Origin of the sequence: Paenibacillus sp. 453mf (assembly GCF_900116105.1) — a bacterium.
GTDB lineage: Bacteria > Bacillota > Bacilli > Paenibacillales > Paenibacillaceae > Paenibacillus > Paenibacillus provencensis.
This window is the reverse complement of record NZ_FPAC01000002.1, coordinates 173015-288357: the sequence shown is the minus strand read 5'-3', so window position 1 is coordinate 288357 and position 115343 is coordinate 173015. Positions and strand designations below refer to the sequence as shown.

Annotated in this window: 104 protein-coding genes, 3 pseudogenes and 1 riboswitch (2 of these 108 running past the window's edge); of the genes and pseudogenes, 28 read left to right on the top strand and 79 right to left on the bottom strand. The window is 46.0% G+C overall.

The genetic code is table 11. The features are described from left to right. Nucleotides 1-321, top strand: the 3' portion of a protein-coding gene (locus tag BM415_RS15555) for a YitT family protein (protein WP_091159630.1). Its footprint begins 540 nt before the window's first position; only the last 321 of its 861 coding nucleotides appear in the window; its start codon lies off the left edge, out of view; the stop codon is at nucleotides 319-321. A gap of 96 nt (nucleotides 322-417) precedes the next feature. On the opposite strand, the gene BM415_RS15550 is transcribed toward BM415_RS15555, so the two are convergent. The 3 genes from BM415_RS15550 to BM415_RS15540 form a co-directional block, all read right to left on the bottom strand. Beyond that, on the bottom strand, nucleotides 418-1764 hold the full coding sequence (locus BM415_RS15550) for an amino acid permease (protein ID WP_091159629.1): 1347 nt from the start codon (nucleotides 1762-1764) through the stop codon (nucleotides 418-420). A gap of 225 nt (nucleotides 1765-1989) precedes the next feature. Beyond that, complete coding sequence (locus tag BM415_RS15545; protein WP_091159628.1) at nucleotides 1990-2472, bottom strand: DUF456 domain-containing protein; 483 nt, start codon at nucleotides 2470-2472, stop codon at nucleotides 1990-1992. Between the two features lie 127 nt (nucleotides 2473-2599). Continuing rightward, on the bottom strand, nucleotides 2600-3067 hold the full coding sequence (locus BM415_RS15540) for a macro domain-containing protein (RefSeq protein ID WP_091159626.1): 468 nt from the start codon (nucleotides 3065-3067) through the stop codon (nucleotides 2600-2602). A gap of 239 nt (nucleotides 3068-3306) precedes the next feature. On the opposite strand from BM415_RS15540, the gene BM415_RS15535 reads away from it, so the two are divergent. Further along, a complete protein-coding gene (locus tag BM415_RS15535) occupies nucleotides 3307-4071 on the top strand; it encodes an ABC transporter ATP-binding protein (protein WP_091159625.1) in 765 nt (254 codons plus the stop codon). Beyond that, complete coding sequence (gene fetB / locus BM415_RS15530; RefSeq protein WP_091159623.1) at nucleotides 4053-4814, top strand: ABC transporter permease; 762 nt, start codon at nucleotides 4053-4055, stop codon at nucleotides 4812-4814. The genes BM415_RS15535 and fetB overlap by 19 nt, the downstream gene beginning before the upstream one ends. 46 nt (nucleotides 4815-4860) lie before the next feature. On the opposite strand, the gene BM415_RS15525 is transcribed toward fetB, so the two are convergent. From BM415_RS15525 to BM415_RS15510, 4 genes are all read right to left on the bottom strand, one after another. Continuing rightward, nucleotides 4861-8067, bottom strand: coding sequence for an Ig-like domain-containing protein (locus BM415_RS15525; protein ID WP_091159622.1), 3207 nt, complete (start codon nucleotides 8065-8067; stop codon nucleotides 4861-4863). A 545-nt stretch (nucleotides 8068-8612) separates the two neighbouring features. Next, on the bottom strand, nucleotides 8613-10967 hold the full coding sequence (locus BM415_RS15520) for a carbohydrate-binding domain-containing protein (RefSeq protein ID WP_091159620.1): 2355 nt from the start codon (nucleotides 10965-10967) through the stop codon (nucleotides 8613-8615). 253 nt (nucleotides 10968-11220) lie between these two features. After that, a complete protein-coding gene (locus BM415_RS15515; RefSeq protein ID WP_091159618.1) occupies nucleotides 11221-11907 on the bottom strand; it encodes a DUF4956 domain-containing protein in 687 nt (228 codons plus the stop codon). Further along, nucleotides 11900-12643: a polyphosphate polymerase domain-containing protein gene (locus tag BM415_RS15510; RefSeq protein ID WP_091159616.1), complete on the bottom strand. Its 744-nt coding sequence runs from the start codon at nucleotides 12641-12643 to the stop codon at nucleotides 11900-11902. Before BM415_RS15510 ends, BM415_RS15515 begins: the two co-directional genes overlap by 8 nt. A gap of 299 nt (nucleotides 12644-12942) precedes the next feature. Here BM415_RS15510 and BM415_RS15505 point away from each other — a divergent pair, with 299 nt between their 5' ends. Both BM415_RS15505 and BM415_RS15500 read left to right on the top strand, forming a co-directional pair. Then, nucleotides 12943-13620: a response regulator transcription factor gene (locus tag BM415_RS15505; protein WP_091159615.1), complete on the top strand. Its 678-nt coding sequence runs from the start codon at nucleotides 12943-12945 to the stop codon at nucleotides 13618-13620. Next, nucleotides 13620-14891, top strand: coding sequence for a sensor histidine kinase (locus BM415_RS15500; RefSeq protein WP_091159613.1), 1272 nt, complete (start codon nucleotides 13620-13622; stop codon nucleotides 14889-14891). The genes BM415_RS15505 and BM415_RS15500 overlap by 1 nt, the downstream gene beginning before the upstream one ends. 522 nt (nucleotides 14892-15413) lie before the next feature. Here the strand turns inward: BM415_RS15500 and BM415_RS15495 are convergent. The 4 genes from BM415_RS15495 to BM415_RS25815 form a co-directional block, all read right to left on the bottom strand. Further along, complete coding sequence (locus BM415_RS15495) at nucleotides 15414-15956, bottom strand: NADPH-dependent FMN reductase (protein ID WP_244533425.1); 543 nt, start codon at nucleotides 15954-15956, stop codon at nucleotides 15414-15416. A 398-nt stretch (nucleotides 15957-16354) separates the two neighbouring features. Further along, entirely contained in the window at nucleotides 16355-16615 is a 261-nt protein-coding gene (locus BM415_RS15490) for a hypothetical protein (protein ID WP_091159610.1), read from the bottom strand. Nucleotides 16616-16767: 152 nt separating this feature from the next. Further along, complete coding sequence (locus tag BM415_RS15485) at nucleotides 16768-18111, bottom strand: jacalin-like lectin (RefSeq protein ID WP_091159609.1); 1344 nt, start codon at nucleotides 18109-18111, stop codon at nucleotides 16768-16770. A gap of 39 nt (nucleotides 18112-18150) precedes the next feature. Then, the gene (locus BM415_RS25815) at nucleotides 18151-18276 is read right to left on the bottom strand and encodes a hypothetical protein (RefSeq protein ID WP_280142871.1); all 126 of its coding nucleotides are present in this window, start codon (nucleotides 18274-18276) and stop codon (nucleotides 18151-18153) included. 228 nt (nucleotides 18277-18504) lie between these two features. On the opposite strand from BM415_RS25815, the gene BM415_RS15480 reads away from it, so the two are divergent. The 3 genes from BM415_RS15480 (at nucleotide 18505) to BM415_RS15470 (ending at nucleotide 23197) form a co-directional block, all read left to right on the top strand. After that, on the top strand, nucleotides 18505-20823 hold the full coding sequence (locus BM415_RS15480) for an AraC family transcriptional regulator (RefSeq protein WP_244533424.1): 2319 nt from the start codon (nucleotides 18505-18507) through the stop codon (nucleotides 20821-20823). Nucleotides 20824-20875: 52 nt separating this feature from the next. After that, a complete protein-coding gene (locus BM415_RS15475) occupies nucleotides 20876-22501 on the top strand; it encodes an extracellular solute-binding protein (RefSeq protein ID WP_091159607.1) in 1626 nt (541 codons plus the stop codon). A 186-nt stretch (nucleotides 22502-22687) separates the two neighbouring features. Further along, nucleotides 22688-23197 carry a DUF421 domain-containing protein gene (locus BM415_RS15470; protein ID WP_091159606.1) on the top strand — a complete coding sequence of 170 codons (510 nt, stop codon included), beginning with the start codon at nucleotides 22688-22690 and terminating at the stop codon, nucleotides 23195-23197. Nucleotides 23198-23318: 121 nt separating this feature from the next. Here BM415_RS15470 and BM415_RS15465 read toward each other — a convergent pair whose 3' ends face one another. The 4 genes and pseudogenes from BM415_RS15465 to BM415_RS15450 all read right to left on the bottom strand — a co-directional run. Continuing rightward, nucleotides 23319-24734, bottom strand: a complete 1416-nt coding sequence (locus tag BM415_RS15465; RefSeq protein WP_170862510.1) for a sucrose-specific PTS transporter subunit IIBC — start codon at nucleotides 24732-24734, stop codon at nucleotides 23319-23321. A gap of 2 nt (nucleotides 24735-24736) precedes the next feature. Further along, a complete protein-coding gene (locus tag BM415_RS15460) occupies nucleotides 24737-26233 on the bottom strand; it encodes a sucrose-6-phosphate hydrolase (protein WP_091159603.1) in 1497 nt (498 codons plus the stop codon). Nucleotides 26234-26403: 170 nt separating this feature from the next. Then, complete coding sequence (locus BM415_RS15455) at nucleotides 26404-27393, bottom strand: LacI family DNA-binding transcriptional regulator (protein ID WP_091159601.1); 990 nt, start codon at nucleotides 27391-27393, stop codon at nucleotides 26404-26406. Nucleotides 27394-27488: 95 nt separating this feature from the next. Beyond that, nucleotides 27489-27815 (bottom strand): annotated as a pseudogene (locus tag BM415_RS15450) (LysR substrate-binding domain-containing protein); the annotation flags it as partial. 175 nt (nucleotides 27816-27990) lie between these two features. Between BM415_RS15450 and BM415_RS15445 the strand changes: the two are divergent. Continuing rightward, the gene (locus BM415_RS15445) at nucleotides 27991-29079 is read left to right on the top strand and encodes an NAD(P)-dependent alcohol dehydrogenase (protein WP_091159600.1); all 1089 of its coding nucleotides are present in this window, start codon (nucleotides 27991-27993) and stop codon (nucleotides 29077-29079) included. A gap of 189 nt (nucleotides 29080-29268) precedes the next feature. Here the strand turns inward: BM415_RS15445 and BM415_RS15440 are convergent, their stop codons facing one another. From BM415_RS15440 to BM415_RS15375, 13 genes and pseudogenes are all read right to left on the bottom strand, one after another. Next, on the bottom strand, nucleotides 29269-29652 hold the full coding sequence (locus BM415_RS15440) for an MFS transporter (protein ID WP_091159598.1): 384 nt from the start codon (nucleotides 29650-29652) through the stop codon (nucleotides 29269-29271). A gap of 16 nt (nucleotides 29653-29668) precedes the next feature. Beyond that, nucleotides 29669-30315: pseudogene (locus BM415_RS15435) on the bottom strand (transposase); the annotation flags it as partial. Between the two features lie 507 nt (nucleotides 30316-30822). Then, on the bottom strand, nucleotides 30823-31977 hold the full coding sequence (locus tag BM415_RS15425) for a hypothetical protein (RefSeq protein ID WP_091159594.1): 1155 nt from the start codon (nucleotides 31975-31977) through the stop codon (nucleotides 30823-30825). A gap of 992 nt (nucleotides 31978-32969) precedes the next feature. After that, nucleotides 32970-33170 (bottom strand): hypothetical protein, encoded by a 201-nt coding sequence (locus BM415_RS25140; RefSeq protein ID WP_170862508.1) that lies wholly within the window; start codon nucleotides 33168-33170, stop codon nucleotides 32970-32972. 420 nt (nucleotides 33171-33590) lie between these two features. Continuing rightward, a complete protein-coding gene (locus BM415_RS15415; protein WP_091159591.1) occupies nucleotides 33591-35261 on the bottom strand; it encodes an ATP-binding protein in 1671 nt (556 codons plus the stop codon). A gap of 92 nt (nucleotides 35262-35353) precedes the next feature. Further along, complete coding sequence (locus BM415_RS15410; protein ID WP_091159590.1) at nucleotides 35354-36346, bottom strand: PHP domain-containing protein; 993 nt, start codon at nucleotides 36344-36346, stop codon at nucleotides 35354-35356. Between the two features lie 599 nt (nucleotides 36347-36945). Then, nucleotides 36946-37428, bottom strand: a complete 483-nt coding sequence (locus BM415_RS15405) for a small multi-drug export protein (protein ID WP_091159589.1) — start codon at nucleotides 37426-37428, stop codon at nucleotides 36946-36948. A 377-nt stretch (nucleotides 37429-37805) separates the two neighbouring features. Then, entirely contained in the window at nucleotides 37806-39122 is a 1317-nt protein-coding gene (locus BM415_RS15400) for an ABC transporter permease (RefSeq protein WP_091159588.1), read from the bottom strand. Next, nucleotides 39115-40017 (bottom strand): ABC transporter ATP-binding protein, encoded by a 903-nt coding sequence (locus tag BM415_RS15395; protein WP_091159587.1) that lies wholly within the window; start codon nucleotides 40015-40017, stop codon nucleotides 39115-39117. The genes BM415_RS15400 and BM415_RS15395 overlap by 8 nt, the downstream gene beginning before the upstream one ends. After that, nucleotides 40017-40937 (bottom strand): ATP-binding cassette domain-containing protein, encoded by a 921-nt coding sequence (locus tag BM415_RS15390; RefSeq protein WP_091159585.1) that lies wholly within the window; start codon nucleotides 40935-40937, stop codon nucleotides 40017-40019. The genes BM415_RS15395 and BM415_RS15390 overlap by 1 nt, the downstream gene beginning before the upstream one ends. Next, nucleotides 40934-41341: a GntR family transcriptional regulator gene (locus BM415_RS15385; protein ID WP_091159584.1), complete on the bottom strand. Its 408-nt coding sequence runs from the start codon at nucleotides 41339-41341 to the stop codon at nucleotides 40934-40936. Before BM415_RS15385 ends, BM415_RS15390 begins: the two co-directional genes overlap by 4 nt. A gap of 73 nt (nucleotides 41342-41414) precedes the next feature. Further along, complete coding sequence (locus tag BM415_RS15380; RefSeq protein ID WP_091159583.1) at nucleotides 41415-42134, bottom strand: hypothetical protein; 720 nt, start codon at nucleotides 42132-42134, stop codon at nucleotides 41415-41417. A gap of 161 nt (nucleotides 42135-42295) precedes the next feature. Further along, nucleotides 42296-43183, bottom strand: coding sequence for a LysR family transcriptional regulator (locus BM415_RS15375; protein ID WP_091159581.1), 888 nt, complete (start codon nucleotides 43181-43183; stop codon nucleotides 42296-42298). A 138-nt stretch (nucleotides 43184-43321) separates the two neighbouring features. Between BM415_RS15375 and BM415_RS15370 the strand changes: the two genes are divergently transcribed. Beyond that, on the top strand, nucleotides 43322-44365 hold the full coding sequence (locus BM415_RS15370) for an aspartate-semialdehyde dehydrogenase (protein WP_091159580.1): 1044 nt from the start codon (nucleotides 43322-43324) through the stop codon (nucleotides 44363-44365). Nucleotides 44366-44589: 224 nt separating this feature from the next. On the opposite strand, the gene BM415_RS15365 is transcribed toward BM415_RS15370, so the two are convergent. The 8 genes from BM415_RS15365 to BM415_RS15330 all read right to left on the bottom strand — a co-directional run bounded on the left by BM415_RS15365 (nucleotide 44590) and on the right by BM415_RS15330 (nucleotide 51685). Beyond that, a complete protein-coding gene (locus BM415_RS15365; RefSeq protein WP_091159577.1) occupies nucleotides 44590-45054 on the bottom strand; it encodes a DUF420 domain-containing protein in 465 nt (154 codons plus the stop codon). Nucleotides 45055-45130: 76 nt separating this feature from the next. Next, a complete protein-coding gene (gene ctaG, locus BM415_RS15360; RefSeq protein WP_091159575.1) occupies nucleotides 45131-46039 on the bottom strand; it encodes a cytochrome c oxidase assembly factor CtaG in 909 nt (302 codons plus the stop codon). Between the two features lie 101 nt (nucleotides 46040-46140). Beyond that, entirely contained in the window at nucleotides 46141-46467 is a 327-nt protein-coding gene (locus BM415_RS15355; RefSeq protein ID WP_091159574.1) for a cytochrome C oxidase subunit IV family protein, read from the bottom strand. Nucleotides 46468-46470: 3 nt separating this feature from the next. Continuing rightward, nucleotides 46471-47097 carry a cytochrome (ubi)quinol oxidase subunit III gene (locus tag BM415_RS15350; RefSeq protein WP_091159572.1) on the bottom strand — a complete coding sequence of 209 codons (627 nt, stop codon included), beginning with the start codon at nucleotides 47095-47097 and terminating at the stop codon, nucleotides 46471-46473. Beyond that, nucleotides 47094-48983: a cytochrome c oxidase subunit I gene (gene ctaD, locus BM415_RS15345; protein ID WP_091159571.1), complete on the bottom strand. Its 1890-nt coding sequence runs from the start codon at nucleotides 48981-48983 to the stop codon at nucleotides 47094-47096. Before ctaD ends, BM415_RS15350 begins: the two co-directional genes overlap by 4 nt. Nucleotides 48984-49000: 17 nt before the next feature. Further along, nucleotides 49001-50065 (bottom strand): cytochrome c oxidase subunit II, encoded by a 1065-nt coding sequence (coxB, locus tag BM415_RS15340; RefSeq protein WP_091159570.1) that lies wholly within the window; start codon nucleotides 50063-50065, stop codon nucleotides 49001-49003. Nucleotides 50066-50581: 516 nt separating this feature from the next. Next, nucleotides 50582-51331, bottom strand: coding sequence for a type I methionyl aminopeptidase (map, locus tag BM415_RS15335; RefSeq protein ID WP_091159569.1), 750 nt, complete (start codon nucleotides 51329-51331; stop codon nucleotides 50582-50584). 165 nt (nucleotides 51332-51496) lie between these two features. Then, nucleotides 51497-51685 carry a hypothetical protein gene (locus BM415_RS15330; RefSeq protein ID WP_091159567.1) on the bottom strand — a complete coding sequence of 63 codons (189 nt, stop codon included), beginning with the start codon at nucleotides 51683-51685 and terminating at the stop codon, nucleotides 51497-51499. Between the two features lie 506 nt (nucleotides 51686-52191). Here BM415_RS15330 and BM415_RS15325 point away from each other — a divergent pair. Beyond that, nucleotides 52192-52470 (top strand): transposase, encoded by a 279-nt coding sequence (locus tag BM415_RS15325; RefSeq protein WP_091159562.1) that lies wholly within the window; start codon nucleotides 52192-52194, stop codon nucleotides 52468-52470. Between the two features lie 226 nt (nucleotides 52471-52696). Next, the gene (locus tag BM415_RS15320) at nucleotides 52697-53035 is read left to right on the top strand and encodes a DUF4870 domain-containing protein (protein ID WP_091159560.1); all 339 of its coding nucleotides are present in this window, start codon (nucleotides 52697-52699) and stop codon (nucleotides 53033-53035) included. A 181-nt stretch (nucleotides 53036-53216) separates the two neighbouring features. On the opposite strand, the gene BM415_RS15315 is transcribed toward BM415_RS15320, so the two are convergent. Continuing rightward, nucleotides 53217-54563, bottom strand: coding sequence for a nucleobase:cation symporter-2 family protein (locus tag BM415_RS15315; protein WP_091159558.1), 1347 nt, complete (start codon nucleotides 54561-54563; stop codon nucleotides 53217-53219). Beyond that, a complete protein-coding gene (locus tag BM415_RS15310; protein WP_091159556.1) occupies nucleotides 54563-55150 on the bottom strand; it encodes a xanthine phosphoribosyltransferase in 588 nt (195 codons plus the stop codon). Before BM415_RS15310 ends, BM415_RS15315 begins: the two co-directional genes overlap by 1 nt. A 189-nt stretch (nucleotides 55151-55339) precedes the next feature. After that, a riboswitch (purine riboswitch) is annotated at nucleotides 55340-55440 on the bottom strand. 209 nt (nucleotides 55441-55649) lie between these two features. Between BM415_RS15310 and mscL the strand changes: the two genes are divergently transcribed. Then, nucleotides 55650-56135: a large conductance mechanosensitive channel protein MscL gene (gene mscL / locus BM415_RS15305; RefSeq protein ID WP_091159554.1), complete on the top strand. Its 486-nt coding sequence runs from the start codon at nucleotides 55650-55652 to the stop codon at nucleotides 56133-56135. Here the strand turns inward: mscL and BM415_RS15300 are convergent. Continuing rightward, on the bottom strand, nucleotides 56132-56419 hold the full coding sequence (locus tag BM415_RS15300) for a hypothetical protein (protein ID WP_091159552.1): 288 nt from the start codon (nucleotides 56417-56419) through the stop codon (nucleotides 56132-56134). The two genes, mscL and BM415_RS15300, sit on opposite strands and share 4 nt — an antisense overlap. Before the next feature lie 186 nt (nucleotides 56420-56605). Between BM415_RS15300 and BM415_RS15295 the strand changes: the two genes are divergently transcribed. Next, complete coding sequence (locus BM415_RS15295; RefSeq protein WP_091159550.1) at nucleotides 56606-57238, top strand: NUDIX hydrolase; 633 nt, start codon at nucleotides 56606-56608, stop codon at nucleotides 57236-57238. A gap of 92 nt (nucleotides 57239-57330) precedes the next feature. On the opposite strand, the gene BM415_RS15290 is transcribed toward BM415_RS15295, so the two are convergent. Beyond that, the gene (locus tag BM415_RS15290) at nucleotides 57331-58116 is read right to left on the bottom strand and encodes a TrmB family transcriptional regulator (RefSeq protein ID WP_091159549.1); all 786 of its coding nucleotides are present in this window, start codon (nucleotides 58114-58116) and stop codon (nucleotides 57331-57333) included. A 52-nt stretch (nucleotides 58117-58168) separates the two neighbouring features. Next, the gene (locus tag BM415_RS15285; protein WP_091159547.1) at nucleotides 58169-58921 is read right to left on the bottom strand and encodes a zinc ribbon domain-containing protein; all 753 of its coding nucleotides are present in this window, start codon (nucleotides 58919-58921) and stop codon (nucleotides 58169-58171) included. A gap of 386 nt (nucleotides 58922-59307) precedes the next feature. Here BM415_RS15285 and BM415_RS15280 point away from each other — a divergent pair, with 386 nt between their 5' ends. The 3 genes from BM415_RS15280 to BM415_RS15270 all read left to right on the top strand — a co-directional run bounded on the left by BM415_RS15280 (nucleotide 59308) and on the right by BM415_RS15270 (nucleotide 64859). Continuing rightward, on the top strand, nucleotides 59308-61671 hold the full coding sequence (locus BM415_RS15280; RefSeq protein ID WP_091159546.1) for a UvrD-helicase domain-containing protein: 2364 nt from the start codon (nucleotides 59308-59310) through the stop codon (nucleotides 61669-61671). Between the two features lie 113 nt (nucleotides 61672-61784). Further along, a complete protein-coding gene (locus BM415_RS15275) occupies nucleotides 61785-62147 on the top strand; it encodes a hypothetical protein (protein ID WP_091159544.1) in 363 nt (120 codons plus the stop codon). A gap of 261 nt (nucleotides 62148-62408) precedes the next feature. After that, complete coding sequence (locus BM415_RS15270) at nucleotides 62409-64859, top strand: Ig-like domain-containing protein (protein WP_244533417.1); 2451 nt, start codon at nucleotides 62409-62411, stop codon at nucleotides 64857-64859. A gap of 31 nt (nucleotides 64860-64890) precedes the next feature. Here BM415_RS15270 and BM415_RS15265 read toward each other — a convergent pair. Further along, nucleotides 64891-65529 (bottom strand): annotated as a pseudogene (locus tag BM415_RS15265) (alpha/beta hydrolase-fold protein); the annotation flags it as partial. 46 nt (nucleotides 65530-65575) lie between these two features. On the opposite strand from BM415_RS15265, the gene BM415_RS25135 reads away from it, so the two are divergent. The 4 genes from BM415_RS25135 (at nucleotide 65576) to BM415_RS15250 (ending at nucleotide 68718) form a co-directional block, all read left to right on the top strand. Beyond that, nucleotides 65576-65728: a hypothetical protein gene (locus BM415_RS25135; protein ID WP_170862507.1), complete on the top strand. Its 153-nt coding sequence runs from the start codon at nucleotides 65576-65578 to the stop codon at nucleotides 65726-65728. A gap of 447 nt (nucleotides 65729-66175) precedes the next feature. Next, nucleotides 66176-67144: an HNH endonuclease family protein gene (locus BM415_RS15260; protein ID WP_091159541.1), complete on the top strand. Its 969-nt coding sequence runs from the start codon at nucleotides 66176-66178 to the stop codon at nucleotides 67142-67144. A 31-nt stretch (nucleotides 67145-67175) separates the two neighbouring features. Further along, nucleotides 67176-67706, top strand: a complete 531-nt coding sequence (locus tag BM415_RS15255) for an SMI1/KNR4 family protein (protein WP_091159540.1) — start codon at nucleotides 67176-67178, stop codon at nucleotides 67704-67706. Between the two features lie 805 nt (nucleotides 67707-68511). Further along, nucleotides 68512-68718, top strand: coding sequence for a hypothetical protein (locus BM415_RS15250; protein WP_091159538.1), 207 nt, complete (start codon nucleotides 68512-68514; stop codon nucleotides 68716-68718). A gap of 284 nt (nucleotides 68719-69002) precedes the next feature. On the opposite strand, the gene BM415_RS15245 is transcribed toward BM415_RS15250, so the two are convergent. Continuing rightward, entirely contained in the window at nucleotides 69003-69524 is a 522-nt protein-coding gene (locus tag BM415_RS15245; RefSeq protein ID WP_091159536.1) for a hypothetical protein, read from the bottom strand. A gap of 660 nt (nucleotides 69525-70184) precedes the next feature. Here BM415_RS15245 and BM415_RS15240 point away from each other — a divergent pair. Then, on the top strand, nucleotides 70185-70367 hold the full coding sequence (locus BM415_RS15240; RefSeq protein ID WP_091159535.1) for a hypothetical protein: 183 nt from the start codon (nucleotides 70185-70187) through the stop codon (nucleotides 70365-70367). A 551-nt stretch (nucleotides 70368-70918) separates the two neighbouring features. On the opposite strand, the gene BM415_RS24745 is transcribed toward BM415_RS15240, so the two are convergent. Next, entirely contained in the window at nucleotides 70919-71140 is a 222-nt protein-coding gene (locus BM415_RS24745) for a hypothetical protein (protein ID WP_139236999.1), read from the bottom strand. 45 nt (nucleotides 71141-71185) lie between these two features. Between BM415_RS24745 and BM415_RS15230 the strand changes: the two genes are divergently transcribed. Continuing rightward, on the top strand, nucleotides 71186-72277 hold the full coding sequence (locus BM415_RS15230; RefSeq protein ID WP_091159532.1) for a copper amine oxidase N-terminal domain-containing protein: 1092 nt from the start codon (nucleotides 71186-71188) through the stop codon (nucleotides 72275-72277). 64 nt (nucleotides 72278-72341) lie between these two features. Here the strand turns inward: BM415_RS15230 and BM415_RS15225 are convergent, their stop codons facing one another. The 12 genes from BM415_RS15225 to BM415_RS15175 all read right to left on the bottom strand — a co-directional run bounded on the left by BM415_RS15225 (nucleotide 72342) and on the right by BM415_RS15175 (nucleotide 85641). Continuing rightward, on the bottom strand, nucleotides 72342-73328 hold the full coding sequence (locus BM415_RS15225; protein WP_244533409.1) for a M15 family metallopeptidase: 987 nt from the start codon (nucleotides 73326-73328) through the stop codon (nucleotides 72342-72344). 106 nt (nucleotides 73329-73434) lie between these two features. Continuing rightward, on the bottom strand, nucleotides 73435-74169 hold the full coding sequence (locus tag BM415_RS15220) for a hypothetical protein (RefSeq protein WP_091159530.1): 735 nt from the start codon (nucleotides 74167-74169) through the stop codon (nucleotides 73435-73437). A gap of 30 nt (nucleotides 74170-74199) precedes the next feature. After that, nucleotides 74200-77379 (bottom strand): DEAD/DEAH box helicase, encoded by a 3180-nt coding sequence (locus tag BM415_RS15215; RefSeq protein ID WP_091159528.1) that lies wholly within the window; start codon nucleotides 77377-77379, stop codon nucleotides 74200-74202. A gap of 209 nt (nucleotides 77380-77588) precedes the next feature. Beyond that, nucleotides 77589-78854, bottom strand: a complete 1266-nt coding sequence (locus BM415_RS15210) for an ABC transporter substrate-binding protein (RefSeq protein ID WP_091159527.1) — start codon at nucleotides 78852-78854, stop codon at nucleotides 77589-77591. A gap of 51 nt (nucleotides 78855-78905) precedes the next feature. Beyond that, complete coding sequence (locus tag BM415_RS15205) at nucleotides 78906-79742, bottom strand: carbohydrate ABC transporter permease (protein ID WP_091159525.1); 837 nt, start codon at nucleotides 79740-79742, stop codon at nucleotides 78906-78908. Continuing rightward, nucleotides 79742-80623: a carbohydrate ABC transporter permease gene (locus BM415_RS15200; RefSeq protein ID WP_091159524.1), complete on the bottom strand. Its 882-nt coding sequence runs from the start codon at nucleotides 80621-80623 to the stop codon at nucleotides 79742-79744. The genes BM415_RS15205 and BM415_RS15200 overlap by 1 nt, the downstream gene beginning before the upstream one ends. 473 nt (nucleotides 80624-81096) lie before the next feature. After that, nucleotides 81097-81477: a RidA family protein gene (locus BM415_RS15195; RefSeq protein WP_091159522.1), complete on the bottom strand. Its 381-nt coding sequence runs from the start codon at nucleotides 81475-81477 to the stop codon at nucleotides 81097-81099. Between the two features lie 74 nt (nucleotides 81478-81551). Continuing rightward, nucleotides 81552-82229 (bottom strand): oxidoreductase, encoded by a 678-nt coding sequence (locus BM415_RS15190; protein ID WP_091159520.1) that lies wholly within the window; start codon nucleotides 82227-82229, stop codon nucleotides 81552-81554. A 138-nt stretch (nucleotides 82230-82367) separates the two neighbouring features. Next, entirely contained in the window at nucleotides 82368-82568 is a 201-nt protein-coding gene (locus tag BM415_RS15185) for a CsbD family protein (protein ID WP_091159519.1), read from the bottom strand. 125 nt (nucleotides 82569-82693) lie between these two features. Next, a complete protein-coding gene (locus tag BM415_RS15180) occupies nucleotides 82694-84109 on the bottom strand; it encodes an HD-GYP domain-containing protein (protein ID WP_244533408.1) in 1416 nt (471 codons plus the stop codon). A gap of 727 nt (nucleotides 84110-84836) precedes the next feature. Next, nucleotides 84837-84968 (bottom strand): YjcZ family sporulation protein, encoded by a 132-nt coding sequence (locus BM415_RS25350; protein WP_211753669.1) that lies wholly within the window; start codon nucleotides 84966-84968, stop codon nucleotides 84837-84839. A 76-nt stretch (nucleotides 84969-85044) separates the two neighbouring features. Beyond that, the gene (locus BM415_RS15175; RefSeq protein ID WP_091159517.1) at nucleotides 85045-85641 is read right to left on the bottom strand and encodes a hypothetical protein; all 597 of its coding nucleotides are present in this window, start codon (nucleotides 85639-85641) and stop codon (nucleotides 85045-85047) included. 122 nt (nucleotides 85642-85763) lie between these two features. Here BM415_RS15175 and BM415_RS15170 point away from each other — a divergent pair, with 122 nt between their 5' ends. Next, nucleotides 85764-85961, top strand: a complete 198-nt coding sequence (locus tag BM415_RS15170) for a hypothetical protein (protein WP_091159515.1) — start codon at nucleotides 85764-85766, stop codon at nucleotides 85959-85961. 309 nt (nucleotides 85962-86270) lie between these two features. Further along, on the top strand, nucleotides 86271-86468 hold the full coding sequence (locus BM415_RS15165) for a hypothetical protein (protein ID WP_091159514.1): 198 nt from the start codon (nucleotides 86271-86273) through the stop codon (nucleotides 86466-86468). A gap of 104 nt (nucleotides 86469-86572) precedes the next feature. Here the strand turns inward: BM415_RS15165 and BM415_RS15160 are convergent, their stop codons facing one another. The 3 genes from BM415_RS15160 to BM415_RS15150 all read right to left on the bottom strand — a co-directional run bounded on the left by BM415_RS15160 (nucleotide 86573) and on the right by BM415_RS15150 (nucleotide 88931). After that, the gene (locus tag BM415_RS15160) at nucleotides 86573-86782 is read right to left on the bottom strand and encodes a hypothetical protein (RefSeq protein WP_091159512.1); all 210 of its coding nucleotides are present in this window, start codon (nucleotides 86780-86782) and stop codon (nucleotides 86573-86575) included. Between the two features lie 197 nt (nucleotides 86783-86979). Next, nucleotides 86980-88494 (bottom strand): sulfatase family protein, encoded by a 1515-nt coding sequence (locus tag BM415_RS15155; RefSeq protein ID WP_091159511.1) that lies wholly within the window; start codon nucleotides 88492-88494, stop codon nucleotides 86980-86982. Between the two features lie 137 nt (nucleotides 88495-88631). Then, complete coding sequence (locus BM415_RS15150) at nucleotides 88632-88931, bottom strand: MTH1187 family thiamine-binding protein (protein ID WP_091159509.1); 300 nt, start codon at nucleotides 88929-88931, stop codon at nucleotides 88632-88634. Nucleotides 88932-89639: 708 nt separating this feature from the next. Between BM415_RS15150 and BM415_RS15145 the strand changes: the two genes are divergently transcribed. After that, complete coding sequence (locus tag BM415_RS15145; protein ID WP_091159507.1) at nucleotides 89640-91976, top strand: ribonucleoside-diphosphate reductase subunit alpha; 2337 nt, start codon at nucleotides 89640-89642, stop codon at nucleotides 91974-91976. Nucleotides 91977-91991: 15 nt separating this feature from the next. Then, complete coding sequence (locus BM415_RS15140) at nucleotides 91992-93023, top strand: ribonucleotide-diphosphate reductase subunit beta (protein ID WP_091159506.1); 1032 nt, start codon at nucleotides 91992-91994, stop codon at nucleotides 93021-93023. A gap of 111 nt (nucleotides 93024-93134) precedes the next feature. Here BM415_RS15140 and BM415_RS15135 read toward each other — a convergent pair whose 3' ends face one another. The 17 genes from BM415_RS15135 to BM415_RS15055 form a co-directional block, all read right to left on the bottom strand. Next, entirely contained in the window at nucleotides 93135-94943 is a 1809-nt protein-coding gene (locus BM415_RS15135) for a S9 family peptidase (protein ID WP_091159504.1), read from the bottom strand. Between the two features lie 91 nt (nucleotides 94944-95034). Then, nucleotides 95035-95715, bottom strand: coding sequence for a 4'-phosphopantetheinyl transferase family protein (locus BM415_RS15130; RefSeq protein ID WP_091159503.1), 681 nt, complete (start codon nucleotides 95713-95715; stop codon nucleotides 95035-95037). Nucleotides 95716-95741: 26 nt separating this feature from the next. Continuing rightward, nucleotides 95742-97007: a M16 family metallopeptidase gene (locus BM415_RS15125; RefSeq protein WP_170862506.1), complete on the bottom strand. Its 1266-nt coding sequence runs from the start codon at nucleotides 97005-97007 to the stop codon at nucleotides 95742-95744. Nucleotides 97008-97011: 4 nt separating this feature from the next. Next, nucleotides 97012-98388: an insulinase family protein gene (locus BM415_RS15120; protein WP_091159500.1), complete on the bottom strand. Its 1377-nt coding sequence runs from the start codon at nucleotides 98386-98388 to the stop codon at nucleotides 97012-97014. Between the two features lie 34 nt (nucleotides 98389-98422). Next, nucleotides 98423-99403 (bottom strand): LpxL/LpxP family acyltransferase, encoded by a 981-nt coding sequence (locus BM415_RS15115; RefSeq protein ID WP_091159498.1) that lies wholly within the window; start codon nucleotides 99401-99403, stop codon nucleotides 98423-98425. After that, nucleotides 99393-100520 (bottom strand): arginase family protein, encoded by a 1128-nt coding sequence (locus BM415_RS15110; RefSeq protein WP_091159496.1) that lies wholly within the window; start codon nucleotides 100518-100520, stop codon nucleotides 99393-99395. Before BM415_RS15110 ends, BM415_RS15115 begins: the two co-directional genes overlap by 11 nt. An 11-nt stretch (nucleotides 100521-100531) precedes the next feature. Beyond that, nucleotides 100532-101899: an MATE family efflux transporter gene (locus tag BM415_RS15105; RefSeq protein WP_091159495.1), complete on the bottom strand. Its 1368-nt coding sequence runs from the start codon at nucleotides 101897-101899 to the stop codon at nucleotides 100532-100534. Beyond that, on the bottom strand, nucleotides 101814-102833 hold the full coding sequence (locus BM415_RS15100; RefSeq protein ID WP_091159493.1) for a hypothetical protein: 1020 nt from the start codon (nucleotides 102831-102833) through the stop codon (nucleotides 101814-101816). Before BM415_RS15100 ends, BM415_RS15105 begins: the two co-directional genes overlap by 86 nt. Beyond that, entirely contained in the window at nucleotides 102826-103983 is a 1158-nt protein-coding gene (locus BM415_RS15095) for an acyl-CoA dehydrogenase family protein (protein WP_170862505.1), read from the bottom strand. The genes BM415_RS15100 and BM415_RS15095 overlap by 8 nt, the downstream gene beginning before the upstream one ends. A 16-nt stretch (nucleotides 103984-103999) precedes the next feature. Next, nucleotides 104000-104710 (bottom strand): hypothetical protein, encoded by a 711-nt coding sequence (locus BM415_RS15090; protein WP_091159490.1) that lies wholly within the window; start codon nucleotides 104708-104710, stop codon nucleotides 104000-104002. Between the two features lie 14 nt (nucleotides 104711-104724). Continuing rightward, nucleotides 104725-105663 carry a 3-oxoacyl-[acyl-carrier-protein] synthase III C-terminal domain-containing protein gene (locus tag BM415_RS15085; RefSeq protein WP_091159489.1) on the bottom strand — a complete coding sequence of 313 codons (939 nt, stop codon included), beginning with the start codon at nucleotides 105661-105663 and terminating at the stop codon, nucleotides 104725-104727. A 28-nt stretch (nucleotides 105664-105691) separates the two neighbouring features. Beyond that, complete coding sequence (locus tag BM415_RS15080; protein WP_091159487.1) at nucleotides 105692-106522, bottom strand: hypothetical protein; 831 nt, start codon at nucleotides 106520-106522, stop codon at nucleotides 105692-105694. Between the two features lie 4 nt (nucleotides 106523-106526). Continuing rightward, entirely contained in the window at nucleotides 106527-106787 is a 261-nt protein-coding gene (locus BM415_RS15075; RefSeq protein ID WP_091159485.1) for an acyl carrier protein, read from the bottom strand. A gap of 29 nt (nucleotides 106788-106816) precedes the next feature. Beyond that, the gene (gene lysA, locus BM415_RS15070; RefSeq protein ID WP_091159484.1) at nucleotides 106817-108103 is read right to left on the bottom strand and encodes a diaminopimelate decarboxylase; all 1287 of its coding nucleotides are present in this window, start codon (nucleotides 108101-108103) and stop codon (nucleotides 106817-106819) included. Continuing rightward, the gene (locus tag BM415_RS15065; RefSeq protein WP_170862504.1) at nucleotides 108100-109497 is read right to left on the bottom strand and encodes an ATP-binding protein; all 1398 of its coding nucleotides are present in this window, start codon (nucleotides 109495-109497) and stop codon (nucleotides 108100-108102) included. Before BM415_RS15065 ends, lysA begins: the two co-directional genes overlap by 4 nt. Then, a complete protein-coding gene (locus BM415_RS15060; protein ID WP_091159481.1) occupies nucleotides 109454-110449 on the bottom strand; it encodes a 3-oxoacyl-[acyl-carrier-protein] synthase III C-terminal domain-containing protein in 996 nt (331 codons plus the stop codon). Before BM415_RS15060 ends, BM415_RS15065 begins: the two co-directional genes overlap by 44 nt. A gap of 205 nt (nucleotides 110450-110654) precedes the next feature. Beyond that, nucleotides 110655-110939 (bottom strand): hypothetical protein, encoded by a 285-nt coding sequence (locus BM415_RS15055; protein WP_091159479.1) that lies wholly within the window; start codon nucleotides 110937-110939, stop codon nucleotides 110655-110657. A 141-nt stretch (nucleotides 110940-111080) separates the two neighbouring features. On the opposite strand from BM415_RS15055, the gene BM415_RS15050 reads away from it, so the two are divergent. After that, nucleotides 111081-112331, top strand: coding sequence for a helix-turn-helix domain-containing protein (locus BM415_RS15050; RefSeq protein ID WP_091159478.1), 1251 nt, complete (start codon nucleotides 111081-111083; stop codon nucleotides 112329-112331). Nucleotides 112332-112669: 338 nt separating this feature from the next. Here BM415_RS15050 and fosB read toward each other — a convergent pair whose 3' ends face one another. The 3 genes from fosB to BM415_RS15035 form a co-directional block, all read right to left on the bottom strand. After that, the gene (gene fosB, locus BM415_RS15045) at nucleotides 112670-113086 is read right to left on the bottom strand and encodes a metallothiol transferase FosB (RefSeq protein ID WP_091159476.1); all 417 of its coding nucleotides are present in this window, start codon (nucleotides 113084-113086) and stop codon (nucleotides 112670-112672) included. A 197-nt stretch (nucleotides 113087-113283) separates the two neighbouring features. Continuing rightward, nucleotides 113284-113838, bottom strand: coding sequence for an NADPH-dependent FMN reductase (gene ssuE, locus BM415_RS15040; RefSeq protein WP_091159789.1), 555 nt, complete (start codon nucleotides 113836-113838; stop codon nucleotides 113284-113286). 125 nt (nucleotides 113839-113963) lie between these two features. Next, nucleotides 113964-115343: the 3' portion of a histidine kinase gene (locus tag BM415_RS15035; RefSeq protein ID WP_091159475.1), read on the bottom strand. It continues 927 nt past the right edge of the window; the window shows 1380 of its 2307 coding nt (coding positions 928-2307); the start codon falls outside the window, past its right edge; it ends in the stop codon at nucleotides 113964-113966.

Genomic DNA, 115343 nt, shown 5'->3' with positions numbered 1-115343 from the left:
CTGACCTATTACATTGCGAAGAATGTGATCGATATCATACAGGTCGGTCTGGAAAAATCCAAATCGGTACGTATCGTCAGTCAAAAATCGGTGGAGATTGGGGATACGATTCAATCCCGTCTGGGGCGTAACGTAACCTATACACCTGGCCGGGGCGGCTTCTCCAATGAACAATCCGAGATCCTCAACTGTGTCATTAACCGAATGGAAGAGAACAAGCTGCTAACCATCGTGAAAGACATTGATGATAGTGCCTTTGTTGTCATCTCCGATGTATCAGAGGTCCGCGGCGGTAACTTCAAGAAACGAGACATTCACTAGCTCAATTTGAGCAGATGAACTACAAGCTTGCATTACAAAATAAAAAAGCCTGTCCATTCAGCCCTTCAGCTAATGGACAGGCTTTGCTTTTTGTTGTTATTTCGTGACCGGTTTACGGAACTTCACGATCGATGTGATGATAAGCACCACCAGGACAGCTAAACAGATACTGATGCTGAAGCGGTTCTGGTCATCCACGAGGAAGCCGCACGCAATCACCGACAGACAGATGATGGTGAATGTCGTAATGTAAGGATATCCCCACACTTTGAAGGACGGCTGTATAGGATACTGCTTCCGCAGCTTAAGCTGCGATGCGGCAATACAGATCCACACCAGCAGTACAGCGAAGCCTGGAACAGCCATGAGAATCCGGAACAGCTGATCCTGCGCAATCAGACCCAGCATCGAGCCCCCGATCAAAATGAAGGCACAGAGCAGCAGCGTATTATAAGGGCTGCCCTTGCGGCTTGTTTTGGTCAGCGCCTTGGGCGCTTCTCCTGCTGCTGCCATTGAATAGAGCATCCGGGATGCCCCGTATATTCCAGAATTCGCTGCAGAGAGCACCGCCGTGATCAGTACGAAGTTCATAATGTGAGCCGCACCCGTAAGTCCTGTGGAGCTAAGTACCTGTACGAAGGGACTGTTCTCCGGACCAAGTTCATTCCAAGGAATGAGGCCACAGATAATGAGAATCGGCAGTGTGAAGAACAGGATGATCCGCAAAATAAAGTTACGTACCACCTTCGGCAGAACCCGCTCTGCATTCTCTGTCTCTGTAAGCGTCAGACCGATCATTTCTGATCCTCCATAGGAGAACATCACGACGAGCAGTGCAGAGAATATAGAGGTCCAGCCGTTCGGCAAAAACCCGCCATGGTTCATGTAATTGCTAAGGAATGGGGCTTCGCCGCTAGGAATGATGCCAAAGATCAGCGACACACCAAGGACAATAAAGATGATGATCATCGTTACCTTGATCCCCGCAAACCAAAATTCAAATTCTCCAAAAGTACCGACACTTAGTAAATTAATCAATATTACGATGGCTGCGCATCCCAAGCTGAGCATCCATAGCGGCACATCCGCAAACCAATATTGTAAAAAGCTCCCTGCCGCGATAATCTCGATCACGCATACAGCCAGCCACATGAAGCAGTACATCCAGCCCATGATAAACGAGATTCGCTCACCAAAAGCTTCCCTTACAAAATCCCTCATGTTGCGATTCGGATATACTGTAGCCATTTCGGCCATGGCCGTCATCACGACGAGAAGCAGCAAGCCAGCGATGATATAGGTGAAGATTACCCCCGGTCCTGCAAGACCAATTGTTTCCGAGCTTCCTTTGAAGATGCCGGTACCAATGACACCACCCATCGCCATCAGGCTGATATGTCTAGGCTTCAACTTCTTCTGTAATGATCCTTCTGTGTTTCCCATTCGTATCCTCCCTGATGCATTCCATGCTAGTCATCTTGTTCGTTTATATCTGTCTTCTCACAAATGTATTTTTCAGTATATCCTATTCTTCAACAGGAAGCACTTAAAAATCCGCTGCTTACCATAATATACATCCAGGTGCCTAGCCGCCTGCAACCTCAAAAAAGCAAGAGACGACTTGAGCGCCCCTTGCTTGAGAGTACCAATATCATTTTGCTAATCGCCCTAAATGATGGCATCCAGAATGAACCATACAATCATCAGCAGCTGAATCAGGATTTTGGCAATGCTGCCCCCGAGGAATCCAATGATTGTCGCAAAGCCGACCTTTACCGATTTCGATGCATCCTTGTGAATGATAAACTCGGTTACCAGTACGGCAAGGAACGGCACGAGCAGAATCCCGAATGGCGGAAAGATGAACGAGCCTACAATGGTCGCAATCGCAGCTATTGTCTCTGAGGTCTTTGATCCTCCATATTTCTTAACAAAATAGCTGTTCGCTATAATATCGGCGGCAATAATAACAACCGTAAGGATCGCCATACTGATCCAGAACCACCAGGACAGCTCCTCTGAATTAATGAGGAATTGATAGATGGCGAAGCCTCCCCATATGGCAAGAACGGACGGAATGATGGGATACACAATTCCGACAAAGCTGAGCAAGAATAACACAATTATTAAGGTCCACCACAAAAAATCCATCTATGTACCTCCCTTAGAACCTATGTTCATTTTAGTTTATGCCATTTATGTCTATTTTAAAAATAGTCTTAAGACGGTTTCTCAACCTGGACCTCCGTCTAGGATGAATAATAACTTAGTTCTAAAGCTAACCCTTCTCCTCCATATCAACGATAGAGTACAAGGTGACGGGGTAGCTCACAAACACCTTCTGCAGCCTTCTGTATACCACACTCCAATCCGTCCCATTACGGTCCGCACCTATTCTGTAAGGCAATGCAATAGAGAGATCGCGGGCTTCTGCATATGTACGAAGCTCAATCAACGCCTGTTCAAGAGCCTTGATGCTTGTCAGCTGTTTTCGAAAGAAGCTCTTCTTATAATGCTTCTGTCCAAACAGGTTTGCGATATACTTATCCTTCGTCTTCACAATCTGCATCTGCCCAAGCGGAGAAATCTCACTGTTCGTCAGTGAAATATAGGCGGCGTAAGCCTCAGGGTATTCTTCTCTGATCTGTTTGGATATTCCGCTGCGCATGACCCCCATACAGTTTACCTGGTGACCAATAATGTCTTCTGCAGCCTTAAGGAGCTCGCCTTTCTCGAATGTAATCATCCTTCTACTCTCCTATTTAGAATAATAAACGTGGTTTGATTTAAATGAAACCAGGTGAATCCATTTCACAACTCATTAAAAAGGTGAATTCTAAACTATATAGTCTTGATTAAAGCAGCTAAAGTGTATTATGAAATTGATTCAAGTGCTATATATATATCGGGAAAAGCTCCCTATCATCTTAATGTATCTGCTAATATAAATTAGGAACGCGAACTACTGAAAGGAGTCTCTGGGTCATGTCTCATTTATTGAACTTACAGCGTTTGACCAAATATATCGGCACAACAACCAAAACAATGCTGTTCTCGGACGTCGAAGCACAGGCGGATCAAGGCGAACGCATCGCTGTCATCGGTGCTTCGGGACAAGGCAAGAGCACACTGCTCCGAATACTGTCTTTGCTGGATCGTCCGGATGAAGGTGAAATGGAGTGGAAGGGTGTATCGTATCGCAGATGCGATCCGCGACTGTGGAGAATGAAGATCACTTATGTCGCACAGCATCCCGTGATGCTGCCCGGCAGTGTTGAAGATAACTTGAGAATGGTCCATTCCCTTCATAAATCCCCATATGACAAAGCACTTGCACAGCGACTGCTGCAGAGCAGCGGCCTGTCTACACTGGATATACAAAAACGGGCATCTGATCTGTCAGGCGGCGAGAAACAGCGGGTCGCACTCATTCGTTCTATGATGCTGCGACCGGAAGCCTTGCTGCTCGATGAAGTCACTGCATCCTTGGATCCGACAAATGCGGGTCTTGTGGAACAGCTGCTAAGGGAATGGAATGATCAAGAAGGTACAACGCTGATCTGGGTGACACATGATTTGGAGCAAGCCCGCTCATTCAGCTCTACGACCTGGTATATGGACAGCCATACCCTGCTCGAACGCCAGCCGACCGAGCTGTTTTTCTCTCGGCCTGATACTGAAGCAGCCCGCCGTTTCATTACCAAATCTATGGATTCAGATAAGGAGAAGCCATGTCTTTCCTCGCTCTAAGCTTCACCATTATATTTGTCATGGTAACAATGCTGATCTCCGTCTGGCAAAAGCTCGATTTGGAGAAGGAAATCGCCATTGGAACCATTCGATCAGCCATACAGCTGCTTGCTGTCGGCTACATCCTGCAGTTCATCTTTCATTCCGAGCATCCTGCTCTGATTCTGCTCATCGTTACTTTTATGATCACCGTCGCTTCAATGAATGCAGGTAAGCGTGGGCAAGGCATTCGGGGTGTCCGCCGGAAGATCGCCTTGTCCATTCTGACAACGGAGCTGCTCATGATGGGACTGCTGCTCGGACTGAACATCATTGAGCCGACGCCAAGGTACATTATTCCAATCAGCGGGATGACGATTGGCAATGCCATGGTGGTATCCGGCTTGTTCCTTAACCATATGAAACGGGAAATGGAGACGTCCAAAGGCGAGATCGAAACCCTGCTTGCCCTTGGCGCTGCGCCCAAGCGAGCAATCCAGGATGCCCTTAAGCGTTCTGTTAAATCCAGCATGATTCCAACCATCGATGGTATGAAGACGGTGGGAATCGTCCAGCTCCCAGGCATGATGACAGGAATGATCATCGCGGGTGTAGATCCGATCGAGGCTGTGCGCTATCAGATTCTGATCGTGTTTGCCTTCACAAGCTCGGCGGCAATGACCAGCATCTTGCTCAGTCAGCTGACTTATCGTGAATGGTTTACGAAGGATATGCGTCTTCGTGATCTGTTCTCACAAAAATAAGGCTTTTCGCCGTTAAACCTGGCGAAAAGCCTTATTTTTTCTGGAATCAACTAACTATTACGTTGTTTTTCGGGCTAACATTGCCCGCTTTATCTTTCGCATAGACGGTCAACACATCGCCCTTTTTCGCCTTCTTGATCGATACCGAAAAATCCCCTTTTCTATCCACAGAAGCTTTGCCAAGATATATTTTGTCATTGTACACATAGACGGTAGAATCTGACTCCGCTTTTCCACTCATCATTTTTGATGTTACTCTCTTAACCTCCGGCATTTGCGGTGGTGTATTATCAGTAACCTTGGTTCTCTCAGACGAACTATGATTACCAGCTTGGTCAACTGCGTAAACGGTTAACACGGTCCCCGCCTGCTGCTTCTCGTTTAATTCCACGGAATAGCTGCCATCAGGAGCTGTGATTGCTTGACCTAATAACGTTCTACCCGCTTTTACATAAACTGTAGAGCCTGCCTCTGCTGTACCACTCACATGAGTTGAATTGTCTCCAACTGTGTTAACCCTAGGTTTCGCAGGAGGCTTTTTATCCGCTTTAACAGTGATCGTAATTGGTTGTGTATAAATGTCATATGATTTATCTGTTGATACTTGCTGTGTGTAGCGCAGCATGGCATGAACTGTTCCTTCCGCTTGGGCGGTTACAACATTTCCATTAACTTCAACTTTATCTTCTCCATCAATGAATACGATGTCAGGAGTGATATCCTTTATTTGACGATCATAGGTTTCAATCATTGCCTTGACTTCGATGCTCTCTCCTGCAGTTAGTTTATACTCGGCTTGTTCCGGCGTAACATGGGATGCCCAGTCAGAGGCCCAATGAGCATAGTCCGTTGTTAAGCCATAGATACCCAGTAGAAAATGGTCTATAAATAGAGCCTCGTCTCGATATGTCCAAGGCCATACGGTTACGCCTCGATGCTTTGCTGCTTCCAAAAAGTTAACACCTAATCCACCATAGCTTGTATTAAAGGTAGAATTCAGATTTTGTATAGTGTTTAAAGTAGAACGTAAAGATGGATACACGTCTGTTTCATTCGCAAATCCGCTCGTTAAATAGCCGATGGACATCCCCGGCATCTGCTCAGCCAGCAATTGTAATTGCGATGCATGAAATGAAATAACGGATACTTGATTCTCCACACCCATTTCTTCAATAAGGGCAATCAATTTATCGATAATTGCTGGATTACTAGTTTTGATTTCAACAATATGCTCGACATCTTTGCCTTTAAATTCTTCAAAAAATTGTCTTAGCGTTGGAATCCTTGCGTCAGGATATGCTTCCGGAAACTGATCATTCGCAAGAAATTGCTTTAATTCTGCAAGAGTATAACTTTCCACACTTCCAGTTCCATTCGTTGTCCGATCAATGGTTTCATCATGCATGATGACGATCTGACCATCCTTGGTCAGATAAATATCATTTTCAATATGATCTGCCCCTTTTTCATAAGAAAGAAGGGCACCTTCTAATGTATTTTCCGGTGCAAGTCCCGGTATTCCACGGTGTGCAAAAATATAAGGTGTACGAACAAGGGTTATATTCTCATCATAGAATGATAAAGCATCAATAGCTTCTTCATACTGATCCGTAACAATCCCGTTCGTACCCGATGTAATCATGCGATGAATATCTACATTTGTTGAACCTTTCTTACGATCTTCTTCTATCCATACAGTCATTAACTTTTTCTGTAAGTAGGAAATATTTTGGATACTTGCTGCACTTTCCGGCAATATTACAATTTTCGCCAAATGGCTGTTCGTTGTCCTGCGTATGTCCATTAATTGGTCTTCGCTGAGTTTACCCGAGACGGAATATTCAATAATACCACGAATAATAGGATACGCTTCTCTTGTCTTTTTCACCAGCTCCGGATGTTCGGAGAGTACAAAGGCATCCTCCAGGTCGATACTCCTTAGGTAAGCTGTTAGAGGAGCAATCACCGCTTCTTCTTCAATCGCGAAGGCCGGAATTACTTTCTGATCCAACGTTTCTATAACCGATTGCAGCTCATCAATTACGTTTCCTGCTTCATCCGTTACTTGCAGGCTGCTGTTGACATGGAGAATAGCTGTGGCCGGACGTGCGCCTTCCACTATAGATTGCAGGTCCTCGCTTGAGTCTACTTCTGTAACTATTGTCGGTGCAAGGGAGATGCTCGTTTCCGGTTCTTCTACATGAGTGAAGTTATCACCAGGTTTGACTACCTCTGGTAACTCCTCTGTGTGAAGCGTTACTTTGATATTATCAACCTTCGTTAAACTACCTGCAGATTGAAATCCAATTCTTCCTTCTGAATAATTGGTTGCAAGATCTGTGTCGATGAGTAAATTATCATTTATCATTTCCTGAACTCTATTACCGTGAGCAATCACTGTATAGTGGTACATTTTATCCGCACTGATTGCCTCACTGTATGAATTTTTGGCAGCTACATTCCATGCATTACCTGGTGTTCTTTCTGCGAATTCGATCCCGTTCGCTGCTGTTGCATTTTGACGGACAGCCATTTGATAGTAAGGATAGCTATTGTTCTGAACTCTGTACATAACTGAATTCCAACGGCTGCTATCATTTGCAGCTAAATGGGTAACATCTGCTTCTATTTTATAATTACCGAACAATCCCAAGTATTCCGGAAGAAGTACGCCCTTGCCACCACTATTATTACCTCTTCCATCAATCTCAAAGGCTCCGGACTTAACACCAATCTCTTCATCCGTTGTACTGCTAAGCTGTGACCAGTCTTCAGGAAGACTGCCATCTGAAAGATCATTAAAGTCCTCTTCATAGAGGACATATTCTTCCTCTTCTTCTCCTTTAACTACCAGAAGTATATTGGCAGAAGCACCATCTAATGCAGCAGTTAATGGATAAACTCCTTTTTGTTTAGCAGTAATCGTATCCTCTGTCATCTCAATTGCCTCATTATTAGAAGTCCAGGTTAGCTTATCACCTGTAATTTGCCCTTCGGTCAAGTCATTGTAGGCTGCATTCAATACAATATCGTTCAAGGAAATAGCCTCTCCGCTTGTCCCTAATACATAGCCAACTTCATGTGCTAAAGACTTTACGCCTGCTTCCCCACTTTCTTTATCCGCTTCTTCATTTTGATAAACTGCTTCATTAACCGTATCTGCACTCGCGGTAGCGTTAATGATATTATCTGAGAATAAATTAAATAATAGAAAGATACTGATGGATAAAAGAAGGTACATCCGCTTGATCATTTAAATTCTCTCCTCTAATCAGATTGTCCAAATGGTCCATTCGATTATTTGACTGCCAGTCTAGACGAAATTTCGGGTTCTCCCCCCCTTTTATATGTAACATGTAAGTATGTAACGAACTTCACTTCACAGTTATGCTATCAACCTCATGTAAATATGGATGTATAATTTTGTAAACTTTAAAAAATAGGCTGATAGTACCGTTTTAATTAACACCTTGGATATTTAGTGCTTTGGATTTATCTTTCACAATTAAAAAAATAAGCATCCAGTTTTAGTCAGCTCACTGATCGTAAATCGTTTACTTGATTCAATGGTTTTGGAGTTTGAATCCAAAAATGAAATAAGCCTGTGGGTTCTCACAGGCTGGAAACGGTCAAGGTAAGTGTTTGACCGTCTTCTTAAATATATCTAATTTAATTTATCTAATAAGTAATTCTTTCGCTCTCCATGCAGAAGCCCAGGCATCTCCATTATGTCAGGAGTTGCCTGGGCTGTTTAAACTAGCCGTATTCCTTTGGCTATCGCCCTACTTAAAGATCGTCCTACCTTCTGCCGCCACCAAAGCCGCCGTTCGTATTTCCGGTGGTTACGCCTGATTCATTCAGCCATGTTGTGGCTGTCTCGCCAAGCTCAAACGATACGACCTCGGTTCCGCCTTCGTAATTGCCTGTCTTATACCATCCGCCGGATACATCCTCACTCGAGGTGCCTCCGGAATAGAGCGTGTAGGATTTTCCTTTTGCCAGATCCGGTGAGCTAATCACAACAAATTGATAATCCTTGGATGGTTCAAAAGTAACGATCGTGTTGCCTTCACTATCTTCCAGATGAACCAAAGTTCCTGCAGCCTGTGTCTCTGGGTAGGTCATCGCGATCGAGAGCTGGCTGGAATCATCGGATAAAGCTTGTGCCATTCCTGATGTGCCGGCTCCGATCAAATAACCCCCGCTCATGTCAAATGTGCTGCCATAATCCAGTGTGCCATTTCCGCTATTCGTTGGACCATTAACGATCACCGTGCCATCCGTCATTGTAATGGAGCCATTGGCGTCAATACCGTCACCACCAGCATCGACTGTGAGAAGTCCGCCAGAGATGGTCAGCTTCGCATTCTGATTACCTTCCATTCCTCCACCGAAGCCGCCGCCGCCAAAGCCGCCTTGCGGAGGGGTACCGCTTGGCATTTCTCCATTGGCAGGAGCTGCCGGCCGTTCGCCCGCTGCGGGCGCTTCTCCACTTGCCGTACCTTGGGCTTCACCCGTTTCAGGAGCTTGTGCAGAAGATGCTTCCGGTGTTCCTGATGCCGAAGCACCCGCTTCCCTTGCTGTTGTTCCTGTCGCTTCTGGTGTTTCTGTTGTTTCCGCAGCTGTGTCTGTTGTCCCGCTCGTCGTATCCGTACCCGATGCATTCACACCGTCATCGGATGAGATGACATGCGTCTTACCGCCGGAGATCGTAATATCGGCTCCTTCGAGTCCTTCATAGCTTGCGGTAATGTCCATTGTTCCGCCAGAGATGGATAGCAGGAGATCGGCATGAACCGCATCATCACCAGAGGCAATGCCGATCTCTCCACCTGTAATCGAAATATTTTGGTTGCTGTGAACCGCATCATCGGCTGAGTCGATCGTAAACGTACCGCCAGTAATGACCATATCTCCGCCTGCTTTAATCCCTTTTGCACTCGTTGATTCATCCTCATCAGCTGCTGTGTCCTCTGCATTGTCAGCATCTGAAGTGGAAGCGGCTGTATCTGTTGTTGTACTTGCCGACGTGCTGGTTACTGCTGCTGTGACAACAGTACTGGTCATATTCGCACTTGTTGTATTCGCTGTGCCTGCTGCCTCATCGTTGCTCGCTTCATCTGATGGATTAGCTGTACCCGAAGGCGCTGTAGGTGCAGACTCTCCGTTCCACTCCCCTCGCATCATGCCGCCGTTACCATTCATTCTTCCCTGTCCCATCGGATTGTTCTCGGTCTTCACCTCAGCGTTCGCGCTGCCTCCGCCGGTTACAAGGTTATACGTACCTCCATCAATCAGCAGCGATTTCTCCGATTGAATCCCATCATTCTCGGCTTCGATGTCAAATGTACCGCCAGTAATCGCGATGATCCCTTTATCCTCATCTTCATCATTGGTCGATTTCATGCCGTCTCCACCGGCCTTGATTGTAACGGTACCGTTCTCAGCAGCCAGCCGGTCACGACCTACGATACCGTCATCTTCTGCATCGATATTGATGGTGCCTCCTACTATTTTCAAGTCGTCCTTACTCGTGATCCCATCTTTATAATTTGCTGTGATGGATAAGCTGCCTGTACCGTTAATGCTCAGATCATTTTTGGCAAATACGGCTGCACTTGGCTCATCACTTGCTTCGTCCTCATATACGTATGTTTTGCCGTCGGTCACTTTATTTTGGGTACCATCTGCCAGTGTAATGACGGTCTTCCCCGCACCTTTGCTATAAATAGCCGCACTGTCGCTGTCTGTAATATCGACACCGTTCAGAACCAGATGCACCAGCTCCTCTTCTGCGGTATCCACGAGGATTTGTCCATCGCTGAGCGTTCCGCTGAGGACATAGGTACCTGGGCTCGTAATGATCACGGATCCGTCGGCAGCTTCTGCACCCGTTCCGTTAATCTGAGCGTTTGCTCCATCCAGCTCAATCGTAACTGCGCTCTCCGCGCTCCATTCGGTGTTGCGGTCCTCCTCGTCGAATGTAATCATATCCTCCACTTTTAAGCTCGCCAGCTCGGCTGTGGCCTCATTCGCCGTGCCAGCTTCGGCTGTTCCTGTATCGTCTACGGCAGATGTATCGCTGCATGCCGTCATCAGCGCTGCACATAAGAATACGACGCTAAGTCTGTTCGCTATGCTTGTCTTTTTCATTTTTTATCATTCCTTTCAAGGCGCTCGCAATTTGCCTGTCTCTCTCCGGTTGGCTCCGCCAAAAGTCGTTCGTCGTCCAAATTCCTCGCTAAGTATGTTTGGCTCAAATTTTTCTTCGTTTAAAATTTTCGCTGAGTACATAAGATCCTTCAAAATTGAGTGAATAAGCTCTTAAACTGCGGTTCGAAAACCATAGTTCAAACGATGAAGTTCATACAATTAAGTCATATAATCAAGCTCATACAATTACGAATTAGTACTCTGCCACGCTCGGGGTCATCGTAAGCGACAGGTCCAGGTTGCCATTACGGCAACGGATTTCGTCCAGGAATTCTTTTTGATTGGTAAGCTGGTTCATCGTCACGCCGTACACGAGTTCATACAAGCTGCCCAGCTCGGTTGTTCTGATTTTTTTCAGCTCATATTGTACGTTATATTTCTTGAACACCTCGTCGAAGGCATCATCGTAGCTCAAATTCTCAGGAATGGTGATCTTCAGTGTTCTTTGCAATGTTTTTCTCGCACCGAAGTTGAACTTACTCAAGACAAACATCAGGATACATAGTATCAGGGTGAACAAAACCGCATATCCGAATGCGCCCACGCCACAGGCGAGACCTGCTGCCATCGTAAACAGGACAAATGCAATATCCTTCGGGTCACCAGGCGCACTTCGAAACCGGATGATGGAAAAAGCTCCTGCCAAGCTAAACGCTCGTGCAATGTTGCTGCCAATCAGCAGAATAATAATGGCTACAATGGCCGGCAAGATGACCATGGTCAAGGAAAAGCTCTGGGTATACCCGTTTGTGTTTGTCTTCATATAGGTAAGACTGATCATACCGCCTAACAGAATGGCGATGAGAATACTGAGCACTGTGCTCATGAATGTAAGTTCTGTAGTTGTGTCTGTGGCTGCATTTAATAGGGAATCAAGCATAAAGCATACTCTCCTGTTTCTGTTTTTCGTTTTTTATCATTTTTTTGTATTCATTGCCGTATTTGGAGAAACTCGTCCGATACAGCTGATGCTCTGAGAGCAGGACCGACAGCCACATGGGCACAGTTTTTTCGGCCTTCACTTCCATAAGCCACTGCCCTTCGTCCAGCAGCTGCTCGCCGTAATCTCCCTTTTCCAATTTCAAGTCATAACGTCTTGTGCGAATGTTGGTATCAAACGTAATTCGGAGATCCCGGCTGTCTTTGCAAAAGAGTGCTTTTCTGTCATACGACAAATACAGCTTGGGTGCCAGATCGTACATCCGCAGGAAATAGCTGATTTCGTTAACAACCTGAGCATTCATGTAATCCTTCAGCTCCGGCGCCTGTCCTGTACGGACAAATTCATAAGCCTCGTCCAGCTTCAGCGCTGTTCTCCGCTTGTTGACCAGGCCGAACACCTTCTTCTTGATCTCGAGATATACCTTCGCATCCTTGTTCGGGACGCCGTAGGCTCGGAGCCTCAGCTTTTCCTTATACTTGGGCTTCGCCAGGCTCGCTCTGATCAATGAATCATGCGCTGTGTCGAAATACAGATTGCTTATGGAATAAAATTCATGCTGCTTGTTATATTCATCGGGTTCCATATATTCCATGAGATCGAGATACAGCCTCCGGTACGAATTGCTGTCGAGCAAATATTTGCTCTCATAGCGGTTGAATACCTCTATAGCCATGTGCTTCAGATCCTTTCTGTTTGGTAGGTCTCATGTGGTGATGTATGTATCGTAAGCTCCAAACCTTTAATGAATCTTAAATGCTTTTTACATTTCGAGAATATTATTTACATTGCGTTTACAATTCTGATCTTTAATTAAGAAGCTTCCTATTAATAGGCATTAATTATTGATCTGAAAGTTATCCATTCGTATGATGGTAGAGTAAACAGCTTAAGGTTGATTAAAGGTAATCCTGCTATACTAGGCCTATTAGAATCTGCAAACCAACAGATAATCCAAACAGAGGATGAACAGCGATGAGAATATTAATTGTGGAGGATGAGCTTCATCTCGCGGAGGCCCTCTCCCAAATCTTAAAAAAACAGAACTATTCCGTAGATATGGTCCATGACGGCAGAAACGGACTTGATTATGCACTCAGCGGGATTTATGATCTGTTGCTGCTCGATATTATGATGCCGGAAATGGACGGGATAAGCGTCCTGAAAGAAATCCGCAGAGAAGGACTTTCCACCCCCGTCATCCTGCTGACGGCCAAAGGCGAAATCGACGACAAGATTACCGGGCTCGATTATGGTGCCGACGACTACGTTGCCAAGCCCTTTTCCTCCGGAGAACTGATGGCCCGAATCAGAGCCGTGCTGCGGCGAAAAAGCGAGGTCATGCCAGAGGAGGGTCTTAAATTCGGGGACATGGAGCTCAACACTTCGACTCTGAAGCTTTCCGTTAACGGGAAGGAAATGAAGCTGAATTTAAAGGAGAATGAGCTCCTCGAGCTGCTGATGGTGAGGAAGCAGTCGATTACCTCCAAGGAGCAGATTATTGAGAAGCTTTGGGGCTTTGACTCTGATGTCGAGCACAACAATGTGGAGGTTTATATCTCTTTTTTGCGTAAGAAGCTGAACTTCCTGAATTCTGCCGTCCGCATCAGCACCGTTCGAGGCGTTGGGTATGTGCTAGAGGTGAATACTTGATGTTTAAGAAGCTTAGAAACCGGTTCCTGATCTTAAACCTTGTCATCATTTCGATCATTATGCTGGTTGCCTTCACCACCATATATACGATTACTTATCGGGATGTACAGCGGAATATTCATATGGAGCTGAATAAAGTAACGGAATCCTATACCCGGGACTTCAATCTGCCGCACGGAGATCGTCCGGGTGCAGATCTGAATTTGGGAGGACCGGACGATGATGGGTTAGGATTCGAAGGAGCACCGCCCAAACGTTCGATCTCCTTCATGCTGGAGACAGATAGTAACCTTACGCTTACAGGTCGTGAGACCACGCTTGAACTGGAGGAGGAGTTCTATCCGCTTGCACTGGAGGCAGCGGTTGCTGAGAACAGCGCGACTGGACAATTTACACTGGACGGGAGTCACTGGACTTATGAGATCCTTCAGACAAGCTCGGGCTACATGCTCGTATTTCTTGACATCAGCTCACAGCAGGTCATCCTGACGAATTTGATCTATACCTTCGCGATTGTTGCGCTCGTGATGCTGATCGTGATCTTTTTTACGAGCCGTTTCTTTGCCAACCGGTCCATTACACCGATTCAGGAAGCCTTTGACAAGCAGAAGCAGTTCATCGCCGATGCCTCTCATGAATTAAAGACACCTCTGACCATTATCAATACGAATACGGATGTACTTCTGGCCAACAGTGAGGATCAGATTCGCAATCAGGAGAAGTGGCTGTATTACATCAAGTCCGAAACCGAGCGGATGACAAGACTGACCAATGATCTCCTGTACCTGACTGAAATGGATGATTCCCGTGCGAACATCCTGTATGCGAGATTTGATATGAGCGAGGCGGTCGAAAATATACTATTAACGATGGAAGCGGTCATGTTCGAGAAGCAGGTTCATCTCATCTATGAGATAGAACCCGGTCTCCAGGTGACCGGCGCGAGTGAACAGATCAAGCAAGTGGTCATGATTCTGCTCGATAATGCCATAAAATACACGAATGAAGGTGGTTCGGTTACTCTCTCTCTGAAAAAACAACAGCATGAGGTCATTTTGTCCGTCACAAATACCGGTGAAGGTATTGCTCCAGAGCATTTGTCGCGAATATTCGACCGTTTCTACCGGACGGATTCCGGGAGAGCCCGCAAGCAGGGCGGGTACGGACTAGGACTTTCTATTGCCAAGTCGATTGTGGAGCAGCATAAAGGCAAGATTTATGCCAAGAGCACCGTAGGGGAATCCACCACATTTTATGTGCATCTCTCATAGCATTACTGCTTGGCTTAGCAAATTAACATTTAACTTGCTTAACGTTTCATCACGTAAGTAACCGATATCTTTCCTTGAGAAAAAATAATCCTTATATAATGGAATGAGATTAATGTAGCGAACTTGAAATGTGGAGAATAAGGAGGCCATACCTATGGATCAGCGGATTCAGGAGAGCCTCACCTCATGGCTCTTTGACATATATAAGAATTGCCTAGGTCCCAGTGATGCGACGATACCGAACACGCCCCTGAACAGAACGTAGTTCAACACAAGCCTGCGGGGAGCTGCGACCATTGCAAGTTCTTCATAAGATCGAGCAGTACAGGTTCGAGAATAATGTTTTCCCCTCCCCTCTATGAAGGAGCAATTAAAAAAACGCAGATATCTTCTGATGCAATCCCTTAGGGAGGTTGCACATAGAAAATATCTGCGTTATTGTGATGCCGTATGATCGTCTTCTTCAATTAATTGTTTCCTAGAGAAGCTCGCCCCGTCGTAGGGCAGAACGATTGTAGCTGCTTATCTCAGAGTTTTTAGTGCTCCGCTCCAAGCCACCGTTTGGTCCAGCATGGCATTCACGTTCGCCAAATGCAGCTCTTGCGGCTTGAACACCGATCCGTTCTCGAAATCAGTGAACAGGGACAATGTTGGGTGTATGCGGACGTCTGCAATCAATAGTTCACCACAGATGCCGCGCAGATGCTCTGCTGCACGCGCTCCGCCAGTTGAACCATAACTTACAATACCAGCAGCCTTGTTATTCCACGCTTCACGCGCGGAATCAATGGCGTTCTTCAGCGCTCCAGAAAGGCCGTGATTGTACTCCTGCACGATGAACACAAACCCGTCCAGACTGTTCAGCTTATCGTTCCATGCTGCAATACCCGGCTCAGAGCCATCTGTTGTACCTATGAACGGCAGGTTATAATCTGCAATATCGACGATCTCATAGTTCGCGTCACCGCGTTTCTCTGCAATGCCTTTCACCCATTCTCCAACCTGTGGACTTACGCGGCCTTCACGTGTACTTCCCAAAATAATTCCGATGTTCAATTTTGTCATTGTCTCTTCCTCCTTGGTTTCTTCCATTTTTTTGTTAATGAACTTATCCCAAAATCCCATCTCCCACACCACCCTTCGCTTGCTATGATCTATTCTGTAGTTGTTTCGTTTGTTCTGCTGTACTAAGTAACACTAGGTTACTTTATGTAAGTTATTGTATTAATTATATTATGTATTGTCAAGTAAGAAAATAAATAAGATAAAAAGGATGTGTTCTCACACATTGTTAATGAGCAGTTTCATTAAGCATTTTGGATCTGACCATTCTATCCATTGTATGTAGTCGATGTTAGGAAACATTCCTGCTGCCCTTTTATATTGCTCAAAAAAAGCCTGAAAGATTCATTGCTGACCCTCCAGGCTGCTAACAATATTTTTTTATAAATTGTAGCTCGTGACTAGCTTCCCAATTCATGCTCATCAAGATAAGCGGAGAATTCCTTCTCCAGTCTGCTGTCTATTTTATACTTTACTGCATCCTTGGTAGAAACCATGACTACGGCAATTTCAACATAGAGCAGCTTCTCGGCTTCTTTGAGAAATTGCTGGTCCCTTAAATTGATCGTCTTTTTACCGTTCTGGATGGCAAGAAACCTTTTGGCGTGAATGACTTTCATCAGATACCGATGACAGCTACTATTTTCAAGATTTAAATTCAATATGATCAACGCTTCTATCGTGAATTAAGTTGCAATCTCTAAGTAATATTTCGGCAAAAAAAGCTCAAATAATAATACCCCTCGCCTTGAATGACGAGGGGCCTTGCTGCTGCTTATATATTTATATGCTCAGCAGATTACTAGCCTTGCCTTTATCTTGAGGACAAAGGTTTATAAATAACCCCAAGCTGATCCAGCTCATCCCCTGCTCTGCCATAGAATCCGGCAATGTACCATCCTTCTGGAGCATTTAGCACCATCTGTTCTGAGGTCGCCTGCCCACCAGATACTGTATTCCCAAGATTCGTTGTAAGCTGCACATTAAAAATTCGCTTTCCATCATTATACGTGCCTTGACCAATGACAGCCTGGGTCAAATATTCGTTCTCCGCCAGTTGGAGTGTATTCTGCGTTGCAGTTCCGCCATGAGCAAGCACGGTCCCATCCTCGTACACGGTAGATAGTCCATCCACTCTGCTGCCGCTGTCGATCGTAACAGCGCTCATTCGGGAATCCGGGATCTGATCCAGGTCATTAAATCCACTTCCTCCCGGTCCTCCAATGCTTGAGCTGATCTGCACATCTGGAAAAGTGGAATAGGCGAATTCAGCAGTAATCGGATAGTGGTCAGACAGCTGCTCTCCCGTATTCGTCAGGAAGTAACTGTCCTCGATCCGGAAGGACTCTGCATTTAATTGAAGCGCGCTGCTTCCACGGTACAATATTTTGTCCACGATCTCGAAATTAGGTCCGTTCACATCAGACTCATCCATCAATGCTTCTCCGTCTGCCGGAATCTGACCTCCCCGTACAAGATCTACCCACGGATCGTTCAACCCGTTACGCGTCATCAGCATTTCGATATTATCATCAGCACGGGTGTACCGCGTATTGGTATCACCGAAGACGATGACGGCATTGCCTTCCGAGTGCTGCTCTATGTAACTCGACAGCTGCTCTATATTACTGCGCCGTGCAGCAAGAGACTGTTCGTCCGAGCCAGCATCGGCGTGCAGATTATACACGTCAACCTTGACGCCAGGCTCAATCTCATAAGTCATGAACGTAAATCCTTTTGGCGTCAGCTCGTCACTTCCACTGTCAAACAGTCCATACCGATCATTCCAAGTGATGCGCTGCAGATCCCGATAGGGATATCTCGACAGGCTGTTAAGCCCACTTCCAAAGCCCGCAACCCCGCTGCTTGGTGTAAGGTACGGATGCGTAACCTCCGAGATCAGCTCTGCGTGATAGTTGAAATCCTCCTGAACGTTGATGATGTCATATGCATTCAGTTTCGGTGAGATCTGCACCGTATATTCCTCTGGATTGGAGCTTGAGAAGATATCGGGCAGGCCGCCTACGTTATAGCTGAGCACATCGAAGGAGCCTGTCTTGATCTGAGCCTCCGCCGCAGCAGCGGGCTGTGAAGCCAATGGAATCGAAGTGAACAATACAAGTGCCGGCAGCAGGCTGCGCAGCCATTTAGAATTCATTATTTACCCTCCTAATAGATACCTTTTTGAATTGGGGATTCAACCTTCCACAAGCTGATGGGCTAAACAAAATCCGAAAAGCGCAGCGTTTGTTTCAACATTCGTTTGGGCCGATCCTTTCTTTAATGGCAGAATCAGCAGTGTCCTGAAGTCACTTTTCCTCATCCCTCCTTCTCCTGTTCGTATATGAATCGATCTAAATCTAGCATCGGGATCTAACACGCAGCAATATGACAATTACCACCTTCTATAAAAATGGGATATTTCCAAGCGGAATTGGATACTTTTGTGTTTTTGAAGCTGTAATTTTACATTGTGTTAATAAAAATCGTGAATGATTAGGTCGAAGCCTGTCCATTGCATAGGTTATGCTCAAGAGTGGGAGGAGAGTCGATGTTGAAAAAGTGGAATTCTGTATTAGCTAACCTGGCCATTTCTCATATATCCATCGTTCTCGTCATCGTTCTGTTGCTGTGCTCTGCCTTCTATGTATTTTTCACGAACAATTACAAGGAGCAGCTTCATAACAAGAACAGGATTATGATGGAAAACACAGCCCAAACGATTGAATCTACCGTGCTTAAGAGAGTGGAACAGATCTATCTCGACATCTCTCTGGATAAGAGCGCAGATCTTCGTTTATTTGCCGATCCTTCCTACACCGGCCAGCTCAGCAAGGTCATAGACCTGCAGGAGCTGATCAAGTCCAAAGTAACGAATAATTCGGATCTTGTGCATGCGGTTCATCTCTACTATCCAGAAGAACGGATCATGCTATCTTCAAACCACGGGCTGAATTATAACGCCGATCAGGGAAGCGGCTCTGTCTATTTTGCAGACTGGATCAACGCCATGCGAGTGAGCAAGGACAGCAGCCTATGGACTACGACCCGGCTGGTCCCACAGGATATCTACTCCAGTCTGCCGGATAGCAATGCTAATGCCCTATTTACATATGTACACAGCTATCCCGTTCAGTCCTCTGGACAAGCGAGCGATCTACTGATTGCTATCGACGTCAAGGAGAGCGCCGTCAGCTCTATCATTCAGAGCATGATGCCGTCTCAGTACAAGGACACCTACACTCTGGATTCGTCCGGAATTACGGTAAGTGATACAAGCAAGGGAAGCATCGGTGTCTACCGGGATTATGATTCCGGCGTACGCAGGGCGCTCATGTCCGACGCCTCATCGGGAAGGTTTATGGAGACAATCCATCATACCGACTATGTCGTTTCTTATCATACGCTTGAGACAACCGGCTGGAAGATCTACAGCGCAGTGCCTGCCAGCACCTTTTATGAGCAGTCAGACTTTATTCAGAAGCTGATTGTCGGCATCTGCCTGTTTGCCATTCTGCTCGGCACCATTTTATCCGGCATATTGGCAATGGCCAGCTACAACCCGATCAAACGCATCGTGAACAAGATCAAGGATTCTACAGATCATGCACCTGATCAGGTTCAGAATGAATACGGGCTTATTGATACGGCTTTTAGTAAGCTGAGCAACAAGGTAAGCAGCTTGGAAGAGACGCTAATGGCAAACAGCTCCGTCATCAAGCATAATGTGGTGCTGAACATGCTTCGTAACGCATACACCCCTGATGAATTGACAGAAGAACTGTCCTTCCTCGGCATTCCACGGCCATATACGTATTACTGCTGCCTGCTCCTGAGTCTAGGGGAAGCTGACACTGAGTCTGATCAGGCCAAGGAATCGTTTGCCCGTCATATAATGAACGAGTTGAACGCCGGCTCCTTGCATGAGCATTATGTTATTGCCGAGGAGCTCCCGGACAATAAAATGGCGGTAATCGTGTGCGCTAATCAAGCGGCTGATTCCTTGCTGGAGGAAATCTCAGCTCTGCTGCTGTCTTCGGGCAGAAGTCTGTTCCATTCGAGTATTCAATTATCCTGGGGCTGCTGGGTGCAGGAGATGAAGGATATTCACCTTAGCTATAGCGAGGCAGTGACGCTGATGAAATATGGATATTTCCTGCCGGAGCGGACGATTCTGAAGGACCGTCTTATTCTCACACGTGAGCATAGTCTTGAAGAGATTCCACAGTCCATGCTGAGCAGGTTTAGAGATAAGCTGCAGACCCGGCAGTCTGAAGAAATGATCGGCGCCGTGGATACATTGATCAGAACTTTGCAGGAAGGAACATATCCTGCTCACTATTGCCATTTCATTCTGGCAAATATCGTATTTATGTACTCTGATTATCTGAAGAGCATCCGCTATAAGCCTCCTGTCGATGAGCAAGTGGATCTATATCAGCAGTACCTTCAGCTAAGCGATATTCATAAGTTTCGAGCATGGCTCACCGAGTCTATTGCCACATTTACTGCCCAGATGGAAAAAAGAAGCAGCGAAAGAGCCGTATCCAGCATTGAGCTGGCCAGGCAGTATATCGACCTTCATCTATCGGAGGATCTGTCCCTTGATGCCGTGGCGGCGAAAGTGTTTATCAGTCCTAAGTATTTGAGCAGGCTCTTTAAAGAGGAGCTCGGGGTCACATATACCGAATATGTCACCACCCAGCGTCTCGAAAAGGCGAAAGCGCTGATTGAAAGCAGCCATATGACGATCGAGCAGGTTGCAAGTACGGTCGGCTATGGAACCTCCGCCTATTTTATCAAGAAATTCAAGGAAACTTACGGCTGTACGCCGCGCAATTACATGCGCAGCATGGCGGAGCAGGCATAATGCTCTACGCAGCCAGTTCAGGATCAAACTTCGCTTAAGGTAGGTTTTTCACATGATGATGAAGACAATTCCGTCTCTTGCCCTCCTTATTGCCCTGCTTAGCATAATCAGCGGCTGTGACATCAAGCCGGATGCAGGGTCCGGCCCAGCAGATCAGCAAGCCTCCACCTCCACAAGTACACCGCGTTACCAGATTTCATGGACCATGCATCTGAATCTGCCGGTGCCGGAGGATGCCGAGATGGTTCAGCAGGTGGAGGATCGGTTCAACGTGGATTTGAACATCTGGAATATAGAGAACAACCGCTATGAAGCACTGCTCGATAAAAGGATAGCGGAAGACGAAATTCCGGATCTGTTCAGGGTTAGACAGCCGCAGGACCTGCTAAGGTATCAACAGCAAGGACTGCTCGCGGAAATTCCCGAGGAGATGCTGAATGAATATGCACCAAACATTATGAAGGCTCTCGAAGACTATGCCCCGGACTATCAGGATGATGGTATGATTGATGGCAAATATTACGGTATTCCCGGTATCAATCCCACCAATATTTATCGCATGCCTGTCGTCTACCGTCAGGACTGGCTTGACAAGCTTGGGCTGTCGGTACCGGATACGCTGGAAGAATTCGAACAGGTCATCTACGCGTTTACGAACGGAGATCCGGATGGCAATGGCCTGAAGGATACCTACGGCTTGTCCAGACAAGGAATGAATGTGGTCTTCGGTGCCTTCGGTCAGATCGTCTTCGCGGATCAACTCTACTTCGGCAAGAAGGATGGACAGCTCGTCGTCGGTGCACTGGAGCCGGAGATGAAAGAAGCGTTGCAGTATCTTCGCAAATGGTACCAGGACGGTGTCATTGATCCTGAGTTTATTACAGGTGAGAATAAAGGGGGCTATAAGCATCTCTCTCATGCCTTTATTGATGGGAGAATCGGCATGACCTCCATGGGCAATTATTATCACTGGATTCAAGACGGCGATTATATGACACTGAATGCGTATGGTGAGGAGACGCCTGTAGGGGCCGCATTTAACGCGAAGGAATTAATCGTCAAAAATCCGCAGGCTCGAATTGTCTTCGGCCGTCCCTTCAGCGGACCGGATGGGAAGCGTGGCTCCCAGGCCTACGATATGCTGATGAGCTTCACAGCTATTGGTGCAGATGCTGCAAAAGAGCCCGGCAAAATGGAGGAGATTTTGAAGATTCTGGACTACGTCAGCGCAAATCCTGATGTGGATGAGTACACTTCCATGATCCATGGTGTTCAGGGGAAGCATTGGAATTGGGCGGGAACCACACAGGAGGATGTCATTGTGCTTCCTCCTTATGACAAGATGTTCAGCTATCAAAATAGTATCGGCGCTAACATCGGAATGACCGTGCCCCTCATGCCTTCAGCACGAAGAGAGCAATGGGCCTCTACGCTGGGCTTGGATCAGGATGGCATATACAATGCATTGGAAGTTGCAACACCTTCTCTGACTGCTAAAGGACCCGATCTGATTCAATTAAAAAACAAGGCCTATATTTCAATTATTACGGGAGAGAAGCCACTCCATTACTTTGACGACTTCGTTAAAGAATTTATGGCAGCCGGCGGAACAGCGGTGATTCTGGAAGCCAATGACTGGTATTCCAAGCATGCGGTGAAGCTGGATGCAGAGAGTTGATTGATGATCGTGATCAAAATCATTGTGTGAACTGTGCATAGAAAGGGAAGCAATCCCTGCAGGAGGATTGCTTTCGGCATTATTATAGTGTATTCCTAAAACGCATTGGAATTGAAGATATTCCTGTTGATGCTGGATACGGGCAAAATACGGGTAAGGAATATTAGATTCCTAAAGGAGGCCGCTATGCTTTTTGACAACTGGTATTCCCTATTCCGTATCTTCATCGTCGGCATGCTCAGCTATTTCGCGCTCATTCTGATGCTCCGCACATCCAGCAACCGAACACTTTCCCAGATGAATGCTTTCGATTTCACTGTATCGGTTGCCGTTGGTTCAGTTCTTGCTACTGTAATTTTGGATGCGAACATCTCTTTGGCAGAAGGATTAGCCGCTTTCCTTCTCCTTCTTGGACTACAGTTTGTCGTGAGCTGGCTGTCTATGAAATTTCCCTCCGTGAACAAACTCATCAAGTCGGAGCCTCATTTATTGTTCTACCACGGGCAATTTTTGAGTAAAGCCTTGAAGAAGACCCGTATCCAGAAAGATGATATATATCAGGCTGCGAGAAGCGAAGGACTAGACAGCATGGACTCCGTTGCTGTTGTTGTTCTGGAACCAAACGGCAGTCTATCCATTGTGAAAGCCAATGAGAGAGAATCAGCAGAAACGTTACAGCCTGTCCACGAGCCGTAACACACCACCTGCCCTTCTCCTTAGTCCCGATAAGCAATACAACGAGGATCTCCAACCAAGATATTTCGCAGCAGCTTAAAAAGGCGCCTCTCACGGGATTCCCCGTAATAGGCGCCTCGTTTTATTGGGCTTGTGACTTCAATTGATCCAGCATTTTGTCGTTAAATCCGAACATCCAGGTCAACAAAAAGGTAATCGCCATTGCTGTTAGATTACACACAATGTACCATGGAAGCTGGCTGTTCAAATACAGGAGTGTGCCTGGAATAACAGTGATGGCCATGCCCGTTGCCTCCAGCTGGAAAAGGGATGCCATGAAGCCGCCGATTCCCCCTCCGATGAGACCCATGATGAAGGGCTTCACATAACGCAGGTTTACTCCAAAAATAGCTGGCTCCGATATGCCGAGAAAGGCGGAAAAGGAGGAAGGCAAAGACAAAGCCTTCAGCTTGTTGTTCTTGGTCTTCAGACCAACGGCCAGACAAGCCGCGCCTTGAGCGGCCATAGCGCTTGTCACAATGGCGTTGAACGGGTTGCTTCCCGTCTGCTCCAGCAGCTGAATCTCAAGAAAGTTAAAGATATGATGTACACCTGTTACCACAATAATCTGGTTGAAGAAACCGATCATTAGGCCGGCAATGCCTAACGGAAGGCCGAGCAAGAATGTGGTAGCATTAAGAACGACCTCTTCAAGTGAATGGAAGATCGGTCCAATTGCAAACAGGCCGAGAATAATCATGACTAGCAGCGTTAAGAATGGGGTAACAATCAAGTCTATCGCTTCTGGAATCCTCTTTCTTAAATATCGCTCAAACTTTGCCCCGAGAAGGCCGATGAAGAAGGCTGGCAGAACGGAGCCCTGGTATCCCACCACCGGAATAAATCCGAATATTTCTAATGCCTCCGCTGAGCCGTTCGCTACGCTGTACGCATTCGGCAGCGCCGGGTTGACGAGCATCAGACCGAGAACGATACCCAGCACCGGACTTCCACCAAACACTTTGAACGAGGACCAGGCCACAAGTGCAGGCAAGAACGCAAAGGCCGTATCGGTCAGCACCTGTGTGAGCATGAGGAAATTTGCCGAGATATCATCCGGGGTCATGCCGAACCAGGCGAGGATTGTCTCTTGTGTCAGCAGACCGCGAAGACCCATGAACAGACCGGTTGCGACCAATACTGGAATAATCGGAACGAATACATCTCCAAAGGTGCGGATGGCCCGCTGAAACATATTTCCGGATTTTTTCGATTCTGATTTCAGCTCTTCCTTGCTTGTGCTCTCCAGTCCCAGACTTTCCACTGCTTCAAAAATCTGATTTACGGTGCCCGTGCCGAAAATGATCTGATACTGACCGGAATTGAAGAACGCACCTTTAACCTTGTTAATGTTCTCTACTTTGTTCTGGTCGATCTTCTGTTGGTCATGAACCATAATGCGAAGCCGTGTCGCACAGTGAGCAAAGGAAGCAATGTTCTCCCTGCCACCGATGGCTTCTACTACCTGCTTAGCGATTTCGCGGTTATCTGCTGCCATACTCAATCCTTCCCTTCTCTATCGTTTACGGCATGGGCCAAATCCCATTTAGCGACCTTCAAGCCGGAACTACCATTATTTGCAAAAAAATAAATTCCTCTGCTGCCAGACTGAGGAAAAATACGGCTTGTAAACACTTCTTCACCATCATTTATAAACAGCTCGACTGAGGAGGTGTCTACGAACAGATGAAATTTGACGTTCTCTCCATCTAATCTGCAGGAACGCACGGTTCCATAATCGCTGTCAATCCTTTCACCAGATGCTGAGCGATCCATCGTTATCTTGCCAAGCGCCGCATCATATCTGATCACAGTGCGCTCAGTGTGACCTGCGCGGATTTCTAAACCGACCGCTTCAGCATCAATAGCTTCAAACTCACATATCATTTCGTAAGCAGTTCCTTCTATCCCGTTGTAGGATTTGGTCTCACTGATTAAAGTGTCCTGTACTCCGGCTTGTTCCCCCCGAAGTTTCCTCAACTCTTCTACAGGCTTCTGAATGAGCTTGCCGTTTCGAAGCTCTAGTGTTCTTGGCAAAGTCAGGCAGTGCGCCCATCCATGCGTATCGGTGGGATATCCGATTTCCGGCTGCCCCATCCAGGCAACCAGAATTCGACGTCCCTGCTCATCTTCCATCGTCTGGGGAGCATAATAATCAAACCCTCGGTCCAGCTCCTGAAAGACGCCATGCTCAAACTCAAGGGTCTCCCAGTTCAGGGGCATGCCTGAAATATAACCGGACTGGTAAATGTTTCGAAAATGGTCTCCCTCTGCCTCCAGTCCCTGCGGGCAAAAGATGAAGACTCCCTGACCATTCAGCTCAAAATAATCGGGGCATTCCCACATGTAACCAAAATCCTTCAGTTCTGTCTTCAGCTCTCCTGCAAACAGCCAATTTATTAGATCCGTAGATTTATATAAAACAGCAGTTCCCGCGAGATCCTTCCTCTGGGCACCAATAATGCATCGATAGCCATCCTCGACTTTCCACACCTTCGGATCCCGAAAATGCTCTGTGTATCCTTCGGGCACATGGTCGATCAGGGGCTTATCGAGCTTTGTAATATATCCGTCTGCGTCCATGACAGCCATACACTGATAAGGACGTCTGTTCCAGTCCTCATCCCGGGTGTTTCCCGTATACATCAAATGAAGCTTTCCGTCCTTCACTATTCCGCTCCCCGAGTAGGCTCCCAGCGAATCATAGGGTTCATTTGGCTCAATAGCAATTCCAGCGTTGCGCCAATATGCCAAATCCTTTGAGGCTGTGTGGTACCAATATTTGAGACCATGATAGGTTCCCAGCGGAAACCACTGATAAAAGAGGTGATATTCCCCTGCATAATAGGTAAATCCGTTGGGATCGTTTAATAGTCCGGTCAGGGGCTGTATATGATATGTCTGCCTCCAGTCGCTCTCCTTAACCCGTTTTCGCAATTCTGCTATTTCTTCTGGGGGGGCCTGTTCCAGACGGCGGTATTTCAGCTCTCTGTCCATATCTCTCTCCTTCCTTTCAATCTATCTGTTTCCTGTCAACCTGAAGATCTGTGCTGCAGCTAAAAAATGTTGGAACCGGTTCCAATTGAGAGTGAAAATAATGAACTCAGTCCCAAAGTCATGTCAAACTTTCTTTGGAACCGGTTCCTATATCTTCAGTATAAGGGATGCTACTCTACGTTGTCAACGCTTTCACGCTCCATAAATTCATAATGCAGGACGGTGAGGCTGTCGACTGATTCCTCATGAACAAGCCTTATAATTTGGCGCGCTGCCAAGCATCCTCCATCCCAATACCCATATTTTACGGTCGTAAGGCCGGGATGAATCATCTCAGTTACTTCATAGCCGCCAAAGCCTGTTACAGAAAGGTCTTTGGGGATTTGAATCCCTCTCATATGGGCTGCCTTCATAACGCCTAGTGCAATATTGTCCGTTGCACACACGATTGCTGACGGGCGGTCCAAGCCATCCAATATGCCAGAAGCGGCCTCCACAGCTGCCGACATCCTGAATCCACTCTCGAAAAAATCGACCTCGGCCTTCTCCTGTTCCTTCACTGCTTTTTGGAAACCGAGCTTCCGCTGAAGCCCTACAGCTTCGTCCTTTTCAGTTACACCTAAGTACGCTATCTTACGATGGCCCTTGGTTAAAATATACTGTCCGATGTCATAGCCTGCGGCGAAATCGTTGTATATAATGCTGTATACCTTCTGGTGCTGCTGTCCAAGAAATATAACTGGAATTCCGATTTCTTCAACCGCCGTCAAATGGGCTTGCGTAATTTCGGTTGCAAATAGAATAATGCCGGATATTTTTTGTCGTGCCAGATCATATAATGCTTCGATTTCCCGGGAGAGATTCTGGTTGGTGTTAACAATCAGGAGCTGGTACCCGTTCTGTCTCAGCTCTTCATCCATGCCGGTCACGGTTTGCGAAGCCGAAAAGGAGTCGAGGCGCGGCACAATGGCACCAATCATGCTTGTCTTCTTCGCTTTCAGGCTTTGGGCAAAAGAGTTTGGAATATAGCCGGTGTCCTTGATGACCTGCTCTATTTTTCGGCGGGTCACATCACTGACTGACCCTCCGTTTAGATACCGGGACACCGTGCTTTTAGCCACTCCAACAATTTTGGCAATATCTGCAATGGTGTTCTTCATGTGATTCCCCCCTTCACTTTATCTTCTTCTAAATATAACACGTGTAGAAGAACGAACAAAAACGGGAACTTGACGGGTAATCCTGCTTAGTTCATTCAACAATCATCGTGTCCCGATTGGTCGGCTGATGCGAAAAATTCCGAAAGAAAACGATAGAACAACTGCTCCGTTGGCAGCAACTTGCGCTGTGTTGGAATGATAACACCTACAGTCCGAGTCACCTCAGGATCGACGAGAGGAATTTTTACCGTGGAATGCTGGATATTGTCAACCAAGGTGACCTCGGGCATTAGCGCAACACCAAGTCCTGCGGACACCAATCCTTTTAAGGCGTCAATATCATTCCCTTCGAAGGCAATATGGGGAGTAAACCCGATCTCACTGCACGCTTGCAGCACAATCTCCCGGAATATCGTCCCTTCTGACAGCGTAACAGGAAAGCACAGACAATAGAAACAGCTGTTGGTGGTAAAAAGAGTAACCTCATTTATAGACAGTTTAAAGTATGAATAACACACAAATGAGTTGCTTGAATAAATGAATTAGGGTTGAAGATACTAAATTGGATAAAAATAAATATTTGAAGGAGGTATCTTCATGAAGATAAGAGCTGCAGTTACACAAGGTCAAGGTCAAGAGTTTGTTATAGAAGATATAGATCTTGCTGAACCAAAGTCTAATGAAGTATTAGTGAAAATCATTGCAACCGGTGTTTGTCATACAGACGCCGTTGCTCGTGATGCTGCAATCGCGCCGCTTCCAGCTGTTTTAGGTCATGAAGGAGCTGGTATTGTTGAAAAAATTGGAGATAACGTTAAAAATGTCAAGCCCGGTGATCATGTAGTATTATCATTCGCGCACTGTGGTCATTGTCAAAACTGTTTAACCGGACATCCGTCAGTTTGTGAAACATTTAATGAACTTAATTTTGGTGGCGTTAACGATGACTATACTCATCGCTTATCTAAAGATGGTACTGAATTATCAACATTCTTTGGTCAATCATCATTCGGAACATTTGCCGTCTCGCACGAACGAAATGTAGTAAAAGTGGATGAGGATGTTGATTTAGTCTTATTAGGTCCATTAGGCTGCGGTATCCAAACTGGTGCTGGTACAGTCCTAAACAAACTTCAACCTAAATTTGGCGCGTCTATTGCAATTTATGGCGCTGGCGCAGTCGGATTAAGTGCTATCATGGCCGCAAAAATTGCTGGATGTAAAAACATAATAGCTGTAGATGTGTACGATAATCGACTTGAACTGGCAAAAGAACTCGGTGCAACTCATTTATTGAATGGTAAAAAAGTTGATATAGTAAAAGAAATTAAAGAGATAACAAAAGGAGGAACAGAATATGCTGTTGATACAACAGGTGTTCCGCCTGTAATCCGTCAATCTTTGAAAGCATTACGTTCACTGGGTATTGTAGCAATTGTAGGTGTTACACCTGAAATGAATATTGATATTCATAATGATCTAATGGCTGAAGGTAAAACGATGATAGGTGTAATAGAAGGAGATTCAGTCCCTCAAATCTTTATCCCACAACTTATCGAATACTACAAAAAAGGATTATTTCCTTTCGACAAATTAGTTAAATTCTATGATTTTAATCAAATTAATGAAGCATTTGCCGCTTCAAAATCTGGCGAAGTTCTTAAACCGATTTTAAAAATTCAGTAACTCGGAGCGGCTCCTATTCCTCCCAGATGTGCCTTGTATCCATAGCCGCCATTAATACACTGAAAACAACGAATGATGCTCAAGCTTGAGCGTCATTCGTTGTTTCCAGGATGGATGTAATTGTTATTATGCCATCTCTCATATTCATTTGATAACCAACCAATACAACACTTTTTAAGTTATCCCCACTTATTTTCTGTTGATTTTCATAGAAGCTAGTGGAGTAAATAATCTAACCATTATTCCAGATAGTATAATTATTACTCCCCCCAATGCGATAATAATAGAATTACCAAAAATATCAGCAAACAAGCCTGCTAACAAATAACCTATAGGCAAAAATCCAACACTTATTGTCATGATTACTGCATAAATTTGTGCTTGCTGATGTTCTGGTACCGTTGTCTGTATAATTACTATTTCAGGGACGTTTATTGCGGTTGTACATATTCCGAAAATAAATGCAGCGCTAACTACTAACCATATTAAAGGGATTGTTCCTATTAACGTTAGCATAATGCCTTGCAGAATACCGGCTCCAATAAACATTGCGCCTTGTTTCGTTATATCCATTTTAGTCAGGATTAATCATCATGTAGCCACTGTCTGGGTCTGTTTTGCTCACTTTAATTTCTTTTTCTTCTACCACGTCCTCTCTTGGTTTCAGTACTTTTTTCCATGGGCTTTACGATCTGCTTCTACCGCGGTATTGAGATCCTCCATATATTCTCGAGTATTTTGCAGCACCTGTTCCTTTGTGAATTGGTGCTTGTTGGCATTTGCCTTTACGTGAGTGGAATCCGTTACAAGAACGCGACCTCCAACCATTCGGTGCTGAATGGCTTGAAGGACAATCTCATCAAAAATTTTTTGGAAAATGTTTGTGTTTTTAAACCGAGTACGACGGTTCCAGCTAATCGTGGAGTGGTCAGGGACTTTATTGGTTAAGCCTACACCCAGGAACCAGCGATAAGCCAGATTGGTTTGGATTTCGCGTTCCAATTGGCGTTCGGAACGAATGCCATAAAAATATCCGAGAAAAGTCATCTTAAAAAGAACTACCGGATCAATGGCCGGACGGCCATTATTTTCGCAGTACAAAGGACGAACTTTCGCATCAATAAAGGAAAAATCAATATATTTATCTATTTTGCGAAGCAAGTGATCTTGAGGCACCAATTCTTCGATAGACACAAATTCGTAAGCTTGTTGTTTTTCTCGATTTGAACGCAGCATAGGTAACACCTTCCGATCTTATTAGTTACCTATATTATACAATATTAACGCGGTGTCGTGTTGAACTATAGAGAAATAAAAATGGCTGCCGAGACTTTCTCGACAGCCTGAATACGTCATAAAGACGTATTCTTCTTCATTATTTATTGTCTAATTTTTCTTTCAACTAGCAAACAAACTACAATAAAAATTATAAGAATAAAAGTAAGCATTAATGAAACATTAAAGTAAGTATGAAACATCTCCAATGACCATCTGTCATCAGGAAGAATCAATCTTGCAATACTACTCCCTATCGTATAACCTCCATCTTGGAGATCTGGCCTTAAGTTCTGGGAATAATTTTGACTTAAACTTATATTCGCTAGTAAAGACAGCAAAGTTAGTAGACAGAAAGTCAAGCTTAAATAGTATTTAAAACCAACTTTTTTGAAAAGGTATAAGGATGAGATAGATAGTAAAATACACAATAATATGTAAATCATCTAATCCTCCTTAGTTCAATAGTTATTTTGCTGAGAAATCTTCCCTTAACCATGTTAATGACACAGGATATTGATCACCCTCTGAGTTGGTAATAAAATCATCACCGCTTACATCAACCGAATAGATTCGATCTGCATTAACCAATGTTTTTAAGGAAGAGGAATCTACTTTTGCCTGAACTGCCGTATAGCCTTTAAAATCTATAACAACATTTTCGCTCTCCATAGAGACTTCATCAAGTCCTTGTCTAAAGGACGTAACTCTATCCCCGTTTTCGTCAATTCCCCTTGCTTCTACATATTCTACATTCAAGTTGGTAGTATCTGCAAGTTCTTTTACTACGGAAAAATCAACAGGAGAATCAAATGTAATAGTTACAGCAACATCTTTTAAATTTTTCTCACTTAAATCACTGACAGTCTTGATATTGTTATTTAAGTAATCCATTAAATTATTTGAATTTATGGCTTCGTATTGTGAGATAGCATCAAACGAAGATTCAGTATCTGGAGAATTAATAGCTGCTTGCTCTACTTCCTGAGTATTACTTATAGCAGAAGGCATAGATCCTAGACTATCACCGTAAGTAAAAGTGTGTTGAATTGCTGTGGATTGAGTACAAGTATTGTAATCAAGAAGTCCTTTCTCACTGATACCCATTTGTGCTTGGATCTTTCCACTATCCCCAGATCCACCATCTCTTAAATCATTCCATCTTGTTTCCATATAGTAACTTGTTGTTGTATTTACTGTGCCTAAAGCAGTAACCTCAGACTCATCATCTTGCCCAAAAAAATTATTATCTTCAATGTCCAACTTTGGACTAGGTAAATTTGTTAGTATTTCATCAGCATCTATTTCAAGATCATTAGAATCAGGGACAGCAGTTTGATCTAGTGTAAAATAAGCATTTGAGTTGTCACACGCAGTACCTGGGTTATCTCCACCATTGTTATAATCCAATATATTTGTGCGGTTAGTTGTATCAAATTTAAAACTAACCCACGTTGCTAGACGAGTAACCCCATTATTAGAAACAAGTGAAGGTATACCCGTACCGGATTTAGGGACGTAAGAACCTCGAGAATAATCAGAATAGCTCCATCCAAAAGCAGTAGCACTAAAAGCAGAGAATGCAGTAATACTTACTAAAAATACTTTTGTACCTCTTTTCATTTTTTATCCTCCTTGAGTTTTAGTTAATCAGATAATAGATTCACAATATTTCACGCTTGATATCACCTCCCCAAAAACAAATTATACACTTATTTTCATTTTTGTAAATATATAACAAATTACATATTGTATTCATTCCCTTTACTTATTTAGGTAGTTATTTGATCCATCATGACATGTTCTTAAAGACACTAGTAAAATTACGTTATTTAAATAAACTTTTTGTTTGCCCTTTCTTTCCCTCAGCCAGCATTTTTACAAGAGAGAAAGAGATTTTCTCACGGATACATAAAAAAGCCCTCGGATGCCCGGGACTGACCCCCATTTAGTGGATATTAAAAAAACACCTATCAGTTTGTGTAGTATACGTTGTGGCCGTCTTCGATTGAAAAAATTGATAAATTTCTCAATTCGACTTTGTGCTCTCTAGCAAATTTCGTATATCTTAAGGATAGAGCCCTTCCGTTTTGAGATGCGAGAGGAAACACTCATAGAGAGCGTTGTCTAGACAATTGCCCCGGCGAGACATGCTGATTTGGGCGCCAACCTTCGGCAGCATGTCGTTGTAGGCATGAGACGTGTGCTGGAATCCTTGGTCGCTGTGATCGATCAATTCAGTCACGTCTCTTTGCTTTGAGAACGCCTTAGCAAATGTTTGAAGCACCAACTCATTGTCATTCCGTTGACTAAAATCGTTAGGCCACAATTTCATTACTAAATAGGTCTTTCACGGCTGAAAGATAGAGCCCGCGCTCGCCAACCCAGTATGGAGTTACATCTGTCACCCACTTCTGGTTTGGTTTTTCGGCAGTAAACTTCCGCTGAAGCAGATTATCGGTCACACGTTTTGCAGCCTTGTAAGTCATGTTAAATCGACGTTTCCGGCGAATGCTCGCTTAAAGGCCAAGCTTCTGCATTAGGCGTAGCATCTTCTTGTGGTCCATCCATACCCCTTCATCGTGCCACAAGAACAGCTGAATTTGTTTGGTATCCTACTTTCCTTGGTATCGTTTGTACACTTTGCGAATGAGTCGTTTAGCCTTGGCATCTCGATGCGCCTTTTTTCGCTTCAAATACGCGTAGTAACCACTTTTAGAGACACCAAGAAGTTGACATTGTTCTACTACTTGGCCGATGTCCATCGTTTGTTCGATAAGCTTGAACCGTTGTTCTTTACCTCCCGCATCCAACACTTTTCTAGCATCGCATTTTCCCGTTTCAATTGTTGAACATATCTCTCTTGATCTATATATTCCGTCTTCCACGTTGATCTAACAGGCCAAATTCACCCTTTTCACGGTATTTGCATATCCAGCACTTCATTCGACCCTCATCTTGAATTCCAAGATGAGGGTCGATTTGTCGATAGGTCCATTTTTCTTCTATGTGCAAACGAATGCCTCCAACTTGAGTTCCTCAGAATATGTCCTAAACTTTTGACCTTTTATCGCCATACAAAAATGCACCCCAAGAATTTCATCGGTTAAACCCAAGGGATTTTTCCAATGTCCATTCTAAGGGGTGCGCTTCACCCAGGACTTTTGCTTTTAAATAATAGTATCAAAATCTAAAATCATACGCTAAAAAGTCTTGTAACTTGGGCTTTAGATTTTCTATTTATTAAAACCATACCTCAATGCTCTGAGCGTAAATGCCTTTTCTCCTCCCTCCATAACGTCGCATATTTTTTTCCTAATATTTAGGTCATCCACTGATCCAGATTTAAATATGGACATTTCTCTCGTATCTGAATCTAGAGAAACAACCCATTCTGCATCTCCATTAACTGGTATATTGGCATTATGCGTAATAACTATTACTTGCCTTGATTGTTTGCATTTTAGCAACCGATCAACAATTAAATCATGAATTAACTGATTATCTAAATCATCCTCAGGCTGATCAAGTATAAGTGGAGATGTTCCATAAGAAAGTAAAAATGTTAAGATAGCAGAAGTTTTTTGGCCTGCCGATGCTGTTGACAGCGATTTAAACTGACCATTCTCACTAGATTTAAATCGAACTTCTATTTCATCTTCAGGATAAAGTAGTATAATTTCATCTATCTGTTCATCATTTAAAGCTACAAGCATACGCCTAAATCTACCGTCAAAAGTCGTAGTTTCTTCTTCATTTTTGATTCTAATGATCAAATCCTTTAGGTATTGTAACCCCCAATTGTTATTAGATAAATTCTCTTCAATTTTCTTAATAGCCTCATCATAGCCTGACTTCTTTTGAATAATATCTCTAAACTTGTTTAGAAAATCCCTTATATCTCTCTGAGGTTTTACATTAATCTTAATATTGTCGCTGCTTAGTATGACACTTTGTAAAAATTCTCGCCTTTTTTGAGTGACCTGATTTATGTTTCTTTTATAATCCTCAAGTACTCTACTTTGTTCCTCGTATAACTGTTCCTTTTCGTTTTCTAATAGCTGAAAATTTTTCAGTTTTTCTTCTATCGTTTCTAGTTGTTCATTTAATACTGATAAATTTTCAAGTTCAATAATCTCTTCCTCGTTTAACTCAGCTCTTAGATTTTCATAGGATTCTTTTAATAATATATATTCACTATACCAAGTAGTTGCTTGCACCTCTTGAGAATAGCTCTTACTTAAATCATTTACAAATCTACTAAAATCATTAATTATCATCTCAACCATTTGATTATAATCTTTAATCTTGTTACTAATTATGCTGATAACTTCAGCAGATTTTCCACTGACTTCTTCAGGATATGCTATACTGAGTTCTTCCTTTATATCCGTCAAAGAGTCTAGTTTATCATTGAATAATGTGGCAATCCCAAGGAATTGCTTTCGTTCTATATAAACTGAGTTATAAGTATCAATAATCGTTTTATAACTCCCATTAGTGAGTTTTTCTAATTTCCTTTTAAGTTCATCTCTTTGCAGTAACACACTTTCTTTAAAACGTAATTGTTGATTTAAGGTTTTAATTCTTCTTGTTATTTCTTTGTACTTATTACCTAATTCCAACAAACTATCTTTTAGTAACTTAATATCATAGTTTTCCTCGTCTATTCTATTTCTAAGAGTATTAGGATTCTGAGCCATTTCATAAATTTGCTTCTGCGAATAAATATCACAGTCATTCAGATATGTATGTAGATAACCTGAGTTTACTTCTTCAAATTCAGAAATCTCATCATTAAATCTCAAAACTACTAGAAGATCGGCACCGTTTGTTCGAACTTTGAATAAGGTATTCTCAAAAAACACTTCTAGCTCTATTACACTATCGTCCTTTAAGACTCCCATTTCATCTGTTGCGTGGACAGAATAAAAATTAGTATGGTCTTCATATAACTCCTTAAAGCCAACTAAATCTTTGGATTTACCAAGAACACCTCTTAAAAACCTGACAATACTTGATTTACCTGTTCCCTTCCTCCAATGACTGTTGTCATTTGGGAGCTGAACTCAGTGTAGATTTCCCCTTCAGATAAATGCGTATTCATAACTCGCATAGATTTCAGATAAATTGCAGGGGGGGTATATGGTGAAACGAAACTCTCAAAATCAGATACTACTCTTAATGAACTTAGCATTAAAGCTTGTCTTAAACTATTCAGAGTCACCTCTTCATCCATTTTAATCCATGAATATCTTGTTCCAATACCTTTAAGACCATGTTGAGTATCGCCTGGAGCATGAGGATTATCAGAGAAGGTAAGAATCGCCTTATTACTTCTCTTAGCTTCTGTTATAGGATGCAACCACTTTTTCACTAAATCTGGTGTGAACATAGAAGAGTTATATTTTTTATTTAATTTCTCAGCTACTTCTTCTTTTTTTGTTGTGCTCACAACCCCTTCTAACTCCCACAACTCCTTATTTACAACCTGAACCCCCGCAATGTCTTGATATCTATAGCATTCCTGAATATGATCAAAAGTAGACTCCTGTAGCCCCTTAAATTCATCGACATGTGCAGGAATTATAAGACCGCCTGCCAAATTAACCTTTTCTACTATTTCTTGAAAAGTGATATTACTGCATGCATGTGGTGCTGCAAAATCTTCCCTTTTTATACCGACGGAAATAAGAAAATCATTAACATACTCAGAAGTCTTGTCCAAATCAAATAAAATTAAAAGGTGGATTCCATTTTCTCCGTAAGTTAGTTCTACACCCGGAAAAAGGATTAGTCCTTTTTCATCAGCAACCTTCTTGTATTCGTCTATGCTATTTCCTGTATTATGAACAGTTATCGCTACACAATCCAATTCTTGTTCAATACAGCGATTCACCCATTGCTCAGCAGTAACACTCCTATCTCTAAAACAATTACTAGCTATAGTATGAATATGTAAGTCACACTTATACCATCTATTCCCTCGCATGCTATACTCTCCTTAATATTATGTAAAATGAAATTCACTCAGGTAACAAATTCACCCAGAAATATTTAATGTAGTTAATATATCTTACCATTGAATTCCACTTCCTTTCTACTTCTATCTAACATACGTTTCAGAGTAAAATCTGCTATTCCTTTCCAGTTAGTTAATAAAGGCAGCTGATCAAATAACGATCGGCTGCCTTTAGCTTTTAATCAAACTAAAACGGTATTAAAAAATGGCATACACTGTATCAATGACTCTATAATATTCATTTTATTCCTCCACTAGCTTTGTAGTATTTTTCGTTCTAAGCTGATTAAGTCAACCTTATATAACGGATTTTTACTGGATCAAATTAAGGTTTATCCATAATAAAAAAGGCTCCCATCATTGAGATGAGCGCCTTTTTATTCATTGTCTTTATCCGGCTTTTTGAGTACAGCACGTAGTACCGCTTGTTTAACCGGAATGATTTTTAAAATTGACTGTACATTGCCGGGGCATCATTCCTGCAGGTTTTAGGTGTTGTATTACCGACTTCCTGCTGACGGGGCTGCCACCATTCCAAAAGCAAGGAGGTCTCTTCTTTTTCCTTAGAATTACTTTATAACATTTATTCCTAACAGCACCAGAATCCCCATTCCGACAGCCCATACGACTATGGCAATCGTCTGCCAAATTATCACATATCGTTTTGATGCACCTGATGCGATACAAACTAAAGCCGCGATATGGTCTCCGATCAACAAAGGACCTAGAAGCGACACTCCGGGAACACCGTACTTTTGGAATAGATTCTGCCCGCGTTCTAGACGTTTATTGTGTTTTTCTTGTTTACGTTCAGACGGTTTTCTTCTTTGCAGCCACTGCCTTACGCGATCACTAGCCAGGATAACAACCATAACCGAGATCCAGTTTCCGACGATTGCCGCTACGATCGTCATCACTGCAGGGAACCCGACCGCAATCCCTACAGGTACTGCAAAGTATCCTTCGAGAAAGGGGATCATTCCTACAAGCATAACCCCAAGGAATTGTAATATCGGACTCGAATCTTGCAGCTGTTGCAAAAATTGTTCCAACTTGCCATCATCCTATTCTAATTTGAAATTATTAGATTATATTTACGAATGTATATTTACACGACTATCAACGATTGAGGATTAACCTCACTATGAAATAGCACTTTCCGAATCGCGGAGATTTTGAACCTCAATAACTGACAAACCCTTGATACGCTTGCGTTTTCCCGTACTCTGGTTTCGGTCTTCAGTGGCAATTCATTTTACTGCGAGTGACAATAGTACGAATTACCCACATCATGTTGTAGTTTTTTTATACTTGTGATGTATATCATTGAATAATCATACATTTATCAACAATTATGAAAAATAACTCTCAATAATTTTGAAATTTTTCTCACTAATTATGACACCACACAGAATTCAAGATGATTCTACTAAATCTTATATGCCTTCATTGCTTTTCTAAGCTCCTTGATGCTTGGGCGCTTGCCGTACATCAATACACCCGTACGGTATATTTTTGCAGACAACCAGCCGAAGACCAGAATGGAGGCAACCAGCAGGATGAGCGATACCCAGATTTCCCATACCGCAATTTCTCCCATTCCAATACGGAGAATCATAACCGTAGGTGAAGTAAATGGAACGAAGCTTGAGATCTGAACCAGCAGGCTGTTCGGCGTTCCAAGGCTGAAGATTCCGATATAAAATGCGACTAGAGATAGCATCGTCATTGGCGTCAGCGCTTGACCCAGCTCCTCTGTACGGCTGACGATGGAACCGATCGCCGCGAACAGAACCGCGTACAGGAAGAAGCCAAGGATATAGAACAAGAATCCGTAGATCAGTACATCCAGATTCATGGCAGACAAGTCAATATCAATACTGCGAAGCAGCTCGATATTGTGTGGCAGCATCAGATTTCCGAAGATCACAAGCCCGAAGATTCCGATCTGAGTCAAGCTTAACAGGAAGATCCCGATGATTTTACCGAACATTTGGGTCAGCGGGGCTACGCTCGTAATCAGAATTTCCATAATGCGCGAGCTCTTCTCTGCCGTAATTTCAGATGCAATCATGTTCCCGGTCATAATAATAGAGAAGAAGAACAGAATCATTAGAACATAGACAAATACATAATCGACAGCTGCACTCTCTGCATCCGCACCTGCTCCAGCACCAGCTGCAGTATCGTCTTCCACATTTACTTCCTGAACATCAACGACAGCCGGTACGCTAATCGCCTCAATCTGCTCAGGACTAAGCGCATCCTGCACGATCGATTTCGTCTTAGCATTTTGCAATCCGGTTTGAATGGTCGTCATTACTGCCGGGGACGGATTCGCATCTTCTGAATAATAGGTAGCCATTGGTGACGTACCGTCTCCTGCAGCATGCAGCTCAACATATCCCTCAATCACTTCATCCGCGAGGTCCGTCTTCAGTTCCGGCGCATCCGCCTGCTCATAGGATAGGAAGCGAAGAGCCGGAACCTGCTGACTGGCCACAAACTCCTCAAGTGCCTGAGCCGACTCCTGCTGTTCACCAACGACAAGTCCAATAGCCGGGATATCGGCTGGAGTATTTCCTCCACTACTGTCCCCATCATTACCTGAAAACATATCGATCACATAAGGGATATTCATCCCGATGGTCATCAGGATAGCTAGAACCAATGTCGTTATTTTAAAAGCCTTCGTCTTGGCCTTCTGCTTGTATGTAAAACCGATAATCGTCCCGAGTTTATTCATGTCCGGTTCCTACCTCCTTGATAAAGATTTGGTTTAGCGTAGGTTCTTTAATCTCAAAGTGCTCTACCGTCGATTCCTGAAGCGCCTTTTGCAGGATCAGCTGAGCCGCATCCGGGGATGCAATCGTGATCAGATATCCCTTCTCCATTTCTTCAACACGAGTTACGCCTGCCACGTTCTCAAGTCCAGTCACTCTATCCGTTGTTACAAGACGCACATGCTCGCGCGGATACCGTGATTTGACCTCCTGTATATTCCCCTGCACGACGGTGTTGGAACGATGAAGAATCGTAATATTCTTGCACAGCTCCTCTACATGCTCCATCCGGTGAGTTGAGAACAGAATCGAGGTTCCCTCGTCCCGAAGCTCCTTGACCGTCGCCTTGAGAAGCTCTACGTTAACCGGATCAAGTCCGCTGAACGCTTCATCCAGAATCAGAATTTGCGGACGGTGAACGACTGCTGCGATAAAGCCCATCTTCTGCTGATTCCCTTTGGACAACTCTTCTATCCGTTTATCATAGTACTCAGGCACTTCAAACCGCTCCAGCCAGTACCTTAGGCTCTGATCTGCATCCTTCGCATTCATACCGCGCAGTCTGCCCAGATAGTTAATCTGTTCACTAACCTTGACCTTCGGATACATCCCTCTCTCTTCCGGGAGATAACCCATGATGTGCTGCAATTCAGGATTGTATTTCTTACCGTTGTACAGAATATCTCCGTCATCCGGATAGATCAGCCCCAGCACCATGCGCATGGTTGTTGTCTTGCCAGCACCGTTGGCGCCGAGCAACCCGTAAATCTCTCCCTCTGCTACGTTCAGCGTTACCCTGTTTACAGCTGTTTTGTCACCGTACTGCTTCACTACCTGGCTTAGTTCAAGTCGATTCATTATATTTCCTCCCCCTTTTTCGTTTCCCAGCCTGCTGGTCCGTATCCTTCGATCCAGTAAGCCAATATTTCATCCAGCTCGAGAATTCGGGTCTTCACCGGTGATATCCCCGTTTCCGCTAGAATCTCCAGTACATCGCTTGTATGCGTTGTAACAATTCTCCTCAGGCGACTGGTTTCCTCTGACCAATCCACAATGCCTGGCAGATGCCCTGGCTTTATATCACCCTCGTACCAGATTTCTCTCCAGCTATCCAGCAGCAGATCCTTCTCCACCATGCCGAGTGTCTGCCCTCTATGCATGAGAATAATATAGTCAGCGAGACGCCGAATTTCGTCCAGAATATGTGTCGCTATAATAACCGTCGTATTCCCTCGATCCATATAACGCTGAAGCTCTGCAATCATTAGCTTCCAGGAAAAAGGGTCCAGTCCTGAAGAAGGTTCATCCAGAATAAGCAGTCTAGGCTGTACTGCAAGCGCCGCTGCTAATTCATACTTCCTTCGCTCTCCCTTTGACATCTTCTTCAGCTTGGATTTACGAGGAACCTCGAATTTACTGAGCAGCTCTTCGAACAGGGCTTGATTCCAATCGGGGTGCCAATAAGCTCGAAATTCAGCCGCTCCCATGGCCGTCATATGATCTTCATCCAGAATGGACTGCTCGGTTACTGAACTCATCTTCTCCCGTAATTCTGTCGGAAGCTCACCTTCTACTTCACTTCCATACCAGAGAATTCGTCCCGTATCGGGAAGGACCACCTTTTGCAGCATGTTAAGCAAGGTGCTCTTGCCCGAACCGTTATGTCCTACTAAGGCATAGATATAACCCTCTGCCAGCTCCAGGTTAATGGGGCCGATCGTCTTCTCTTTGCGGGACTTATACACCTCTTGCATCGATATTACCGGAGCTTCGGTCATGGCTGCTTCTCCTCCTTGTTATCGTAGAGCTCACGGAGCACCTCATTGAACCATGCGGTCATCTCTTCCTTCGTACTGCCAACAGAGATGCCCACCTTCGCCGCTTGGACAAGCGCATCCTTGACTGCTGTCAGCTTGAATTCATCCCGCTCCTTCATCCCGACTTCAGCTACGAAAGTACCGGTGCCTTGCTTCGTGCGGAGAAGTCCTTCATTCTCCAAATCCTGATACACTCTTCGCACCGTAATCACGCTGCAGCTAAGACTGCCCGCAAATTCACGAATAGACGGCAATAGTGTTCCCTCCTTAACCTGACCGGAAATAATCAGTGAACGTAACTGACTCTCAATCTGATGGTACAAGGGCTCCGCGCTGTTTTCATTAATTTGAATTGGTATATTCACAGGTGGCGCACCCCCTCAGCCTGTATAGGTTCATTCATCATTGTTCTCATTTGTTCGTCTCCGTCCTGCTTCCTTAACTCAAATCCCGTATTAACATTCGTCTGCGAGTCAACTTGAAGCTGATCGTGAGACTGGCTGCAGCGATGAGCAGTATTCCCCACATCATCGGCGATAATAAACCATAAGCAGCACTTTGCTGAAGTGTAATTTTAATCAAATTGTAGTCGAACATCGCAGCAACCAATGATACAAGCAGAGTGAAGAGCATTAGAGCCATCGTTTGAACAAAATATCGCTTGCCACTAACATTAAATTCCCAGTAGATGTAGATCGAGTTAATAAACAGCCCATACCCAATCCACATCATTGCAAAAGCCAGGACCCCGGATAGTCCAAACTCCTCTCCTCGGAGTGCCGCTACATAGATCAGGCTGAAGAATGCCGTCCCATTAATAACAAACGTAATCAGCATTTGAATGATTCGATTCAAGAGAATGGCGTCCGCCGGTACAGGTATCCGTCTCATATAAGCCAGCATCTGTGTATAGGAATCCTCCTGTAAATAACGAAAGGACCTTCTTGAGAAGAAAAAGCCTAAGAATGGGACGAAAATAAGGAAAAAGTTATCTCCCATTAACGTATAGCCTTTATCCTTCATAGCCTCATGCATGGAGGCGACGCACATGATTGCCGCATAAGCTGTGAACAAGAGAGTCCAGATCCAATGAGACCAATCACGTCCTAATTCCTTCCTCGTCATCCACCAAGCTTGCTTCCATACTCTCGTACTCATGCTGTATATCCCCCTCACCATTACAGGTGTGATTACTGTATATATCTTTATACACACTATACAAACTAAACTCATGCCAAGTCAACCTCTTTTATAGAAAAAAAGAAAAAGAATGTGCGCGCCTCTCCCGTCACATTCTTTACATTTGTCTACGGCCAATATTACTCATCACTCACAAGCACAGCAAATTCCCTCAGCAGCACATCAACAAATGCTCTCTGCACTGGTGACTGCCACCTGCTTCCATGATAATAGGCCTGACTGTATATATTCGTTGGCATTTGGATCTCCCGGTAGATAAGCTGTCCTTTATCTTCTGCATCCTTCACGACCATATGCGGCAGTATAGCTATTCCCAGATGAGCCATAACGGATTGTTTAATGACCTCGATGCTCGAGCTCTCCAATGTGCGTTCAGGAGCGGCTCCATTTTCCATCAGAACCCCGTGAACCAGCTTACGGTAGCTACACTCCGGCTCCGTATATATAAAAGGATACTGCTGCAGCAATTGATTGTAATTCTGGTCATTATGACCCTCAGGCAGGATCCAGCCAAATTCCTCCTGACGAAGCAATACGGTCCTCACCCCATCATACTCCAGCTGCTCTCCAATTCGAAAAACAATATCTGTCTCGCCTTCTCTCAGCCTTTGCAGCTCATTAACGCCAGATGAAGCTTCGATGGTGATGTTCACTTTCGGATAACGTTCTTTGAACTTCTTTAGGATCCCGGGCAGTAGATATACAGCAACCGACTCATTAGCTGTAATGCTCAGACTTCCGGCTACTTCATGCTTCTCTCTGGATATCTCCTTCGCCTTCTCATAAATAACAAGCAGCTCTATCGCATACTGGTAAAATCGTTCTCCCGGCTCAGTAAGAATCGTCTTCTTGCTAAGTCGGTCAAACAGACGCAGATCCAAATCATGCTCCAGGGACTGAATATGCATCGTAACGGTGGATTGCGCATAACTAAGCGCTTCTGCCGCTTTAGAGAAGCCACCATGCTTGACCACGGCACAAAATGTTTTGACATGCTTAATATCCATAGTGGTGCTCCTTATCTTTCGAGCTTTACGATGATTATTCATCCTTTACGAACAACCTTATCGGATCTTCTGATGATCATTATACCATCCGCTGTATTACAATGAATGAAATCAAGAGATGAGGAGGACCACTTATCCATGAAAAAAACCGAGTATCATGTGGCCATCGTCGGCGCAACCGGAGCAGTCGGAACCAAAATTAAAGAACTGCTTGAACAAGACACACATTTTGCAATCAGCCAATTGAAGCTGCTCTCCTCTCGGAGATCTGCAGGCAAACTTGTTTCATTTCGTGGGGAAGAACTTCAATGCGAGGAGCTGACAAAGTCCAGTTTTGAAGATGTCGATATTGCCTTCTTTAGTGCAGGTGGTGAGGTGTCGCGTGTATTTGTGCCTATTGCGGTTAGAAGCGGAGCGATCGTTATCGATAATACAAGTGAATTCCGTATGCATAAGGAAGTTCCTTTAGTTGTTCCCGAGGTCAATCCGCATGTACTGAAGACCCACCGAGGCATCGTATCCGTGCCGAACTGCTCCGCCTTGCAGATGGTAACTGCTCTTGCACCCATTGCTCGTAATTACGGTCTCGAACGCATTATCGTTTCCACCTATCAGGCCGTATCCGGTTCAGGCGTCGGGGCAATAACGGAGCTGCTGTCACAAGCCCAAGCCTCTCTCCATGGAGAGCCTGTTGAAGCCAACCTCCTGCCTGCTAAGAAGGATCAGAAGCATTATCCAATTGCATTTAATGTTCTGCCCCAAGTCGATGTATTTACGGACAATGACTACAGCTTCGAGGAGCAGAAGATGATGGATGAGACGAAAAAAATCATGGAGCTGCCCTTCTTAAAAATGGCTGCAACCTGCGTCCGCGTTCCTGTCGTCACCGGCCACTCGGAGTCTGTATACATTGAACTTGCAGCTCCTGCGTCTGTGAGCGAACTGCGTGAGCTCTTGTCCCAATCACCGGGTGTTGCCGTACAGGATAATCCTGCAGAGCAGCTGTATCCCACACCATTACAAGCGGCTGGAAGCCCCGATGTATTCGTCGGCCGAATCCGCAAGGACCCCGATATATCTAATGGATTTCATCTGTGGATTGTTTCTGATAACCTGCTCAAGGGGGCTGCGTGGAATTCACTTCAAATCGCCCACAGCCTGATGGAACAGAATCTTATATAATTGCATGCACTTCGCATTTTATGCGATAAGTATTTTCTCCATAAAACAATGTTGATTTTGGCATGATCCATACTTCTAACTTCTTAATATCCGACTATAGAAAAAGCATACCAACAGCGTCTTTACGTTATTGGTATGCTGTTCTATCACAAGTATAAGTTTAACCTGATAAATACTATAAGATATGAATATTTAATCTAGTTAATTTCTTCATTAAGCACCTATTAAGCTCCTATAATGACTTCCCACACAGGCTTCGTATGACCGCCCGGATACATCACATAGAGCAGCGTATAGACGACAACTCCGGTAATGGCTGTAAAAAACCAGACCACCGAGGTCACTCTCCCCAGCTTACGATGCTTCGCATATTTCTCCTTGAAGCCCCAGACAAGGGTTGTGATCCCGAATACAGCAGCCACTGTGGCTAAAATAATATGAAAAATCAAAAATACATGATAGAACAGCTTCAAATCATCTGGCCCACCCCAAGAGGTGTTACCAACAATAAAGGTACGGGATGAATAGATGATAAAAAACAGGATCGCTGCCCATGCCCCGGCAATCATCATGTTCTTATGTGCGTGCCTTCTTCCCTTTACGATGAGATACCAGCCAATCCCTACCAGCACCGCGCTGATGACTATAAAGGCGGTGCTTAGTGTTGGCAGTATGAAATCCAAGTCCATGTCTCTTCCCCCTCGAGTCTTCACCTGCTTGTCGTCGTTACTTAAATGCTCAGTGATCAATCTGCCCTATATACCTTTATGCTTCAGTCCTGCCAGATACTTGTAAAGGAATATTCTCGTCATCCTCCTGACTTTCCTTCCGATACCATTGAAAGAACACATACGCCAGCATGACGCCGAATATCAGCTCTTGAATCATCTTCATTACAATGCCGCCGACCTGCTGATCCTGCTGTGCTGTCGATAGAAAATTAAAGAACGAAGGTCCTCCGAGACCCTGCAGACGAAGCTGCGTTTCTGGTGATACGCAGTATCCCATCGCGGTCACCCAAGCATTTGGATTGCTGTAGGTCTCATAGATGGATTCGGAGGCGAAGATGATCAGTCCACAAGCAGGTGTAAGCAGCACCATGTTGAGGAAGATATAGCCGATCTTGTGTAATCCCGACCCCCTGTCCCGCTCCGGTATCGGATGCACGAGCGATCCCCACATTAGCATGGCTGTGACGAACAAAACGACATAATACAGCCGGTGCACAGCGAAATTCAGCATGACATAATCATGGATCACCGGAATGTGGTAGAAGGAGAATAATCCATTAAACAGCAGTGCCGCCACAATCGGATTCGCGAGAAAAGAAAACCACCGGACAGGACGATAATCCAGCAATTTACGCCAGACCCATGCCGGAATTCCTCTCATAATTAGAGGTGGTGCTGCAATATAGGACAACGCCATGCTTAGCATATGGAAAGTAAACATCGTATGACCAAACAAGCTTATTGGGCCGCCCTGCGCCATATACAAGATGAACATCCCGCATAGAAACATCACTTGTTGCTGTGTCGTTGCCTTCTCGCTTAGCTTTGCCTTCTCGGCCATCGGGCCGATAACAACAAAGTATAGTGCTGTCATCATAATCATAAAAGCCAAGAACAGCGGGCTCCACAGATCATTAAAGCTGAAATATTGTAGACCGAGCATGCTTCTCCTCCCCTTGCCTTACTCCGCGTAGAAGAATGGTAATGATTGGCTTTACGAAAATTCGAAAAGGCGGCGAAAGATTCGCCGCCTTCTTGCCTTACTTACCACCACATCCACAATAAGGCGGTAATAATGGCCGTAAAGGCCACGAAGAATCCGAATGCCATAAAGATGAGCGGGATCAGATGCCCTTTATCCTTCATATGCATCCAATATGCCATCTGAATAATAACCTGAAGCACAGCCATGACCAGCAAAATAATAATTGTAAATGTGTTATTCACGCCGCCAGCGGCCACTGCAGCAAATGCAATTAACGTAAGCGCGATAGAGAAGATAAAGGCAACAATATGCTTCTCCGGCCCCTCCGGACGATGGCGATGCTTAACACCCTCCGAGCCCGAGCTTGATTGACCATTACCCGCCATGGATTAAACCACCTTCCCAAGCAGATACACGACCGTAAAGATGAAGACCCAGACCACATCGATAAAGTGCCAGTAGATGGCTGACACGTAAATCTTCGGTGCAGTTACGACCGTTAATCCTTTTTTGTACAGCTGTCCAATGAGAAGTCCGATCCAGCCTAGACCAAAGGCAACGTGCGCCCCGTGAAAGCCGACCAGCGTGTAGAATGCCGAACTGAACGCGCTCGTTGTCATGCCAAATTCCTTATGAACCACATATTCATAGAACTCATAAATTTCGATACCAAGAAAGACAAGTCCGAGCAGAATGGTAACGCCGAGCCAGCTAATGAGCGCCTTAACGTTATGCTTATGCATCGCCTGAATCGCAAATACGCTCGTCAAACTGCTCACCAGCAGAGTGAAGGTTGCCGCTGCAACCAAAGGAAGATGAAACAGATCATTTGCCGTCGGTCCATCCAATGTCTGGTTGCGAAGCGCCAGGAAGGTCGCGAATAACGTACCGAACAGAACCGCTTCCCCACCCATGAACAGCCAAAAGCCGAGTATCTTGTTGCGGCCCTCGAGCGTTGCTTTTTCCGGTTCATGAGGCAGCTGACCATTTACAGTTTCTGCGTGTGGGTTTGTCATGCTTTTGCCCCCTTATCTTCCAGTTCCTCAGGCTCAATATGCCATCCATGGTCATCATAGAGTGAGCGGACAATCATACAACCAAAGGTGATCCCCAGACCAATAATGACGACAATATAGTTATTGAACATAAAATTCATAATTCCATTACCGAAATCATCATTCGTAAACATCAGACCGAGACCAGCGATGAAGATACCGACGGACATAAGGAACGGTAATATTGTCGCTGAAGGCATATGAATCGGTCCCACCGGTTCTGCCGGAGTCATCTCTGAATGACCTGCCATCTTCTCTTTCCAGTAGGCATCAATCCCGCGTACGAGCGGAGTCTGTTTAAAGTTGTATTCCGGCGGAGGAGAAGGAATGCTCCATTCCAGTGTTCGTCCATCCTCCCAAGGATCATTCCCAGCATCGGCTGGCTTGAGCGAAGTCTTAACAATATTGACCAGGAACAATATCACGCCTACACCCATCATGAGTGCACCAACGGTACTGATCAGGTTCAGCATGTCAAAGCCTTGATTCGGTGCATAGGTTGCAACCCGGCGCTGCATCCCCATCAGACCGAGGAAGTGCTGAACGAAGAACGTGAGATGGAAGCCGATAATGAAGATCCAGAATGTGATCTTGCCGAGTCCCTCAGCAAGTACCCGTCCGAACATCTTCGGCCACCAGTAGTGCAGACCGGAGAACAGGCCGAGTACAAGTCCACCCACAATGACATAGTGAAAATGCGCTACAACGAAATATGTATCATGGAACTGAAAATCTGCAGGTGCAGAGGCCAGCATGACGCCGGTTACCCCACCCATAACGAAGGTAGGTACAAAGCCAATAGCGTACATATTCGCTGCTGTGAACCGGATCTGTCCGCCCCACATCGTAAACAGCCAGTTAAATATTTTGATTCCTGTAGGCACCGCAATCAGCATTGTCGAGATCGAGAACAGGGCATTCGCTACTGTCCCCATCCCTGTGGTGAACATATGATGCGCCCATACCATGAAGCCAAGGAACGCAATTAGAATTGTCGCAAATACCATGGAGCTGTAGCCGAACAATCTCTTTCTGGAGAAGGTCGGAATGACTTCGGAAATGATACCGAATGCCGGCAGAATCAGGATATATACTTCAGGGTGACCGAAGATCCAGAAAATATGCTGCCATAATACCGGGTTACCTCCGCCTGCAACATCGAAGAAGTTAGCTCCGAGAATACGGTCAAAGGTTAATAGAACAAGACCCACCGTAATGGCTGGGAAGGCAAACAGGATAATTGCAGATGTTATAAATGTCGTCCAGGCAAACATCGGCATTCTCATAAATGACATCCCCGGTGCACGCATCGTAATAATGGTGGCAAGGAAGTTGATTCCCCCGATCAGCGTACCAAGACCAGCAATCTGGAGGCCGATGGTGTAGAAATCAACACCGTGCGTGCCGCTGTACTCCGTGCTTGCGAGCGGAACATAGGAGGTCCAGCCTGCGTCCGGAGCACCGCCCATGACCCAGCTCAGATTAAGAAGCAATCCCCCGAACAGAAACGTCCAGAAGCCGAGCGAGTTCAGGAATGGAAACGCAACGTCCCTTGCCCCAATCTGCAGCGGAAGCACTGCATTCATCAGTGCGAATATGATCGGCATAACGCCGAGGAAGATCATTGTCGTCCCATGCATCGTAATCATTTCATTAAATGTCTGGGTAGACAGCATTCCATTATAGGGAATGATCAGTTGAAGACGAATCAGAATGGCTTCAATCCCGCCGATTCCGAAGAACAAGCCGCCTGCTGTCAAGTAAAGAATCGCGATTTTTTTATGGTCAACGGTAGTCAGCCAATCCATAATACCTGTATACCGTTTAACCGTATGAGCGTGAGCCAAGTTCAAGTACCTCCTTCTCAATCCGCACTGTTCGTTTCATAATCCAGCTTATAATCGGCCAAATACTCGGCTATAGCATCGACCTCTTCGGTGGTGAGACCGAGCTCTGCCGGAGACGGCATCTCATTGCCCGGTTTGATTGCCTGCGGATCATGAAGCCATTCTTTGAGGTTCTCCTCTACAGGTGCTCCCTCCTGACCTTCACGTTCATTCAGAAGCATGCTGGCAATGGATTCCCTGCCGCCGATCCCTGTAAGATTCGGACCCAGAGGACCACCTTGATCGCCCACTGCATGACAGCTAAGGCAGGCAGACTTAAATTTCTCGGCAAGCTGCTCATCTTCAGGCAGAACAGCCGGCGCCTGCATCGCGGTCACCCAATTATCAAATTCTTCTTGGCTGACAGCCTTAACCTTGAACTCCATATATGCATGGGAGGGTCCGCACAGCTCAGCGCACTTCCCGCGGTAAACGCCTTCATTCGGTGCAGAAAAATGGAATTTGTTCAGGGTTCCGTCAAAGTTCGTGTCAATCTTGCCTGCCAGGGACGGTACCCAGAAGGAGTGAATTACATCATTACTTTCAAGTACAAATGAAATCGTCTTATCGGTTGGAATAATGAGGTCTTGTGCGGTCGTCACACCGAGATCAGGGTAGCTGAATTCCCACCAGTACTGGTGAGCGGTCACTTTAACCTGAAGGGCGTTTTCGTCTTTGGTGTAGTCCTTGCCTAATGCGGAGAGCTGCTGAACGGTCGGAACAGCCAGTATAATGACAAGCACGAGAGGAATAACGGTCCATATAATCTCCAGCTTGTGATTACCTTCCACCTGTTCAGGAATTTCATTCTGTCCTGGCTTCCGCCGGAACTTGATCAATACAAAGGCCGCAATCGCAAACACCACAAGGAGCACGACGACCATGATCGTTATGGCAAGCTTCATTAAATCTAGCTGCCCCTGTGCTACGGGACCCTGCGGTCTCAATACAGACAAATCCTCACGGCCGCAAGCGGACAATAACAATGAGAATGCTGCCAGCAATAGGAGGATTCTTTTTCCGTGCCGCCACCTTTTCATCACCTATCTACCCCACTTTTCCCAATTTCGATGATTACCATCCGGTTCCAAAAAGCGAGTATTCTACCTGCTCTAGCACCTTTGTTGTAATCCTGTAAATTAATACAATCACTTATTAAATATAAGTCGCCCCCCTGTTTTTGTCAATCTTTAGACATATGTTCACAAATTGTTCAAAAAGTCTAAGAACCCGCGTCATTATTATGTTTGTTAACGATTACAAGACTAAATTGTTGGGAGTTATCTCATTGTTTTCTTCCAAATTACGGATAATACGGGAGGTTTCGAGCAAGTTTGGCAATCTGCTTTTTTATGTATTTTAGTGCAAATAAATTACTGACAACTCTAGCAATCCATTTATAGAATGCATCTCTCTTTTTTGCCACCTCAGCACATGAAATCCCATCTCATTTCTAATTCCATCCATCATTTACCACAAAAGAAAACCCGTTCCTCTACAGAAGCGGGTTTCTAAGAAGCAGAAGCTATCTTGCCATGACAGGATAAGCGATGTGTCGCTCAGTCGGTCAACAGAAGCGGACCATCCTTCGTAATTGCCACGGTATGCTCATACTGGGCCCCGATACTGCCATCTGCAGATCGAATTGTCCAGCCGTCGTCCTCCCAGTGCACGGCACCCGTCGGTCCCATGGTCAGAACAGGCTCTACCGTGATCACCATCCCCTCTTCAAGCCGGATGCCTTGACCTGGCTTGCCATAAGGAAAAATATCAGGCTGCTCATGGATGATGCGTCCAATCCCATGCCCGACGAGCGGCTTAACAATCCCATAGCGCCAAGGCTTCACGCATTTTTCGATGGCATAACCGATGTCGCCTACGGTCTTACCCGGCATTGCTGCAGCAATCCCTCGGTGCATTGCTTTTTCCGTCCGTTTCAGAAATCTCGCTGTCTTGGAATCCGTCTTCCCTACCGCATAAGTCCAGGCGGAGTCTGCAAGCCAGCCATCCTTGTTGACCACCATATCAATTGTCACTACATCTCCATTCACTAGTGCCTTATTGGAAGGGAAGCCGTGACATACAACTTCATTCACTGAAGCGCATATCGCATAGGGATAGCCTTTATATCCCTTCTGTTCCGGCGTTGCACCCTGTTCGGCAAGGAAATCCTCTACAAAGTTATCGATTGCTTTGGTCGTTATTCCTGGCGTAAGCATGGATTCGATCTTTCGATGGCAAGCTTTAAGTATCCTCCCTGCCTCCCGCATGTACCCGATTTCCTCTTTCGACTTCAGGATCACAGACATCTACAGGTCAGCCCCTTCCCGCTGTGGCGCTAACACCATGTATATGCATAATAGAGCACAAAAAAAACCGCCTCTCCTGCATTCCATTCACAGGCGGGCGGTTCTATTCAAATAAGAACAGTATATTCAGATGCTTGATTACAGTAGTGACTTAAAAGTGAAGAATCAGGAGACTGAGGAATCCAGTCTTGTCAGTTCACGCTCGACAACGAGTGTAAGCTCCTCTTCATACCCTCCTGTTATCCGGTATTTTTTCACATACTCCTTCACGAATTTTTTAGGATCCTTCGGCCTGAAAATCCGAGTCATTTCTCGTAAACTTTCTTTGACCTCATTATGACCTTTTGTTGCCATGATAACTCCCTCCCAAAACGTTCAAAAGTAAATGCTCCGTTTAGAGAATCCGTAGAAAAAAAGATCTAAGTGATACCATGAAGAAGTGTGTGCAGCTATAATTAGCTTCAGGCCGGGAAACCCTGACTTAAACAGGTACCTGTCATTTTGAATACCCGAAATGATTCTTTTTGAACCACACTTCTATTGTATCATATTCAAAGCATGCGTACAGCTTTCCAGAAATATCAATTTTGTAAAATCAGAATCAAATTCAAAACACTTTCGATGATGAATATGATTCATCCATATAATTTATCGGCAGAGGTTTAGCCCGGCTTTAGTCCTTTTTGCGAGTACCAATCGTTTACATTACCTTTATTATGCCGTAAACACGGATAGTTATACGCTGAAACGGATAACCTAACTTACTGAAGTTAGAGCTTAAGCAATTTATACAATGGTTGCTGTACTCCCTAAGATCCATTGATTTCTTTCACTAAAATAAGTTCAAGGAGGCTCAAGATATGAGCAGTAAGGATAAGGACATGCTCCCGATAACGCGGGAAAAAGTCGAGGTAGACGGTGTATATACCAATGAACGGGGGCTGACAGAGCATCTGTACAGAGGACAGCATTTTCCGCCGGACCCGGTACTCGGAGCCACAGAATGGGAGCTGACGGAGTTTGCTTTTGAGAACCATCATGAAGGCAGAACGGATGAGCGCCTGGTTCCTAAAGAGGATGACGAGAATAAAAAAGGCAAAATCACAAGCCCAAGACGCCAATTTCAAGGCGGGAGCTGACGGTACTCTGCTTAATTGCTGCTTAATTGCTGCTAAACTACTCCTAACTACTTCTTAACCGATTGCAGCTAAACTCACAGATCCCGTTCCAGCAAAATATTCACAGCATGCCTATCACTGTTCCTTCACGAGGAAGAGTGATTTTTTTATTTAGATAGGTTGTTCAAATCCGGTCATCTTCCTCATATGATGCTTAAGAGAGCTGGACAAAAGGAGGAAGAACTTGATGTCCCCATTTAAATCATCGACCGGTCTAGATGAGAATATTGCAGGTGCGCTGTGCTACTTCTTCGGTTTTATCGGAGCCATATTGCTGCTTGCGCTTGAGAAGCGAAGCCGCTTCGTTATGTTTCATGCCCTTCAATCCTTGTTTGCCTTCGGAGCTATTGTCGTTGGTCACGTGCTCAGTGGCTTAATCCCTTTGCTTGGTCCCCTGCTCGCTTCGCTGCTATCTCTTCTCGGTGTGGCAATATGGGTTATTATGCTCGCGGCAACACTGCAGGGTAAATGGCTCAAGCTGCCTGTGGTAGGCGACCTTGCGGAGAAGCAAATGCGTAAGCTCTGAGACTCCACACACACTTAAAAGCCGCACCTGCTTGCTACACCTACGGTGTTTGATTTGATTACTCTTCTAGGGTGTTGTGCTGCAGGTACCGGGTCACCTACACAACTTCTCAGCATACAATAAGCCGCTGATTCCCCTAGACAGGAAAACCAGCGGCTTATTTATTTTTTATATGAGAATATTAGACCAATTCATTCGCCCTGCTCGGCTCAGCCTTCTTCTGCGGTTTAGGACCTAATCCATTAAAGATCAGATTCAGCAAGATTGCTGTAAAGCTGCCGACTACGATTCCGTTATTTAGCAGAATACCGATCTCGGAAGGAAGCTGTGAGAACAGGTTCGGCACAACTGTAACTCCGAGACCCATCCCTACGGACACCGCGATGATCAGCAGGTTCTCGTAACGATTAAAGTCTACCTGATCAGCAAGCATCCGGATACCTGAGGATACAACCATTCCAAATAAGGCTACGGTAGCGCCGCCAAGCACGGATGGAGGAATCATTTGAGCCGTTGCTGCAATCTTCGGTACAAATCCAATCAGAATGAGCAGCAGACCAGCAACTGCAATGACATCCCGTGTCTTCACACGACTCATTTGCAGCAGACCTACGTTCTGAGAGTATGTTGTATAGGGGAAGGAGTTAAAGATCCCCCCAAGCACAATAGCAAGCCCTTCTGCTCTGTATCCTCTTGAAAGGTCCTTGGAGTCGATCTCTTTGTCGAGAATTTTACCCAGAGCCATAAATACCCCTGTCGATTCTGCGATACTAACGATCGCAACAAGGATCATCGTCAGGATAGCAGACAAGTTAAAGGTAGGCTGTCCGAAATGGAACGGCTCCGGTGCACGGAACCAGCTTGCTTCAAGCATAGGAGACAAGTCGACTTTACCAAAGAACAGTCCCGCAACAAGTGTCCCGACAACAAGACCAAGCAGGATCGAAATCGATTGGATAAATCCCTTGGTCAAACGGTTCAAGATAATAATGAATAACAGTACGCCAAAGCCCAACATGAGGTTCACGGGATCACCGAAATCCGCTGCTCCGTTACCTCCGCCAAGATCATTTAACGCTACGGGAATGAGCGTCAGTCCAATGATGGTAACGACCGAGCCTGTAACGACAGGCGGGAAGAAACGAATCAGCTTGCCGAACAGACCGCCAAAGATCATGACGAATAGACCAGAAGCAATAATGGCCCCATAAATGGCGCTAATACCATATTGATTACCGATCAGTATCATCGGAGAAACCGCCTGGAAGGCACAGCCAAGCATAACCGGAAGACCGATACCGAAGTATTTCCCGCCCCATACTTGGAGCAGTGTAGCCAGGCCGCAGGCCAGCAGGTCAATCGCAATCAGATACGTGATTTGATCCGGCGGCAGATTCAGACCGCTCGGTCCTCCGACGATCAGCGGAACGATGACCGCTCCCGCATACATGGCGAGGACGTGCTGAATGCCGAGTGAAAATGTTTTTAAAGGGTGACGATTGCGGTTAAATATGCGTTCACGTGACATTAGATTCCATCCTCTTCATCTGCAAATGTAACTTGTCCATTCTCAAGTGATGCAATTCGCACCAGTGATTCAACACGGTAGCCTTGTTCTTGAAGCAGACGGCCGCCAGGCTGGAATGCTTTTTCAATGACGATACCAATGCCGACGACCTCGGCACCTGCCTGCTCTACAATCCTCGCAAGACCAAAAGCAGCTTCCCCATTGGCAAGAAAATCATCAATAATCAGTACGCGGTCCCCCGGCTTCATAAACTTCTTAGCCACGGTAATTTCGTTGGACTCCTGCTTGGTGAAGGAATACACCTTCTCAACAAAAATATCATCACGCAGTGTCAAAGACTTCTGTTTACGGGCAAAGATCAGCGGAGCTTCCAGCTCAAGTGCTGTCATAATCCCTGGCGCAATCCCGGAGGATTCAATAGTGAGCACACGGTTAATGTCCTCTCCCTCAAACCTTCTTACAAACTCGCGGCCCACTTCCTTCATTAGAACCGGGTCCATCTGATGGTTCAGGAATGAATCCACCTTGAGTACCTGATCTGACAACACAATTCCTTCATTCAACACTTTTTCCTTAAGCAGCTTCAAGTGGTATCTCTCCTCCTGTATCGATATTCCTTAATTACGTCTGACCTGGGCAAAATGCAAATAACCCATTCCAAATCAACCGCCGAAGAACACGGATGGATTAGAACGGGTACTGGTTAGAATAAAGAGGCAGTAAAGATTATCGAGCTCACATGCAGCAGTATAGCAGAGGCCTTCACATTAAACGTGCACACTTTATATTCCTCCCGTAGTCCAATCATTTCCGGTGATCGGGTAGAGACATGCCGGCCCATTCCAGCACATATACGAGTTAATAATATATATTACGACTTGAGCGAAGTAAGCGAATCACCTGTTAGTGCTCTCCTCCGCCCATGTTAGGACAATGTTAGAAGTATAACGAATTGATGCTGCAAAATAAAGTGTTATTTTCAAGAAACTTTTCCAAAGATCTTTTCAAGAGGCTGAGCCAATGTTTAAATGGAGGGGATGGTTCTAGTGCTGACCGTTTATATGAGCTAATGTTGGGAGAGTTAATATGAAGAAAATCATGAATGAATTCAAGGAATTTGCCGTTCGCGGAAACGTCATTGATCTGGCGGTCGGTGTCATTATCGGAGGGGCATTTGGCAAAATCGTAACCTCGTTCGTCAATGATATCCTCATGCCGCCAATCGGACTTCTGATGGGCAACCGGAGCTTCGAGCAATTGTTTGTTCCGCTGGAGAGCGGCGTTCTGACTTCAGAAGGCAGCAAGTACGCGACACTCGCCATGGCTGAGGAAGCCGGCATTCCAGTACTGAGATACGGACAATTCATCAACGTCGTACTGGACTTTCTGATCGTGGCATTCTGTATCTTCCTGTTCATCAAGGGGATCAATCGGCTGAAACGAAAAAAAGAGGAGCCCGCACAGCCGGAGCTGACGACCAAGGCTTGTCCTTACTGTCTCTCGGACATCCCGCTTGCCGCTACGCGCTGCGCTCATTGCACCTCCGTGCTGGAAGTGGAGAGATCTTCCTAGAGAAGGTTCTCCAGAATTCTGCGCAGGTTCGCATCTTCCTTATAGATTTCCTTACCTGTATCGAGCTCGGTCACACGAAGTCTAATGTAATCTGCGCCAGGATTCACCGGTTTGAAGGTCAGGTCGTCGGGATTCTCGGTGGCAACCTCATAACCCAATCGTTTAAACATCGGGATAAGCTGCTCCGGTCCGGGAGGGGTATTATTATCCATGAGCAGAAGTCCTCTTAACGGTTTAGGCTCATCTTTTTGGTAGATCACTTGAAATTTCACAATGCATTCCATAGTTTATAAAACTCCTTTCACTATCTCAACATCCATCATTGATGTAATGTGCGAGGATTGAATTTAACCTTACAGCTTCATTGCAGCTATTTTCCCCTGAAAAAGATGTAATGATGCTGACATAAGATCATCACAATATATGATAAGTATTAAGCAGCCCCGTCTGCTGTCTGGAGGTCATACCCAATGAGTGAAGAAATGTTTGATATCTACGATCCATCAGGGACACACATCGGTACAGCACCTCGTTCTGAGGTTCACCAGGAAGGCTACTGGCACAAATCCTTTCATTGCTGGCTGGTACGCGACACCCCGGAGGGGAGAACGCTTCTGTTCCAGAAGCGGACAAGCAGCAAGGATACCTTCCCATCGTGTTTTGACATCACTGCTGCGGGCCACCTTACTGCGGGAGAAACGGTTCGAGAGGCGGCAAGAGAGCTTGAAGAAGAGCTTGGCCTTCGTACCGAATTCGAGCAGCTCACCCCTCTGTTTGAAGTAACAGAAGAAATGAGAGGCAAAGTTTCCGGTGTGCCCTTCATCGATCGGGAGATCAGCCATGTGTACGGTTATCTTAGTTCATGGGAGCTGACTCAGTACAAGCTGCAAGCAAGTGAAGTTGCGGGATTGTATGAAGCAGACCTAGAACAGATGCTCAATATGTTCCTCGGCGGCCTAAGTGAAGTGACAGCCACAGGCATCCTTTTTCACGCAGAAGAAGGCCGTTACATCAAGGTTACAGAGCATGTTCTTCCAGCCCAGTTTGTTGCAAGGCCTTATTCCTACTACGTTTCTGCCTTCAAAAAGTTACAGCAGCTATAACGCAGCCATATAAAAAAAGGATCTCTGCCGCGACAATGCACCAAGGCAAACCATCGCGGGCAGAGAACCTTTAAACTACATACAGTACAATGTTACCTCTCTACAACATATTTGTTCATCATATGCTCAAAGCGCCGGCCATAACGTCTCACCAGCTCCTCGCCCATATCTTCCTCTAATTCGTACAGTATTAACTCCTGAGCAAAGTATTCAAGCAGCAGCTTGACCATCAGCGGATGCTCTGTTACGAGAGCCTGCGTCATGCATTCTTCCCCTCGAATTCCCAGCATGCACCATTGCCGATCTATGACAAAAGAAAACTTCCGTCCGCATAGCTCGGCTGATGGCTCGAAGGGATCCCATGGGAGCATAGAATACTGCTCTCCTGAATCACCATCGTAAGACCAGAGCAGTCTAACTCCCCGCTCCTCTGCAGCTCTCAGCTCCTCGTGAAACAGAGCAGCCTCCTCTGCACACATGTCAATGACGATCTCCTTCTGCGCCTGAGCAACCTGGAATAGTAATGTGTCCAGCACCCGGCGTTCTCCCTCCATGTTATAGAAGCCGGGAGAACCCGGATTGTGCCTCGGCATGGACCTCTCAACGAAATGAAGGGACTGTCTCACATTGTCCGAAATCTTGCTTGTCAGCTCCTCCGGTGTAAGCATGCTATATCTGGCCGGCTCCCCCTTGCTGCAATGAAGATAACCCTCCGCATTCAGACGCTGGAGCATGGCATAGATATTCGAACGTGAAGCGCCAAGACGCTTAGCTACCTCATATCCTGATGAAGCCCCTTGTCTGGACAGATCAACCATAATTTTGGATTCCATCTCTGTAAAGCCCAGATTCTTAAGATGCGCAAGCAACTGCTCCATCGTCACTATCCTCCCATGCTGTTAAGGAACCCATGCGTACCTTTATCTTTAATTAGATCTGCTCTGCACCACAATGTGGACACCATTTCGATCCTTTTGGCAGCTCGGAGGCGCAAATTTGACATTTCACGCTTTCACGCGGAACCTCAGCTTTGACAGGCTCATCCATGTGCTCATTATTCTCTTTCCAATAACGGATTCGCTCGTCCAGCTCCTGCTGTCTCTCCCGCTCACGCTGCAGTTCCTCCTGACGTCTGCGTTCCCACTCCGCGTCAAACTCTTCCTTCTCTTCGGGGAGGAAATCCTTCAGATCGTAATCATCCTCATCCAGCGGCAGCTCATCGTTATCCAGCATCAGATCAGGGAAGAGCTCCTCCTTCTCCTCTTCAACCACAACTTCTTCCGCAGCCGCTGCTTCCGGTTTAGCTGGAGGGGTATAAGTCTCCGCGTCCGCAGCTGTTAACGGACGACCGCATTTCGGACAGAAATTCGCATCCAGATCGGATACATGTCCACACGCACAGACCCGTTCATTCTTAAGTAATGCGATCTTCTCGCGAAGCTCATTGATCTCTTCCTGCAGCTCATCACAAGCTTCTGACAGCTCCATCATTTTTTGTTCGGCGATCGACATGTCCTGTGCACGGTAACCTTCATAGAAGATACGGCCCATTTCTGTATAGTTCACGGACATTTCGTGTTTGATATTCGCAATTTGTGAGTTTAGTTTGTTGATTTCCACAGCATGCTGTGCCTTCTCCGTTGCACGGCCTGCCCCGTCTTTAATTCGCTGTAAAAAATTCATCTTAGGTTCTTCCTCCTCTTTCCCATGACAAGCTGAAAGTATACTCACTTGCAGCTAAGCCTTCACTCATTACTTAGCCAAGACCCAAAAAGATAAAACTGAAGCAATTTCATAACTCGTTAAAAAGGTATTATGAAATTGATTCGTCTACCGATAAATTATACCGAATGCATCGCAGAAGTCTGTTCGTTTAGGTATAATAGAGAGCGGTTTGTTTATACTTATTTGCTTCCATTTTTGTGATGGTTCAGGCGTGATTATAATAATGCTCTGATGCTCCTTAGTACTGCTGCAGTAGCTAAGGTGACTCTATCATACCAAATTTACAGCCCTCTTGTGAAAAGGGCAATGATTTACTTTGAAATTAGATGAGGTGTACGGTTTTTATGTATAGTGTGAACCCTATTTTTCATCTGCGTCCGCTTGGTGTTACCGGAAATTCGAGACTTCCGCGAGCCAAACCGGCTCCCGATCAAACAAGTATTGAGCTTGTTTCTGACAAGGAGAAGGATGCTGACTTCTTCAGGTCACTTGAGCAGGCAGGCATCCTTCTGAATGCTCCTCAGATCAAGGCGGTACGTCACGGCAAGGGGCCACTCCTGACACTTGCGGGCGCAGGCTGCGGCAAGACAACCGTGCTTACTTCCCGGACAGGCTATCTCATTCAGGTCGCTAATGTCCCGGCAGGGAGCATCCTGCTCGTCACTTTTACAAGCAAGGCAGCCGGCGAGATGAAATCGAGAATTGCCGCCATTCCCGGCATTCGTCCGGCAGCCGCACGCGCTGTCCAGGCACGGACGTTCCATTCCTTTGCGCTGATGCTGCTTCGTCACTACGGCATGACGGAGGATATTTTTGGCGATACCAAAGCCCAGCATACAATCATCAAAATGATTCAACGCAAGCACGGACTTAGTGATGCCTTTCAGCCCGAGAGCCTGCTCTCCTCCCTATCCGCCTGGAAGATGGAGGGCAAGACTGCAGACGAGCTTCCAGATGCCAGCCGTGAAGAACGGGAAGCTAAGCAAATATTACTCGGCTATGAGGCATGGAAAAAGGAACGCCGCAAAATGGATTTTGATGACATTCTGCTTCACGCGAATCGACTGCTGTCAGACCCAGACATCCTTCGTCCGCTCCAGCAGCGCTTTCAATATATTATGGTCGATGAATTTCAGGATACGAACGGACTGCAGTACGAACTTGTACGCAAGCTGGCCGCAGCGCACCGGAATTTGATGGTTGTAGGAGATGATGACCAGACAATCTACACCTTCAACGGGGCTAAACAGGAGGTCATATTGGAGTTCGATAAGCTGTACCCTGGCGCATCGGTCATTACGCTCGATATTAATTATCGCTCTGACTCCCACATCCTGGGGCTGGGTACCGAAATCATCAAGCACAATAAGAAACGCAGATATAAACGGCTCGTCTCTGCCGGCAAGCAAGGCTCTCAGCCCTTATACGCGACTCCTTCCGGAGCAGAAGAGGAAGCCTCCTGGATCGTAGGACATCTGCAGGAACAGATTGAGAACGGACAGCATTCTTATAAGGATATTGCCATACTGCATCGCACCGCGAGCAGCAGTCGTGCGATTTTTGAACAGCTTGTACTGAAGGATGTGCCCTTTATACAGCACGGTGCAGGGCCGGTCTTCTACGATCAGAGCTTGGTCAAGCCGCTTATGGATCATCTCAGACTGTCTCTCAATCCCAGGAATTTTGAGGCCATTCCAAGTACACTTGGTCCTCTCTACATTTCCAGGGATACAGGACTGCTCTATCTGGATCAACAGGAGAAACAGCAGCCCAAGAAGTATCCACTGATCCATTTTACCCGTTGGGAACAGCTTAAGCCGTTTCAGCAGGAGGCCGTGAAGGAACGAATTAAGCTGATCAAAATGCTAAAGTCCATGACGCCGCTTGCTGCCATTCAGGAGATGAGAAGACAATTCTACGATACCTACATGGAAAGTGGAGATCCGAGCATCTACACCCATTATCGCGAGACGATTCTCGAAACACTCGATGAGCTTGAAGCGGCAGTCAAGCGTTTTGAGACGGTCGAGAGCTTTGTTGCTTTTGCAGATGAGCTTACAAGGCGGCATAAGGAAATGGAAAGCCTGCAGGCAGCAAGCGACAGCGATGCCGTTCAACTCATGACCATCCATCGTGCCAAAGGGCTTGAATTTCCTATCGTCTACTTAATCGGAGCAAGCGAAGGAATCCTGCCACACAGCTCTGCTCTCACGAGGGAAGCGCCTGAGGATCGAAGGGCAGCCCTGAATTCAGCCTCTTCCACCACTGAGGTCGAAGAGGCTCTGCTTGAAGAGGAACGCAGACTCGCCTATGTCGCGGTTACAAGAGCCAAGAAGCAGCTCTATATCACATCACCGGCAAGTCAGCACGGCAAGCCGGCTCCCGTGTCGAGATTTCTGCTGGAGGCGTTCGGCATCAATGATTCGCAAGATCAGCGAGGCAAGGTGAGCGAGCGCAAATCTTATACAAGAGACCATCCTCGTTCAAAGGAGAAGGAGCATAGCCGTTCAGAACGGGCAACGCATCAGCGCATGGAAACGGTGCCCGTATGGTCCTGTACTTCCAGCTCCTGTCCTGCCTGGATTAGACAGCATCCTGCTCAAGGAACAAACAAGACGTCTAACAAACCACCGTCCTGTCCGCTGTGCAAGTCGGCGATGGAGAAGTCGATGCGTGAGGTCCCTGCCATACCCAAGCATTACAGATGATTGATTCATTCATGGTGATAACCGTGTAAGAACTCTTAAGTGCTGCGTCACGCGAATTTATCGAAACAGCTAAATTTGGGTATGCCGTAGACAGCTTAAGAGGAGGTGCTCTAATGGGAAAACAACCCTATTATGTATCCATCACTCAAAAGTTGATTCATCAAGATTCCTCAGAATCGAGTGATTATGAAGTACACTTAGATGAAGAACAGCTAAGTATTCTTCAGGATATGCTCACAACCATGGATCAAGAGGACAGATACACTTTGCAGCGGACCCCTGTGCCTTACAAATCAGCCGATCACGATGATGCAAACGATGAGTTTACAGTTCAATTAAAAGAGCTGTACCAGTTTATTTACGACGCGGGAACGGATGACACCCGTTCCGAGATCCGCAGGCTTCGAATTTTGGGCAAGCTGGACCATACCGACTATGACAATAAAGGCTATGAGAATTCACCCTTGAACAAGTGAAATCGTAGAAAAAGAAGCGCCGTAACGGAAGCTTCATCTTCGAAAAGACCAAATTCGCATCAATGAATTTGGTTTTTTCGTATTTAAGCAAAAATAACCTGACATGAACCCTGCAGCAGTTCTATTCACCGTTTTTTCGTAATATTTAAAAGTAACCGCTTCAAGCTGACACCAAATTTTGTAGATCGGTTTTTGTAGTGATCACAGCAGCGTTTCTCGTCAAATATGTTTACATCATATTGACAAGGATGTGAGATGATCATGATTTCTTTTCTGCGAACGTGTGGGTTTTTGAGCCTCGTATGGGTACTCGCCTTGATTCATGTCCCTCCCTTATCTGTTACAGCAGCAGCCCGAATTACGATTGACTCGCATCATGATGGACAGACGATTTCCCCAGACCTGACCCTGCTCTACGGAACGTATACCGATGTCTATGAAGTGGAGCTGATTGTGAACGGCGAGATGGTCACTGATGTTCAGATGGATGATCCTGACGGCAACGATAGCGGAGATTGGTCTTATTCCCTCAACACTTCACAGTGGGATGGTCCAATTGAGGTTGTCCTGAAGTCGAAGGATACCGGAACCCGATATGGGATTTGGTCCTCATTTATGACGCTCGTCGTTGATAACCCTGCAGCACATATCCCTGAGGTTCTTATTACAGATCCGGTCGAGCGTACGATGCTAAAAGCCAAAGAGGAGGTCAAGATTACGGTTAACAGCAAGAACAACATTACAGAGGTTGAGCTTCGTATTGATGGCAAAGAGTGGATTCCGGTTGAATCCAGCCGTGACGGGTACTCCTATACGTGGAGTACTCGAAAGGAAGCGAAGAAGGTTCACAGTCTTGAAGCAAGAGCGACCGATGCGAACGGGAATACAGGATACAGTCCAACGATTTATGCAGACACGAGGAAGATTTCAAGTGCCGGGGAATTAAACGACTCGGTGAATGATATGGAGAATGATATGGAGATTGAAGCAGAGGACGATGTGTCATTACAGAGGGCCCTTGATTCGGTTGATTCGGTTGATTCGGTAGTAGACAGTGTATATGAATCGGACTCGGTGGCAGACAGTGTTTATGAACCAGACTCATCCATGGATGATTTAGGGGAATTGCTGCCCGAGCCCGCTCCACTTCCTGATCAGGATCGGGCGATATGGATATGGGAGACCGCTTCCTATCATCTTGTACGGAATCCGAATTCCTGGCCTGTCTTGTCCTCGCTTGCATCAGATACAACGACTTTCAATCAGCGGCCCATTACTACATTGTACTTAGGCGTTGGCCAATATGATGGAGCCTCTATGCTGGAGGATTACCGCAGTGAAGTCCGGCAGTTTATTACTTGGGCACATGGAGCAGGGTTTCGAGTGGAAGCTCTTATTGCCGGCGGAACCAAACCGCCTTATTTTGGAGCCTATACAAGATACCGTACACAAGCGGTGCAGGAATTTGAAAAAGTGCTGAATTACAATATTGCTTCTGAAGCCGAAGCGCAGTTTGACGGAATTAACCTCGATACAGAGCCTTATATTCTTCCGGATTTTAAGACAGCTAAACCGTCTGTCCAGGTTCAGTATCTCGATATGCTCGCCGCACTTATGGAACGCAAGGCAGCTTCTGGCCTCACCTTCCCCGTCGGAGCAGCAATCCCGAGATGGTACGATACCTCTGCGGATGCCAGCAATATTCCTTGGAACGGAGCAACCAAGTGGATGTCAGAGCATATTCAGGATACAGCAGATTATATCTCTATTATGAACTACCGTGATCAGGCGGAAGGAAGCGCAGGCATCATTAATCATGCTCTCGGGGAAGCTGCTTATGCGAATACGATTGGCAAACCCAAATCCGTCATTATCGGAGTAGAAACGAAAGATATTGCCGATGGTGGTGACCCGGAAACGATTAGCTTTAATGAAGAAGGAAGGACATACATGGAACAGGAGCTTGCCAAGGTCTACACTGCCTTTACGAATGATCCCGCCTTCGGCGGTGTTGCGCTCCATCATTATTCCTCACTGACTGATTTCCCTAGCCAATGGGGGCCGGGAGGATATAGATGGTCACCGCCAGCCGATAGCGAACCACCTACTGCTCCTGCCGGGCAGGTGCAGGCTGTAACTTTTGATCACCAGCGGATCGACCTCTCTTACGGGATGGCACATGATAATACCGCCATCAACGACTATCGGATATATCGAAGCACAGATGCCATATTTAATATCGGTCCAGATACGTATGCAGGCACAGCCAAGGGGTTGTCGTTCGAAGACAAAGGGCTGCTGCCGGATACGACCTATTACTATCAAGTGACAGCTGTGGATATTCAAGGCAACGAAGGTCCGCCGAGCAGCATCGGTTCTGCAACGACCGGCTCTTCCGCATTAAAGCCAATGATCATCAGTGATATGCACATCGAATTTGCTGGCGGCAAAGCAGCCGTCTCCTTCAGCGTCATCGACCGCGATACCGGGGAACCAGTGCCTGCCAAGGTCAGTGGCAGATTTACACTCATGGCAGGCAAGTATGTTACCGCCGCTACGGACGAGAACGGACTTTTTCAAGCAGTATCTGAGAGCATTACCGCGGCGGACGGCGAGATCAGCTTCCTGCCCCGCCGCATTATGGCATCCGGCTATTACTGGGCAAGCGGGTATGATGAACTGCCTTATCTGAGTGTCACATGGGGACCGTAAATCGGGCCAAATAAGAAGAAGGCGGAGCCAGCTATGTGAACAGCCACTTTAGCGCTTCGGGAAAATGTTTGGCAAAAAACAAGGCATCATGTGTTCCGCCTTCTTCTACCGTGAACTTCAGCTTATCCTCAGGAAAGCCCTTGTCGATCAGTGCTCTGTAGGCTTCGTGCGTATTCTCTACCATATTTCGCTGGATACTTTCCTTATATACGCCTTCCAGGCTGCCTACAGACATATACAGCCTCTGATCGCAAGAAGCCACTTCCGTATCTTGAATAAAAGCCAGCATCCCCTCATACCACATGGAGGCAGATATGGCGCCGATTCTTCCGAATAGATCCGGACGCTGGTATGCCGCATAGATCGAGATCATCCCACCCAGAGAAGCTCCTACCATTGCTGTATTCTCCGGACTGGAAAGGGTACGGTAGCTATGGTCTATATGAGGCTTCAGCATGTCTGCAATGTACGCAATATAATCCTTCCCCATGCCGCCAAAATCCGCCGACTTCCCATTTAACGACGGAGCAGGCCATGGTGTATACTCATCATTCCGATGAAGAGGTACGATGCCCACAAATATAATCTCGGGAAGCTCCTTGACCCGAAGCATGTGCTCAAGCAGATTCAAGCAATTTCTTACCATTGTTAATCCATCTGGTATATAAACAACGGGGAAACGTGCTTATTACACCAATATTGTGGAGGTGTTGCAATTGAATGCGTATGATTCAGATCGAGATAAAAATATTGAAACCCAATTTGTAAAAGTATTGCCCAGTATATGGAACAAGGCAAAAAAAGAAACAGATAAAGCTTTAGAAATAGAGAGGAAAATGTTTGGACAAGCACGAAAGGTAAGTAAATAGAATGATACTAAGAACTTTGAGTTTTGAAAAAGGTGTAGATGACGAGGATCTATGCCTTTTTGATTTTATAAAGTTTAGAACAAGGTAGCCAGTTTTTTTAATTCCTATTGGCCACGCTTGGATTTATAAAAAATCTTAGTAACATCCCTGAGATATACTTCAGGGATGTTGTTTTTGTATAGTTAAAAAATAAAAATAATTTACAACCTTTTACAAGTTTAAGGTGTTCTTATTGAAGAAGGAGAGGAGTGTGATTGACTAAGATCAAACGATTTTGACTTGATTAGTAAACTATTTTCTCTTTATGTTACGCACCACAACAACTATAGCTATGATCGGCAAACAGAGAAGGAAAGCAATGATTAAACCAGAAATATCAAAGTTCATAATTTCACCACCAGTAGTACAAATTTGGTTTATGCTTGATACTAGAGGAGGAAGAAAGAGTTGAAAAAAATTAAATGGTTGTTATCAATGTTTATGGTAGTAGCTCTAATTCTAACGCTGACACCTGTGGGATCAACAATAAATGCAGAAGAAAATGGACCATCCATTCAGTTTTTGGGAGAGAACAAAGAAGATATTGGCCAAGAAGTGAAATTGAACTTTGTTAAAGAGTATACAGAATATGAAAATCCGAACGAAATAGAAGATCGTTATTATTTTATCGAATATAAAGAGAATGGATCTAGTGTAACTACTGAAATAAGTGAACAACAAGCCTTTCAAAATGCTGCTGCTAGTGAAACTTCTTCTGCTGTAACTCCTTCATCTTTGAATGGTATCACTGTTTCCACTAGAGTTGACGCGGGAGCAAAAGATGCAAGAAAAGCTAATTTCAAAGCTACCATCATGTCGATTACCGGTTCAAAACCAAATAAATTAGATTTTAAACTTAATCTCGGAAGATCAATGACCCGATCAACAACCACTAACATAGTATCATCTGTTACTTATACTTTGTCCGGAGTACTAGGAATTAAAGTTGGAGCTACAGTCACTCATTCCTTTGATGCAACCGTTACCGGTTTCTACACTGTGGTGTCAGATATAACGGCCAAAAATATACTCGGTGTTGTACTTGGGACAGATACTACTAATACTTCAACTATCTTGCTAAATACAAAAGGGAATTTATACCCTATATACACTGATGTTGCTTCTGCTAAAGTAATGAAAGAACCAGCAAGGGCTGATTGGGCTAGAACAACTCCTATCTCATGGACTACTAGTGATCGCAACAAATACATTGATTGGTATAATAAGGAATATCCCAATAATTATGATTGGACCTTGAATCATGTCCATCATATGAGACCTAGAAACTTAGGCGGTACCAATGACTATTCAAATTTAATACCAATTTTAAATACTCATCATACTTCGGTAGTTAGCCCATGGTTTGTGGCTTATTAAATCTATTAAATATGTAAAGGGTGTTGACTTAATGAGTACAAACAATACTCTCAACCAAGGGCTTAAAGGTTTGATTACTCGAACAAAAAATAACAATTATAGTCAAAGTATCTATAATATTGATGGTATTGAAGAAACGTACACTTTTAAGTTCAATAGCCCTGTAAGTACTGACATACTCGCTTCAAAGCTTTTAGTTAACTTAGAATTTAAGCTACCGCTTGATTACGAGGATTTTCTAAGTACTACTGATGGTTGTCGTCTTTTTGAACAACCTCAATATGGATCTGAAGATGGTATATATGGCTTAAATGAAGTGTTAACACAGAAAGAAATTATTGACTCAACCTATGAGAAACCTGAACTACTAAATGTTGCTTATATTCTACAGGATTATATCTTCATTAATCTTAAAGAAGTGTCTGAGGGCAAACCAACCTACATGTATGTTAATGATTGTTATTCGCCTATAGAATATATGAGAAGTTTAAATTGCGACTTTCAAACATGGTTAGATCGCTTTATCGTTTGCCAAGGAAATAAATATTGGGATTGGTTATAAGAAATGAACTTAGAGCAGCCATCATTGGCTGCTCTTTTGTTGTTAAGAAGGAACTTACAGCCCCTTAAATTGCCCCTGAAACGGACGATCTTCCGTCGTCATCGCTCAATCCCGAGGGTGTCTCAATGGTCCGGATCCACGTGCATGCAGCTATTGAACAAATCATGAGTATATGGATAATATGATTTGCAGCTAGACTGCATCCAGGGAAGCGGGCCAAAGTGAGCTGCTGTGAGCTGCTGAATGAGGATACCCCTAATAAAAAGAGCCTATGTATATAGGCTCCATGTCAGAAATCTAAGAAGTAATTTGTATTTCTTGTAGCCGATTTATTTCATTAAGCTCAAAGTAGATTAATCCTAAAAGAATAGCAATTATCAATAATAAAACAATAATAATCTTATTATATCTGTCCATTTTTGTACCTGTAAGTTCACTCCTTAAAATTTTTTTTGAGTTAAACTGCCTTGCTTCATCTCGGGGAACGCTATAAAAATAGAGTTATGTACACTTGGATCCCCTTTATACTAAGAACACCATCACTATGAACACAGTTTGAAATTTTATAAAAAAATTTTGTCACTACAGAACAACTCAGTTGTTCCAAGTTAGTTCAGATTCACAAGTTAGAATTCATCTGTCCGGTATATAATATGTAAGAAAAAAATTTTAACGATATTTAATTGATTCCTCTGGACAGATTGCGGAGCTATTTCGGACTTCTTCTTTAAATAAAGTATACGAAATTCATTTTTGGCGAAAATGTAAAAAGGCAAGCCATCATGAAATGAGGAGTGAAGACGACATGAAAGTTGTAAGGACAGGGATCATCAAAGGTAGCGAATTTATAGGGGCAATTGGGGAACTGGATAATGGAAAGTGGATGGCATCTCTCGCGGCAGTAGCTACAGCTGCAGGTGGTTTCAACCATCACTACACCAAAGTGTGTGACGATGAGGACAAAGCGGTTAAAGCCATAAACGATACCTGGTCGGAACTGGAAAAAGTTTAATTATTCGAGTGACACAAGTATACGTTATTCCGGATCCGGGAAAAATAGATTCATAGAGTATAAGGAGATGGTATCCCTTGCAAAGAGTCTGCCCGGGCTGTGGTCACGAGCTTGTAGAAATCGAACCCAACTTATTTGCTTGTATCTCAGAATGTGATTACTTGGTTGAAAACGAAAATGAACTTATTTTTGAACCTGAAGAAGCCTGGCATGATTAATGCCAGGTTTTTTAATTCCGATTGGCCAGACTCGGATTTAATAGGGAAATAATAGACAATAAAACGTTAGAAAGTCTCATTTATTATAACCTTGCCTGTTTGATCTTTAGCTTCAATTAGAGTGCTTTGCATAGGATTCTCCGAAATATAATACCAAAAAGTTAAATCAGTAGCATTAACTATATTACAATCATGACCATTAATTTGAATTGTTTTTATTTCAGAGTTGTTAATACTACCGTACACAACATTTAAATTTAGTTGTTTAGATTCAGATATTTCATATGTAAGCCCTTTTTTTGAATCTAATTCTATTGCACCTATTATATGTGTTGACATGCCTTTATTATTTTCTATTACACTTAATCCAAGTCCAGATGAAGTATTATATACTGTGTTGGTATAGAAAGCATAAATAATATTGTTTTTTATCTCATAGTGAATTAACTTTTGTAAAGTATTGTCCTGAATTTTTATCTTTCTCTCTATTTTAGTTTCAATGGTTTCATTTTGCTGAATGATTATCTGGAGAGTAAAACCGACTGCGAATGCAATGAATATCAGTGGGATTATTTTTTTTAGTTTCAAGAAATCACCTTCTTTTTATTGAATTTAAAAACTAATCACACCACCGATTCAAATAATCTTATTGTAAATCATTTTAAGATAACAAAGCCCTCTTTGAAAGAGAGGCTTTGTTTATCATTAAAATAAAATTTTAGTGTGTATAGATCCATTGGTCAGCGTCTGTCCACTGACTACCGGCATTTGTCCATCCAACTGAAGCAGAGTAAGGACCGATCCCGATGCTATTAATAGATGTTTTGTCCCAGGTATGAGCATACGTACCATAATGCTGTGTTTTTGCACCAGAACCTGGTTCAGTTACAAACTCAAAATAGACAGAGAACTCACCATAATGGGAGTTATAATTTTCTACACTTCCTGCAAATAATCGGTCTTGCCAGCGAAACGCACGTCCATAGTTACTATAATTTTCATAGAATTGAACATCTTGAATCTCACCTTCCCAGTAATCATAAACGTATGCATTAGTTGAATGTGTAAGAATTTGTCTGTTTAAACCTAGAGTGAAACCTTCGTAACCGCCTACATTTCCAGGTCCACTTGCTTGATTTGTGAATTTATAGTTTAATCTTTTCCTTTACACCTTATCGATTCGTTCAACATTTTGGTGAATATAATGTTTTAAAGTAGGAAATAATTGTTAGAAAGGGAGGCGATATTATGTTTAAAAAAATATATTTAATAGCCTTTTCAGTGACTATTATTTCAGGAGTGGCATTAATATCGAATTCAAAAGCAGACACCTATCCAGAAATGGAAACCGTAAATAAGACAGTTGAAAATCCTGTTAACACTAATTTTTCAATAAATAACGTAAAATCCATAAAATCGGAAAATCAGTAAAAAGCGTAGAATCCGTAGAAAACTCGCAAAAAGGTATTTTAGTCAACTATATACACCTCATGGCATGTTCTTGCGAGCAGATGAACAGAGTATCTTTAAAGAATCTGAGATAGCAAGAAAGTTAGATCAAATCGGACCTAATACGAATCAACTAATTTTTGAAGCCGAGTTTCTTTTAAAAGTAGATGAATCAACATTTCTTGAATCGTACCCCAATTCGTTACTCTTAAATGAAACAGATGAAAACCCGACTGATACTGATGTTCCATCAAGTTAAGTTTATCAAAATAGTAATTTCATAAAGAAGGAGCCATTGTTTTCGACAATGGCTCCTTCTTGGCCTTCTTGTTTTACTTAATTATTGATTGATCCATATCCACTAGCAGTTGTAGTTCCAATATTGTTTATTTGCAAAGCATAAGTACCTTCGCCTTGACGATAGGATGGAGGCAGATATATGTCCACGTCCCTCCCTCCGATTCTTTCTTGCTTATAGGTTTCTCTCATCTGTCTCTATTCTCCTCGCTATCTTAAAACAGGGTATTATGAAATTAATGAAATGGATTCATATATCCTCTAATTGTATTTTTAAGCGGCAGCAACATCCATGGACTATGCACGGAAGATAAAGAGTATTGTGGATGGGGCAAAGTGACCAATTTAGAGCGAATTGCAACTTCCATTCCGATGACTTCGTCTAAGAACTTGTCGACAGCTGGATCGAATACTGCTGCTTCACCATGATCACTACCGAAGCTATCGCATGTTCTCACGGCTGAGTAACACTTACATCAAGACGAAGGAGAGATTAAGATCTTATGAACAAGAAAATGAAAACCGGCGCAGCTGCACTAGCACTTACCGCAGCCCTGAGCAGCGGATATGTATACGCTAACGCCGACGCCCCCGTATCTGTCTCAAGCTCAGCGGCAAGCAAGGTAAGCATTACAGTCAACGGACAAGCCATTGACGCAGGGTATGTTCTGGCTGATGCCGAGCATCCAATGATTCCTGTTCGTGCCCTTGCAGAGGCGCTTGGCATGGAGCTCACATGGGTGAAGGATAGCAAAACAGCGGAATTAACAAAAGGCAATGTATGGACTGCCATAGCAACAGGTAAAGATCAGTATAATGTGAACCGCATGTACGTCGAGCTTGGACAAGTACCGGTCATCGCCCAGGGCAAACAATACGTTCCTCTAAACTTCGCAAGTGAAGTACTGCATGCCAATGTCAAGACGGAAGGAGCCTCAGTAACGATTACAACAGAAGAAGTGCAGGAATTTACAACATCGGTTGGTGTAGTTACTTATGCTGACGATTCCAGAGTTCATATTAACGGAGTCGGACCAGAAAGCTTAATCCTGAATGCAAATGAGGACACAGAATACCTGCTTGCGGATGGAACCAGCCTAAGCATCACAGATCTACAAGTCGGAGATCAGGTGGAAGCACAGCATTCCATCGCAATGGCACTCAGCATGCCTCCTCAATCTGCCGTCTACATAATTACAGTTACAGAGCAGGCTGAAGATAACCTCCACAGCGTTGAAGGTACAATCGGTGATATTCGTATAAATGATGACGGTGACCACAGTCTCCTCATCCAAAGCGGAATGCTTGCAGCGAACCCACAGTCTGAAATTGTACTGCAGATTAATGAGGATACTCAGGTCGTGAATACAAAAGGCGAGAAGGTTGATCCTGCATCCATTACGGACGAGGATTATGTAATCGGCTTCCACAATGGCGTTCTGACCCGCAGCCTGCCTCCAATCGGCAATGCAATCAAGATTGTTGTTGATTCGGTAGACGTCAGCCAGTCAGCTGAAGAGCCTGCTGAAGAAACTGCAGAAGCCGACGCTTCAGCGGATACGACAGAGACAATCAAGCCATTCCCAGCTGAATAATTTACAACAGACACATGACGAAAAAATAAGCTGGAGATCTTTATGGATCTCCAGCTTATGTTATTTACAGCTTAATATTCGCTTCGTCAAAGTACTCCTCTAGCGTAAGTCCGCTGGCAGCGATATCCGGTGCCAGTTCTTTACCCACATAACGGATGTGCCAAGGCTCGTATACATAGCCTGTCGTTTCTTCTCGTCCTTCCAGATAACGAATAATGAATCCAAATTCAGGTGCGTGCTCTGAAAGCCATTTACCTTCCTTGGTGTCGCCAAGGATTTCTTCCAATACATTTCCTACGCTTGGGCTGGATACATCAATAGACAGTCCGGTCTGATGCTCACTCTTCCCCGGCTGTGCGCTTACACGGAGCGCATATTCTTCGCCGTTGCGTTCTACACTGCTGTTGAATACGGCAACCTGACGATCATAAGAGCGATATCCTGATACCGCACGAAGCTCGATATTATCCTCTTCTGCTGCGGCAAACAGCTCCTCCAGCGCATCTGCAGCTTCTTGGCGCAGATGCCGCTTCTCATGAGGCTCATCGAATGAGAATGGAACGTCTGGCTCAACGAGATCTGTCGGCTCGTATCCATCGGGCAGACTCCGTTCTTTGTTAACGATGACCGTAATCGCATCCGGGTTAGTAACAACATTCTTGTCTCCAACGACTTCAACCGTGCTCTGCAGGGAGCTCGCAGCGCGAAGCGCCATAATGCTGTCTTCCTCTGCACTTCCCGTACCGTCATCCTGCCCTGCACCTTCCGAAGGCTCCTCGGCGTTATCGTCATTGTTATCTTCATTGCCGTTATTCTCTTCACCGTTCTCGTTCGCATCGTTATCCGCAGGTGCATCCTCATCTGAGTTGTCCGCAGGCGCATCTGGCGTTTCCTCCTGGGAAGGATTCTCCGGTGTTTCCGGCGCCGTCTGCGTCTGATCTTCCTGCGGATCTTCCCCGTTCCCGCAGCCTGCAAGCGCGAAGGCGGACAGCAGCATAACCGTCAACAGAACAATGGTCCAGCGTGGTTTCTTGGTTGTTGAAGTTGTCATCTTGTTATTTCCCCTATCCCAAAGTTATTGCTATTAAAATCTCCTCCCATTCATTATAGACCTATCGACATTGAGCTTCAAATCCTCATCCTGGTACATATCCAAGTTACTTCTTGACGGCCTTAAGATCTAATCCCTCTGCCCACTTGGACGCTCTCTCCGAAACTTGCTTGCGGATATCCTCTAAAGCTGCCTCCACAGGAACTGCCGGCACAAGCTGAGCAATGCCTGAAGATGGAGGAGTCAGCTCTTCAGGTGGAGTTAACTTCACTTTGATCCCTTCGAATTCATAACCAGGCATGTGAAGTGAACCATTCGCAGCTGCCTCGCCGATATAATCTAGAATAGCAGATGTATTGCCGCCTGCACGCTGGGTCTTGCGTTCCAGCAGCGACGCTGCCTGAGAAGCGCTGGTGGATACCGACTCAAGAGACCAGCCACGAAACACCTCAGTAAGCAGCTCTTCGCGTGTTAGGCCAAGCATATTAAGCAGCTTCAGCGTATTTGCAGCAGCCCATTCTACCGCCGATTGCTTTGCTTCTTCGATATGAGGGCATACGATGTGATTACAGGAGCAGCTTACATCTGCATTTTTCACCCAGGAAATCAGCCCCGAATTGATCATATCAGCCTTACCTCCTGCAAGAAGGCAGTACAAGGTATAGGCGTTTTCTTCCAGCTCTTCAAGGATTTCTGACTTTAGCTCTTCATTAGTTAACGTATATATTCCTCTGACCTCTACCTGTTGTTCTCGTGCTCGTGGATCATCTTCCGCTCTGCTCTGAATCATTGCCTTCCAGCCGTGAGGCTCCGGTTCAAAATGGTTTACTTGATAGGTCACTGCAGCCTCACCTCCTGTTTAATCCGTGTTCTATACCCACATCTCACCTTGAAGACTGACGAGGCCCTTCAGCTCATCATCGGACATTTCTGTAATCCAGGTCTCGCCTGAACCGACCACCTGCTCCGATAGTTGCTTCTTGCTCTCGATCAGCTCGTCAATCCGTTCCTCGAGCGTCCCTTGGCATATTAGCTTATGCACCTGGACATTTCGTTTCTGTCCAATGCGGAATACGCGATCCGTCGCCTGATTCTCCACCGCAGGATTCCACCAGCGATCATAATGGATGACATGGCTCGCATGAGTCAGGTTCAATCCTACCCCGCCTGCCCGCAAGGAGAGAACGAAAAGGGAAGGGCCATTCCCATTCTGAAATTGCTCCACCATTTCGTCTCGTTCCGCCTTCGAAACGCCCCCGTGAAGGAAGAAGGGCTTCTCATCATACCGCTGAGATAATTGCTGAACCAGAACCTCTCCCATCGACACATACTGGGTAAAAATAAGGGCTGCCTCGCCGTTATCACGAATCGCATCTGTCAGCTCCATCAGGCGTTCAAGCTTGCCTGACGCCTCTACGCGCCCCGCATCCTTACGGCTGTGATCAACCAGTACAGGATGGTCGCATATTTGCTTCAGCTTGGTCAAGGAGGATAATACAACGCCTTTGCGTGTAAACCCAGTTTGTCCTTCAATGCCCGTCAACAGCTGATCTACTACACCTTTGTATATAGCCGCCTGCTCCACTGTAAGTGAACAGTAGGATTTAAGCTCCAGCTTCTCTGGCAAATCCTTGCGAATATCCGGATCACTCTTCAGCCTTCTCAGCATAAATGGAGATACCAAACGATGAAGCTCTCGCAAAGACCCGGTCTCTTCCTGAGCGCCTATCGTATATCGCTGTCTAAACGACGCAGCCGTACCCAGATAGCCGGGATTTAGAAATTGAAAAATGGACCACAGCTCACTGAGCCTGTTCTCTACAGGCGTTCCTGTCATGGCAATCCGGTGCGGTGCAGACAGCTTCATGACGCTTTGCGCCTGCTTCGTTCGATAATTCTTAATATATTGCGCTTCATCCAGCACGACAGAGGACCACTCGATCGAGGCCAGATCGGCCCCATCTCTGCCTGCCAGATGATACGTCGTCAGAATAATATCATGCTCCCCAGCCTGCTTCCGAAATGCTTCTCCATGCAGTCTCTGTGTACCATGATGAATGTATAGATTAAAGTCGGGTGCAAAACGCTTAATTTCCCGCTGCCAATTTCCAAGCAGTGAGGTCGGACAGATGATCAGGGCCGGATGCTCCATATCGAATTCATCCTCCTCCAGTATATCGCCTTGACGACTGTCCAGCTCTCGCTCTGCTTCCCTCGCTTCTCGTGCCGCGAGCTTGGAATCCAGCAGACAGGTAATAACCTGTATGGTCTTCCCGAGGCCCATATCATCGGCAAGGCATACACCGAAGCCAAGATCACGCATGGCAGCAAGCCACTGATAGCCCCGCTGTTGATAAGGCCGCAGATTGCCATGAAGTGAAGCCGGCGTATCTCTGATCTGGGTTCGACTCAGCACCTGGCCATCCAGAAGAAAGGACAGCATGCCAAACGATTCAGTGCCAAAAATGGACATCCCTTTCCAGCTCGTTTCCTCATCTTCATCAACGGCCAGATGAATCCATTCGGACAGCGCCATGGAGCCTTCCTCATTTTTTTTCATAAAGCGCAGCACCTGGCGAATTTCTTTCGGATCAATCTCGATCCATTCTCCCCGGAACTCCACGAGCGGAATCGCAGATGCCGCAAGCTGTGCAAGCTCTTCCTTCGTTACCGGCATCCCGTTCAGGACAGCCTCTGCCTCAAACTTGACCAGCTGCTCCATCCCAAGGGTCGGCGCCTTCTGCGTACCCGGTGCCTCGCCATTCTGCAGCATTCTCAGCCGAAGCCCTGTCTTCCGCTTCCCTTCCCGACTCCAGCGGGAAGGCATTAGCACGGTAATTCCCAGCTGCTGGAGCTTGGGGACAGAAGAAGACATAAATTCATAAAATTGCTGCGTATCCATCTCGATCTCATGTGGAGACGCCCCCATAGCCGGCCGCAAACTAGGCGCAGCTTCACATGCTTTGCCTAAGGCGAGGAGCATCTGCTCCTGGACCCGGCTGTATTTTACCGTCCCCCGATCCACATCTGGTGAAGGATAGGCCCATATGGCCTCAATTGGCACCCGAAAATCAGCTTCGTTCTCACTCTCTGCCCAGAAGCTCACTTTCCATGCAGAAGAGCGCTCCAATTCAGACGGCTCCAGCCGTAAGCTCAGCTTTAGTATTCCATCCTCAGGACCGGAGGATTCTCCTATGATCACTGGGGGAGCGCTGTCTGAAGCCTGAGCCACGCTGTCTGTCAATTCCTCGATCTCTTGCACAGTAGCCTGCACACTCAGCTCACGCGAGCCTGTGAGCAGACTGTTCCACCACAATTCAGTGAGCGGAGAATACCCTCTTCTGTAATTAGCCCGATAACGAGACAGACTGCTCTCCACAGAGGCAATCTCGGCAGATACCGCTGCATGAATCGTTTGTCTGAGGAAAGAGTATAAGACAGCTGCTCCTGCTTCCTTCACTGTACCGACTTCGGATTCTGCGTACGCGCCGGATGCGGTCAGACAGATCGCAGGGATGGTTTCAGCCAGCTTCAGGAATCGTTCTGTATCGATAGGGTCTGTTATTTTGGGAAGCCACACAGCTGTTACAGCAGACTGATTGCCTCTGCGCCTTCCACCGGCCGAGGTCACAGGCGCTGTGCCTGGGGTAATTTGCCCTCGAATCAGCAGCTCCATTGCAAATCTAGCCGCTTTAGCCCAGTACTCCATCTCACTGCCAGGAGCGAAGCCTGCCTGCTCTGCCTCTTCCTTGTTCCAGCGAATCAGCAGCTCAAACGCATCTCTCGGAGCAAGCGCCAAGCCTTCCAGCGTCCGGCCAAATGCGGGCCGCTTCTTCCTCGAACCTGCACTTGCTTCCTGCTGAACCGATTTCTTCTGCCATCTCAGCTCAGCAAGACGCAGAGCGGCATGTTGAAATGGACGGTAGGTTCCGTCCTTCAGCTTCATTTTTCTTATTAAATGACTCCAAGCATCGACTTTTGGTTCCGATGTTTCCCCTGAAAAACAAAAAAACACATCTCCGAGCCATATTCCATAAAGTGGTTGATTCATCGTAAGTCACCCGTTAGCCCCTTTAGATTGTTACTCTCCATCATATACGAAAATCGCTCTTTTTAAAATTGTTAAGTCGAATTCAAGGGCGATCCCTTGGTTTGCTTGACTCATACCAGAAAAAAAGAGACAGCCCTTCAATTACGGAGCCGTCTCAAAGCTATCTCTTACTATCTCTCTATATCTTAATAACCACACCTTTGCTTCATTTACTCTTTGAGGCTGTCCCAGCTCTTCTGCATATCCTCCAGCAGCTTTGCTGGGTCCGGATTTGCAATGTAGGCCTGCATTACAGCACCATACTCCTGCGGTACACCTTCTGGAAAACGGTTGAAGTTCCAGCTCAGTACCTTATCCTGATCACTGTAATCTATAATATCAGCAGCCAAATCTCCAAGTACCTCACCATCCGCAGTCACACTCTTAAAGGCAGGAATAAATTTGAATTCCTCTGTCATATACCGCTTACCCGCATCCGAGGTTACGAGCCATTCCAAAAAGTCCTTCGCCTCTTCCTTCACCTCAGAGTTCTTGTTAATAACATAGTTGTTCGGCACGCCGACAAACAGTTTATCATACACCTCGGCATCATCTCCGATTGGCATTGGAAGAATACCGAGATTCAGATCCGGGTTGATGCCGTCAATCTGCACTTGTGTCCAGTTCCCCTGCTGCATCATTGCAGCCTCACCAGTAGCAAACAGGGTGACCTGGGTATTATAGTCCGTCGTCAGCGGGTTCTTATTCCCATAGGCAAGGGTCAGATCCAGCAGCTTAACCCAATCTTCAAAAATAGGGTTGCCCGGAATCGTCTCTGTCCCTTCATTCAGACCATCAATAAAAGCAACCGGGTCCGGCTGATGTGCAAATGGAACGTTGGCATTGTGATTCCCGAGCACCCACCATTCCTGATAGCCATTCGAGAATGGCACGATGCCGGCATCCTGCAGCTGCTGTGCCACCGCTTCAAGCTCGGTCAGCGTCTTCGGAAGCTCGGTAATGCCTGCCTGCTCGAACAAATCCTTGTTATAAATAAATCCATAACCTTCAAGCCCGAGCGGCTGACCATACAGCTTCCCATCCTTTGTCATCGGCTCTTTGGCCACTTCGATGATATCATCTACCCAGGGCTCATTTGACAGATCCTCAAGAGAATCAATCCATGTGTCCAGCTCACGATATCCGGCAACGTTGAAGATATCCGGATGCTCTGTACCTGCAAACTTGGTCTTCAGCGCCGCACTATAGTCACTACCTCCGCCGACTGTCTCAATTTCAATATTGATATCCGGATGCTCCTCCTCATATTCAGCAATAAGCCGATCGAAGGCCTCCGCAATTTCCACCTTGTATTGAAAAATCTTAATCGTCGTCTTTCCATCCTCAGCACCGCTGCCTGACCCTCCGCCGCAGCCGGATAGAACGACAGCACATACAAATACCAGCGTAAACAAGAATAGTCCCTTTTTCTTCAAGACGAATTCCTCCTCATATGAATTAACGTGATTGATTCACGAAATCGAAGCCTAACCTTTGACCGAGCCTGCCGTAATCCCCTGAATAATGTGCTTCTGCATCAGGAGGAAGAACAGGATGATCGGTGTGATCCCCAGGACCAGTGCAGGCAGCGCGAGATCCCATTGCTTGGTGTATTGACCGAAGAAGGCGTAGGTTGCAATCGGGATCGTATGCAGCTCAGCGTCCTGCAGCACAATGGAGGGCAGCAAGTAGTCATTCCAAATCCACAGTGTATTCAAGATGATAATCGTGACATACATCGGCCGCATGAGCGGATAGACAATTCGGAAAAATACGCCGTAAGCGTTGCTGCCATCCACTCTTGCTGCCTCCTCGATCTCTACAGGCACCGATTTGACAAATCCGTGGAATAGGAATACCGACATCGGAACCCCGAAGCCGAGGTAGCAAATGATAAGCCCCCAATGGCTGTTCATAATCCCGACCGTGCTTGTCACTTTGACGAGTGGGATCATGATCGATTGAAACGGAATGACCATCGCTGCAACGAACAGTGTAAACAACACACGATTGAATCGGGTATTGTGCCTAACCATCCGATATGCAGTCATCGAGCTGATCAGCACAAGCAGCAAATTACTGATAACGGTTACAATTAAAGAATTCGTGAGCACCTTGGGAAAGTTGGTTATCTCCCACGCTCTTTGATAATTGCCCCACTCGAACGCTTGCGGCCAGGAGGCTGCATTGGTCAGCAGATCGCCGAAGGTTTTGACAGAATTCACAAACAAGAAATAGAAAGGAACAAGAAACACGAGAGCCAGTAGAATCATTATAATTTCGGTGATTAAGGTGCTTATCCGATAGCTTTTTGCAGATTCCATTATGCTTCAACCTCCTTGCTCTTCGTCAACCGAACCTGGATGAACGTGATCATGGCCACGATAATGAAGAAGATCAAAGCTTTTGCCGTACCGAGTCCGTACCTGCCGTTCACGAACGCCTCGTTGTAAATGTTCAGTGCCACCGATTCGGTTGAACGGAATGGTCCTCCCTTCGTGAGAGACAGGTTCAGGTCAAACATTTTGAAGGACCAGGAGATGGCGAGGAACAAACATACAGTAACCCCTGGCATAATGAGCGGCACGATAATACTCTTCAGAATCTGTCCCTTGCTCGCGCCATCGATTTGAGCCGCCTCAATTACTTCATGCGGTATGTTATTCAGCGAAGATATGTAGATTACCATCAGATATCCGGCCGTCTGCCATACAAAGACGATGACAATCGCCCAGAAGGCCGTCGCCTCATCTCCAAGCCAAGGGAGATTAAAGAAGGCGAGTCCCGTCGCTTCCCCAACGGATGCGAATCCGCGGACAAAAATGAACTGCCAGATAAATCCGAGAAGCAGTCCGCCGATAACATTCGGCATGAAGAAGATCGTACGCAGGACATTTTTGGTCTTGAGCGGCCTTGTCAGGAAATAAGCAAGGAAAAAGCCGAGTACGTTCGTCAGCAGCACACCAGCAAGTGTGAACCAAGCTGTAAACGTAAAGGATTTTAGAAAGGCGGGATCATCCGTAAATATCTTTTGAAAATTGGATAAGCCTGCCCATGTGGGCTCGCTTGCTGCACCATTCCAATTCGTGAAGGAATAGTACATTCCCAGCAGGAACGGAGCCACAATAATGAGGAGGAAAAACACGAGTGAAGGACCTACAAAGACAAGCTGCTGCAGCCACTGTGAAGACCTTTTGCTAATCACGCTGGCCAGCCCCCTTTCAGTGCTTTATTGTATCTCTAACTATCTTTAACCCATATGAATGGAAATGAATGAACATTACGGAAAATTAAAACTTTCGATGCAGGTCATTACATGTCTGCTCATTTGCATACACTTATTTTGAATGTGAAATTATTGGGTAAGGATATACACGAGCACTTAATTAACCCTATAGTCAAGTATCATACTTACGAGGAGGGTTTCATGCTGCTCACTACTAACCGGAATCCTTATAAATGGCTTAACGTGATCGGAGTTGTACTCGGATGGGTTTGGCGACCTCTGTAGCTTATACGGCTGCCGGGATTGCGGCATTACTGCGGATCTACTCTATCTGGCTGTTCTTTAAGAAAAGATAACAGCAGGCACAAATAAGAGAAGGACCGTCTGCCATGTCAAATCAGGGCAAGTGGTCCTTCTCTTATTTTGCTTCCATATTCACGTATAAACGCTTGTTATTTCTTCAGCGTAATCGTCTCGATTTCTACCAATGCATCCTTCGGCAGACGAGCTACCTCAACCGCACTGCGTGCAGGATAAGGCTGGTTGAAGAACGAGCTGTACACCTCATTTACACGGGCGAAATCATTCATGTCCTTCAGGAATACCGTCGTCTTCACCACTTGGTCCAAGCTTGCGCCTGCAGCTTCAAGAATGGCCTTCACATTCTCAAGGGACAGACGCGCCTGTTCCTCAACCGTATCACCAAATTCACCTGTCTGTGCATTAATTCCAAGCTGTCCGGACGTAAATATAAAACCGCCCGCTTCAACCGCTTGGCTGTATGGCCCAATGGCTCCAGGTGCATTTTCTGTGGAAATCGGGTTCTTACTCATATGTATCTCCTCCTCTATATGTTTGTTTATCCAAGCATTTCTATAGTCATTGTAGTCAAAGCACGCAGGCTTGTCTATTTTTGTTGTTCTGCCAGCTTCCAGATGTCCTTGTTCGAGTGGCGGTACACCCCGCTCTGATCTCGCAGTGCAGCTCTAATCATTGCTTTTGCAACATGAGCGCACGGGACAGCTCGGTACTCCCGTCCTCTTCCTTTGCGAAGCAGTGGATCGGCAAGCGTCAGTACCCATTCACCTATCTTCTCCCCTGTACGCTTCTCTTCTCTGTCGCCAAGCAGCAAGGAGGGTCTAAGAAAATGAATGCCGCGATAGCCCAGTCTCGCGATGTCGTCCTCAAACTCTCCCTTGGTTCGGGTGTAGAAGACACGTGAGGTGCTGTCGGCTCCCATGGATGTGACGGCAATCATCTGCCGCGCCCCATGAGACAGCGCAAGCCTGGCGGCAGTAACGGGATATTCCAGATCAACCTTGCGAAACGCCGCCTGTGAGCCCGCCTTCTTGATGGTGGTGCCCATACAGCAGAACAATTCGTCCACTCCGATGAAGGCCTCTTCATGCTGTTCAAGCTCATCCCAATTGACCATCACCTGTGACAGTTTAGGGTGGGATATCGGAAGCTCCTGTCTCACGAGCGCGGTAACCTGTTCATATTCATCATGCGCAAGCAGCTGTGATACGAGCTGCTTGCCAACCAATCCAGTTGCCCCAATGACTAATCCTTTTCGTCGTCCCACGAGCTAATACCTCCTGACAAACTTACTTTTCCCTATCATAACATGCAAAGAGAGCACAAATCCTCTATCGGATCTGCGCTCTCTTATTTTGAAAAAAACGATTAAAGCTTCTTTATAAAATGACTGAATCAGTTATGATTAACGGTACGTTCTGCTCCAGTTATCATATTCCTTCTCGGCTTCGTCGCGGGAATGACCATATCGCTCCTGAAGCTTGCCGACCAGCTTATCCTTCTCACCAGCGATGACATCCAGATCATCATCTGTCAGCTTACCCCATTGCTTCTTGGCCTCGCCCTTCACTTGATTCCATTTTCCTTTAAATACGTTGTTATCCATTCTTCTCATCTCCTTGTCTGTATGGTGATTCCCAAGCTCCTAGAGACTAGAAAGTATGTCACCAGCGTGTTATATTCTTAACCCGATTTCGGGTCGTTGAATCGACAGGGTATGAGATGAAGTTCTTAACAGCAGGATGGTCTGCAACGATACTGATCTACAAATATGCCTGCAATAATTGGGTCCCACTGCGTTCCTCTGCCCTGCTCCAGGATAGAAATAGCCTCCTCATCCTTCATTCCTTTACGGTAAGGTCTGTCTGAGGTCATGGCATCAAAGGCATCTGCCACTGCGATAATCCGGCCAGATAGAGGAATCCTCTCTCCCGCCAGCTGATCCGGATAACCCTTGCCATCATAACGCTCATGATGGGAACGTACTCCGGACAGAAAAGGCTTAATGGACTGCGCCGGCTGTACATGCTGAAGTATATGTTCGCCAAGCACCGGATGACGCTGAATCGTCAGATATTCCTCTTCACTCAGCTTACCTTCCTTAAGCAGCACCATATCGGGAATGCCTACTTTGCCGATGTCATGGATAAGCGCGGTTTTGTAGAGAATATCAAGCTCATCCTCCGCAAGCCCCAGCTTGCGGCCAATCATAACCGAGTATTCTGCTACACGCATGGAATGACCTGCTGTATAAGGATCTCTGGCGTCCAGCGCTGCCGATAATGTACTAAAGTAGCTGTCCTGCAGCTGCTTCACCAGCTCATCTCTTTGCTTCAGCTCAAGACTTAAGTTCGTTAGGCTCGCATTCAGCTGTTCTGCAGGCTGAGCCGTATCTCGTATAAGAAGGCGAGCTGCAAACATAGACAAGCCGATGCCAAGCAGCAGATACCATGCTCCAATTCCGGTGCAGTCTATCATAACCGTTTCAGAGAAATAAAATAGACGAAATTCAGTTATAAGGAACATAAGCAGCAATAAAGGAAACATGGCGATAAAGATCATACTCATTCCGATTTTGGTACCAAGAGACGCCGGCAGCTTTCCGATGTGAGACAGCTTGGTTCCGCTTGCTGCCGCTTTATTTCTAACTGCTGATATGTAAGGTCCAATCACTCTCGTTGTTGTGATAAATTCAATGATTGCATGAAGGTAAGAAACAAAAAAAAGGCTTATTACAATATATAAAGTATGTATAAATGACAGATGGAGAAGATCTGATCGCTTCAGAATCGTGGTTAGCAGCACGACCGGCAAAGACAAACAAATATAATGCGGAAACAGCATCCGACAGAAGGCGTAAGTCGGCAGATTGTGGAGGAAATCATACGCTTGTTGAAGATCAGTGCCCGATTCAGCTTGAAGCTGTATATCTCTGTACGGTCTAACCTGTTTGAAGATAAGGTATATTCCGATCAGCAGCGTAAAAAGTAATGTTGCAGTCAAGATCACTGCCAAAAGACAGGACTCTGCTGCACGCATATGAAGCGTTGAAGACAGTATAGACAGAAGCGCCAGTACAGAAGTTGCAGCCCAGCCTACGATGTAGTTTATAGCTAATCTTTTGCGCAGCGCTCGATACCGTTGCAAGATGAATACAACCTCGCTTTCTGTAGAAGCTTGTTCTCAATATATATTATAGCCGAGGAGTCCCATTTTCGAGAATAAGCTTTTTCCTGTTTTCCCTGTATTAGCTCTGTGTTTGTAAATTGCTGTAATATATGATATAGTAGATTATATTATGAATATTTAACCCCATTACATTCCTCTTGTAGGTCATGCATATATTCGCGGCTGACATAAGAATAATGCATCTGACCCTGACCATGATAACTCTTATTTAACCCCATGGAGTAATCGCGTTATAACCCAAACACGAGAATTTATGTTTTCATTCAAACTGGCGCGGTCATCGGAGCCGTAAGGACAAAAGAGAGGTAGGGCTTTTGTTGTATGAAATTTAAGTAGAGGAATAAGGTGCAGCTGTAGTTTCTACGCTAACTACGAATAGCAGCATTATATTAGGTTAAATATATATTGCTCAACCAAGCCGCTTTTGATTATTGAAACGAGGGCGACCTTGGGAGCACAAACATTAAGCCCCCGAGCATTTGTCGCACGGGGGCTGTCCAACGTTCATGGAATGTATAACTCGCACTGATCGAAGTCACATTGTTATGAGCTGCGCTCTCTGCTATTTAGAGATGACGATGTACGACAATTCGAGAAGTTAGATCCCATTGTTGTAATCTCTGCTAAAACTTCAGGCCTGCCCATACAAGCAGGCAGACCCAAAGTTTATATCATGGTCAAATCATTACCAGCAGAAAGCTTTAACGATAATAACCAAGAGAATAAACAATACCAAGATTGCACCGATGGATTTGCCACTTTCGTAACCGCCGAAGCCGCCTACTTGGCCGCCATATCCGTATCCTACTTCGCTCATTGTAACTCCTCCTTTACTGTGTACTACATTCATACCATATGTTGCTCGGCTGCATTGCGACCGGGCTAATTGTCTTTTATTTATTGTCCACTGTCATTGAACCAGAATGCGATGGTGGCCTGTAACCAGGACGGGGCCAGTGAGGCGGGTGCTGCGGATGCGGTGGATGCTGAGGTCCTGCTTGGGGATTTAGTCCATTCGGGTGATGTGGATGAGGTAGGCCGGATTTCGTATCAACACCTTGCGCGGGAGGCGAGCCAGTCTTGTCATTGGGACCCGGCGGCAAAGCTTGCACTGTTTGATTCATATCAGCAGGAGCGGTATGACCCAGATTCATTTGCTTCAATCTCTGCCCAAGCTCCCCCAATGCGGACTTATAATTCTTCGGCAGATTGAGCTGGTCGGATTGATCAAGAAACTGCACGATAAGACTATGCATTTTGTGCTTCTTCTCAGGCTTCACATCTTTGAAGATGTCGATAACTCCATCCTTCATCTCCAATAACGTATTGCATAGGGCCAAGAATTGCTCTGAAGACATATTTTCCAGCAGCTTTGGCGACAAAAGAGAAAATGCATTAGAAGCAGCTTCGCTCTTTGCTGACTTCTTTGTCCTTTTTCGAATCGGAGCCTTAGACACTTTCTTTCTTGTACCGTTTCGTTGTTTATTCATGGGCTTCTCTCCTTTCGGGCACATATCACTTGGGAAAGCACCCTTTTTTAGAACGCCTCCCTATGAGTATTCATAAACTAGAAGAAAGAACGGAGGCATCTTGAGTAAAGAGGGTGAGATGGATGAAAAAAAGCAGCACATCAAGCAAGAATAGAATCAATAATGGCAACAATAATGGCAACAATATGGAAGCTGAAACAACTAAAATCGAGCACTTAGCCCTTATCGCCGCTATCCTTGCATTCATTGCCGCAGGCATTGGACTGTATATAGCAATGAAAGATCTGTACCTGCCGTACGTGACAGAGGTTATCACATGATGTAGAGTATTCACAGTACCTAGAGTAGCTTATGCGAACCCTCAGCAATTGATATGGGCAGTCATTTCACTATAAAGCGAATAATAGCGGGAAAGTTTCGAGGTTTTTATAGTTCGTTCTATATGGCTCGAGCTTATCCCGCATTTTCGCATAACCGAAATCTGCGTCCTTAGGAAGAGTGAGGATGTTTTTTGTCTTAAATTTAAGTATAATCAAATTACTTAACTGTTTTTTTGTTCCATTATTATCATTTGCGACCATCTAGTCGATACATAGAGTATGTAATATTTTTGGAATGGAGGGATTCTCATGCTTGACACACTGAAATACGCAGAAGATAAAGGATACAGCGTATGCTTGGTTATGCAGAACGGCACATCCTACTTTGGTGAAATCGAAATATGCCCTGATTCAGAGAACCTGGTCATTATCTGTGACCAAGGACGAATATCAGCTAATATACATGATATTAAACACTCCTCTACCATCGTTGCTGCTCACTTCTAAGTTTCGATTCACATCTTTGCACAAAATTTTACAACAAGATATTTACATACAGCTTCTAAATTCATACGACCTAAGAGGCGAACGCTATCACAGCGTTCGCTTCTTTATGTGTAGGCTAGCGGCGGCCATAATAGGTTGGCACGATACGGGACCCGGTGAGGGGGAGTCGGTCCAAGATACTGAGCGCCGATAATATCCACATTGCTCACCTGCATAAATTGTACAGAGCCGTTCGGAAGAACCAGGTTCAAGCTTACAATGCCGCTGGTATCTGGAGGAACAGGAGGTGCGTAGCCGAGGAGCTGCCAGGTCACCTGACCATATCCTGTGATACCGACCGATAATAATGCCCTACTCGGCCTCTGTTGATTTCATCCTGAAAGAAATTCGAAGGTAAAAGATATACGGTCATGAACGATACATCCTTTCGTGTAAGTAAATGATCTATACACGATATATGCCCATGGTTCGGGCGAAGTGAATCCGCACCTGCCCAAAATAGAGCCCAATTTTACGCTAGTGGCGCCAAGCCGCCCCTATCATATAACACCGGGCCCTTGGACCACGCAACAGCAAGATGCATCAATAGCTCGGTCTTTAGTGCTTCTCTGATCCTCGCATGCTTCGCCTCTTCATACAGGTTGACCCACTCACCAGGATCAGCTGTAAGGTCATACAGCTCTCCCTTTGTGTGCTGCACTCTCGTGGCAGCATCCCGAGCTGAGCCCTCTATATACAAGATCAGCTTCCATTCCTTCGTCCGCCACATGTAGGCCGGTGCGGAATGCGGTGCACTGACTCCTTTTCCATGAAACTCACAGAACGTTCCTTGTCGCCTCAAATCATCCAGCAGATCGAATCCGGGAAGCATGGGGTTGCGTGGCAATCCAGCAGCTTCGCTGAGCGTAGGAACGAGATCGACAAGCTCTGCCGGGCGGTCGTCGATGGTCCCCCGCTTTTCTTCTGCAATCCACGAACCCGATAAGATCAACGGTACCCGGACGCTCGCATCATATAAATTATATTTCGAGAACCTGAATTGCCGTTCACCGAGCATTTCTCCATGATCCGAAACAAAGACAATCAGCGCATCTTCCAGCCTTCCCAGCCGTTCAAGCTTCTCAAGAGCCAACCCAAAGTAATGATCCAGCCAGGAACAATTGGCAAAATACCGGAGGGTTGTGCGTCTGCGCTCCTCTTGACTCATCGCAAGGAATGCCTTCTTCTTATCCACATAGGACTCCCTGCTTCGGTTGTTAAGTTCATCTGACGCGGCTAGGTGAGTATCCGCTTCGTCGAGCCATGGAGGCTGGGGAATATCCGGGATATCCTCAATTGAGTACAAATCCTCGAATGCCTTGGGGACGTTAAAGCCCGCATGCGGCTTAAGGAAGGATAAATAAAAGAAAAGCGGACGATCCGGATCTACACCCTCATCCAGGAACTTTTGACTTTGTTCAGCAACCCATCCGTCGCGATGCTGCTCCATCGGTACCTGGCTGGTCATACCAATATATCCCTGAATATTCTCCTCACCACTGCCAAAGTGAACCGTTTCTCTGCTGTATGCATCCAGATACTCTGGGTGGGTATCTCCCATCATGATCGCATTTTCCTCATAATGACCGCTGTCCCGTGCAAGTCCTACGGCCCTCACTTCAAACCCGCGGGCAGAAGGAATCTCCGTCCGCTCGCTGTGATTCCAATGCGTTTTCCCGAATCCGGCTGTCTGATATCCTGCCTTACGCATCAATTCGGGGAGCGGATCAGAGGGCAGCCTGTCCTCATCGTAAATGCCGCCGTAATTGGTTCTCACCCCCGTCTGGGATGGATAATATCCAAACATCATGGAGGTCCGGCTCGGTACGCACATCGGAGACTGACAAACGGCCTGACTGTAAGTAATGCCTTCGTCAGCCAAACGATCTAGATTAGGCGTGTGTATATGCTCGTTGAATTTCCCTATGCAATCCCAGCGCTGCTGATCCGTCATAAAAAAGATAATATTGGGTTTATTCTGCGGCATTTCCCCTTCATCCTCTCTTCATCTTTTCGAGAACTTCAAGGCAAAAAACGGAACATTTAGACAGCCCAGTCATTATATATACCACATACGGACTTGAGTCAGGCAGAACGTTCAAATTCAAAGATGAGATATCAAATCTACAGCTTCTCCCTGACCGATGCCAGCTTCTGAGCACTAGAAGAAGGCTTGTCTCGGCGATCGTCAATCTTGACCGAGGTAGAGACGCGCTGGGCTCCTGCACCGAATGGGGTCTCGTGCAGCGCTCGAATGGCTGCAAATATATCGTCCAGTTCCCCCTCGATAATGGTGCTCATGGATGTAAGCTCAAATTGAATTCCAGGCTGTTTAGCAAGCGTACGCTGCAGCTCTGCCACATAAGGACTTAGACTTGTGCTTCCTGTTCCAATCGGAATAATCGTGACCTCAGCTATGGCCATTTATATCCCCTCCTAGTAAGTTTTAATTCCTATTTTTAATAAATTGTGCCGCTATAGGCTCCGCACATGATTCAGCATTCTGACTTTTATTGACGATATACTCATTGTAGCATGACCATGTTCACAGAAAAAAAATATTTAAGAGATTCTACTACTTCTTCCAGCCCTTTTCCTTTGCGGTATGTTGGGATATTTGCTATAATCGCAAATGCGTTTCAACATGAAGGTGGTGTTTACAAACACAACATATTGGGGTAATCTTGTAATACATCAACCAAATGTAGTGTTGATACAGAATCGACCATTGTACGAATCTCTATAACTGTCAAGCTTTTTTTAGTAGAAATTAATCTAGCCCGGCAATAGGCAATTCTAGAGATTTAAGAGCTCCAAGTCACGGGATAATGAACTGAGCAGGTACATATGGGCTATCCATTAATCCTATATTTTCACACCTTACTCGCGTTTCCCCCGGCGTACAGTATAACCATAACAGCAAGCGGGGACGCAAATGGCATTTATCTGGCCGCGAGAAAGCCGGAAAATGCTTTTTCTATGTACGATTACTTCAAGTACGATTACTTCAAGTACGATTCTCTAGCCCGAAAATCCACTTTTTTGAAGCGAAATTCACAGCAGGATGATCTTACTTTTTTTAATGCTTCACTCCATTTATCTATCACTATCACAAGAAAGCGAGGGCTCTTCATGCCACAAGTGGTTAATAAACCAAACAATCGTCAGCTTGCTTTTGACGAGATCCGTATTTCTGTATATGCAGACCGTATTCTTGCTGATCTGCCTATGCTTGATAAAGAAAAACTCGTTCGTGGTGTAACCTCTAAACTGCGCCGTGACGAAGTATCCAGTGAAGAAATCAGCAATGCATTCTCCATGTCTGCCCTTGAGCTGGTTACCAAAGAGGAGCCAAACTGGAAATTTGCGGCAGCTCGTTCACTGCTCACTTCTCTATATAAAAAAGCGGCTAACAACCGCCGTTACAAAGCATATCCGGAAGAGCCATACGGTGCATTCTATCCACTGATCACGACACTTGTTAAAAAGGGGATCTACCGCGAAGAGCTGCTCGATTGCTATACAAAAGAACAAATTGAAGAACTCGGCGCCGCCATTGAAGCGAAGAATGACCTTCTGTTCGATTACATCGGACTCTTGACGCTCGCTGAGCGTTATCTTGCGAATGACTTCGACGGTAGAGTCATGGAGCTTCCACAGGAGCGCTACATGGTTATCGCGATGTACCTTATGCACAAAGAACCTGAAGACAGACGTCTTGAGCTCGTCAAGGAAGCCTACTGGGCGATGAGTAATCTCTACATGACAGCAGCTACCCCAACGATGTCCAATGCAGGCAAGAAGGTAGCAGGCCAGCTGTCCAGCTGCTTTATTGATACAGTTGACGACTCTCTTGAAGGTATCTTCGATTCCAATACAGATGTAGCGCGCCTCAGCAAAATGGGCGGCGGGATCGGTGTATACCTTGGAAAAGTGCGTTCCAGAGGCTCCGATATCCGTGGACACAAGAACACAAGCTCCGGTGTTATCCCTTGGATTCGCCAGCTGAACAATACGGCAGTCAGCGTAGACCAGCTTGGTACGCGCAAAGGCGCCATTGCGGTATACCTTGACGTCTTCCATAAAGACATCTTGGCATTCCTTGATCTTAAGCTGAACAACGGTGACGAGCGCATGCGTGCCCATGACATCTTCCATGGCATCTGCCTGCCTGACTTGTTCCTTGAGCGTGTAGAGGGACGCGGAGAGTGGAATCTGTTCGATCCGCATGAAGTGAAGAAAGTGATGGGCTGGAAGGACGAGAATGGCCGTGCGCTGGGTCTTGAAGACTTCTATGATGAAGAATTCGGCAAAGGCACTTTCCGTGAAAAATATGAGGAAGCGACCAATCATCCTGACCTGTCCCGCATCACTGTACAAGCGATCGATATCATGAAGCGTGTCATGAAATCACAGCTGGAGACAGGCACACCGTACATGTTCTACCGTGATACGGTAAACCGTTCGAACCCGAACCGTCACAAGGGAATGATCTACTCTTCCAACTTGTGTACAGAAATTATGCAGAACCAGTCTGCTACAACCATTGAGCAGGAAGAGCTTGTGACCAAGGACGGCGAAACTCGCATCATCATTACTAAGAAGCCGGGCGATTTCGTAGTCTGCAACCTGAACTCTATCCATCTTGCCCGCGCCGTACCACATGGCGTTCTGGATCGTCTTGTTCCGATTCAAATGCGCATGCTCGATAACGTAATCGACATTAATAATATTGAAGTACTTCAAGCACAATATACAAACAGCCAGTACCGTGCTGTCGGTCTTGGAACCTTCGGTCTCCATCACCTGCTTGCGCTTGAGGGCATTCGCTGGGAATCCGAAGAAGCGGTAACCTACAACGACAACTTGTACGAGAAGATCAGCTATATTGCTATCAAATCCAGCATGGAGCTGGCAAAAGAAAAAGGAAGATTCCCTAAATTTGCTGGATCAGACTGGGAGAACGGCAACTACTTCGCATCCCGCGGCTACATGGACGGAAGCCGTGAAGGTAAATTTGTCAGCACAGAGCAGTGGAAAGAGCTTGCAGCAGAAGTAAGTGAATATGGCGTACGCAACGGATGGATGATGGCGATCGCGCCAAACGCATCGACTTCCATCATTGCCGGTTCCACCGCAAGTATTGATCCGCTCTATGAGCTGCTGTCTTACGAAGAGAAGACTACCTACAAGATTGCGAATCCGGCACCGGACCTGTCCGAGAAGACAATCTGGTACTACAAGACAGCATTTAATATCGATCAGCATGCGTCCATTGATATGGCTGCTGCGCGCCAGCGTCATATTGACCAGGCACAGAGCTTTAACCTGTACGTGCGTCCTGATATCCGTGCAAAAGATTTCCTTGATCTTCACCTGCATGCTTGGAAGGCGGGCATCAAGTCCACTTACTACGTACGCAGCCGTGCGCTTACGATTGAGAACGAATGTGAATCATGTGAATCTTAAGGAGGCAATACCCGAATGAATGAGCAAAAGATTTTTAATACTGCGGCACCGAATAAATCCACCCGTATCATTAATGGTGAGAACTCCGGGATTCTGAACTGGAACGACATTCGCATGCCTCATATGTATAAATTGTACAAAGTACTGCTGCTGAATTACTGGATCGCCGACGAAATTCCAATGTCCAAGGATGCACAGCAGTTCCCGCATCTGGATGCAGAAGAGCAGCGCACGTTTAAGATCAACATTGGCCTGCTGGCCGTGCTTGATTCCATGCAGACGATGTTTGTCGGTGACGTCAGAGAATATTTGACCGACTCCTCGCTCGAGGCGATCTCCGCTATCATTGCCCAGCAAGAAGTCGTGCACAACCAATCCTATTCTTATGTGCTCTCTTCTCTCGTTTCCTGGGATGAGCAGAAGGAGATCTTTGAATACTGGAAGCATGATCCAGTCCTGCTGGAGCGGAATCGATTCATTGCGGATATTTATCAGAACTTCCGTGACGAAGCTACGCCGCAAACGTTCTTTGAAGCACTTGTTGCCGATATGATTCTTGAAGGTATCTTCTTCTACAGTACATTTGCCTTCTTCTACAATCTGGCACGGGATCAGAAGATGATGGGTACGGCACAGATGATATCTTACATTCAGCGGGATGAGAACCAGCATTGCTACTTCTTCGCCGAAGTTTACAAGCAGCTGCTGGCTGACTATCCAGAGCTGAACACGAAAGAGAACATGGACTATGTCTATCGTACGATCAACCGTGCAGTAGAGCTGGAAACCAATTGGGCACACTACACACTGGAAAAAGTACGCGGCATCAATCTCCCAGAGCTTGAAGACTACATCAAGTTCACAGCGAACAAGCGTCTTCGCCTGATGGGCATGGACAAAGCATACGAAGGCGTTGATGTGAACAGTATGCCTTGGATCAAGCCGTTCTCCGATGATGCGCTGAATGCAACGAAGACCGACTTCTTCGAAGCCAAATCCCGTAACTACGGCAAAGTCGGTGATGATAACGGATTTGACGATCTGTAATATCGACGAATAAACTGTAATAAAAAAGCGATCTCCCTGCCTCGGCGGGAAGATCGCTTTTTTGCTATAAATCTGAATGTTCTATTTCACACACATTTTGGTAACAGACTGCTAGGCGTGCACCTCTACACTGGCTTGATGCTTATCGAGGAAATCGGCCATCGCGGTATATACAAGAATTTCGTTCGCCTTCCGGGAGAAGCCATGGCCCTCATCTTCCAAAACAATATATTCCACTTCTGTCCCCTGCTCCTTCAATGCCGCAACGATCTGATCCGATTCAGCCTGAACTACACGTGGATCATTAGCCCCCTGGATGACGAGCATCGGCTTCACCATTTGTTTCAGATAAGTGATCGGCGAATCCTTGATCAGCCGTTCACGGTCTTTTACCGGATCTCCCAGCCACTGCTCCATGATCGGCTTCCAGGAATCCGGAACCGATTCAATGAAGGTGAACAGATTGGAAGGTCCGAAGATGTCCACTGCTGCGCGGAACAGCTCCGGATGACGCCCGGCAAGCAGCAGTGTCATATAGCCGCCATAGCTGCCTCCCACGATAAATAGACGATCCGGTGAGCTAATGCCCTGTTCAAACAGCCATTCGATACCTGCTACACAGTCCAGTCGCGGCCCTTCGCCCCAGTCTCCTTCGACCAGCTTGACGAAGGTAGCCCCGTACCCTGTGCTTCCGCGGAAGTTTGGCGCGAAGATGTTGTATCCCCGGGCAAGCAGGAACTGGAACATCGGTCTAAAAAACTTGCCTTCCGAAGCCTGTGGTCCCCCGTGCGGCCAGAAGACCGTATAGCCGTTAGCGGCCTCCGGCTTTGCCTTGAACAGCAAGGCTTCAATCTCCATCCCGTCGAAGGAATTATATCTAATGACATCCGGATAACACAAATCCTCTTCTGTCAGACCAACAACGACGTTATGCGTAAGCTGCTCCCATGCTCCATTCACATAGCGGTAGATGTTGAAGGGCTTCACTGCCCCGCGGCCAAGAATATATAGATTACCCGATTCGGCCACCGATATCTGCTCTACGAAATCGACGGGCAGAGGGACTTCGGTATACCCTTCGTCTCCATAACGGACGGCATACATTCGATTCTCAATTCCCACACTCGTACCGATATATATGGTCTGTGACTCTTTATGCCACTGGGTAGCGGTAACTTCTTCCTGATCAAAGGCTTGAATTGTTCTCATTTCACCTGTTGAGATGTTATATTCAGCAACGTAAGCAAATTCCTTCCCTTGATTGGTGACAAACAGCATAGTATCGTTATCGATAAAAGTAACGCTTCGAATGACTTGAACCTCATCTTCTGGGAATACGTACTTCACCTCAGCCTCCCCATCCGATTGAATGAACAGGGACTGATGGGTGTTAGAGAACATCTTGAGATAGGCTCTGCGTCTCTCATCCGGGCTTATGGCCGCATGATAAGTCGGTCTATCCACTCCTTCATGAAGCAGCTCGTCCTTCCCTGATTCAAGGTCAAGACATCTGGAATTCAAGTAAACCGGATTATCCTTGGAGGTGTCATAATATATTCTTTTACCATCCTCCGACAGCTTAACGAAGTAGAACTTCTCGTCCGCTTCGCCGGGCACAATCTTAACAGGCTTGCCGCCGCTAGGCTTCAGCAGATATAAATGCAGATTCTCATCGCCGTCTTTGTCAAAATCAGCCAATATATATTCGCCATTCGGGTCTGTCTTGATAAAGCTTCCTGACTGATTCTCGTATGTAAGCGGATAAGGAAATCCGCCAGGCAGGTCCATAGCCCACAGGTTCGGCTGACCGTTCAAGTTGCTGTTAAACAGTAGTCTGGATTCATCCTTGGTGATCGTAAAGTATCGAATGACACTCGTTTGGAAAAATTGAGCCGCGTCGGGGACAGGAAAGTTAATCATTGCGATAAAGCCTCCTTTATATTCGTTTGCTCACTTCCTCTACATCATAATTTACGCACCCTTCTCAATCAAGACAAGGAATGGGCTAAATCTAACGTATTGTACGATATTTAAGGCTCATCGGGCCTTTGCCTTGATAACAGACCGATCCTATGTAATCATTCGAGAGATACAGCGGACGAGTCGTATAGGACTCCCCTGATTCCGATTGTGAATGCCGAATCCAGGTATGGTCGTCCGCGAGCGTGTTCAGTTTAAGCCACTGGCCTCCGATTCCGGACCCCGTCGCTTTGGCGAGCGCCTCCTTCCGCGTCAGAATCTGTAGTAGTATTCTTGTTCGATCGTGTTCATTACCCGCTGCAAGACAGTACTTCTGTTCCGATGGAGTCAGAAACCGGGAAGCGATTCGTTCTGTTCTCAGCATGTCCCGAATGCGTTCCACATCTACACCGACCGGGCAGCTGCCTGAAATAGCAACGCATGTCAAGTTATCAGTATGTGCCAGGTTGAATTCAATGCCTTGGCGGACGAACGGCTTCCCACTCGCATGATAATCCAGCTGTACAGACTGAGGAGAACATCCGAGGTGCTGGCTGAGCACGTATTTTAAGAAAGCTCTTGAAGCAGCAAACTGGGCCCTGTCTCTCATAGTTCTGTATCCAAGCATTCTTCTTACTTCACTGTCGTTCAAGGCATTCCGCAGTTCAGGCCCCAGTATATACTGCCCCTGGGCGGAAGCGTAATGAATCCACACCTCTAACGTGCAGCTCATACATTCACCCCCATCACTATAAGCAGCTAGGTAATGACCGACATCCGCAGCTTCTCAGGGACTGCATATTCAAACAAGACGTGCATAATATCCTCATCTGAAGGCAAGAGGAACATTTCTCCCATCTTCATATAATTCAGATCCATCAGTGCTGACTCCGATACATACATGCAGGCCTGCTTGAGCGAATCAAGCTCCGCATAATGGCGGCCAATGCATTTCATTCGGCTCATCTGCAGCACCTTCTCGCTGATGCCTTGATTCGGCAGCTCCTTGAGGCAAGAGACAACCTGGTTATACAGCTGCTTGGGATCAATCGAGAACCCGCTCATAATGGAAAATGAAAATGAGGATCGATAATAATGCTCCCATCCTGCATTTTTATTGATCAAGCCGTTGTGAACCGCCACTTGAAAAAACGGAGATGCTTCGCCAAAGAGAGCCTCTAGTCCAACCATCAGCATGACGTGCTCTCTTGCCGACATACCACAAGGGTCCGCTGCAAAGCCGAATTGAACGACCGGAATCGGCTGAAACCTCTGTGTTTCGCGGTACATGTCTGTGGAGGGATTCCTGGATAATGTGACTTGTTCACAAGAAGCAGGAGAAATGGCAGCCGGTACAGGTATTGCACTCTCCAGATAATCAATGACAGCGTCAGCTTCAACTGGGCCTGCTACCGTCAGCGCCATCCGGTTCTGTGTATAATGCTGCCCATATACCTCATGCAGCACGGATGCATTAATCCCTTCAATACTGTCCGGTGTACCCGCGACATCCATTGCCAATGGATGGTTCTCCCCATATAGCATGGAGAGGAGCTGCTGCATACATAACCATACGGTCTCATCTGTATAACCGGATAATTCCTGCCTGATAATCGACCTCTCCAATTGAATTCGTTCTTCGGGAAAATAAGGCGTGAGGATAAGATTTATAAACAAAGCCAAGTTGCTGTAATACTGATCCGTAGAGGCCATCTGATAGGTTGTTACATCATACCTCGTGAGAGCCGAAGTCGATGCACCTTGAGAACGCAGGCGCTGATTGACTGAGGGTCCCGGCTGGCAAAACATCATGTGCTCCAAGAAGTGTGCCGTTCCATAAGGAGCATCAATAGAAGCGGATTTGATCTGTGAATCAGAGACTTCCGTTCCATCATGAATAGCCCCGTAGGATACGCTGAGCGAAGTGAAAGTGTGGGTATGCTGAGGTCTAGGGAGAATGCGAATAAGCATGCCTCCTGGCAGACAGTGCTCTATTATTACATCCTGATCGAGTGTCAGTTTCATGCTTCTATGCCCCCTTCCCGCTTCTGTCCAGGGTTTCATTCGGAAAAAGAACCCAGGTTACGGCTTTTTCAAGATTTAATGCAATTTGTACGATATCATCTGCCGTTACAGCTGTGATATTTGCCAGAAAGTCTGCCGTATCCATCGTTGTTCCCGTGAGGCATTGATCCAGATGGATATCAATCTCTTGTTCGGGCAGATCAATGCCAACTTTCATGAAATGAAGCACTCCGTCAATGGCCTGCGTGATTTCGGCCGCATCCAGCTTCCCTGCGGCGATCTGCTCCAGCTCTCTGTCAATAATGGAGAGAATATCACTCATATTTCCGACCGTAGTGCCCGTATTTATATGCATAAGTCTTCGGAAACGATCCAGCTCGCTCATGACTTGATATACAAGCTGGTTCCGTCTTCGCAGTTCCCGATTGAGCCGGGACATGGGACCGGCGGCAAACAGCTTATGAAATACGAAGAGGGCTGCATAAGCAGGCGAACCATAGGACACATGGGTCATATAAGTAATATTTAATTTACATTGGTTGAAATTCCCATGCTCGATCATGAGGGAATGCTCTTTCCCGCTTGAAAGAGGGGCGTAAGGTGTACTGCTTGCAGAAGGTATACAATTCTCGGAGGATATGCTGCTCCCGGAAGCTATATTGTTCGCAGAAGGCATAAGAATCGCATCCCCTTGCTCTTGTACGGCGGGCGATGGAGGTGTAAACCAGGAGAGTACATCATCCGTATAATGAGAGGGCAGTACATTGCCAACAATGTGAATGTGCATGGGTAAACGAATTGCTTTTTCATAAGCCTCATATATATGGTGCTCTTCTATGGTCCACGGTGCCTCTTCGCCATCTTTACCGTTATCGGCTGATTGTGATTCATACCCGATATAGGAGAGACAGCGGCTCTTTAACAAAGAGCTCGGATCATGTGCCTCTTGATTTACAGCATACCTAAGTCCATCTACTTCCTCCCTCAGTCGCTCTGAATCAAAACAATTCAGCCCAGAAGGTCTAATGATCATTTCGGATAGAAGCTTAAGCGCCTCCCTTGAGAGTGAGCTCTCTACCTCTGAATCACTGGGCTGCAGGACCTTAATGGTATAAGAAAGGATCTGATTCGATCCCTTCTGCTCAATGTTATAAGTACAGCTTGCACCGTACAGCTGACATAACCGTTCTCTTTTCGCTGATTCGCTCAGGCCTGCGCCTCCTGCTGTCCAGAGTAATCTTCCGAGCAAGGAATACATTTGTTCATTAATTTCTCCGCTATTTACAATAGATACTGTTAGATAGGCGTTATAGTATTTGGTCGTAGGCAATAAATGAAGAGATACGTTACCGCGCTTTGTTGATATGAAACGATGGGACATGATGTCACCTCCCTAATATGAAAATCCAAGAACCTTAGCCCAGGTTATATATTTGAGCTTGCTGCAGATTCACTCCAAGCTGACCGAATCCTTCAACAGGACGGCTGATCCAATCAAGCCGGGGAAGTTCGATATGAGAAGAATGATGTGTCGTCTCATCCTCGCTCTTCCAGGATAGAACCTGCTCATGATGACGATCCCAGAATCGCCACTGCTCCGGCTGCTGCAGCAGCTGAGATCGAAAAGGCTCATAGATCTGCTCTGCAATCTGCTGTACATCCTCACTCGGCTGAAACGGAGGAAGAAATACGATACGGCTCCTATAATCGGTTGTCATGGTCATAAAATACAGACACACCGGCTTCTTGGCTTTGGACAATATACGGAATATCCCGCTTCTTGTTCGTATATTTGATGTCAGAAACGGCAGCTGCAGCTGATAATTGTCTGTGTTATAACCCGTCTGCCCGTCCACGAACAGGCTGAAGCAGCCGCCCTTTTTCAAATGAGAATACAGCTTGATGCCGATCAGCTCATCCTGGGAGTTCAGCATCTCGGCTCTGGAATATTTACGAATAGACTCCCACTTATCGAGCTGCTTCTCCTGAATAACGGTATCCCTCTCCGCAACCAAATAAAAAGGAAGTCCTTCGCGGTAATGACCCTTCCGGATCTCTTGTCCGATCGTCACCATATTGTGTCTGACAAACCCATAGTGAAAAGTGAGGAAAGCGCCTCCTTCCTGAAGGGTGTGCTGCAGGTGCTCTCGTCCATGAACCTCATCCCATTCCAAAAAGGAGTACGGTGATCTCTTATGCTCCTCCACCGTTCGCAAGAAGGACAAATAATCAATCCATGTCTCCTCAGCCGTTCTTGGCCCGTCAAGCGTGCTCATTTCCTTCGCAATATTCATCAGAGCATAGAAGTAGCCCAGCTTGATGCCGGCGTCCCTCTGCTGCTCAAGCTCGACCTGCACTGCATTTCGGTGAAGCTCAAACGATTCTTTAAGATTCATGACAGATCTCCCCTATATGTAGACTGCAATCCTGAGACATTCGGTTCTGATGCAGTCCCTCGAGCATGTGGACCATCAGCCGCAAGGCAAGCTCCATCTGTCCTGGCACCCTATCAGAAGCGGCAACACCTTGACCTTCAACCAAATCGCCGCCAATAAAATACAGGTCGGAACGAAGCACCGTTTCCACCGCTTGCAGCACGACGTGCCAGGAAGGGCCTCCGCTCAGCGGAAAGTCAACATAGGGAAAGGTGCCGGGGTCCAAACAATCCATGTCAAAGGAAAGATAGGCCACTGCCTCCGGATAATTCATCCGCAGTTCAGATAATATTCGCTGGATCGTCTGCGGCTCCATACGTTCTCCTGAAATTTGAATGAGCTTATCATGGGTGTACATTTGATCCACGGATCGGATGCCTCTAAGTCCCAGCTGTACGACCGCTGCAATTTCATCCCGTGCCAGCAGATGGCGTACAAAATTTGCATGATGGATTCGATCATGATGAAGCGCATCGATGCCGCAATCATGGTGCGCATCAAACTCTATCAAAATAATCGGCTTGTTCATCTGCTCCACAAATGCAGATAAGAGCGAGTATGTGATGGAATGATCTCCACCTATACTGTATAGCCCTGCTTGCTCTGTAACCGAGAGCTTTACTGCCTCTGAGACTCCTGGCGAGCTCACACCCGATTCATCACTGATGAAGTGCTCTTTCACGCATGAGCCTAAATCCTGCAGAATCACCCCCTGCATAAGACGCCGGTCCGTTCCAATGTCATATAGTCCAGAAGTGTATGGTGATACAAAGGCAGGGTACACGGTTCTTTTCCAAGATTCGGCCCTAAGGCTGTCCTCGAATAAACCGACGGATGAATCATGAATGCTGGTCCCTCCTGCATAAGGGATACCCAGCAAATAAAAGTTTGGCTTCGGCTGACCAAGCAGCGGCCTGAATTTAAAATAGGGAATGAGCGGATGACGAACACCCGGAATAATCGGCGTATCTCTATCCTTATTCCAGGAATCAGGCTGCACTTCATAAAACTGTGTAAAGCCTTCATCCGCAGCAACCCATGATTCTCCCAAACGCTGCATCAGGTAGTATGGATTCATGACGCACCTCCTTAAGCTTGTGGTGAGAATACTTTCTCTTGAGCTCTGTGATCTGGATCCGATGCTGCTTGGACATAGCGTTTCTTATACATTCGAAACGTGGGAATTATGACACTGGCTCCCGCCAGATTAGCGAAGAATATGCACCAATAGAAGGCTTCTGGCTGATCTAAGAGAGAAGTCATGCCAAAACCGGCCGTTACGATAAGGATAAAATAAACTGAGTTCAGCAGAAGCGCTCTATACCCCTGACCTGTCTGTTCCATCGTCAGAAGTGCCGTCATTAACGGACCCATCAGTATGTAAGATGGTGCCACTATGCTCAAATACTGTGCCGCTTCCTGCCGGGCTGCTTCCTCTACAATAAGAAAGGAAACGATTGAATCCTTGAACAGCCATACTCCGGCTGCGATCAGCACATAGGCAGCATATGAGTGCTGCATTCCTGTCTTGAAGCCTTCGTATGCTCTCTCGCCTTTCTTCTCAGCCATATTCTGATTAATGATAATTCCGATGGCTGAACCGATCACGATGCCTGGCAGGATGGCCATGGTCTGAATTCGATAGCCTACCCCGAAACCGGCAATGACACTCTCACCATAGGGGCTGATAATCCCGTTGTAGAAGAGCGTGCTTAAGAAGATAAGACAATAAGATACAAAGACAGGCACACCTACATGCCGTAAAAGAATTAACTGTGACATCCTCCATACACGTGGAGGAAGCTTGAGATGACCCGTGCGGATCAGATAAATAACCGCAGCAGCAAGGGATAACAGACCGCTGATCATATTGGCGTAGACAATTCCGCTTAGGCTAAGGCCAATAACACGGACCAGAAGGTACACAAGCAGTACATTTACTGCCGCTGTCCCCACCGCTATGATGGAAGCCTGCTGCGCCATCCCAAGTCCACGCAGGGCAGCATTTGCGATGGCCCCAAGAACCGTTGGGATGGCAGCAATCATCATCCCCCTTACGTAACCTGAGAAGAGAGGATGGACTGAGTCTGCAATGCCATAATAGTAGCGGAATAGCGGTACGCACAGAATGACGATCAGACCGACAGCTATCGTCAGCAGAAGGCCGCCTGCAGCATAATGAGCCAGCTTGCTTGAAATTTCTGTCTGGTTCTTCCCGCGATTACGAGAAATCGTAACCTGAGTAGATAGTTGGAGAGCTTCGACGAGTGCAATTAAGAGGAACGAGATCGGAATATATAAAGACAGTACATACAGGACATCCTGCCCTGTATGTCCCATAAAGAACACATTTGCCATCTGAGTAATCATATTAACGAGAGAGGCTAGAAGCATAGGTACTGCTGTCTTGAGCAGCAGTCCGCTGATCTTTCCTGTCGTATAATCCAGACTCTTCATGACATATCTCTCCTTCGCTAAACGTCAGCAAATTTAGTGCAGGCATCGAATGCACCGTCACAGAGCAGACGGACATCTGATGATGATCATCTCCTGCCGCGAGCAGTACTCTGGTTCCGGGTTCAGGCTGGTTCAAGCTGAGCCATTCGGCAAGCTGTATCCAGACATCCCCGCTATGTGCGTCTTCTGCCCTGCGGTGAACAGCCGGCGCTGAATCAGAATCAAACACATGATGGAGTGCAGACTGGATAAAGATCTGATCCGGACTGTACTTCCGAATGAGTGATGCTATGATCGTCTCCGCGTTTGAGTGAGACCACTCATGCTTACCCTCGTAATGAAGCTCAAGCGCTCCTCCTGCCGGTCTAACCTCCATAGCCACGGCCATATCCGTTCGAGGATATGGTCCTTCTTCCTTCCGAGAAAGGAAGAGCCCTTGTTCTGAGAAGTCAACGTCTTCTTCCTTCCAAGGGAGAATCCGCTGTTCGGAGAAGACAACGAGTGCCTGACGCTGCATGGTCCAATGCATGAGAGGGATGAATTCTACTGCGGCTAGCGGACCTAGGTGAGATAAACCGAGATACGTTCCGAAGTGAAGGGGAACCTCATGAAGCAACCGCGCCAGAGGAGGATTAAGAGCATACCTGTCAGGGTAAGACTGCGCGAGTACGATAGTATCCCAGCAGCTGCCCTGCTGAAAGGGCTCCAGTACTTTACAAGCCATATCCCCGCTGGTCACGCGCTTGCCGTTTCGAATATATGCACGAATTGCAGAATCCATGGGGGTGCCTAGATACGCTTTCTCCGCGTACAGGTAGGGGGAGAGGGCATGATAGTCTTCCGGTGATGCTTCCAATACATAATCTTGATCAGGCAGAGTAAGCCAGTGGATACTGTCGACGAACAACGGGGGGATCCTTAAGCTGTTATGCATAGTTCATTTTCCCCGTAATATAAGCCTGGAACACATTGACCTTCTGTATGTTGGTCGTTCCCTCCATGAACTCAAATGCTCTTGCATCCCTATACCATTTATTCAATAGCGGATGCTCATACAGCGATCCGGGACCCAAATAATCTGCCGCCAGCTGGGTCGCTTCCTCTGCAAGCTGGGTCGCTCGGATCTTGCCCAGTGAAGCAAGATACCCCTTATGCCCGTCTGCATCGATTTCCATTGCTGCATAGCGGATAAGCGAACGTGTCGCTGCCAGCCGAAGCCACAGCCGCTCCAGCTCCTGATGCTCCTTCTCCTTATATTGCTTGCGCTCTGCAAGCAGATAATCGTAGGCTGCCTGGGCAACACCAAGACCAAGCGCGGCTACACCGGGGCGCATCTGATGGAAGGTTTGCAGTGCTCCCCAGAAGCCCCTTCTGGATTTACTCAAATGTCTGCCGAGTACCTGCTCTTCTTCAATCTTGCAGCCGCTGAAGGTAAGATGACTAAGCTGTACTCCCCGAACGCCCATCGTATCGAGCGGAACAGCACCAAACCCCTCCATCGAGGTGTCCATCAACAGGACCTGGATGCCTAGCGGTGTATGGCTGGTCTGCGCAAATACAAGCCCCATATCTGCACGGCAGCCATTACCGATAAAATATTTCTCGCCACTCAGAATCATGCCTCCATCCGGATCAGGATAAACTCTCGTCTCAATTCCGGTCGCATCAGAACCTTTCTTGGGTTCAGACAGAGCAAAGAATGTCCAGGAGGGAGCCTTAAGAAATCGGGAGTAGAACCGTTCCTTCTGCTCAGAATCCGCAAGCTCATTGATGATAATGCCGGACATGGATGCGCCCGGACAGCCCAAGAATGTGCCTGCATCGCCATATGCCAGCTGCTCAATGGCTGTTACCCGCTCGATACAGCTAAGTCCATAATATTTCTCTGAACCGATCGTCACGATCGGTTCTCCTCCATATTCAGGAGGAATCATCATCCGATTGGCAAGCTGCAGAGAAGGACGGCTGGTGTATAGGGACAAGCGTTCAGGCTGCTCGTCTACCAACAGTCCCACCTCCCTCAAATCACTGCCGATCTCTTTCATTTCCTGCTCGAAGACCCGTAATTTATCGGTAGTAATCATGCTCATACTCCCTCCTTTAGGGCATGTAATAGATGTTCTTAACAGCCTGAGATATGTAGAAGCTATACATTATTGGTCCTTTCACGTAGCCATGTCCTCCACCCAGCTTTTGAAGGAGACCAAAAGCACGGTCCAGCTCTTGATGAAGCATAGCTCGCAGTGATGCCCGGTCCACGGGGCTGCAGCTATACTCAATCCTGTCATTACTCGTGCTCTTGATCATCTCCAAAATCGTCAATATATCTGTGAAATTACCTTTAACCAGCTGATTCTGCAGCGTCGGCCCGTTTCCGGATATACGCCCGGAGAGGTGTTGTCTTACAAGCTCAAGCCCTGCGGCACACAGTTCTGCCCGATACAGCAGCATTCTCTCAAGCAGCTCGCTGTAGAGCGGATCCTCTTGTTTGCCTTCCTGGAGGCTCTTCGGCTGTGGAAGCCGCAGCAATTGAAGGCCCTCAAGATGCAGAATCGAATCTTGAATCAGATTGAGATTCTCCAGCTCTGCAATAGAAAACAGCTCATTACCGTCGTACAGGAAGCAGTCCAGCTCTTGAAGCAGCCGCTGAGTTATCATAATATAGCCGTTACTATTGATCGGAACGATCATTTTGTCCTTAATCTGAAATAAAGACTTCTCCAGAAGACGCTCCGCTCCCAGATCAGCAGAGGCACTCGCAATTCCGTTGTCAGCAGTTGCCACACTTTGATTCTCCTCGTCTCTGTTCATTCTACTGGCTCCCTTCAATGTCTCATTAACACAAATCCAAAAAAGCTGCCAAGACCAATGCTGGTCATCAGATAATGGCTCCCTTTCCGCATCCAGCCCTTCGCCATGGCTTCCGATAAGTTGATGAACGCGTCATTTGAGAAGGTATGACCAATACTCGGAATCATATCTAGGTATATCTGCTCCTGGGCGAACCCGGTCCGATGCAGGAATTCCTTCCACGTCGTCCAGTTCACATTATGCGGCAAGATATAATCCAGATCCGACAGCTCCATGCCTGAGGAGCTTAGCACCTTCTCGATGCCACTGATAATATGACTTACATAGGTTTGGTTAAACATGCCCATCTCTTTCTCAGTAGCATAATATCCCGTATGGAACCTCGTATCGTTAAATAGATAGACCGACTGAATAACATGACTCTCTCCGCCATTTTCCAGAAGCAGTGCTACGGCCGAATCCCCCAGCATTGTAGACTTGCGGATATAGCGCCAGGAATTGGGTAAAAAGTTGAACTGGTCCGCACAGAGCAGCAGAATTTGACGAAGCTCTGGATCACGCTCTATCATCTGTTTCGCCAGATTCAGCGCTGCAATAGACGAAGCACAGTTCAGCTGAGAAATGCCATAGCACGGAATGAGCTCCATGGAGAAAGGACTGAGCACCTTTTGCAGCAAGCCATAATCCCCTGGAACCTGCACATGGGCAGAGTGGGCATACAGCACAACGTCGACTTCATCCAGAGACTGCTTCTCCTTCAAGCTCTGAATGCACTGGATCAGAGCTTCATCCAGCATCTGGTCGTTGTCCCATACCGGTGTCCCTTTGAGCTTATGGTATTTGCTTAGAAGCTGCAGTTCTCCCTTACTGTAGCCAAGTCCTTCGAGGAGGGCAGCGGGAGACTCGATCCGTTCCGGAATACTTACACTGATATCCTTAATGCCAAGACCCATCGATCTCCTCTCCCTTCAATCGTCCTTCTTACATTTCCAGCAGCAATTGATACAGGTACTCCTCCGCTTCCTCGTAATGGAGCACGCATACATGGGTATAGGAATGACCCTCACTTAGAAGAGAAGACAAGGCCATGAAGGGAGCTGCACTCCATCGACATGTGTCATAGCTCCTGATTTCATGAGATGGATCAAGCAGGCCGCAAAGTGAAGGGTGGGCCAGGATGAGCAGCCTTTGCGGCTTCACCCTGTTCTCGTCTAACAATTCATCCATCTGATCATTCAGCTCTTGTGCGTTCAGCGATGGCATATAATTCATACGGATGTTTACAATATTTCCCGAGCTTCCATGCACCCTGTCCATGAGCAGAAGAGCTCCGGTGTCCACACATACGGCTTTCTGTAGCTCTTTTGTCTTATACGGCAGTGAGGTCTGATCCATTACAAGCAGCATTGCCCGGCTGAAGCCCGGGTCCTTCAAATACTGATTAATGATATGAAGGCCCATAAAGGGAGCAGCAAAGCCCATATCATTAATGGCAAAACTCAAAAAGCCTGCCCCATAACGGTCCATTACATAATTGACGATTGAAATATCCGGCCTAATATTCGGAAAGCTGTACGCCAGAATGAATAGATCTGTCCTCGATATTTCATACTTCCATCGCTCATCATCCAGTATTTCTGCAGCCATATCGTGGTAGGAGTTGTTATTCCCCTTCTCAAGCCATTCATAGTCTGGAATCATGTCGAAGCCGGATAATAAATCATGATGAAACCGCTCTAACTGCGGATGCTCAAAAGGAGGGCTCTTCTGCGTGAATTCCTTTACGAATAACTGCTGGATTCCGAGTGCCATCCGCTTACACCGCTATAAGCTGTCTTTCGATATATTCAGCCAGAGACCCGACAGTACTGAACACATCAGGCTCCAGTTCATCAGGATCAATCTCCAAGCCTTCAATCCGATCCTCCAATGTCATCAGCAGCTCAAGCACCGAGGTAGAATCCAGATGCAGCTCTTCGAACAGGGACGTCTCCAGCCCAATTGGACGCTCCTCTTTTGTGTTCAGCACTTCTTCTAGTGCACCCTTGATTTCTTCCAATAGCATATTTGTTGTCATATCTATTTCCTCCTTTAGAATTTCATTTTTTAGAGAGCCGGAATCATCGGCTTGACTTCAATTAGATGCTGCTTGCCAAGAAGATCCTGCGGTGTATCCCTGTCTCGGATCAAATGAGCTTCTCCCTTAGCAACGAGCACTTCAGCGGGATATCCATGACTTAAAAAGTGCGTTGGTGAAGCTGTTGGCCCATAGGCTCCAGAGTTAAATATCCCAATCAAGTCTCCCGGAAGCACTTTGGGGAGAGCTACTTTCTTGCCCACAACATCGTTTGGAGTACACAAAGGCCCTGTGATGTTATACTCTCCTTCCGCTTGCTCACCGTAGCGGCTTAACAGAGCGATTGGAAAGTTCCGTTTGACATAGGAACCGACGCCTACGGCTGCCATATGACAATTGGTTCCCCCGTCTGTCACAACAAAGGTCTCATCATACGATTCTTTAACGTACAGCGCCTTGCTCACTAATAATCCTGAACGGCCCACCAGATATCTCCCCAGCTCCATGATTAGCCGTGTCTCAGGATGCTCTTCTTTAAATGCCGCAAACAAGGGATTCAGCTGCTCTGCAAGACCATGCACGTCAAGGGAGGACTCTCCTTCGAAATAAGGTACACCCAGCCCTCCTCCAACATCAACCATATCAAGCCGTATGCCAAGAGTGTCTTCGATCCTTATTGCGAGATCCAAAATGTGTCCGGTGTTCTGGACAATCGGATCAATGTCCAGCATGCGTGTGCCCATATAGACATGGATGCCCCTGATTGTAATGTGAGCATACTGATTCATCCATGCTGTGCTGCTCAGTACAGCCGCCTCATCTATCCCGAATTGGCGCGGCTTGCCGCCCATGGTAAGACGAGAGCCCTTCACCGAAAAAGCAGGATTAATCCGCAGTGCAACCTTCGCCTTAATATGGTGCTCTCCAGCCAGCCGATCAATCGTCTCCAGCTCCTGAAAGGACTCGCAAACGATAGCGTAAATGTTGTAATGAAGACAAGCCTTGATTTCTTCTTCGCTTTTTCCCGGGCCTAGAAAAATAATGTTGTCTGGATCTGTCCCGGCTCTTATACTTGTTATCAGTTCAGAGAGGGAGCAGACTTCGGCGTGAGCCCCTAGGTTTCTAAGATAGTTATAGATTGAGATGTTCGGGTTGGCCTTCAGGGAATAAAAAATATCCACCTCCTGATGGAGCACCCGGCGGAGTTCCGAGTAAACCTCCTCAAGGATGTCTCCGTCATAGATATACAGCGGAGTTCCATACTCGCGTGTCAGACTTGATACTGCATAGTTCTGAATGGCATATTCCTGGCTCATTTCACTCCTGCCTCCCATTCCCTCAGCTTATTATCAATAGATACATCCAGCTCGAGCAGTGCTTCTCGTGAATCTGCCACAAGCAGACCATACAGCCGCCCTGTAAATAGAACGCCCGGCTCCTTATAAGCCGCGTTTACTGTAGCAAAGTTATTAATAATAAGACCCTGTCCGTTCTGCGGACTATAGATGAGTTCTGAGAGCAGTTCTTTGAGCTCCGAGTATGGGAAATAGCGTTTCAGTGTAAGGGTATATTTCTTCGCAAGTCCACACTGCTCTTGTCCAATGAGCCGGTCCTGTAGATTGGTCTGGTACGTAGACATGTTAAATCTGGCATTGATCTCAAGATTGGGATACAGCTGTCCTTCTTGATCAAGAATGGCATCGATGCCGACCATCCCATAATATCCGTCTGTAAACATGGCCTTGCCGATCGACTCTGCTGCGTCCTTGAGCATTTCGATCTGAGCGTCAGTAAGTCTCGAAGGCATCATATGTCCCTGATGCACACCTTGCTCGACCAAGGATTCTTTGACACAGAGAAACTCAACCTGTCCATTTCGATCAATAAGAAACTGATAATTCAAGTCACAGATTTTATTAATCCACTGCTCAAGCACATAGTTGATACTGCGGGTCTCTCTTTTTCGAGACTGCTGCTCCAGCATTTTAAGCACTTTATCAAACCGCTGTCTGTCATTGATTACCGTGATCCCTTTGCCCGACACGCCCAGCGCGTCCTTCAGGACCAGAGTGCCGCCTGCTTCAAGCAAATATGACATCTCTTCAAATCCTTGCTTCAGCTCCTCAATCGTACTGCATTCCCTGCCATTGATCTGACGTATTCCAAGCTCTCTATTCAGCCTGCGGGAATAAACTTTATCATTCACTTTTTGGAAAATCCCCGCACTTGGAACAGCAAGAGGAATACCCACAAGCTTCGATAGCTCCTCCTCCTTGGTCGAGACGCCAAAAGGAACGAGATATACGCTATTTTGCCGGGCGATTTCTCGGAGTCGGTTTAACGTGGACTCGCAGTCCAATACATTTTCTGTTATATTAAGTTTAGGTGCGTTATTACTCATTGTTAGAAGCAGTGAATTTCCGAATCCAAGCGACTTGGCATCTGTCATCATCTCTGGGTCAGGACTTTCTTTTAACAATACATAGTCACCCTTCCCTGCAAGAAAGACACCCAATTCCTCCATTCGATTCACAAGCTCTACAGAGGAACCGACAGTGAGAGATGGCAGCTTTAGTGTATGCTCCTGCTTCCATTGCTCTTCCACTTCAAAATTGTTGATATAAATGAAAGTGGACTCAGAGCTGCCGGTCAACGCTTGCTTCAGCTTAACCGAGAAGTCGTTCGTTAACGCTTGAGACATTGTACTCATCTGCATTTCCACCTTTACTTTCATATTTCATAACTGCTGCACTGAATGTTGCACCAAGCCCAACGGAAACCAGTAAATAATATTCTTTCGGCTTCAGCCTGTTTTCGGATATTGCCTTTTGCAGATTAATGAAGGGATCTGAGCAGAAGCAGTGCCCTAATTCAGCAATATTGTGTATGTAAATCTGTTCAAGAGGATATTCGAGTGACGCAGCAACCTTTTTCCAGGAAGAAATGTTGACATTGTGCGGAATAATCCAGGAAATGTCCTGAAGAGTCATTCCAGCCTCCTTCAAGGTATCTTGTATGACTGTGCATAACGTTGGGACATAAATTTCTTGGAACTCCTTCAGTGTCTCTTCTTCACCCGTAAGCACGTTGCAGAACTTTCCGATGGTATGATGCTTGCTATGCACCATTTGGCTTCCTTCACCATGTGTACCGAGCAATACGGCAGTTGATGCTTCACCCATGACCGTTGTATTGGGTATGAGCTGCACGATTGGGCTGAACGTCTTCTCCCCCGTGAGCAGCAGTACATACTCATCATCTGACATTGCCCGCAACAGACGTTTTGCGATATCTAAAGCTACAATTCCCGTTGCACAGTTTTGCTGGGTTAACGAGAAAACGATGCTATGCTCAAAATGATATTTATTTTTTAATTTATGGATAATTTTAACATTATACGGCGATACATCCTGAATTGTATGACAGTAGATGATGTACTTGATTTTCGAGCTATCGATATTAGGGTCATTACTTACTTGCTCGAGCAGATTGCCAAGCAGATTGAACAGATTCCCTTGCTCTTCCTGTCGAATCTTTTTTAATCCGTGTATCTTTTCAAGCACTTTGATCTGTGCTGATTTTAATCCTAGATGTGTATTAAGCTGCTGGACTTCTAATGTTTTGCCCGGAATGTAGGTCCAAATGTTCTTTAAGTGAAGCATAACAGGTCATCACCTCGGCAGCATAAGGCTGAATGTATTGCGGAGGATCAGGAGAGCTTCTGGTTCACACCCGCTCTCCTCCTCTGCAATAAAGAACTGGCGGATAGAAGAACTAAAGTTTCTCGTCAATTATGTAATCCCTTCTAGCATCCTTTGTTCATCTATCCATTTCAAAATATAAGAATGATTAGTCCGTGTAAGGAGCTTACGCGCGAGCTGCTACTGCACGAGCTGCTACTGCACGAGCTGCTACTGCGCGAGCTTCAACTGCGCGAGCTGCTACTGCACGAGCTTCAACTGCGCGAGCTGCTACTGCACGAGCTTCAACTGCGCGAGCTGCTACTGCGCGAGCTTCAACTGCGCGAGCTGCTACTGCACGAGCTTCAACTGCGCGAGCAGCTACTGCACGAGCTTCGGCTGCGCGAGCTTCGACCTCCTGCTCCTTAGCTTTTAATTGCTCCAGTGTAATCGGTGTCGCTTTGATTTCCATTTTCAATCCCTCCTTTCGTGTGATAAGCCCATTCTACAACCTTAATTTTCCTTTTTAAACGGTAAATGGGGGTAAACGTCGTTAATCCGATGTAAATGAATTGACAGTTACTTTTTGTTGAAAGGAGCTTATTCGACTGCCATGCTGGGACAAAAAATTAGAGAAACCAGAGAACAGAAGGGATTGTCACAAAAACAACTTGCAGGTGAGGAAATGACAAGGGCTTACATCAGTCTGATTGAAAAAGGAAGGGCTGTTCCTTCTTCACGTATGCTGCGAGTTATTGCCAAGCGGCTGGGCAAGCCTATTGAATATTTCTTAGGTACCGAGACAGAGAAAGAGATTCACGAGGATGTATCCGAAGCCTTACTTGACAAGGCATACATGCGATTCAAGGCAGAAGACGACGATTCCTGTATCCGAATCGCTACACATCTTCTGACACTTGCCGTACCTGAGCCCGTACAGGCAGAAGCCTACTTGCTCATAATTAGAAGCTGCAACCGGATGAAGCAGTATTCCAGGGCAGCCGAATATGGGGAGTCCTCCGAATTTTTGTTTATCCGTTCAGGAGATCGCAAGCTCATTACACAGTTCTATTTAGAAATGGGCAAAGCGGCTATTTATATGGAATCCTACATCCATGCGAGGAAGCAGTATCAGCAAGCCTACACTTATAGCAGCAAGCTTAAGCATTTACAGGATGAGTATATTACCGCCCTCACCTTTCTCGCGACCTCCCATATGTTCCTCGGTGAAATTCAGGAAGCCATCGATACCTACCTAAAAGCGGAGGATGAAGCAAGAATGGCGGGCAACCCTGAGTCTTATGGCGAAATTGCCATGGGACTGGGCAAAGCCTATTACAAGGCAGATCCTCACTCGCAGGAAAGTCTCTACTGGACTCAGAAGTCTGTAGACTGCTTAAAACAAGGGAACAGCGAATCTTATATCTTTGCTCTCCATAATCTTGCCGTCATCATGCTGCATACAGACAAAAAGAAAGAAGCTCTCCCCCTTCTGCATGAGTGTGCATCCATCTACGACGAACGCAACATGCCGGACAAGAAAGCTTCTATATTTGAAGAAATGAGTAAGCTCTATTTAGAGGAAGGCAATCTCGACGAAGCAGAGAAGGCCTGCAAAACAGCCATCCGATTGCTGGATCTAACGGACGACGGCGTGCAGCGAGCTCGCCTATACAGGCTGATGGGCGCTGTCTACCATGAGCAGGCTAACCCAGAACAGGCCTATTTTTTCCTGAGAATGAGCTATGATCTGCTCAAAAGACTGAATGCAGGCAGTGAGGCCGAATCCAGCTACAAGCTCCTGACACTCAGCGAGCGTAAAGACGGTATGGATTATAATGATTACCGGATGTATCTTAAGTGATGAATCACTTCAATACGTTATTTAGGCATTGGAGAGTTCAGATCCTGCGGCTCTACAGTCCCGGGAGGAGTCGTCTGATCCTTTGAACTACCCTCTATATCAGCGAACACAGCGCCCGTATTTGCAGTTAATCCAATAATAAGAGTTAATACCACAGAATAAAGAGGTGATCTCATCTTTTTCATTTTTCATCGCTCCCTGTCTTTTTTCTTAAGTTTATTACGCAGTGTGGATGTGATGAAGTTGTAATTGATGATTTACCCCCTCTTACCTGATGCAAAATGAAAATAAAGAGACTTCTGATCATTCAGAAGTCTCTTTCAACGTGAAGGCCTGCTTCAAAAAAACTTGATATGCGGCTTATCTTCCCTATAGTAATTCATTCGGTCCTGCAGCGTCCCCGTATGGAACTCAAACATATGCCCGTCAGGGTCAAGAAAATAAATGGACTGTTGATCCCTTGCATCCCGTTCTCTGCCTGGCAATACTTTGGCATTCACCTCTGCAAGCCGTTGCCGCAGCTCATTCAAATCCTGTTCATTTACGGTAAAAGCGATATGAGTGTAGGTCGGTGTCGTATAATTGCGCGGGACATTCTCCTGGTTCAATGCAATCCATATTCCATTCAGGTCAAAATAGGCAAGCGTGCGTCCTTCAAGAAGAATTTTGGCCCCAAATACAGTTTCATAGAACCTGATCGACTGACTCAGATTGGATACTGAAAAACAAAGATGATTAATACCTTGGATATTCAAGCTATGGCTCACCTCCGTTAAAAAGGATATGCTTCTATAATACCATATTTAACCATGCCTTATCTCTTAACCCTAAGGACAAAAAACGTTCAATATCACGCTTCTGGTACTGCTCCCTTTCGCTCATGCGCATAGAAATTCTTTACAAAAAAAATCCAGCGAATGTCATTCAGCCGGACTTCCCTGTTAATATCAGCTTATTTAAGGCTCTTCTGGTTCTCTCGAATATGGATTTCCTCGGTAAATTCCTGGATTCCGGCTTGCAGACGCTCAGCCAGCTCTGGAGCAATATCCAGGCCCCCTTGATCATTACGTGCAACCTGTGCATCCACCGTATAAACGCCAGCCAAAATATGACGTGCCCCGAGTACGGACAGTACGGGTTTGAGTGCGTAATCCATGGTCAGAAGGTGGGCTAGGCTCCCTCCAATAAAGAGCGGAAGGATCGTTTTGCCGGCAAGACCTCGTTCCGGAATAAGATCCAGGAAAGTCTTGAGTACGCCTGTGTATGACGCCTTATATACCGGGCTCGCAATAATAACCGCATCAGCTTCGGCCACAATACCGTTAGCCTTCACGATCGGCTCGCTTTCAAATTTCGTATGAATCAGGTCTCCTGGCGGGAGCTCAGCAACATTAATACGCTCTACTTCAAATCCTGCTCCCCTAAGACTGCTTTCTGCAAATTCAATGACAGCGTTGATTCGGGAAGTCAGGGAAGGGCTTCCGTTAATGAAAGCGATTTTGGCCACGTTCTTCACCTCTGACAAGTATTTGTATTCCATATCTATTGTTAATTCCTACTTATTTTCTTGGTATATTGTAACATAATTCCCCTTTCCGCTGTCAACCTGCTTTACATGAAGCATCCTGTATCTTACATATCCTTTGCCACGATCAATATATCAATATGCCGGGCATCACGCACCAAACGATGAATGACCGCTCTTCTACCGCATGATGCAAATCGGTAGCGATACTTGGACTGGCCTGTAATGATCTGAGTCGCAGCATCCTGGTCTGCCAATTGAATCAGCAGCTCCGGCACCTGGTTTCGGTGATCTGTCTGAACGATGCGAAAGGTCCCTCCAAGCCGCTCTGTCATTAATTTCAACTGATCCAGCCTATGCTTATACTCCTTGCGCATCATGGCCTCCCGATCCGTAACCTGTACATGATTGACATACCAGGTCGCTTTGAGCCGGTGTGCAATTCGAAATCCTCGCCTGATGAGACGATCCGCATCTTCTTGTACATCCACACAGACATGAATAACCTCCTCCCGGCGCCATGGTCCACGTAGGGAGTTGTTTCGCTCCCAGGCTTCCAGCCGTTCATCCACATCGTCCGCCAGTTCACGAAGTGCAAGCTCTCTTAGCGCAATCAGATTGGCCTCTTTGAAAAAATGCTGCAAAGCCTGATCGACCTTCTCCTGAGCGTAGATCTTTCCATCACGCATCCGCTTCTTTAGCGTCCTTGGCGCGACATCCACAATCTGTACCTCATCGGCGAGGTGAAGGATGGAATCCGGGACGGTCTCTCGTACTCTAACTCCAGTGATGTGCTCTACCGTATCATTCAAGCTCTCGAGATGCTGAACATTCATAGTCGAGATTACAGAAATCCCAGCCTCAAGAATTTCAAGGATATCCTCGTACCTTTTTCTCAGCCGGCTGCCCGGGACATTGGTATGAGCAAGCTCATCCACCAGCACCACATCCGGTGCTTCCCGCAGAATGGCCTCTGTGTCCATCTCTGTCAGCTCCGTCCCCCGATAGGCTATTCTCTTCCGATTGATAAGCGGAAGCTGTCCTATCTGGTCCTCTGTCTCCTGGCGTCCATGTGTTTCGAGCAGGCCAATCCGGACATCGAGACCACTGTGCAGGAGCTCATTGCCTTCCCGCAGCATGGTGTATGTCTTGCCCACGCCAGGTGCAGCTCCAATATATACTTTGAAGTGTCCTCTGATGATGCTGCTGTCCCGTTCTTTCATCTCTACTACGGACGAGCTCCCGGCTGAATTTAGGGATTTCGTAGGCAGAATCCGTTCCCCGTCATGATCAGCCCGGTCGGCGACCAGAAACAAATCCACATGACGGATCCTGCGAAGCACGTCCTTAACGACTGAGCCCTGCAGCAGTTCCTGGATGAAGCTCTGCTTGGAATGACCCATGACGATGCGTGTCACTCCATTTCTCAAGGCGTAGTCAACCAGCTGATCCGAGAGTCTTCGTCTTGACCGAATCGGCAGTTCTTC

Coding starts and splice junctions, on each gene's coding strand:
- BM415_RS15550 (WP_091159629.1), bottom strand. CDS start 1,764: ATGGGAAACACAGAAGGATCATTACAGAAGAAGTTGAAGCCTAGACAT.
- BM415_RS15545 (WP_091159628.1), bottom strand. CDS start 2,472: ATGGATTTTTTGTGGTGGACCTTAATAATTGTGTTATTCTTGCTCAGC.
- BM415_RS15540 (WP_091159626.1), bottom strand. CDS start 3,067: ATGATTACATTCGAGAAAGGCGAGCTCCTTAAGGCTGCAGAAGACATT.
- BM415_RS15535 (WP_091159625.1), top strand. CDS start 3,307: ATGTCTCATTTATTGAACTTACAGCGTTTGACCAAATATATCGGCACA.
- fetB (WP_091159623.1), top strand. CDS start 4,053: ATGTCTTTCCTCGCTCTAAGCTTCACCATTATATTTGTCATGGTAACA.
- BM415_RS15525 (WP_091159622.1), bottom strand. CDS start 8,067: ATGATCAAGCGGATGTACCTTCTTTTATCCATCAGTATCTTTCTATTA.
- BM415_RS15520 (WP_091159620.1), bottom strand. CDS start 10,967: ATGAAAAAGACAAGCATAGCGAACAGACTTAGCGTCGTATTCTTATGT.
- BM415_RS15515 (WP_091159618.1), bottom strand. CDS start 11,907: ATGCTTGATTCCCTATTAAATGCAGCCACAGACACAACTACAGAACTT.
- BM415_RS15510 (WP_091159616.1), bottom strand. CDS start 12,643: ATGGCTATAGAGGTATTCAACCGCTATGAGAGCAAATATTTGCTCGAC.
- BM415_RS15505 (WP_091159615.1), top strand. CDS start 12,943: ATGAGAATATTAATTGTGGAGGATGAGCTTCATCTCGCGGAGGCCCTC.
- BM415_RS15500 (WP_091159613.1), top strand. CDS start 13,620: ATGTTTAAGAAGCTTAGAAACCGGTTCCTGATCTTAAACCTTGTCATC.
- BM415_RS15495 (WP_244533425.1), bottom strand. CDS start 15,956: ATGACAAAATTGAACATCGGAATTATTTTGGGAAGTACACGTGAAGGC.
- BM415_RS15485 (WP_091159609.1), bottom strand. CDS start 18,111: ATGAATTCTAAATGGCTGCGCAGCCTGCTGCCGGCACTTGTATTGTTC.
- BM415_RS25815 (WP_280142871.1), bottom strand. CDS start 18,276: ATGAGGAAAAGTGACTTCAGGACACTGCTGATTCTGCCATTAAAGAAA.
- BM415_RS15480 (WP_244533424.1), top strand. CDS start 18,505: ATGTTGAAAAAGTGGAATTCTGTATTAGCTAACCTGGCCATTTCTCAT.
- BM415_RS15475 (WP_091159607.1), top strand. CDS start 20,876: ATGATGATGAAGACAATTCCGTCTCTTGCCCTCCTTATTGCCCTGCTT.
- BM415_RS15470 (WP_091159606.1), top strand. CDS start 22,688: ATGCTTTTTGACAACTGGTATTCCCTATTCCGTATCTTCATCGTCGGC.
- BM415_RS15465 (WP_170862510.1), bottom strand. CDS start 24,734: ATGGCAGCAGATAACCGCGAAATCGCTAAGCAGGTAGTAGAAGCCATC.
- BM415_RS15460 (WP_091159603.1), bottom strand. CDS start 26,233: ATGGACAGAGAGCTGAAATACCGCCGTCTGGAACAGGCCCCCCCAGAA.
- BM415_RS15455 (WP_091159601.1), bottom strand. CDS start 27,393: ATGAAGAACACCATTGCAGATATTGCCAAAATTGTTGGAGTGGCTAAA.
- BM415_RS15445 (WP_091159600.1), top strand. CDS start 27,991: ATGAAGATAAGAGCTGCAGTTACACAAGGTCAAGGTCAAGAGTTTGTT.
- BM415_RS15440 (WP_091159598.1), bottom strand. CDS start 29,652: ATGGATATAACGAAACAAGGCGCAATGTTTATTGGAGCCGGTATTCTG.
- BM415_RS15425 (WP_091159594.1), bottom strand. CDS start 31,977: ATGAAAAGAGGTACAAAAGTATTTTTAGTAAGTATTACTGCATTCTCT.
- BM415_RS15415 (WP_091159591.1), bottom strand. CDS start 35,261: ATGGGAGTCTTAAAGGACGATAGTGTAATAGAGCTAGAAGTGTTTTTT.
- BM415_RS15410 (WP_091159590.1), bottom strand. CDS start 36,346: ATGCGAGGGAATAGATGGTATAAGTGTGACTTACATATTCATACTATA.
- BM415_RS15400 (WP_091159588.1), bottom strand. CDS start 39,122: ATGAATAAACTCGGGACGATTATCGGTTTTACATACAAGCAGAAGGCC.
- BM415_RS15395 (WP_091159587.1), bottom strand. CDS start 40,017: ATGAATCGACTTGAACTAAGCCAGGTAGTGAAGCAGTACGGTGACAAA.
- BM415_RS15390 (WP_091159585.1), bottom strand. CDS start 40,937: ATGACCGAAGCTCCGGTAATATCGATGCAAGAGGTGTATAAGTCCCGC.
- BM415_RS15380 (WP_091159583.1), bottom strand. CDS start 42,134: ATGAGTACGAGAGTATGGAAGCAAGCTTGGTGGATGACGAGGAAGGAA.
- BM415_RS15375 (WP_091159581.1), bottom strand. CDS start 43,183: ATGGATATTAAGCATGTCAAAACATTTTGTGCCGTGGTCAAGCATGGT.
- BM415_RS15370 (WP_091159580.1), top strand. CDS start 43,322: ATGAAAAAAACCGAGTATCATGTGGCCATCGTCGGCGCAACCGGAGCA.
- BM415_RS15365 (WP_091159577.1), bottom strand. CDS start 45,054: ATGGACTTGGATTTCATACTGCCAACACTAAGCACCGCCTTTATAGTC.
- ctaG (WP_091159575.1), bottom strand. CDS start 46,039: ATGCTCGGTCTACAATATTTCAGCTTTAATGATCTGTGGAGCCCGCTG.
- BM415_RS15355 (WP_091159574.1), bottom strand. CDS start 46,467: ATGGCGGGTAATGGTCAATCAAGCTCGGGCTCGGAGGGTGTTAAGCAT.
- BM415_RS15350 (WP_091159572.1), bottom strand. CDS start 47,097: ATGACAAACCCACACGCAGAAACTGTAAATGGTCAGCTGCCTCATGAA.
- map (WP_091159569.1), bottom strand. CDS start 51,331: ATGTCTGTGATCCTGAAGTCGAAAGAGGAAATCGGGTACATGCGGGAG.
- BM415_RS15330 (WP_091159567.1), bottom strand. CDS start 51,685: ATGGCAACAAAAGGTCATAATGAGGTCAAAGAAAGTTTACGAGAAATG.
- BM415_RS15325 (WP_091159562.1), top strand. CDS start 52,192: ATGAGCAGTAAGGATAAGGACATGCTCCCGATAACGCGGGAAAAAGTC.
- BM415_RS15320 (WP_091159560.1), top strand. CDS start 52,697: ATGTCCCCATTTAAATCATCGACCGGTCTAGATGAGAATATTGCAGGT.
- BM415_RS15315 (WP_091159558.1), bottom strand. CDS start 54,563: ATGTCACGTGAACGCATATTTAACCGCAATCGTCACCCTTTAAAAACA.
- mscL (WP_091159554.1), top strand. CDS start 55,650: ATGAAGAAAATCATGAATGAATTCAAGGAATTTGCCGTTCGCGGAAAC.
- BM415_RS15300 (WP_091159552.1), bottom strand. CDS start 56,419: ATGGAATGCATTGTGAAATTTCAAGTGATCTACCAAAAAGATGAGCCT.
- BM415_RS15295 (WP_091159550.1), top strand. CDS start 56,606: ATGAGTGAAGAAATGTTTGATATCTACGATCCATCAGGGACACACATC.
- BM415_RS15290 (WP_091159549.1), bottom strand. CDS start 58,116: ATGGAGCAGTTGCTTGCGCATCTTAAGAATCTGGGCTTTACAGAGATG.
- BM415_RS15285 (WP_091159547.1), bottom strand. CDS start 58,921: ATGAATTTTTTACAGCGAATTAAAGACGGGGCAGGCCGTGCAACGGAG.
- BM415_RS15280 (WP_091159546.1), top strand. CDS start 59,308: ATGTATAGTGTGAACCCTATTTTTCATCTGCGTCCGCTTGGTGTTACC.
- BM415_RS15275 (WP_091159544.1), top strand. CDS start 61,785: ATGGGAAAACAACCCTATTATGTATCCATCACTCAAAAGTTGATTCAT.
- BM415_RS15270 (WP_244533417.1), top strand. CDS start 62,409: ATGATTTCTTTTCTGCGAACGTGTGGGTTTTTGAGCCTCGTATGGGTA.
- BM415_RS15255 (WP_091159540.1), top strand. CDS start 67,176: ATGAGTACAAACAATACTCTCAACCAAGGGCTTAAAGGTTTGATTACT.
- BM415_RS15250 (WP_091159538.1), top strand. CDS start 68,512: ATGAAAGTTGTAAGGACAGGGATCATCAAAGGTAGCGAATTTATAGGG.
- BM415_RS15240 (WP_091159535.1), top strand. CDS start 70,185: ATGTTTAAAAAAATATATTTAATAGCCTTTTCAGTGACTATTATTTCA.
- BM415_RS15230 (WP_091159532.1), top strand. CDS start 71,186: ATGAACAAGAAAATGAAAACCGGCGCAGCTGCACTAGCACTTACCGCA.
- BM415_RS15225 (WP_244533409.1), bottom strand. CDS start 73,328: ATGACAACTTCAACAACCAAGAAACCACGCTGGACCATTGTTCTGTTG.
- BM415_RS15215 (WP_091159528.1), bottom strand. CDS start 77,379: ATGAATCAACCACTTTATGGAATATGGCTCGGAGATGTGTTTTTTTGT.
- BM415_RS15205 (WP_091159525.1), bottom strand. CDS start 79,742: ATGGAATCTGCAAAAAGCTATCGGATAAGCACCTTAATCACCGAAATT.
- BM415_RS15195 (WP_091159522.1), bottom strand. CDS start 81,477: ATGAGTAAGAACCCGATTTCCACAGAAAATGCACCTGGAGCCATTGGG.
- BM415_RS15185 (WP_091159519.1), bottom strand. CDS start 82,568: ATGGATAACAACGTATTTAAAGGAAAATGGAATCAAGTGAAGGGCGAG.
- BM415_RS25350 (WP_211753669.1), bottom strand. CDS start 84,968: ATGAGCGAAGTAGGATACGGATATGGCGGCCAAGTAGGCGGCTTCGGC.
- BM415_RS15175 (WP_091159517.1), bottom strand. CDS start 85,641: ATGAATAAACAACGAAACGGTACAAGAAAGAAAGTGTCTAAGGCTCCG.
- BM415_RS15170 (WP_091159515.1), top strand. CDS start 85,764: ATGAAAAAAAGCAGCACATCAAGCAAGAATAGAATCAATAATGGCAAC.
- BM415_RS15165 (WP_091159514.1), top strand. CDS start 86,271: ATGCTTGACACACTGAAATACGCAGAAGATAAAGGATACAGCGTATGC.
- BM415_RS15155 (WP_091159511.1), bottom strand. CDS start 88,494: ATGCCGCAGAATAAACCCAATATTATCTTTTTTATGACGGATCAGCAG.
- BM415_RS15150 (WP_091159509.1), bottom strand. CDS start 88,931: ATGGCCATAGCTGAGGTCACGATTATTCCGATTGGAACAGGAAGCACA.
- BM415_RS15145 (WP_091159507.1), top strand. CDS start 89,640: ATGCCACAAGTGGTTAATAAACCAAACAATCGTCAGCTTGCTTTTGAC.
- BM415_RS15140 (WP_091159506.1), top strand. CDS start 91,992: ATGAATGAGCAAAAGATTTTTAATACTGCGGCACCGAATAAATCCACC.
- BM415_RS15135 (WP_091159504.1), bottom strand. CDS start 94,943: ATGATTAACTTTCCTGTCCCCGACGCGGCTCAATTTTTCCAAACGAGT.
- BM415_RS15130 (WP_091159503.1), bottom strand. CDS start 95,715: ATGAGCTGCACGTTAGAGGTGTGGATTCATTACGCTTCCGCCCAGGGG.
- BM415_RS15125 (WP_170862506.1), bottom strand. CDS start 97,007: ATGAAACTGACACTCGATCAGGATGTAATAATAGAGCACTGTCTGCCA.
- BM415_RS15120 (WP_091159500.1), bottom strand. CDS start 98,388: ATGTCCCATCGTTTCATATCAACAAAGCGCGGTAACGTATCTCTTCAT.
- BM415_RS15115 (WP_091159498.1), bottom strand. CDS start 99,403: ATGAATCTTAAAGAATCGTTTGAGCTTCACCGAAATGCAGTGCAGGTC.
- BM415_RS15110 (WP_091159496.1), bottom strand. CDS start 100,520: ATGAATCCATACTACCTGATGCAGCGTTTGGGAGAATCATGGGTTGCT.
- BM415_RS15105 (WP_091159495.1), bottom strand. CDS start 101,899: ATGAAGAGTCTGGATTATACGACAGGAAAGATCAGCGGACTGCTGCTC.
- BM415_RS15100 (WP_091159493.1), bottom strand. CDS start 102,833: ATGCATAACAGCTTAAGGATCCCCCCGTTGTTCGTCGACAGTATCCAC.
- BM415_RS15095 (WP_170862505.1), bottom strand. CDS start 103,983: ATGATTACTACCGATAAATTACGGGTCTTCGAGCAGGAAATGAAAGAG.
- BM415_RS15090 (WP_091159490.1), bottom strand. CDS start 104,710: ATGAACAGAGACGAGGAGAATCAAAGTGTGGCAACTGCTGACAACGGA.
- BM415_RS15085 (WP_091159489.1), bottom strand. CDS start 105,663: ATGGGTCTTGGCATTAAGGATATCAGTGTAAGTATTCCGGAACGGATC.
- BM415_RS15080 (WP_091159487.1), bottom strand. CDS start 106,522: ATGGCACTCGGAATCCAGCAGTTATTCGTAAAGGAATTCACGCAGAAG.
- BM415_RS15075 (WP_091159485.1), bottom strand. CDS start 106,787: ATGACAACAAATATGCTATTGGAAGAAATCAAGGGTGCACTAGAAGAA.
- lysA (WP_091159484.1), bottom strand. CDS start 108,103: ATGAGCCAGGAATATGCCATTCAGAACTATGCAGTATCAAGTCTGACA.
- BM415_RS15065 (WP_170862504.1), bottom strand. CDS start 109,497: ATGAGTACAATGTCTCAAGCGTTAACGAACGACTTCTCGGTTAAGCTG.
- BM415_RS15060 (WP_091159481.1), bottom strand. CDS start 110,449: ATGCTTCACTTAAAGAACATTTGGACCTACATTCCGGGCAAAACATTA.
- BM415_RS15055 (WP_091159479.1), bottom strand. CDS start 110,939: ATGGAAATCAAAGCGACACCGATTACACTGGAGCAATTAAAAGCTAAG.
- BM415_RS15050 (WP_091159478.1), top strand. CDS start 111,081: ATGCTGGGACAAAAAATTAGAGAAACCAGAGAACAGAAGGGATTGTCA.